108 protein-coding genes and 6 tRNA genes (1 of these 114 running past the window's edge) are annotated in these 115010 nt (G+C 51.8%); 72 read left to right on the top strand and 42 right to left on the bottom strand.

All coding sequences use genetic code 11. The features are described from left to right. The 8 genes from P2G53_RS12355 to P2G53_RS12320 form a co-directional block, all read left to right on the top strand. A protein-coding gene (locus tag P2G53_RS12355) for a DUF1329 domain-containing protein (RefSeq protein ID WP_275817682.1) crosses the window boundary here: on the top strand, positions 1-779 show its 3' portion. 502 nt of this gene lie to the left of the window's left edge; the window shows 779 of its 1281 coding nt (coding positions 503-1281); the start codon falls outside the window, past its left edge; its stop codon occupies positions 777-779. Between the two features lie 287 nt (positions 780-1066). Next, a complete protein-coding gene (locus P2G53_RS12350) occupies positions 1067-1942 on the top strand; it encodes a YCF48-related protein (protein WP_275817680.1) in 876 nt (291 codons plus the stop codon). Between the two features lie 107 nt (positions 1943-2049). Next, positions 2050-4275, top strand: a complete 2226-nt coding sequence (locus P2G53_RS12345) for an MMPL family transporter (protein ID WP_275817678.1) — start codon at positions 2050-2052, stop codon at positions 4273-4275. A 668-nt stretch (positions 4276-4943) separates the two neighbouring features. Next, positions 4944-6716, top strand: a complete 1773-nt coding sequence (locus tag P2G53_RS12340; protein ID WP_275817676.1) for a sigma 54-interacting transcriptional regulator — start codon at positions 4944-4946, stop codon at positions 6714-6716. A 190-nt stretch (positions 6717-6906) separates the two neighbouring features. After that, a complete protein-coding gene (gene moaB / locus P2G53_RS12335; protein ID WP_275817674.1) occupies positions 6907-7452 on the top strand; it encodes a molybdenum cofactor biosynthesis protein B in 546 nt (181 codons plus the stop codon). Next, a complete protein-coding gene (gene glp / locus P2G53_RS12330) occupies positions 7449-8678 on the top strand; it encodes a gephyrin-like molybdotransferase Glp (protein WP_275817672.1) in 1230 nt (409 codons plus the stop codon). Before moaB ends, glp begins: the two co-directional genes overlap by 4 nt. Positions 8679-8755: 77 nt before the next feature. Continuing rightward, a complete protein-coding gene (locus tag P2G53_RS12325) occupies positions 8756-9211 on the top strand; it encodes an NfeD family protein (protein ID WP_275817670.1) in 456 nt (151 codons plus the stop codon). Between the two features lie 24 nt (positions 9212-9235). Beyond that, positions 9236-10096: an SPFH domain-containing protein gene (locus P2G53_RS12320; protein WP_275817668.1), complete on the top strand. Its 861-nt coding sequence runs from the start codon at positions 9236-9238 to the stop codon at positions 10094-10096. A 13-nt stretch (positions 10097-10109) separates the two neighbouring features. Here P2G53_RS12320 and P2G53_RS12315 read toward each other — a convergent pair whose 3' ends face one another. From P2G53_RS12315 to P2G53_RS12260, 12 genes are all read right to left on the bottom strand, one after another. Continuing rightward, a complete protein-coding gene (locus tag P2G53_RS12315; protein WP_275817666.1) occupies positions 10110-11213 on the bottom strand; it encodes an alpha-hydroxy acid oxidase in 1104 nt (367 codons plus the stop codon). Positions 11214-11222: 9 nt separating this feature from the next. Beyond that, complete coding sequence (locus P2G53_RS12310) at positions 11223-11906, bottom strand: Fe2+-dependent dioxygenase (RefSeq protein ID WP_275817664.1); 684 nt, start codon at positions 11904-11906, stop codon at positions 11223-11225. 46 nt (positions 11907-11952) lie between these two features. Continuing rightward, the gene (locus P2G53_RS12305) at positions 11953-14190 is read right to left on the bottom strand and encodes a TonB-dependent siderophore receptor (RefSeq protein ID WP_275817662.1); all 2238 of its coding nucleotides are present in this window, start codon (positions 14188-14190) and stop codon (positions 11953-11955) included. Between the two features lie 57 nt (positions 14191-14247). Further along, positions 14248-15027 (bottom strand): energy transducer TonB, encoded by a 780-nt coding sequence (locus P2G53_RS12300; protein WP_275817660.1) that lies wholly within the window; start codon positions 15025-15027, stop codon positions 14248-14250. Continuing rightward, positions 15024-15452: a biopolymer transporter ExbD gene (locus P2G53_RS12295; RefSeq protein ID WP_275817658.1), complete on the bottom strand. Its 429-nt coding sequence runs from the start codon at positions 15450-15452 to the stop codon at positions 15024-15026. Before P2G53_RS12295 ends, P2G53_RS12300 begins: the two co-directional genes overlap by 4 nt. Then, a complete protein-coding gene (locus tag P2G53_RS12290) occupies positions 15449-15847 on the bottom strand; it encodes a biopolymer transporter ExbD (protein WP_275817656.1) in 399 nt (132 codons plus the stop codon). The genes P2G53_RS12295 and P2G53_RS12290 overlap by 4 nt, the downstream gene beginning before the upstream one ends. Continuing rightward, a complete protein-coding gene (locus P2G53_RS12285; protein ID WP_275817643.1) occupies positions 15837-16664 on the bottom strand; it encodes a MotA/TolQ/ExbB proton channel family protein in 828 nt (275 codons plus the stop codon). Before P2G53_RS12285 ends, P2G53_RS12290 begins: the two co-directional genes overlap by 11 nt. A gap of 160 nt (positions 16665-16824) precedes the next feature. Next, positions 16825-17448, bottom strand: coding sequence for a cation diffusion facilitator family transporter (locus tag P2G53_RS12280; RefSeq protein WP_275817641.1), 624 nt, complete (start codon positions 17446-17448; stop codon positions 16825-16827). Continuing rightward, positions 17445-17747 (bottom strand): metalloregulator ArsR/SmtB family transcription factor, encoded by a 303-nt coding sequence (locus tag P2G53_RS12275; protein WP_275817639.1) that lies wholly within the window; start codon positions 17745-17747, stop codon positions 17445-17447. Before P2G53_RS12275 ends, P2G53_RS12280 begins: the two co-directional genes overlap by 4 nt. 70 nt (positions 17748-17817) lie before the next feature. Then, on the bottom strand, positions 17818-18657 hold the full coding sequence (locus tag P2G53_RS12270; RefSeq protein ID WP_275817637.1) for an HDOD domain-containing protein: 840 nt from the start codon (positions 18655-18657) through the stop codon (positions 17818-17820). 14 nt (positions 18658-18671) lie between these two features. Beyond that, entirely contained in the window at positions 18672-21539 is a 2868-nt protein-coding gene (locus P2G53_RS12265) for a response regulator (protein ID WP_275817635.1), read from the bottom strand. Positions 21540-21544: 5 nt separating this feature from the next. Next, positions 21545-22372, bottom strand: coding sequence for a phosphate/phosphite/phosphonate ABC transporter substrate-binding protein (locus P2G53_RS12260; RefSeq protein ID WP_275817633.1), 828 nt, complete (start codon positions 22370-22372; stop codon positions 21545-21547). Positions 22373-22577: 205 nt separating this feature from the next. Here P2G53_RS12260 and P2G53_RS12255 point away from each other — a divergent pair, with 205 nt between their 5' ends. Beyond that, the gene (locus P2G53_RS12255) at positions 22578-23675 is read left to right on the top strand and encodes a two-component system response regulator (protein ID WP_275817631.1); all 1098 of its coding nucleotides are present in this window, start codon (positions 22578-22580) and stop codon (positions 23673-23675) included. 40 nt (positions 23676-23715) lie between these two features. Here the strand turns inward: P2G53_RS12255 and P2G53_RS12250 are convergent, their stop codons facing one another. The 6 genes from P2G53_RS12250 to P2G53_RS12225 form a co-directional block, all read right to left on the bottom strand. Next, entirely contained in the window at positions 23716-25089 is a 1374-nt protein-coding gene (locus P2G53_RS12250) for a hypothetical protein (protein WP_275817629.1), read from the bottom strand. 99 nt (positions 25090-25188) lie between these two features. Beyond that, the gene (locus P2G53_RS12245) at positions 25189-26586 is read right to left on the bottom strand and encodes a hypothetical protein (RefSeq protein ID WP_275817627.1); all 1398 of its coding nucleotides are present in this window, start codon (positions 26584-26586) and stop codon (positions 25189-25191) included. A 356-nt stretch (positions 26587-26942) separates the two neighbouring features. Continuing rightward, positions 26943-28427 carry a hypothetical protein gene (locus P2G53_RS12240; protein ID WP_275817625.1) on the bottom strand — a complete coding sequence of 495 codons (1485 nt, stop codon included), beginning with the start codon at positions 28425-28427 and terminating at the stop codon, positions 26943-26945. 459 nt (positions 28428-28886) lie between these two features. Next, positions 28887-30128, bottom strand: coding sequence for a cyclopropane-fatty-acyl-phospholipid synthase family protein (locus P2G53_RS12235; protein ID WP_275817623.1), 1242 nt, complete (start codon positions 30126-30128; stop codon positions 28887-28889). Further along, positions 30115-30921, bottom strand: a complete 807-nt coding sequence (locus tag P2G53_RS12230; protein WP_275817621.1) for a DUF1365 domain-containing protein — start codon at positions 30919-30921, stop codon at positions 30115-30117. Before P2G53_RS12230 ends, P2G53_RS12235 begins: the two co-directional genes overlap by 14 nt. Beyond that, positions 30914-32278, bottom strand: coding sequence for an FAD-dependent oxidoreductase (locus P2G53_RS12225; RefSeq protein ID WP_275817619.1), 1365 nt, complete (start codon positions 32276-32278; stop codon positions 30914-30916). Before P2G53_RS12225 ends, P2G53_RS12230 begins: the two co-directional genes overlap by 8 nt. A gap of 137 nt (positions 32279-32415) precedes the next feature. On the opposite strand from P2G53_RS12225, the gene P2G53_RS12220 reads away from it, so the two are divergent. The 5 genes from P2G53_RS12220 to P2G53_RS12200 are packed head-to-tail and all read left to right on the top strand — an operon-like array spanning position 32416 to position 36608. Beyond that, a complete protein-coding gene (locus P2G53_RS12220; protein WP_275817617.1) occupies positions 32416-33036 on the top strand; it encodes a sigma-70 family RNA polymerase sigma factor in 621 nt (206 codons plus the stop codon). Further along, positions 33033-33689, top strand: coding sequence for a ChrR family anti-sigma-E factor (locus P2G53_RS12215; protein WP_275817615.1), 657 nt, complete (start codon positions 33033-33035; stop codon positions 33687-33689). The genes P2G53_RS12220 and P2G53_RS12215 overlap by 4 nt, the downstream gene beginning before the upstream one ends. Positions 33690-33708: 19 nt before the next feature. Continuing rightward, positions 33709-34674 (top strand): DUF523 and DUF1722 domain-containing protein, encoded by a 966-nt coding sequence (locus P2G53_RS12210; protein WP_275817613.1) that lies wholly within the window; start codon positions 33709-33711, stop codon positions 34672-34674. Next, positions 34671-36083: an FAD-binding domain-containing protein gene (locus P2G53_RS12205; protein WP_275817611.1), complete on the top strand. Its 1413-nt coding sequence runs from the start codon at positions 34671-34673 to the stop codon at positions 36081-36083. Before P2G53_RS12210 ends, P2G53_RS12205 begins: the two co-directional genes overlap by 4 nt. Positions 36084-36137: 54 nt before the next feature. Further along, positions 36138-36608 (top strand): DUF3833 family protein, encoded by a 471-nt coding sequence (locus P2G53_RS12200; RefSeq protein ID WP_275817609.1) that lies wholly within the window; start codon positions 36138-36140, stop codon positions 36606-36608. On the opposite strand, the gene P2G53_RS12195 is transcribed toward P2G53_RS12200, so the two are convergent. From P2G53_RS12195 to P2G53_RS12180, 4 genes are all read right to left on the bottom strand, one after another. Further along, positions 36605-37576 (bottom strand): FAD-dependent oxidoreductase, encoded by a 972-nt coding sequence (locus P2G53_RS12195; RefSeq protein ID WP_275817607.1) that lies wholly within the window; start codon positions 37574-37576, stop codon positions 36605-36607. The genes P2G53_RS12200 and P2G53_RS12195 overlap by 4 nt on opposite strands. A 10-nt stretch (positions 37577-37586) precedes the next feature. Next, positions 37587-38156, bottom strand: a complete 570-nt coding sequence (locus P2G53_RS12190; protein ID WP_275817605.1) for a glutathione peroxidase — start codon at positions 38154-38156, stop codon at positions 37587-37589. A 57-nt stretch (positions 38157-38213) separates the two neighbouring features. Continuing rightward, a complete protein-coding gene (locus tag P2G53_RS12185; protein ID WP_275817604.1) occupies positions 38214-39749 on the bottom strand; it encodes a carbon-nitrogen hydrolase family protein in 1536 nt (511 codons plus the stop codon). Positions 39750-39926: 177 nt separating this feature from the next. Then, positions 39927-40685: a TlyA family RNA methyltransferase gene (locus P2G53_RS12180; protein ID WP_275817602.1), complete on the bottom strand. Its 759-nt coding sequence runs from the start codon at positions 40683-40685 to the stop codon at positions 39927-39929. Positions 40686-40827: 142 nt separating this feature from the next. Between P2G53_RS12180 and P2G53_RS12175 the strand changes: the two genes are divergently transcribed. Next, on the top strand, positions 40828-41214 hold the full coding sequence (locus P2G53_RS12175) for a RidA family protein (RefSeq protein WP_275817600.1): 387 nt from the start codon (positions 40828-40830) through the stop codon (positions 41212-41214). A gap of 111 nt (positions 41215-41325) precedes the next feature. Then, the gene (locus P2G53_RS12170; RefSeq protein WP_275817598.1) at positions 41326-42066 is read left to right on the top strand and encodes an NYN domain-containing protein; all 741 of its coding nucleotides are present in this window, start codon (positions 41326-41328) and stop codon (positions 42064-42066) included. A 167-nt stretch (positions 42067-42233) separates the two neighbouring features. Here P2G53_RS12170 and P2G53_RS12165 read toward each other — a convergent pair whose 3' ends face one another. Continuing rightward, the gene (locus P2G53_RS12165) at positions 42234-44003 is read right to left on the bottom strand and encodes a DEAD/DEAH box helicase (protein WP_275817596.1); all 1770 of its coding nucleotides are present in this window, start codon (positions 44001-44003) and stop codon (positions 42234-42236) included. Positions 44004-44120: 117 nt separating this feature from the next. Continuing rightward, positions 44121-44924 (bottom strand): response regulator, encoded by an 804-nt coding sequence (locus P2G53_RS12160; RefSeq protein ID WP_275817594.1) that lies wholly within the window; start codon positions 44922-44924, stop codon positions 44121-44123. Between the two features lie 106 nt (positions 44925-45030). On the opposite strand from P2G53_RS12160, the gene P2G53_RS12155 reads away from it, so the two are divergent. After that, entirely contained in the window at positions 45031-45894 is an 864-nt protein-coding gene (locus tag P2G53_RS12155) for a TraB/GumN family protein (protein ID WP_275817592.1), read from the top strand. A gap of 181 nt (positions 45895-46075) precedes the next feature. Here the strand turns inward: P2G53_RS12155 and P2G53_RS12150 are convergent, their stop codons facing one another. After that, positions 46076-47083 (bottom strand): M48 family metallopeptidase, encoded by a 1008-nt coding sequence (locus P2G53_RS12150; RefSeq protein ID WP_275817590.1) that lies wholly within the window; start codon positions 47081-47083, stop codon positions 46076-46078. A gap of 294 nt (positions 47084-47377) precedes the next feature. Between P2G53_RS12150 and soxX the strand changes: the two genes are divergently transcribed. The 8 genes from soxX to P2G53_RS12110 all read left to right on the top strand — a co-directional run bounded on the left by soxX (position 47378) and on the right by P2G53_RS12110 (position 53038). Then, positions 47378-47740, top strand: a complete 363-nt coding sequence (gene soxX, locus P2G53_RS12145) for a sulfur oxidation c-type cytochrome SoxX (protein WP_275817588.1) — start codon at positions 47378-47380, stop codon at positions 47738-47740. 38 nt (positions 47741-47778) lie between these two features. After that, entirely contained in the window at positions 47779-48237 is a 459-nt protein-coding gene (gene soxY, locus P2G53_RS12140; protein ID WP_275817585.1) for a thiosulfate oxidation carrier protein SoxY, read from the top strand. A gap of 23 nt (positions 48238-48260) precedes the next feature. Then, positions 48261-48578, top strand: a complete 318-nt coding sequence (soxZ, locus tag P2G53_RS12135) for a thiosulfate oxidation carrier complex protein SoxZ (RefSeq protein ID WP_275817583.1) — start codon at positions 48261-48263, stop codon at positions 48576-48578. A 5-nt stretch (positions 48579-48583) separates the two neighbouring features. After that, positions 48584-49459, top strand: a complete 876-nt coding sequence (gene soxA / locus P2G53_RS12130; protein WP_275817582.1) for a sulfur oxidation c-type cytochrome SoxA — start codon at positions 48584-48586, stop codon at positions 49457-49459. A gap of 10 nt (positions 49460-49469) precedes the next feature. Beyond that, positions 49470-49907, top strand: coding sequence for a hypothetical protein (locus P2G53_RS12125; protein WP_275817580.1), 438 nt, complete (start codon positions 49470-49472; stop codon positions 49905-49907). A 73-nt stretch (positions 49908-49980) separates the two neighbouring features. Continuing rightward, complete coding sequence (gene soxB / locus P2G53_RS12120) at positions 49981-51750, top strand: thiosulfohydrolase SoxB (RefSeq protein WP_275817578.1); 1770 nt, start codon at positions 49981-49983, stop codon at positions 51748-51750. 76 nt (positions 51751-51826) lie between these two features. Further along, positions 51827-52486: a hypothetical protein gene (locus tag P2G53_RS12115; protein ID WP_275817576.1), complete on the top strand. Its 660-nt coding sequence runs from the start codon at positions 51827-51829 to the stop codon at positions 52484-52486. A gap of 6 nt (positions 52487-52492) precedes the next feature. Further along, complete coding sequence (locus P2G53_RS12110; protein ID WP_275817574.1) at positions 52493-53038, top strand: elongation factor P hydroxylase; 546 nt, start codon at positions 52493-52495, stop codon at positions 53036-53038. A gap of 1 nt (position 53039) precedes the next feature. On the opposite strand, the gene P2G53_RS12105 is transcribed toward P2G53_RS12110, so the two are convergent. From P2G53_RS12105 to P2G53_RS12085, 5 genes are all read right to left on the bottom strand, one after another. After that, a complete protein-coding gene (locus tag P2G53_RS12105; protein WP_275817572.1) occupies positions 53040-53507 on the bottom strand; it encodes a copper chaperone PCu(A)C in 468 nt (155 codons plus the stop codon). Positions 53508-53516: 9 nt separating this feature from the next. Further along, a complete protein-coding gene (locus P2G53_RS12100; RefSeq protein ID WP_275817570.1) occupies positions 53517-54107 on the bottom strand; it encodes an SCO family protein in 591 nt (196 codons plus the stop codon). 2 nt (positions 54108-54109) lie between these two features. After that, positions 54110-54574: a hypothetical protein gene (locus P2G53_RS12095; RefSeq protein WP_275817568.1), complete on the bottom strand. Its 465-nt coding sequence runs from the start codon at positions 54572-54574 to the stop codon at positions 54110-54112. A 299-nt stretch (positions 54575-54873) separates the two neighbouring features. Then, positions 54874-56532, bottom strand: a complete 1659-nt coding sequence (locus tag P2G53_RS12090; protein WP_275817566.1) for a methyl-accepting chemotaxis protein — start codon at positions 56530-56532, stop codon at positions 54874-54876. Positions 56533-56662: 130 nt separating this feature from the next. Beyond that, positions 56663-56917, bottom strand: a complete 255-nt coding sequence (locus P2G53_RS12085) for a hypothetical protein (protein ID WP_275817564.1) — start codon at positions 56915-56917, stop codon at positions 56663-56665. Between the two features lie 71 nt (positions 56918-56988). On the opposite strand from P2G53_RS12085, the gene pdxB reads away from it, so the two are divergent. From pdxB to P2G53_RS12065, 4 genes are read left to right on the top strand one after another with little or no spacing between them, the layout of a single operon-like run. After that, the gene (gene pdxB / locus P2G53_RS12080; RefSeq protein ID WP_275817562.1) at positions 56989-58134 is read left to right on the top strand and encodes a 4-phosphoerythronate dehydrogenase PdxB; all 1146 of its coding nucleotides are present in this window, start codon (positions 56989-56991) and stop codon (positions 58132-58134) included. 38 nt (positions 58135-58172) lie between these two features. Next, complete coding sequence (locus tag P2G53_RS12075) at positions 58173-58886, top strand: PilZ domain-containing protein (protein WP_275817560.1); 714 nt, start codon at positions 58173-58175, stop codon at positions 58884-58886. A gap of 1 nt (position 58887) precedes the next feature. After that, positions 58888-60000, top strand: coding sequence for an ATP-NAD kinase family protein (locus P2G53_RS12070; protein ID WP_275817558.1), 1113 nt, complete (start codon positions 58888-58890; stop codon positions 59998-60000). Between the two features lie 46 nt (positions 60001-60046). After that, positions 60047-60298 (top strand): hypothetical protein, encoded by a 252-nt coding sequence (locus P2G53_RS12065; protein WP_275817556.1) that lies wholly within the window; start codon positions 60047-60049, stop codon positions 60296-60298. 39 nt (positions 60299-60337) lie between these two features. On the opposite strand, the gene htpX is transcribed toward P2G53_RS12065, so the two are convergent. Then, on the bottom strand, positions 60338-61228 hold the full coding sequence (htpX, locus tag P2G53_RS12060) for a protease HtpX (protein ID WP_275817554.1): 891 nt from the start codon (positions 61226-61228) through the stop codon (positions 60338-60340). Positions 61229-61399: 171 nt separating this feature from the next. Between htpX and P2G53_RS12055 the strand changes: the two genes are divergently transcribed. Then, on the top strand, positions 61400-62323 hold the full coding sequence (locus P2G53_RS12055; protein WP_275817552.1) for a class I SAM-dependent methyltransferase: 924 nt from the start codon (positions 61400-61402) through the stop codon (positions 62321-62323). Further along, complete coding sequence (locus P2G53_RS12050) at positions 62314-62796, top strand: hypothetical protein (protein WP_275817550.1); 483 nt, start codon at positions 62314-62316, stop codon at positions 62794-62796. The genes P2G53_RS12055 and P2G53_RS12050 overlap by 10 nt, the downstream gene beginning before the upstream one ends. 15 nt (positions 62797-62811) lie before the next feature. Here the strand turns inward: P2G53_RS12050 and P2G53_RS12045 are convergent, their stop codons facing one another. Further along, the gene (locus P2G53_RS12045; RefSeq protein ID WP_275817548.1) at positions 62812-63180 is read right to left on the bottom strand and encodes a hypothetical protein; all 369 of its coding nucleotides are present in this window, start codon (positions 63178-63180) and stop codon (positions 62812-62814) included. Positions 63181-63304: 124 nt separating this feature from the next. Further along, positions 63305-64519: a pyridoxal phosphate-dependent aminotransferase gene (locus tag P2G53_RS12040; RefSeq protein ID WP_275817546.1), complete on the bottom strand. Its 1215-nt coding sequence runs from the start codon at positions 64517-64519 to the stop codon at positions 63305-63307. A gap of 218 nt (positions 64520-64737) precedes the next feature. On the opposite strand from P2G53_RS12040, the gene P2G53_RS12035 reads away from it, so the two are divergent. After that, positions 64738-65403 carry a DNA-3-methyladenine glycosylase I gene (locus P2G53_RS12035; protein ID WP_275817544.1) on the top strand — a complete coding sequence of 222 codons (666 nt, stop codon included), beginning with the start codon at positions 64738-64740 and terminating at the stop codon, positions 65401-65403. Between the two features lie 2 nt (positions 65404-65405). Here P2G53_RS12035 and P2G53_RS12030 read toward each other — a convergent pair whose 3' ends face one another. Both P2G53_RS12030 and syd read right to left on the bottom strand, forming a co-directional pair. Beyond that, positions 65406-65975, bottom strand: a complete 570-nt coding sequence (locus P2G53_RS12030; RefSeq protein ID WP_275817542.1) for a YajG family lipoprotein — start codon at positions 65973-65975, stop codon at positions 65406-65408. A gap of 4 nt (positions 65976-65979) precedes the next feature. Then, complete coding sequence (gene syd, locus P2G53_RS12025; RefSeq protein WP_275817540.1) at positions 65980-66543, bottom strand: SecY-interacting protein; 564 nt, start codon at positions 66541-66543, stop codon at positions 65980-65982. Positions 66544-66844: 301 nt separating this feature from the next. Here syd and P2G53_RS12020 point away from each other — a divergent pair. The 18 genes from P2G53_RS12020 (at position 66845) to P2G53_RS11935 (ending at position 79119) form a co-directional block, all read left to right on the top strand. Continuing rightward, positions 66845-66921, top strand: a tRNA-Asp gene (locus tag P2G53_RS12020). Positions 66922-66950: 29 nt separating this feature from the next. After that, a tRNA-Val gene (locus tag P2G53_RS12015) sits at positions 66951-67026 on the top strand. Between the two features lie 202 nt (positions 67027-67228). Then, positions 67229-67305: transfer RNA gene (locus P2G53_RS12010), tRNA-Asp, on the top strand. Between the two features lie 18 nt (positions 67306-67323). After that, positions 67324-67399 (top strand) — tRNA-Val (locus P2G53_RS12005). Positions 67400-67448: 49 nt separating this feature from the next. After that, positions 67449-67525: transfer RNA gene (locus P2G53_RS12000), tRNA-Asp, on the top strand. A 78-nt stretch (positions 67526-67603) separates the two neighbouring features. After that, positions 67604-67679: transfer RNA gene (locus tag P2G53_RS11995), tRNA-Val, on the top strand. Between the two features lie 154 nt (positions 67680-67833). Next, complete coding sequence (locus tag P2G53_RS11990) at positions 67834-68754, top strand: sensor domain-containing diguanylate cyclase (protein ID WP_275817538.1); 921 nt, start codon at positions 67834-67836, stop codon at positions 68752-68754. Between the two features lie 142 nt (positions 68755-68896). Next, the gene (locus P2G53_RS11985) at positions 68897-69829 is read left to right on the top strand and encodes a pyridoxal-phosphate dependent enzyme (protein ID WP_275817536.1); all 933 of its coding nucleotides are present in this window, start codon (positions 68897-68899) and stop codon (positions 69827-69829) included. 106 nt (positions 69830-69935) lie between these two features. Beyond that, on the top strand, positions 69936-70817 hold the full coding sequence (locus P2G53_RS11980) for an NAD(+) kinase (RefSeq protein ID WP_275817533.1): 882 nt from the start codon (positions 69936-69938) through the stop codon (positions 70815-70817). Position 70818: 1 nt separating this feature from the next. After that, positions 70819-71811: a metallophosphoesterase gene (locus tag P2G53_RS11975; RefSeq protein WP_275817531.1), complete on the top strand. Its 993-nt coding sequence runs from the start codon at positions 70819-70821 to the stop codon at positions 71809-71811. 3 nt (positions 71812-71814) lie between these two features. After that, positions 71815-72675: a rhomboid family intramembrane serine protease gene (locus tag P2G53_RS11970; protein WP_275817529.1), complete on the top strand. Its 861-nt coding sequence runs from the start codon at positions 71815-71817 to the stop codon at positions 72673-72675. Next, complete coding sequence (locus tag P2G53_RS11965; protein ID WP_275817527.1) at positions 72672-73526, top strand: alpha/beta hydrolase; 855 nt, start codon at positions 72672-72674, stop codon at positions 73524-73526. Before P2G53_RS11970 ends, P2G53_RS11965 begins: the two co-directional genes overlap by 4 nt. Positions 73527-73575: 49 nt before the next feature. Continuing rightward, positions 73576-73842, top strand: a complete 267-nt coding sequence (locus tag P2G53_RS11960) for a DUF1315 family protein (RefSeq protein WP_275817525.1) — start codon at positions 73576-73578, stop codon at positions 73840-73842. A 22-nt stretch (positions 73843-73864) separates the two neighbouring features. Next, positions 73865-74692, top strand: a complete 828-nt coding sequence (locus tag P2G53_RS11955; RefSeq protein ID WP_275817523.1) for a DUF2797 domain-containing protein — start codon at positions 73865-73867, stop codon at positions 74690-74692. 16 nt (positions 74693-74708) lie between these two features. Continuing rightward, positions 74709-77339 carry an aminopeptidase N gene (gene pepN / locus P2G53_RS11950; RefSeq protein ID WP_275817521.1) on the top strand — a complete coding sequence of 877 codons (2631 nt, stop codon included), beginning with the start codon at positions 74709-74711 and terminating at the stop codon, positions 77337-77339. A gap of 111 nt (positions 77340-77450) precedes the next feature. After that, on the top strand, positions 77451-77846 hold the full coding sequence (locus P2G53_RS11945) for a hypothetical protein (protein ID WP_275817519.1): 396 nt from the start codon (positions 77451-77453) through the stop codon (positions 77844-77846). A 17-nt stretch (positions 77847-77863) separates the two neighbouring features. Further along, positions 77864-78460, top strand: coding sequence for an HAD-IA family hydrolase (locus P2G53_RS11940; RefSeq protein ID WP_275817517.1), 597 nt, complete (start codon positions 77864-77866; stop codon positions 78458-78460). 104 nt (positions 78461-78564) lie between these two features. Beyond that, on the top strand, positions 78565-79119 hold the full coding sequence (locus tag P2G53_RS11935) for a hemerythrin domain-containing protein (protein WP_275817515.1): 555 nt from the start codon (positions 78565-78567) through the stop codon (positions 79117-79119). Here the strand turns inward: P2G53_RS11935 and P2G53_RS11930 are convergent, their stop codons facing one another. Both P2G53_RS11930 and P2G53_RS11925 read right to left on the bottom strand, forming a co-directional pair. Then, positions 79120-80223 (bottom strand): GGDEF domain-containing protein, encoded by a 1104-nt coding sequence (locus tag P2G53_RS11930; protein WP_275817514.1) that lies wholly within the window; start codon positions 80221-80223, stop codon positions 79120-79122. It abuts the gene before it with no gap. A gap of 120 nt (positions 80224-80343) precedes the next feature. Beyond that, positions 80344-80958: a riboflavin synthase subunit alpha gene (locus tag P2G53_RS11925; RefSeq protein ID WP_275817513.1), complete on the bottom strand. Its 615-nt coding sequence runs from the start codon at positions 80956-80958 to the stop codon at positions 80344-80346. 147 nt (positions 80959-81105) lie between these two features. Here P2G53_RS11925 and P2G53_RS11920 point away from each other — a divergent pair, with 147 nt between their 5' ends. Next, complete coding sequence (locus tag P2G53_RS11920; protein WP_275817511.1) at positions 81106-81996, top strand: TIGR01777 family oxidoreductase; 891 nt, start codon at positions 81106-81108, stop codon at positions 81994-81996. Here the strand turns inward: P2G53_RS11920 and P2G53_RS11915 are convergent. Further along, positions 81993-83726 carry a BatD family protein gene (locus tag P2G53_RS11915; protein WP_275817509.1) on the bottom strand — a complete coding sequence of 578 codons (1734 nt, stop codon included), beginning with the start codon at positions 83724-83726 and terminating at the stop codon, positions 81993-81995. The two genes, P2G53_RS11920 and P2G53_RS11915, sit on opposite strands and share 4 nt — an antisense overlap. A gap of 161 nt (positions 83727-83887) precedes the next feature. Here P2G53_RS11915 and P2G53_RS11910 point away from each other — a divergent pair, with 161 nt between their 5' ends. The 3 genes from P2G53_RS11910 (at position 83888) to P2G53_RS11900 (ending at position 90075) form a co-directional block, all read left to right on the top strand. Further along, positions 83888-88708, top strand: a complete 4821-nt coding sequence (locus P2G53_RS11910) for an NAD-glutamate dehydrogenase (RefSeq protein WP_275817507.1) — start codon at positions 83888-83890, stop codon at positions 88706-88708. Positions 88709-88734: 26 nt separating this feature from the next. Next, complete coding sequence (locus P2G53_RS11905; RefSeq protein WP_275817505.1) at positions 88735-88953, top strand: DUF2835 domain-containing protein; 219 nt, start codon at positions 88735-88737, stop codon at positions 88951-88953. 90 nt (positions 88954-89043) lie between these two features. After that, positions 89044-90075: a quinone-dependent dihydroorotate dehydrogenase gene (locus P2G53_RS11900; RefSeq protein WP_275817503.1), complete on the top strand. Its 1032-nt coding sequence runs from the start codon at positions 89044-89046 to the stop codon at positions 90073-90075. A 57-nt stretch (positions 90076-90132) separates the two neighbouring features. On the opposite strand, the gene P2G53_RS11895 is transcribed toward P2G53_RS11900, so the two are convergent. Continuing rightward, the gene (locus tag P2G53_RS11895) at positions 90133-90339 is read right to left on the bottom strand and encodes a ribosome modulation factor (RefSeq protein WP_275817501.1); all 207 of its coding nucleotides are present in this window, start codon (positions 90337-90339) and stop codon (positions 90133-90135) included. A gap of 314 nt (positions 90340-90653) precedes the next feature. On the opposite strand from P2G53_RS11895, the gene rlmKL reads away from it, so the two are divergent. Beyond that, entirely contained in the window at positions 90654-92813 is a 2160-nt protein-coding gene (gene rlmKL, locus P2G53_RS11890) for a bifunctional 23S rRNA (guanine(2069)-N(7))-methyltransferase RlmK/23S rRNA (guanine(2445)-N(2))-methyltransferase RlmL (protein WP_275817499.1), read from the top strand. A gap of 229 nt (positions 92814-93042) precedes the next feature. Then, a complete protein-coding gene (locus P2G53_RS11885) occupies positions 93043-94251 on the top strand; it encodes an ammonium transporter (protein ID WP_275817497.1) in 1209 nt (402 codons plus the stop codon). A 128-nt stretch (positions 94252-94379) separates the two neighbouring features. Here the strand turns inward: P2G53_RS11885 and gltA are convergent, their stop codons facing one another. Continuing rightward, entirely contained in the window at positions 94380-95657 is a 1278-nt protein-coding gene (gene gltA, locus P2G53_RS11880; RefSeq protein ID WP_275817495.1) for a citrate synthase, read from the bottom strand. A 446-nt stretch (positions 95658-96103) separates the two neighbouring features. On the opposite strand from gltA, the gene sdhC reads away from it, so the two are divergent. The 12 genes from sdhC to P2G53_RS11820 all read left to right on the top strand — a co-directional run bounded on the left by sdhC (position 96104) and on the right by P2G53_RS11820 (position 109928). Next, on the top strand, positions 96104-96481 hold the full coding sequence (gene sdhC / locus P2G53_RS11875; RefSeq protein WP_275817493.1) for a succinate dehydrogenase, cytochrome b556 subunit: 378 nt from the start codon (positions 96104-96106) through the stop codon (positions 96479-96481). Then, positions 96475-96822 (top strand): succinate dehydrogenase, hydrophobic membrane anchor protein, encoded by a 348-nt coding sequence (gene sdhD / locus P2G53_RS11870; RefSeq protein WP_275817491.1) that lies wholly within the window; start codon positions 96475-96477, stop codon positions 96820-96822. Before sdhC ends, sdhD begins: the two co-directional genes overlap by 7 nt. Positions 96823-96825: 3 nt before the next feature. After that, entirely contained in the window at positions 96826-98598 is a 1773-nt protein-coding gene (sdhA, locus tag P2G53_RS11865; RefSeq protein ID WP_275817489.1) for a succinate dehydrogenase flavoprotein subunit, read from the top strand. Positions 98599-98610: 12 nt separating this feature from the next. Then, on the top strand, positions 98611-99315 hold the full coding sequence (locus P2G53_RS11860) for a succinate dehydrogenase iron-sulfur subunit (protein ID WP_275817487.1): 705 nt from the start codon (positions 98611-98613) through the stop codon (positions 99313-99315). 260 nt (positions 99316-99575) lie between these two features. After that, positions 99576-102407, top strand: a complete 2832-nt coding sequence (locus P2G53_RS11855; RefSeq protein ID WP_275817485.1) for a 2-oxoglutarate dehydrogenase E1 component — start codon at positions 99576-99578, stop codon at positions 102405-102407. Between the two features lie 62 nt (positions 102408-102469). Then, on the top strand, positions 102470-103699 hold the full coding sequence (gene odhB, locus P2G53_RS11850) for a 2-oxoglutarate dehydrogenase complex dihydrolipoyllysine-residue succinyltransferase (RefSeq protein ID WP_275817483.1): 1230 nt from the start codon (positions 102470-102472) through the stop codon (positions 103697-103699). A gap of 41 nt (positions 103700-103740) precedes the next feature. Beyond that, a complete protein-coding gene (gene lpdA / locus P2G53_RS11845) occupies positions 103741-105177 on the top strand; it encodes a dihydrolipoyl dehydrogenase (RefSeq protein ID WP_275817481.1) in 1437 nt (478 codons plus the stop codon). A 138-nt stretch (positions 105178-105315) separates the two neighbouring features. Beyond that, a complete protein-coding gene (gene sucC, locus P2G53_RS11840; RefSeq protein WP_275817479.1) occupies positions 105316-106482 on the top strand; it encodes an ADP-forming succinate--CoA ligase subunit beta in 1167 nt (388 codons plus the stop codon). A gap of 2 nt (positions 106483-106484) precedes the next feature. Then, entirely contained in the window at positions 106485-107357 is an 873-nt protein-coding gene (gene sucD, locus P2G53_RS11835) for a succinate--CoA ligase subunit alpha (protein ID WP_275817477.1), read from the top strand. Between the two features lie 190 nt (positions 107358-107547). Continuing rightward, positions 107548-107874 carry a hypothetical protein gene (locus P2G53_RS11830; RefSeq protein WP_275817475.1) on the top strand — a complete coding sequence of 109 codons (327 nt, stop codon included), beginning with the start codon at positions 107548-107550 and terminating at the stop codon, positions 107872-107874. 35 nt (positions 107875-107909) lie between these two features. Then, a complete protein-coding gene (locus P2G53_RS11825) occupies positions 107910-108131 on the top strand; it encodes a GDCCVxC domain-containing (seleno)protein (protein ID WP_275817473.1) in 222 nt (73 codons plus the stop codon). A gap of 207 nt (positions 108132-108338) precedes the next feature. Continuing rightward, complete coding sequence (locus tag P2G53_RS11820) at positions 108339-109928, top strand: winged helix-turn-helix domain-containing protein (RefSeq protein WP_275817471.1); 1590 nt, start codon at positions 108339-108341, stop codon at positions 109926-109928. 63 nt (positions 109929-109991) lie between these two features. Here P2G53_RS11820 and P2G53_RS11815 read toward each other — a convergent pair whose 3' ends face one another. Further along, a complete protein-coding gene (locus tag P2G53_RS11815; RefSeq protein ID WP_275817469.1) occupies positions 109992-110834 on the bottom strand; it encodes a class I SAM-dependent methyltransferase in 843 nt (280 codons plus the stop codon). A 232-nt stretch (positions 110835-111066) separates the two neighbouring features. On the opposite strand from P2G53_RS11815, the gene P2G53_RS11810 reads away from it, so the two are divergent. After that, positions 111067-111543 (top strand): DM13 domain-containing protein, encoded by a 477-nt coding sequence (locus P2G53_RS11810; RefSeq protein ID WP_275817467.1) that lies wholly within the window; start codon positions 111067-111069, stop codon positions 111541-111543. 79 nt (positions 111544-111622) lie between these two features. Here the strand turns inward: P2G53_RS11810 and P2G53_RS11805 are convergent, their stop codons facing one another. Then, positions 111623-112582 (bottom strand): integron integrase, encoded by a 960-nt coding sequence (locus P2G53_RS11805; RefSeq protein ID WP_275817465.1) that lies wholly within the window; start codon positions 112580-112582, stop codon positions 111623-111625. A 334-nt stretch (positions 112583-112916) separates the two neighbouring features. On the opposite strand from P2G53_RS11805, the gene P2G53_RS11800 reads away from it, so the two are divergent. The 3 genes from P2G53_RS11800 to P2G53_RS11790 all read left to right on the top strand — a co-directional run bounded on the left by P2G53_RS11800 (position 112917) and on the right by P2G53_RS11790 (position 114821). Then, complete coding sequence (locus P2G53_RS11800) at positions 112917-113426, top strand: hypothetical protein (RefSeq protein WP_275817463.1); 510 nt, start codon at positions 112917-112919, stop codon at positions 113424-113426. A gap of 271 nt (positions 113427-113697) precedes the next feature. After that, positions 113698-114222 carry an adenylate kinase gene (locus P2G53_RS11795; RefSeq protein WP_213480187.1) on the top strand — a complete coding sequence of 175 codons (525 nt, stop codon included), beginning with the start codon at positions 113698-113700 and terminating at the stop codon, positions 114220-114222. A gap of 119 nt (positions 114223-114341) precedes the next feature. After that, complete coding sequence (locus tag P2G53_RS11790; RefSeq protein WP_275817459.1) at positions 114342-114821, top strand: hypothetical protein; 480 nt, start codon at positions 114342-114344, stop codon at positions 114819-114821. Positions 114822-115010 lie beyond the last annotated feature (189 nt).

Below are 115010 nucleotides of genomic sequence, written 5' to 3'. Positions count from 1 at the left end.
CACGTCGTTACTACATGGAAGGTCGTCTGGACGGTGGTCCGACCACTGTTGGTGATGGTGATGTGATGCAGAAGACCATTCTGGTGGCGCAAAGCCCGCAGGATATCAAGGGTCTGGGTACCTTCTCTATTCGTTACAACGACCCAAGTGCAGCCAAGCCGGATGATACCTGGGCCTATCTGAAATCCGTACGTCGTGCCCGTCGTCTGACCGGTAGTGCGTGGATGGACCCGATCGGCGGTACGGTACAGCTGTATGATGACTGGGATATCTGGGATGCAGTACCTACCAAATACAAGTCCACCAAACTGCTGGATACCCGTTGGGTCTTCGCCGTGGCACACAGCCCAGAGCTGAGTGTTGATAAGTCCAAAGAAGGTACGCTTGAAGAGTTCCCAAGCGTAGCGCTGGGTGAAGCGCCTTACTACTACCCGGCTAAACACATTGAGTGGGAACCGCGTGAAGTGTTTGTTGTTGAAGGTACGCCACCGGATGGTCACCCATACAGCAAAAAAATCGTCTACATGGAAAAAGACTGGCCGCGTCCATACCTGGGTGAAGCCTATGACCAAAACGGTAAATTCTGGAAATTCTTTATCTTCCAGAACCGTCCGGACATTGGCGATGACGGCTACAAAGCTGTGATGCCTGTGGTAGGTCACGTAATTGACTATAAAGCCAATTACTCAACCACCTGGTCTTCAAACATGAAGTCTAACCCGGCAGGCGTGGAAGAAAATGATGTCAGCCTGAAAGAGTTGCTGAAAATTGCTCAGTAACTCAGCGCGTTAATTCATCAAACTTTCTCTTAACTTTTACTGCTAGGTGGTGTGCGAGCACCGCTTAGCAGCTTTTTCCAAGGATTGATGAGATGTCAGACAATTATTGTATAAATAGCGCGGCTGATCTTAATAAGCCGTCAATAAAAATAAAAAACACAGTAATCTCTGTTGTACCTTGGGCTATTGTGGGTGCGTTGTTATGGGCGGGGATTTTTGTAAAACCCACTGTGGCAATTGAAGAGGTGATTAAACCCGCAATTGAAACCAGGGACAAAATATATGGGGTGCACTTAGTCGATAACGATAATATCTGGCTATGTGGAAATTACGGCAAGATCCTCAAATCAAATGACGGTGGTCGAAGCTGGATTATTCAACAGTCCAACACCGAGCACCACCTGCAGGATATTGCAGCATGGGATGCGAATACCGCCATTGCTGTGGGTAACGAAGGTGTATTACTGACCACAACTGACGGCGGTGATACCTGGGCGGAAATGGATGTGCCCAAAACCGGTGTGGCAGACAAACTGCTGCGGGTACATACCTACTCGGGTGGTGAGGCCTGGGCTGTCGGTGAATACGGAAAAATCCTGCACTCTGACGATTACGGTAAAACCTGGACTCAGAAACGGGAGAATGAGGATGTCATCCTGAATGACATCATCAAACTGGACAACGATACGGTAATCGCAGTCGGAGAGTTTGGCCGGATTCTTATCAGTATGGATAACGGTCAGAACTGGGCAGAAGTTGAAACACAGACAGACAATGCAAGCAGCCTGATGGCGCTTGATTTCAAAGATGAACTGGAAGGTGTTGCTGTCGGTTTGGATGGACTCATTCTGCGCACATTTGATGGCGGTATGAGCTGGCAGCAATCCACTCAGCAAGATTATGAAATGCACGAACATCTGATGGACGTCGTCTGGGACAACTCCCGAAAAGGGTGGGTTGTAGTCGGCAATAAAGGTGTTTGGCTGACGGCAGACGAGTCGTTTTCATCCATTGAAGCGGGCTCGTTCGACAAGGTTGATCTTTCATGGCACACCGAAGTTGAAAGTACAGAACAGGGTTACTTTACAGTAGGCGCCAACGTAGGACTCTACGATCCAGAATCAAAAATATTTACAAAAACTGGCAATAAATTGGTGCGGTGACGAAGATGGAAAAGTTTGCGCTTGCGTGTATAAATAAAAGAAAAATCGTGCTGGCAATCGTGTTTTTAATAACACTGATTCTGTCATATCCAGCTTTTAAAATTGATGTGAAAACAGTCTTTGAAGACCTGCAACCCACATCACATGAATATATTAAAACCCACGAGCAATTTAAAAATACCTTTGGTGGCACCAATATCATCAGCTTTATGATTGTGGCTAAAGAGGGTGATATTTTTAATATGAATGTACTTGAAAAAGTACAGGGTATTACTCAGGGCCTGCTTAAAATTGATGCTATTAATGAATTTCAGATCTATTCCATTGCCGGTAAAAAACTGAAGGAAGTTAAAGCCTCAACTGAGGGTATCGAAAGTAAACCCTATATGTGGCCAAACCTGCCCAAAAATGAGCAGGAAATTGACGATCTGAAAAACGCCATTCTGAAAAACCCACTGGTTTATGGGCCCTATGTCTCTAAAGACCTGAAAGCAACACTGATAACAGTCGACTTTTTTGATGACCTGCTTAACTACAATCTGGCCTACGATCAGGCCTATGAGCTGGCTAAAAAATATGAAGACGGCAGCGTTGAAATCAGTGTTGTGGGTAACCCGATTCTGTATGGCTGGGTAAACCACTATCTGCCTGAAACCATGAATCTGGTCCTGATGGGACTGGCAATTTTTCTGGTGCTGCTGTTTGTGATCAACCGTACCTGGCGGGGCACATTGCTGCCGTTGATTTCTGGTGCTGTCAGCGCAATCTGGGCGCTGGGTGTATCAGACCTGCTGGGTATCCATTTTGATCCGCTGGTGGTGGTTATTGCGATGCTGATAACCGCTAGGGCCGTGTCGCACTCTGTGCAGATGGTGACGCGCTTCCATGAAGAGATTGATGCGCTGGGTGATAATGTCTGCTCCAGACGCGCCGCCTGTGTCACATTGCGAGATCTGTTGCGGCCTGGTTTGCTGGGAATTGCGACCGATGCCGGGTGTGTGGCTGTGGTCGCCATCAGTCCTATCCCACTGTTACAGAAGCTGGTGGTGCTGGCGGTGGTCTGGGTGTCTACGGTGGCGGTGAGTTCCGTTATTCTGACCCCGGTGCTGCTGTCCTGGGTTAAAAAACCCAATGCTTATGCCCATGGTCTGAATCTGGACCTTGCGCTGATTCGTCCGTTCCTTAACCTGTGTGTGAGGGTGGTGGAAACTCGTGCCCGCTATGCCGTGTTAGGTATTGCTACTGTCCTGTTTGTCGTGTGTGGTTATTATTCACTGGGCCTGAAAGTGGGCGATGCCAATCCCGGAAGCCCGATTCTCTGGCCAGACTCCGAATACAATGTGGACTCTGCGCGGATCAATGAAAAATTCCCGGGCGCTGATCGCATGTTCGTCGTCGTGGGCGGTGATCGCCAGAATCAGGCAAAAGAGGTTGAAGTACTCGACACGATGCTGCGGTTCCAGGCGTATATGGAAGCTCAGCACGAAATCGGCGGCACGCTTTCCATTGCCGATATTTTGCCAGAGGTGAATAAAACCCTGCGTGAGGGTAATACCCGTTATCAGGAGCTGGGTAGTAACAGCCTGGTGAATGGTGAGCTGATGTATATGTTTGAGAACGCGGCTGAGCCGGGGGATCTGGACCGGTTTGTGGATACCAACCGTGAGAATGCCTCTATCACCCTGTTCTTTACCGACCGGAAGGGTGAAACCATCCAGACAGCGATTGCGCGTATCAACCAGTTCATCGCCGAAAATCCGATTGTGCAGCAGGCCAAAATTCATCTGGCAGGTGGCGTCATCGGTGTGATTGCGGCGGTGAATGAGGTGATCCTGTCGGGACAGATTCAGTCGATCGCACTGGCGCTATTCATTCTGGTGATCATGTGCATTGTGGTTTACCGCTCCAGCATCGCGGGTATGTTCTTTATGGTGCCGGTGATTCTGTCTAACCTGGTGACCTTTGCCTTTATGTCCTGGCAGGGCATAGGCATGAACATCAATACTGTACCGGTTGCAGCGTTGGGTATCGGTTTGGGTGTGGATTATGCGCTGTATATATGTGACCGTATCAAGAGTGAGTATGAAAAGGGTAACTCCTATCTGGATGCGATCTCTGTATCACTGCATTGTGCAGGTCGCGGAGTCCTCGTCACAGCGCTGGTGTTGATTGCCAGTGTTTGTGTCTGGTTCTACTCCTCACTGCGCTTTCAGGCAGAGATGGGCTTGCTGATTGGTATCTGGCTCTCGGTGTCCGCTCTGAGTGCATTGTTCCTGATGCCTTCACTGGCCTATATCTTTAAACCCAAATTTATCTTCAGTGAACGTAACTGATTGAGTTAAAGCCACCCTGCGGGGTGGCTTTTTGTTTTGATGATCATGAGCGCTGTTCTGGTTTGATTGGCAATCGCTGTTTTAGCCGTGGGAAGATAATCGTAATAAAGTATTAATTTCGGCTAATTCCAAATAGTTGAGATATCATGAAGTTAATTATTAGTCTTTAGTATTATGTAATTGCACTAAGTGGCTAGTTCCTTTTTTTGGTTTATGACATAAGCTGTCTCTAATAGATACTTCTATGCGTCTTTTTGAGACAATATGTAGAAAACCTAACACAAGAAACATCTTAAAAGTTGTACTTAAGTAGTGCATTGGGTGAGCGGTTCAACTCGGGTAATTCAGGCTCTCGCAGGCCGGTTGTCTGAATGTTGTTCTGTCTGCACTACTGAAGAAGATGGTTTAGGTGTTCATTATTAAAATAATAAAAGGGGTAGCTAGTGGTGCGCTTCAAAGTTGCAGATATATGTACCAGTTCTGCTGCGTACTCCCAGAAGGAAATAGACAAAGCTTGGGAGAAATTTGTTTGCCTTGGCCCATCAGATGAACCTGTTTCCAAAGTCAGATCGAGCATTTTTAACTCCTGGCAACGCTGTCAGTCTACGGGTGTAGACCCCAGTATTCGGGCTGCGCCCAAGATTGCATCTGAAGGCAAGCTGCATCAGATGCGACTTAAAAATAAAGACCTGCTAGCCTGCGCTGAATCGACTATAGAGCAAGCACGTATGCTGCTCAGCGATCTTGAGACAGTGCTTTTTATTACTGACCGTAATGCGCTTAACCTTGAAATAGTGGGCGACCCACGCACTCTGGAAGATGCCTGGGGTGTCGGTTTAATGCCGGGGGGTGGTTGGCTGGAGATCATGTCTGGCTCCAATGCAGTGGGCACGGCTATCGCCAACAATATGCCTACGCAGGTCCATGGTGTTGAGCATTTCTGTGAAGGCTTTAAACCCTGGAGTTGTACTGCAACCTGTATCTACGACCCATATGATGGACAGCGCCTTGGTGCTATTGATCTTTCGGGCTTAACCAAAACCTTTGATCGTTTTCATATCCCGCTGGTGGTGTCCTGGGCAAATGTGATTCAGGCGCAGTTGGCGATGCTGAATTCGGAACGCTGGTCAATGGTTGAGCAGGCTGTGCAGGCCGATTCACGCAACAATTCCAGAAATGACTTCCTGCTGTTAGACAGTCAGGGACGGTTTATCCGCACCAACAACACAACCAGTAAGGCGATACAGCGTTACTTCCCTGATTTCAAACCGGGTTCTACTTTCCGTATCCCGATGGACCGTTTTGGCGGTGAGCAAACCGAACTGACTACGCTCTCGGCAGACTGGTTGCAAGAGGAGTGGGTACACCCGATTCGTAACGGTAAGGAGGGTGGTGAAATTGTTGGCTTCAAGATTAATTTCCCCAGCCATATCCGACGCTCTGCTTCAAAAACCACGGTCAGTCGTGACGTTTCATTTGGCTCTGGTGACAGCGATAACCCGAACTCTGCACTGAATCCTGAGTTGTCTAAAGAAGCCGCTAAAGCCAAAACCGCTGCGAAAACACCTCTGCCAATCTTGTTGCTCGGTGAAACCGGCTGCGGCAAAGAATATTTTGCCAAAGCGATTCATGCTGAAACACGCAATCCGGACGGCCCCTTTATTGACCTGAACTGCGGATCATTTTCGAGAGACCTGCTCAACAGTGAACTGTTTGGCCATGTTGAGGGGGCTTTCACCGGCGCGAAAAAAGGCGGCATGATCGGCAAGATTGAGGCGGCCAATGGTGGCACACTGTTCCTGGATGAAATCGGTGAGATGCCACTGGATATTCAGCCGCTGTTCCTGCGTGTGCTGCAGGAGAAACAGATCTACCGGGTGGGTGATGTAAAACCGCGTTCAGTGGACTTCAAGCTGGTTGCTGCGACCAATGTGGATCTGAAACAGGCCGTCGCTGAGGGACGTTTCCGCAAAGATCTGTATTACCGGATCTCCAGCGTCGTGGTCGAACTGAAACCTCTGTGTGAACGCAAGGCCGAGATTCCGCAACTGGTTGAATCGATCCTCAATCGTATCAGCGAAGAGCATCATTTAGAGCGTAAACAGGTGTCTGCTGATCTGTTGCTAAAACTTACCCATTTCAACTGGCCGGGTAATATCCGCGAACTGTCCAACGTACTCGAGTTTATGGCTTTCATGTCTGACTCCGAGGTGCTGGATGTTCAGCATTTGCCGGATGAGTATCAGAGCGAGCAGTTGGCACAACCCCTTAAACTGGCGGCTTCCGCGGGTCAGCCTCTCAGTCTGGAAGAGGCCGAAAAACTGGCGATTGAATCAGCCATTGAAAGTACCCGGAATAACCTCACCCAGGCGGCTAAACAGTTGGGTATCGCTAAAAGCACGCTGTACCAGAAAATCAAAAAATACGATATCGCCTGTTAAAGCAGGCGTATCGTTATTCTCTCATGAAGGGGCTTAATGCCCCTTTTACTTTGGTTATGACCTCAACAGTAAATTGTTTTCAAACCGCTCGAGTCCTTGTTTATTAAACCTCCGCCCCCACTTACACTTTATATTGTGAGGCTGCTTTTGTTTTGTGGCAGCCACTGATCTGAGTGTTTGGGAGTAACAGATGAGTCATAAGCAGGCACGGCCCTTTCAACCCCTTAATATTGCGGTTCTGACGGTGTCTGATACCCGTACCGCTGAAAATGACACATCGGGTGATGCGCTTCAGTCCCGGCTGGAAGAAGCAGGCCATAAACTGGCGGCGCGTACCATTCGCCAGGATGATATCTACCAGCTCAGGGCGATCGTCTCCCAGTGGATAGCCGAGCCGGATATTCAGGTCATTCTGGTGACCGGCGGCACAGGGTTCACTGCCCGTGATTCCACCCCTGAAGCACTCAAGCCTCTGTTTGATAAAACCGTTGAAGGTTTTGGTGAACTGTTTCGTCAGATCTCCTATGAAGAGATTGGTACATCCACCGTACAATCCAGAGCTTTGGCCGGTGTTGCCAATCGTACCCTGATTTTTGCGATGCCTGGCTCGACCAATGCCTGTCGCACCGCCTGGGACAAGATCATCTGTGAGCAACTCGATGCGCGTCATAAACCCTGTAATTTTGTGCAGATGGTGATGCCGGATGTGGCCGAGCAGTGTGGGAGTCGTGGATGATTGCGTCACCCTGTGATACGCAGGCCCTGATTCCTATTGCCGATGCTTTACAACAGTTGCTCTCAGACGCACCTCGCATTCGTGAGGTTGAGACCCTGCCTCTGTATAAGGCTTCTGGTCGTGTCTTAGCCAAAGAGATTATCTCCCCGGTTGCGGTGCCGCCCTCCGATAACAGCGCCATGGATGGATATGCATTCTGTGTGGCAGACCTGCCATCGGATGGCGTGCTGAAAATTTCACAGCGCATTCCCGCAGGCCACGCGCCTTTGCCGCTGGAGAAAGGCACAGCCGCCCGGATTTTCACCGGTTCTGTGATTCCTCCGGGAGCGGATTGTGTGGTGATGCAGGAGCAATGCGAGGTTCTGGACGGATCGGTTCGGGTACAGGCAGCCCCTGAAGTGGGCAATAATATTCGGCCTGCCGGACAGGACATTCAGCCCGGCCAGACGGTGGTATCCGCCGGTGTGCGCCTGGATGGACGTCATCTTGGAGTGATTGCCTCCGTCGGTGAAGCTGAAGTTGAGGTGTATCGTCGGTTGCGTGTCACGGTACTCACCACCGGTGATGAGCTGGTGATGCCGGGCACAGCCTGTCAGGAAGGACAGCTTTATAACTCCAATTACTTCACTCTGCAGGGTTTGCTTGAACCGTTGGGGGTAGACGTTCTGTTCCCGGGCATTGTGCCGGATACCCCGGAAGCGACTCGGGCAGCCCTTGCGCAGGCGGCAGCCGATTCTGATCTGATCATCACCAGCGGGGGAGTGTCCGTCGGGGAGGAAGATCACGTTAAGGCGGCAGTTGAGGCGTTGGGTGAAATCAATCTGTGGCGTCTGGCGATCAAGCCGGGCAAACCACTGGCCTACGGGCGTGTTGGCCAGACACCTATTCTGGGTTTGCCGGGTAATCCCGCAGCGGTTCTGGTCACATTTTTACTGATCGCCAGGCCGTATCTGCTGACCCAGCAGGGTGTGACTTCGGTGAACCCACTGTCGATACCGGTTAAAAGTGGTTTTGAGCGTCAGCGCAGTATTGTGCGTGATGAGTATATCCGGGCGCAGCTGCAGCAGCGAGATGGAGAATGGTATGCCGGTCCGATCCACAACCAGAGTTCCGGTGTGCTCAGCTCTGCCTTATTGGCTGACGGTTTATTGCGCTTGCCAGCCCATCAAAGCATAAGTGCTGGAATGACACTGGAATTTTTCCCCTTTGCCGCCTGGTTGGGGTAACCTGCTAACCGATCATTTGTCACATTGCTCGACTAACTTTTCTGCTCTGTCCCTGTCAGGGCTCACAAGGAGTGAATATGGATTTTCAAATTGCCTACTGGCACTGGGTTGTCTTTGGCATGTTGCTGATGCTGGCTGAAATTGCGGTGCCAAGTTTTACCATCTTCTGGTTCGGCCTGGCAGGCCTGCTGATGGGGTTGCTGTTGATTCTGATGCCGGACATTGGCATCAGTAGCCAGTTGGTGATCTGGGCGGTGTTATCGGTCCTGTTTGCATTGGCCTGGTTTACCCTGTTGCGCCCGCTTATGAAAGACCGGACCAAAGCTGGTAATGCCGGTGAAGCGGTGATCGGAGAAACCGGTCAGGTGATCCGTCAGCCCACGGAAGGTGCACGCGGGCAGGTGCGCTTCACGACGCCGGTTCTGGGTGATGATGAATGGGATTTTATCTGCGATCAGGATGTCGCAGTGGGTGATCGGGTGGCCATTAAGGCGTTGTCCGGCAATACCCTGATTGTTGAAAAACGCAGTTAATCACGCAAAAGGAGAGAGTTAACGATGTTGATCGAAGGACTGAGTATGGCGATTGTTTTTGTGGCAGTCGTATTGGTCACCCTGTATCTGGGGGTGCAGATTGTGCCGCAGGGCAGTAAACATGTCGTGCAGCGGTTGGGTAAATACCACCGCACGCTGGGGCCGGGCCTGAATATTATCTTTCCCTATGTGGATTCGGTGGCCTATAAGGTGACCACCAAGGATATTGTGCTGGATATCCCTTCGCAGGAGGTGATCACGCTGGATAACGCGGTGATCATTGCCAACGCCGTGGCGTACATGAACATCGTTTCCCCCGAGAAGGCCGTTTACGGTGTGGAAGATTACAATCTGGCCATTCAGAACCTGGTGCAGACCTCTCTGCGTTCAATCATCGGTGAGATGAATCTGGATGAGGCCCTGTCAAACCGCGATCAGATCAAAGCCAAACTGAAAGGTGCCATCTCAGACGATATTTCGGATTGGGGTATTACCCTGAAAACGGTTGAAATTCAGGATATCAATCCATCACAGACTATGCAGATGGCGATGGAAGAGCAGGCGGCCGCTGAGCGTCAGCGTCGTGCCACGGTGACCCGTGCGGACGGGGAAAAAGCCGCTGCCATTCTGGAAGCCGAAGGCCGACTGGAAGCGTCCCGTCGTGATGCCGAGGCCAAGGTGGTACTGGCAACGGCCAGTCAGGAAGCGATCGAGAAAGTCACCTCTGCGATTCAGGGCAATGAGCTGCCGGTGGTGTATCTGCTGGGTGAGAAGTACGTCGAGGCGATCAAGGATATGGCCGTGGGTGAAAACAGCAAAACGGTGCTGTTGCCGGGCGATATCCCTGCTGCCGTGCGCGGAATTCTGGGCGGTTTGGGGCGTTAAGCTGACATACCGCTTACTTCGGTTGCCACAGGCACTGCGCTGAAATATCTGCCAGCGTGGGTGTACCGGCCAGTGCCATGGTGACCTCAAACTCCTCCCTCAATACCCTTAGCATATGTGCAACACCCAATGCGCCGGCCACAGCCAGAGCATAGATCTGTGGGCGACCAATCATCACTGCATTCGCGCCCAGGGCAAGGGACTTAAAAATATCGGTACCCCGCTCAATACCGCCATCGAGTAGCAGCGGGTAGTCCGTCCCGACCGCCTGCCGGATCTCAGGCAAGACCTCAAACGCGGCGGGCACACAGTCCAGCGTGCGTCCTCCATGATTCGACACCACCACACCGGCAATGCCCATCTGCTTGGCCTGCAGGGCATCGTCAGGATGCATAATGCCTTTCAGAATGATCGGCAGCCGGGTTTCCTGTTGCAGCCAGTTAATATCACTCCAGCTAGGGGCTTCGCTCATCATACCCTGAAACACAATGCTCTGATCGGGTTCCAGTACCTTCCGTGGCAGGGGCGGGCGATCATCCAGATTTACCGCCCGGACATGCTCCGGCAACTGAAAACCGGCCCGTTGCGCCCGGTTGCGGATGCCATGCAGAGGGGCATCGACAGTGACCATCAGGTGGCTGTAACCCGCCTGTTCAGCGCGGCGCACCAGGTTCAGAGTAAAGTCCCGGTCCTGTTGAAAATAGAGCTGAAACCATTTGGGGCCTTCCAGCGTTTCGGCCAGTTGTTCCATGGACGTAGAGGACAGCGTACTGACCACCATACCGGTGTCCAGTGCATTGGCAGCTCGAGCCGTGGCCAGCTCTCCCTCGGGGTGTGCCAGTTGCTGAAAGGCGACCGGTGCCAGCAAAGCCGGGTAGCGCAGGGGTGAACCAAGCAGTGTGCTCTGGGTCTGGCCCTGGGACATATTGCGCAACACCTTGGGTTGCAGCAGCAATCGGTCAAAAGCGTCTCGGTTGCGTTTCAGACTGATCTCATCGGCACCGCCGCCGGCAATGTATTCATAGATCGGGGTGGGCAGGTGTTGCTTTGCATAGCGGGCATAGTCTGACAGGCTGACCAGATCGGCGGGTATGGATTCCAGTGGAGGGGTAAACATAAAGGTGTCTCAGGTATCAGCGAGCTGGCGCATCAGTTTGTGGTAGACCTGGGTCAGTTTCAGCACTGGTGACGCATTTGCGCCCAGATCAGTGGTTAGTTCACGGATGGTTTTATCCAGCTGGTAGAGTACTTCACGCTGTTCATGCTGGCGCACCATGCTCTGGATCCAGAAAAAGGCTGCGACTCGCTGTCCCTGCGTTACGGGTAAAACCCGGTGCAGGCTGGTGGAAGGGTAAAGCACCATATCTCCAGCATTCAGTTTAATCCGCTGGGTACCGTACTGGTCTTCAATCTCCAGTTCGCCGCCCTGATATTCTGACTGTTCGGCCAGAAACAGGGTGGCCGACAGATCGGTGCGCAGTCGGGTTGCACTACCCGGGATTAGCCGAATAGCATTATCCACGTGCAGGCCGTAGGTTTCACCACTGCGATAGCGGTTAAACATGGGTGGCAGTATTTTCAGTGGCAGTGCTGCAGCGACAAACTCCGGTTGGCGGGCGAGGGCCCCCAGAACAAAATCTGCCAGCTGCTGGTTGAGCGGGTCATCCAGACTGAGTTGCTGGTTCTGTTTGCTGTTAACAGCCAGATCGCCCGCACTGCTGCGCCCGTCCTGCCAGTCTGCCTGATCCATATGCTGGCGCATCTGGCTGACCTGCTCTGCAGTCAGCACCTGTGGAATGACAATAATCATACATACCTCAAAAACTGCGGAGGGCATCCCTCCGCAGTCATCATGCTTAGAAACGGTAGCTCAGGGTCAGGTTGGCACTGCGTGCATCACCCAGATAGACGATGCTGCCGCCACGGTAGATCGCGGTGTAGTACTCTTTATCCGCCACGTTCTGCATATTGGCGCGCAAAGACATATCCGGATTGATCTGCCACAGGGCGAACAGGTCGACCACTGAGTAGCCGGGTGTGCGGATATTGAGTCTTGCTCCAGTATCCGGCTGGCCACCAAACATCTCGCTGGCGTAGGTGAGGTTACCGCCAAAGGCGAAATCGGATGTCAGCTGGTATTTCAGCTGCAGGCTGGCACTCTTCTCAGCGAAGTTCGCTTTTGGCAAACCCACCAGACTCTCATCATAGGATTCCAGCGTTTCAGAGTTCATGACTGCAATGCCGAACTGACCGCTGAGTTTGTTGGTGATGTTACCGGACAGGCCCAGTTCGACACCCTCAACCCGGTTTTTACCGGTATTCAGTGAACCGCCTGTAGAATAAGAGTCGCCACCTTCTTCAATGACATCATCCTTGGTAGTACGGAAGATTGCAGCGGTCAGCAGCAACTGCTCGTCCATCAGGTTCCATTTGGTGCCCAGTTCCCAGTTGGTGGACTGTTCCGGATCTGCATGGGCATAGTTGCCATCGCTGTCGGAACAAAGACCGCCGTAACCACAGCTGGAACCGGCATCGGCTTCACCGCCGTTAATGTTGGAGGAGGTGCCCCAGCTGGCGTAGAGATTGCCGTTTTCCCAGGGCGAAAAGACTACGCCCAGATGACCATTCCAGAAACCATCGCTGAAGGCATAACGGGCTTCAGGAACAATGGTGCCCCGGCGCTCACGTTCTGCGGTCCAGAGTTTGTAATCAAAGTGGTCGTAGCGCACACCACCAAACAGTTCCCAGTCATCGTTCAGCGTGATGGTATCCATCAGATAGATTGACCAGGTTTTCAGGGTCAGATCGGACATCTTGTCGCTTTTGCTGGTGCTGCCTTCCCACAGGTTGTTGTCGGCATTGTAGGGGTCAATGGTGAAGGTGTTGGTCTGATCGATGGCGTAGTTACCGGCAATCACATCCTCTTTGGCGTATTCAACACCGGTGACGAGGGTATGGCGTTTGCCGCCCAGTTCGGTATCGATGATCAGGTTAGTCTGGTTGCCGACATAATCGTTATCCTGCCAGCCGGTGAACGAGCGGATATCCCCACGGCCTGCACTGTAGGCGGTGATGATGTAGTCATTGGTGGTGTTACCCAGGCGGGTTTTGTTTTCCAGACGGGCAGCATCTGTGAGCTGGTAATCCACCGCCAGCGTGAATATATCCGCGCCGGATTCCTGGAAGTCCAACCCGTCCTGACCGACATAGTCGTATCTATTGAAACTTTGGGTGTCCCGGTCAAAAGCAACACCCGGATCGGTTCGGTCATCGGAGCGGAAGAAGTAGTAGTCTGCCGCCAGTTTCAGGTCGTCGGTGGCCTGGAAGACTGCCGAGAGCAGGGCGCCTTTGCGTTCTTCCGCGGCCGGGTCTCGGTCAGGGATGTCGCTTTCGCTGTACAGACCGTTGAAGCGGATGGCCAGACTGTCATTCACCACGCGGTTGGCATCAAAGGTAAAGCGGTGGTAATCATCGGTACCCATGCCGCCTTCCAGTTTATTGAAGTCATCATCCAGACTGGCTTTTTTAGTCACGGTATTCACGGCGCCACCGGTTGTACCGCGACCGGCAAAGGTGGAGCTGGGACCCTTGCTGATCTCTACCTGCTCCAATGCAAAGGTATCACGGGTAATCAGACCCGGTTCGCGCAGGCCATCGGTGAAGACATCACTGCGGGCTTCATAACCACGAATGATATAGCGGTCACCGAAGGAGTTGCCGCCTTCACCGGTCCCCAGCGTAATACCGGGTTGTGCTGCCAGCAGGTCTTTCAGTTCGTTTTTACCGGACTCGTCGATCACATCCTTGGTCAGCACCGTCATGGTCTGAGGGGTGTCAGCGATATCCCGGGTATGTTTGCTGTCAGACAGTTTTTTCGCTTTGTAAGGGGCACCCGGTTCAGCATAGGGGTTACTGTCAGCGACAATCCCGCTGTCTTCAACCACCAGTGCATCCAGTTGAACTTCCTCGGCCAGCGCGGTCAGTGGCAGCGCTGCAGATACCGCCAGCGCCATGCCGCTGGCGAGTGATACGGAAGCGGGTACCCGTGGGTAAGTGCGGTAGGTCGCCGCATTGAGAAGCGTTTTTTTAGGCATAGTTGTCCCCTTAACAGACATAGAACTGTTATTTTTCAATGAGATGAGGTTTTGCGATTAGTGGTTTAGCCGGAATTCAATCGGAATTCTGATGGTTAACTCAGGGCCGCTGATTGATGCCGGAAAGGGTGGCAGCGGGCTGGCTGTTTTCAGCATTTTTTCTACGGCCTTATCCAGTGCGGCATAGCCTGAACCGTTAACAATCTGATAACCCAGTAAGTGGCCGTCCGAGGCGAGTGTGAAGCTGATATCAACCCGTCCTTCTTCGCCCCGGCGTCGTGCACTGACGGGATAGCGCTTATGTTTTGCCAGGTGCGCAGCTATCAGTGAGTAATAGGAGCTGACCGCTGCCGGGGTGCCGCCGTTGGTCAGACTGTGACTGCTGCCGGTGGATTGTTTCCGCGTCGTTTGTGACTGGGTGCTTTGCTCCGACACAGCTACGCTTGTGTTATCTGGTTGTGGCTTCGGAACCAACGGTTCAGGTTTTGCCGGTTCAGGTTGTTTGACCGGTTTCTGGGTGGACGGTGTTTTCACCTGAATGGCATCGGCTTCCGCTTTGGCCAGAGGTTTGATCTCAGCAACAGGTTCAGGAATCGGTTCTGGTCTGGCTTCTGTCACTTCAGGCTGAACAGGTTCAGTCGGTGCTGTCACAGGTTTAGCATCCTGATTGGCCTGCGCTACGCCCAGATCGCCCAACATGCCCAAGTCAATTTCAATGCCGGCTTCGCCTGCAGCGCGAGCACCTGACTCGGCCTGGCCAGTCAAGACCAATGCAGCTATCAGATGCAGTGACAGGGCAACACAAATTGCCAGCAGATGATGTTTCCAGCTGATCATTGTGCACTCCCTGTGACAAGGCGTGTCGCCAGCGTAATTTTCTGCAGGCCAGCGGCGTGTAGCTGGCGCAGGTGATCCTGTAACTGGCTCACGGGCAGCAGAGCATCGGCTTTGACCAACATCGGCTGACTGGCTGAAGTGCTGTCTGCAGCGATTTGACTGAGTTGCTGGATCATCTCGGCCTCAGTTACCGGTTGGCCGTTCAGGTAACGGTTGCCTGTTGCGTCAATCAGCAGTTCATGGCGTTGTTGGGCTGATGCCTGCTCCGCTTTTGAGTTGGGCAGTTCTACCCGGGCTGCATCGCTGGCTTCGATGTGTCCTGCCACCATAAAAAAGATCAGCATCAGAAACACAACATTGATCAGCGGAATCAGGTTGTCATCATTACCCAGTGAATCACGGACAGGGGAGGGTTGCTGAATCATGGCATCAACACTCCACTCAGAGAGACCTTGTCGGCACCTGCGTTGTGCAGCTGGTCAAGCAGTCGGATCAGGGCCTGAGTGGATACCTGTGGTTCAGCACTGAGCGCAAATGCTGCCCCTTCTGAACGCTGGATCAGGTGAGTCAGTTCCTGCATGTTTTCGCTATCAATCGACACGCCATCGACCAGTATCCTGCCCAGATTGTCCAGCAGCTGCACCCGAGTGATCAGTTGTGGATCGCTCTGGGATGCAGTGGCCATGGGCAGGTTGATCTGCCGATGCTGAATAAAACTGGAAGACAACATAAAAAACAGCAACAAAATAAAAACCACATCAATCAAGGGTGTCAGGCTGACCGCACGGCGGCGGGGGGCTGTAGACAGGTTAAGCAGCACGCTTGATCGCTCCGTTATGCTGGGTGTCCAGGGCTTTTTTACCGGTAAAAACGCGGGTAACAGCGTCATTCATGGTGGCAGCAACCCGTTCGTTTTTACGCTCCAGCCAGGCATGAGCAATCAGGACGGGAATGGCGACCGACAGACCCACAGCGGTGGTCAGCAGGGCCTGCCAGATGCCGCCGGAGAGAGTGGCGGGATCGACCTGACTGCCTGCTGCTTCCATCTGCTGAAAGGCCAGGATCATGCCAAGTACGGTGCCCAGCAAACCTAACAGTGGACTCAGGGTTGCGATGATTTCGAGCGGTCTCAGAAAGCCACGTAACTGATTAAGCTGTTTCTGGGCCAGACGGTTCAGCTCTTCCTGAAGCAGTTCCGGCGCAAGCTGAGTTTGCAACTCAATAGCAGCATGAACCAGCGCAGATACAGGACGATTCTGTTTTAGCCGTGCCAGCGCAGCGTCGGTATTGTTCTGCTGATAGAAGGAGAGGGCCTGATCAACATCCCCGGTCCTTTCAGGCTGAAGCAGCATCAACTGCCAGAGTTTTACCAGCAGCATGCTCAGAGCGATGACAGAGAAACCCATCAGAATCCAGACTACCGGGCCGCCTGTTTGTAAAAAATCCATAAACCGGTCGGTATAAGAGGGCAGTGAGGCTGCCAGTGGATCTGGGGTGTTTGCAGAGATTGCCAGATCTGAGACAGACGAGGTCGCTTCAGCAGGTGCTGCCGCTAATGGTGTGGGCTCTGGAAATACTTCAGGTGTGCTCTGAATAGCGTTGGGTAGAGGGCTGCCGGGTTCAGCTAGACTGGCCATGATTAGCTCCGTTGGAAATTAGAATGTAATCTTAAGTAGAATCATTCTCATTTGCAACAGCGTTTAATAGTTATTTTTATTAACTAATCATGGCATTGGTTTTATCAACTAAAAGAGTACTCAACAGTTTGAAAATGTCTTGAGTTATGCGTATCCAATATCAGGCCTGAGCGCGCAGTTCGGCCAGACTTTTGCGGATAATGGTATTGGCGCCCCACAGACCCAGCGCAGCAATCCCCAGACCCACACATACGTCAGGCCAGCCGCTTTGGCTGAACCACACACCGCCCCCGGCCGCGATAACGGCGATATTGGCAATGGCATCATTACGTGAACAGATCCATATCGACTGGCGGTTGGCATCGCCCGCACGGTGTCGGAACAGCAGCAGGGCCACCACGACGTTGGTTAATAATGCGAGAAAACCCACAATGCCCATAATATGGGCCTGGGGGAGTATGCCATTGATAATATGGCTGATAGAGGTATAGAGCACATACAGGCCCACAAGGCCCATGCATATGCCTTTGAACAGGGCTGCACTGGCCCGGCTGTTAAGGCTCAGGCCCAGTACTGCCAGCGTAATGGCGTAATTGACACTATCGGAAAAGAAATCCATGGCGTCGGCGGTCAGTGACAGGGATTGACCCACTGCACCTGCCACAATCTCAGTGATAAACATGCCAAAATTGGTCAGCAGCGCAAACCAGAGTATGCGTCTGTACTGTCGGTCAGTGGCAGCGTTTTGGGTGTCACCTGAACATCCGGTACAGTGAATACTCATTGGGAATCCTCCTGGATATGCTCAATCATGTCTTTCAGGGTGCAACTGATATGGTCATCGTGGGCGTGGTAGTAGATGTTACGCCCGGCCCGACGTGGTTTCAGTAGCCGGGCACTGCGCAGCAGTCGCAGATGGTGGCTGACCAGAGACTGAGAGGCACCTGTCAGCGCGACAATTTCACTCACGGTCTTTTCCTGTTCCAGGCAGCTGGTGAGAATTGCCAGCCGGGTTGGATCACCCAGCAGTTTGAAGGTATCTGCCAGCTGCAATAACTGATCGGGGGAGAGTTGTTTATACATAATACATAAATATATATTCATGTATTTAATGTATCAAGCAAGTCTCAGAAAAAGCGCAGGCTATTTCAGACTAGAATTGCTTAAGATCCTCAATCACAAGCGCGGTGATCTCATTAAGGCGCTCCTCGGTACAGCCAATGGCTGGCAAAATCCAAACCAGGTGCTTATCCCAATCGGAAAGCGGGTGGTTACGCTGCCCCATTTCAACGGCATTCTCAGCGCACTTGAGCGCCGCAATGAGTTTGACAATCGGAGCGGGTAGAGGAGATGACTGAACGTCATACTCGTGGTTCTGCAAGATAACCTGGCAGATTGGCTCCGGCAGGCCCCAGTTCTCGGCCAGCATGTAGCCGATAATGGAGTGGTGATAGCTGAAATACCGTTTTTCAACGTCGGTCATAGGGACATCAACGGTACGGTTGGCCTCGTTCAGCACGTCAATGTAACTTGGGTGATTTCTGGCCATGATGGCAATACCACAATCATGAAACAGCCCCGCTGAATAGAGATCTTCCTCAGGCACCTTAAGATCAAGTGTTTTGCCAAACAGATAACAACCCCGGGCCACTTTCTCAGCGGTTGCCCAGAAACGTTCCATGGAGATACAGCTTTCGCCTTCAAGGGATTTACGCAGGCTGTAGTAGTAACACAGACGTTCAACGCGGTTAGCTCCCAGCAGAATGACGGCCTGGCGAATATCCGACACCTTGCGCTGCATAAAAAAAATGGCGGAATTGATGTGTGTGATAACCGCTGAGGATAGACCTGGGTCCCGTGCTAAAAGGGTGGCAATCTCAACGATGTCAGCATTTTCATTGATCAGCTTCTGAATCTTCAGAAGGATCTCGGGTTTTGGCGGAATAAAACCGCTACCCAGTTTTTGCTGATCAATTTCGCCCGGATTAATCATGTAAACGGCGTATCCTATTCAGGCAGTGCTATTTTGGTTGCATCGGGATAGTGTTTCTCCCTAAACAGCGTCAGTTTGTTTAATGCAGTTTCAAACTCGAAATCTTCAATCGCCGCTACAACAGGTTGTAATGCCGGTTGCGCTTGCAGGGGAGTCGCCTGCATCAGTTGCTGGGCCAGATCAGCGGATTCAGCATCAAACGCTTTAAGGCAGCTTTCCAGTTTTTTGATCAGATTCAGGGTATCAGGGCTGGCGGAAACCTGCTCCGGCAGTGGACATGAAGCCGGGGTTTGTGCATCCAGGATGGCGGCCATGGCTGCATGCATTTCATTGAGGCTTTCATTGCTGATATCTTCGCCAGCTTTTAATGTCTGTTCTGCCGCTCTGGACAGATTACTAAGGAGATCTGCTCGTATGGTCGCAGCAGCTGCTTTGAGAGTATGTAAAATGCGCAGGGCAGATTCTGTGTCGCTGGCCGCGAGTGCTGCTTGCAACTGATCGATGCTCTCAGATTGGGTCTTACAGAAAATATCTCTGTATTTTGACATGTACCCGTTTTCATTTGAAAAAGGAGAGTCAGACAGTCGCTGTCTCTGAACTAAAGGCTGAGCCCAGCGAATCAGGGTTCGGTACAGCACCAGAGGTTTGATCGGCTTGGTGACATAGGCATTCATGCCTGAGCCCAGTGCCGCATCAATTTCATCTTTCATCGTGCCGGCAGACATACCAATAATGGGCAGGTTGCTCCATTTTGGTTGCTGACGAATTTCACGTGTTGCGGCTTTACCGTCCATCACCGGCATCTGGCAATCCATCAGAATGGCATCAAAACCAGATCCCTCTTCCAGCAACTCTAAGGCCTGGCGACCGTTTTCAGCGACTTCGACGGTGATGTGGTGTCGGGAAAGCAGTTCAATAGCCAGTTCCTGATTAAACGCATTATCCTCAACCAGCATCAGGTGCATGCCCTGCAGTTGCTGCAACTCTTCTGGGTTTAGGGTTTCAGGCTCTTTTACTAATTTCTTAATGTGTTGTTCCAGCTGGCACGCTGTGGCAATGCCAAGAAACAGCGCATCAATTGTGATGGGTTTACTCAACACGCCAGCAACCGGTGTGTTCTGATCTTCCAGCACATGCTGCAAGGCATCTGTGTCGTGGGCGGTCATCATCAACACCGGTGGGGCCGCAAAACTTTTGTTCATATCGAGCTTTTTCAGCAGCTCAGTACCGTCCATGCCGGGCATTTTCCAGTCCAGCATGATCAGGTCAGGCATCTCGCCCTGAGCCGCCAGTTTATGCAACAGCTTTTCGCCTTTCTTCGAGTCGGTTGCCAGTGACAGTCTGACGCCGATATGTTCCAGCAGGGTTTCAAGCACCACATGTGTTGTTGAACTGTCATCAACCACCAGAACATGCAGGCCTCTGAGAAAGCTGTAGTCCGGCAGTTGCTGTTCCTGAATAATGGCGTTTTGGCTGTATTCCAGTGGCAGTGAGAAGGTAAAGGTTGAGCCTTTTCCGGGCGTGCTGTCCAGGGAGATAGTGCCCTTCATTATCTCGACCAGACGTTTGCAGATCGCCAGTCCCAGTCCGGTGCCACCGTATTTGCGGGTGGTGGATACATCCGCCTGCATAAAAGGTTTGAAGAGTCGGCTTTGTTCCTCTTCCGAGATGCCGATACCGGTGTCGCTGACCTGACACTGCAATGTAAGACGGTCCGCGGAACGTTCAGTCACTCTGGCGGCAATCAGCACGTGACCCGCAGGGGTAAATTTAATGGCATTACTGCATAGATTGATAAGAATCTGCTGAATCCGAATCGGATCGCCAATCAGATTGGGTGGTATATCCGGTGGGATATCAAACAGCACTTCTAAATTCTTTTCTTCCGCTTTGAAACGAAGAATATCCGACAGGCCCTCAAACACGTCGTACAGACTGAAGTCAGTGGTTTCAATGTCGAGATGACCCGCTTCAATCTTGGAAATATCCAGGATGTCATTGATGATGTGCAGCAGTGAATCTGCTGCTGTATTGATTTTATTCAGGTAGTTGCGGGTGGGAACAGAAAGCTGATGCTCTAACGCCAGATGTGACATGCCGATAATCGCATTCAGCGGGGTGCGGATCTCATGACTCATGTTGGCCAGGAAACGTGTCTTGTACTGGTTGGCGCGCTCTGCTTCATCGCGGGCGGAGATTAAGGCCTGACGGTTGTCATTCAGGCGTTCAATCATCAGGTTAAATGCCTGAGCAGTGGTGGCCAGTTCATCTTTACCGCGCACCGGTAGCCGGGTGCCGAAATCGTTATCGGCGATGCGCTCTGCGCCTTCCCTCAGATGTTGCAACTGCCGGGTCAGCAGGGTACCCAGAATGATGGAAAACAGGGCAGTGAGAATAATCTCAACCGTCGCAATGGCGAAGGCCTGTTGTTTCGCCAGTGTCATGGTGCGGGCGATGCTGGAAATATCGAGTCCTAACTGGATCCGTCCGAACACGGTGCCGGCTTCAGTAATATTGGTGGAGGTGTCAAAGATTCCGTCCTTAACCTCCTGCAAAGAGGCGTCTTCGTGAAATGGGCGCTTCAGCAGTTCTTCGGGGCCGCTTTCGGCCAGCACAATGCCAGTATCGGTCAAGACCCGAACATACACGACGCCCGGGTTATGGATAAGATCGTCGATGTAAGACTCAAGCGTCGCCAGGTCATAAGACAGCACTGCATCCTTTGCTGTGGTGGCAAAGAGTGCAGTGGTGGTCTGAGCGCGTTCATTTAGCTGTTGCTCGTTAGATGAGCTGAGAAAATCCAGACTGCTGAAGATCAGCAGACTGAGCAATATCAGCTCTATCAGGCCGATACCTAATATGGTCTTGAGTCGAAATGACAACGCTCTTAGCCCTTAATCAGCTGTTCAAGCAGATCGATACCCAAGGCTCGAACATCATCCCAGTCACTGTCCTGCGCGGACTGGATGGCTTTAAAGTTGATCTCTTTGAGCAATGCTGCGCCTGTCTCGGTCTGATCAAGGTTGATCAGCGCCTGCTGGATTTTGGCAACAACCTCAGCCGACAGCTTGGGGTGTGCTGCAAATGCATGCGGGGTGAACTGATCGGTGGTCCAGAGGATTTTCAGTTCATCTTTGATTTCGGGCGCAATGTTGTTATAGGTGCGCTCAATACCGCCACCTGCAACAAACAAGCCTTTTGCGACGGCGCGATAGACTGAATCGTGGGAGGAGACATATTCAGGTGTGAAAGGGATATTTTGTGCGGTCAGATAAGCACGCGGCAGTACGCTTGCAGCAAAAGCTGCCGGGGCAGGGAAGGCCAGTGCTTTGTCATGCAGTTCGGTCATATCCTTAATCGGACTGTCTTTACGAACTACCACAATGCCCCGGATCAGCTTGTCCTTCTGGCGGGCGATTGCCTTATAGCCGGGCGAGCGGCTGAACACGGTGTAGTGATAAGGGTTCATGTAAGCAATGTCGTACTCCCCATCGGCACAACGCTGTTCAAATTCAGGGATATTAGGGGCGGTTTTGAATTGCAGTTTGTAGCCGGTCTGGCGGCTGACTTCATCTAAAATAGGCACCCATAATTTGGCCAGTTTGCTTGCGGACTGTTGTGGCACAATGCCAAAGGTGATGACCTCTTCTGCAACGCTGTGCAGGCTGAAAAGCATCAAGCATATGGCAGCTAAGCCGTGTTTTAATCTGGACATGTAAAACCCTTTTTCTTCTAGTTTGAACAATGGGTAGCTAAATCATTAAGCTATAGGCTTATCGCCAGTCTGAATCGCAATTGGATATAATCTTAATAGTTGCTTATATATCGACTGATCATTACTGTAAATTAACCTCCAGATTACTCGACTTAGGTCGATACCCCTGAAGGCACAATAGTAGTGCAGCCAGTAAGGCATGAGCATGAGCGAAATCAATAAAAGCACCATCCTGATTGTAGATGATGAAGCATTCAATATCGTTGTTTTATCGGATCTGCTGAAAAACGACTACAGAATCATCATCGCTAAAAACGGTGAGCAGGCACTCAGCCGCGCCAGTGGCGAGGTGAGGCCTGACCTGATTTTGCTGGATATCATGATGCCCGGTATGGATGGCTATGAAGTTTGTACTGCATTAAAAGCGAATCCTCAGACTAAACATATCCCTGTCATATTTGTGTCAGCGATGAGTGACGAGCTGGATGAGGAGCGGGGGCTTAAGGTCGGTGCTATCGATTACATCCGTAAACCGGTAACGCCCGCCATTGTGCGGTCTCGTGTCAGAAATCATCTGGCGTTGAAAGTGGCTCAGGATCAACTGGCACGGCAAAATGAAATTCTTGAGGAGCTGGTGGCGCAACGTACCCAGGAGTTGGCTACGACTCAGGATGTCACCATTCTTGCACTGGCGTCACTCGCTGAAACCCGTGACAACGAAACCGGGAACCATATTCGCAGAACTCAGTACTATGTTAAGGAACTGGCTGAAGAGTTGGTGGCGATGGGACATTACACCGAAGCGCTGAAACCCGAAGAGATTGAGTTAATCTACAAATCAGCGCCGTTACACGATATTGGTAAAGTGGGTATACCGGACAGTATTTTGCTGAAGCCCGGAAAGCTGGAACCTGAAGAGTTCCGCATTATGATGACCCATGCAGAACTCGGTGCCAAAGCACTCGATTATGCCAGCGATAGTCTCAGTAGCAGTGCAACTTCGTTTTTGCGTTACGCCAAGGATATTGCTGCCTGCCATCATGAGAAATGGAATGGGCAGGGGTATCCCAAAGGGCTGTCTGGAGATTCAATTCCACTGGCGGCAAGACTGATGGCACTGGCCGATGTGTATGATGCCCTGATCTCTAAACGGGTCTACAAGCCTGCCTTCAGTCATGAAAAATCAGTCAGTATTATTCTTGAAGGCAAGGGTAGCCACTTCGATCCGGTGGTTGTGGATGCGTTTCAGCGAATAGAAGAGCGATTTAAACAGATCGCAGAGCAATACAAAGATGAAGAATAAAAAAAGCGGCTATTAAGCCGCTTTTTTGTACCTGGGTATTTTACAGTAGACCGCTGATCAGACCGCCTTCGCCGCCGAGCAGACCCTCGTCATTGCCTAACAGGCCGCCGAGTAATCCTTCGTCACCGAGCAACCCTTCATCACCCCCCAGCAAACCGTCTACGGTGTCAGTCAGACCACCCAACAAACCTTCGTCTCCACCAAGGAGGCCGCCGTCTAAAACGTTGCCGTCGCCGCCGAGCAGTCCACCCACCAGGCCACCATCGGACAGTAATCCATCCGTACCGTCAGTCAGGCCACCAGGCAAACCATCGTCAGCACCCAGAACTCCGCTATCTCCACCGAGCAAGCCATCAACTGTATCAGTCAGACCACCCAGCAGGCCTTCATCGCCCCCTAAGAGCCCATCAGCGAGACCGGTCTCTGAGCCAAGCAGACCTTCAACCGTGCCAGTAAGGCCGCCCAGCAAACCGTCATCATTGCCCAGCAAACCGCCTGCAAGGCCGTCATCTCCACCGAGCAGGCCATCAACTGTGCCAAGCAAGCCGTCATTATCACCCAATAATCCGTCAGTGAGGCCAGTCTCCGCGCCAACCAGACCGGATACAGTGTCAGTTAGTCCACTCACCAGGCCAAGATCACTTTCATTCACGGTGCCGAGCGTTGACGAGACGGTATCCAGTAGTCCGGTACCGCCTAGAAGGCCAGTGTCACCCACCACCGGATCCAGCAGACCGTCAAGCAGATCAGTGGTGGTATCCACCAGACCGTCAACAGTAGTGGTGGTGCCAGCGACAACGCCATCAACGGTATCGGTCAGACCAAGGTCGGGTAGCAGGCCAGCTGTGACGCCACCCAGCAGTCCCTCTGAGCTGCCTAGCAGACCATCCACAACATCTGTGGTGCTGAAGACAACTGCATCCAGCGTGTCAGTTGTGACATCCACCAGATTATCAACACCTTCAGTAACCTCACCCGCAATTAAACTGTCTACGACATCCGTGGTGGCATCAACAATGTTGTCCAGCCCCAGTGTGGTGTTATTGAGCAGGTTCTCAACCGAGTCGGTTGTGCCGTCGCCCAATACACCATCCAGGGTGCCTGTCAGGGTATTGGTCAGGCCGTCTACTACATCGGTGGTAACGAAAACCAGATCATCTATACAGTCAGTCAGGGTACAGGCGGTGGTACCACCGGTGTCGTCGCCAGAATCCCCTCCGGTATCGCCGCCCGTGTCGCCGCCTGTATCACCGCCAGAATCCCCACCCGTATCAGAGCCGGTGTCACCACCCGTGTCTCCTACTGAACTGCCGCCGTCGTCCAGACTTTTAATGGTCTGGCTGCCCTGACAACCTGCCAGAGCAGAAAGTGCCATAACCAGCATGCTGTATTTAAGTATTTCCTTGAGTGTCATAACCGTAATCCAGAGCAATGGTTCATTGCTCGTCCCTGATATTGAATGGAAGTCGAAAAAGACAAAGGCGGCTTTGTGCCGCCTTTGCTTGATTCGACGTTACAGCAGTCCGCCCAGCAGTGGGTCAACAACCGTGTCGTCTACTGAGTCATTTACGGTATCAGTCAGACTATCAACGGCATCACCATCGGAAGTTGAAAGTAAGCCATCAACCACACCCAAAACACCATCAACGAGGCCGTCACCGGAGTCAGTGCCGCCAACCAGTGGTACTGAGCCGAGCAGTCCGCTACCGTCACCTGTCAGGCCTTCTGTGGTTTCCGTAACATCATCTACGGTGTCTGTAAGACCGGAAATCAGGCTGGTGTCTGTTTCAGTATTCACGGTATCCAGGGTGCCGGTCACTGTGTCCAGCAGGCCTGTGCCACCCAGCAGGCTGTCGTCACCCAGCAGAGGGTCAAGCAGCGAATCCAGTACATCAGTCGTGCCATCCACTATATCGTTAATGATATCGGTGGTGTCATCCACCAGGCTGTCAACCGTATCGGTCAGTCCGGTATCAGGCAGTAAACCACCGGTTACTCCACCCAGCAGACCATCAGTTGAACCGAGCAGCCCGTCCACCACATCTGTGGTGTTATCGACCAGTGTGTCTAAGGTGCCGGTTGTAACTTCAGTCAGATTGTCCACGCCACCGGTCAGGTCTCCCTCAATCAGGCTGTCGACCACATCGGTGGTGGCATCAACAACATCGTCAAGGCCCTCGGTGGTGTCATCCAACAACGTGCCAAGGGACTCGGTGGTGCCGTCTCCAAGAATGCCATCAACTGTTTCTGTTACGGTGCCAGTCAGGCTGTCACTCAAATCAGTAGTTGCAAAAACCAATTCATCTACACAGTCAGTGAGGGTACAGATAGTCGAACCGGTATCACCAGCACCAGTATCGCCACCAGTATCGCCACCAGTATCGCCACCAGTGTCACCGCCTGTGTCGCCACCGGTATCTCCACCCGTGTCGCCGCCGGTATCACCGCCAGTGTCACCACCGGTATCGCCGCCTGTGTCGCCGCCTGTGTCGCCACCGGTATCGCCGCCTGTGTCACCACCGGTATCGCCGCCTGTGTCACCACCGGTATCGCCGCCTGTGTCACCACCGGTATCGCCGCCTGTGTCGCCACCGGTATCACCGCCTGTATCACCACCGGTATCACCGCCGGTATCTCCACCCGTGTCGCCGCCGGTATCACCGCCAGTGTCACCACCAGTGTCACCACCGGTATCACCGCCAGTGTCACCACCGGTATCGCCGCCGGTATCACCACCGGTATCACCGCCTGTGTCGCCACCGGTATCACCGCCTGTGTCACCTGGAATCTCAACTCCTGGATCACCACTACCGCCGGCAATGTCCTTGAGAATATAGTTTCCGTTACAGCCCGCGATTGCCGAAATCGCAATTGCCAATGCACAGCGTTTAAATAATTCTTTTGTGGTCATAACCTCTATCCTGAGTCGAGAGACTTCCCTTTGGTTGTTCGGTGTTGTGAACACACCTTCTTTTTTCAGAGCACCGGCCTTTGAGGCTGTCAAAGCTCAGAAGAGAGAAGGCACCGGTTGGCTAACTATATATAATTTGCCTTTAAGTTGAGTCAAGTTTAAATAAAATTTTATTCAAAAGCTTGTTTAATTTTCATGAATAATGCAAGGGCTTATCAGTAATTCAGGTTATGAAAGTGTTCCAGAAGAGTGAATTTCAGTGGTCGACAGCCGTGAAGCAGTAGATAGGGGTACGTGAATAAACAAAAAAAGTGGCTAAAGCCACTTTTTTCAAAGTCCGGAATTAGGTCTGGTGGTTAAAGTAATCCACCCACAACCGAATCAAGAATCGGGTCATCTACAACGCTGTCCACGGTATCTGTCAGGCTATCAACCACGTCACCTTCGCCAGAGGAAAGCAGAGTGTCAGCGGTATCCAGAGTGGTATCAACAAGGCCGCCGTCAGTCAGAGTTTCGCCGCTATCTGCCAGTAAAGATCCGCTATCAACGCCAAGATCAGCATCGGCTTCCAGGGACAGGTCGACATCAAGAGAGGTGTCGCCTAACAGACTGTCAGCGGTGTCGCCCAGCAGATCGGTGGAATCCCCCAGTAAACCGTCAACGGTTTCAGTTGTTTCAGAGAGCAAAGAATCAGCCGTATCAATGGTTGTATCGACTACGTCACTAAGAGCGTCACTGGTTTCATCTACAAGTGAACCACTGTCCAGAGACAGGTCTGCACCTGCATCCAGTGTAAGGTCGTTATTTGTGTCTAGGGACAAATCTGTGGTGAGAGAAGTATCACCTAACAGACTGTCAGTAGTATCGCCCAGCAGATCAGTGGAATCCCCCAGCAAACCGTCAACAGTTTCAGTTGTTTCAGACAAGAGCGTGTCTGCTGTATCGAGGGTTGTATCCACGGTTCCACCCAAGGTATCACTGGTGTCACTTAACAGTGAACCGGTATCCAGTGATAGCTCGCCGTTGGCTTCAAGGCTTCCTTCCAGTGTGGAGTCACTCAGCAGCGAGTCTGTAGTGTCACCCAACAAACTATCAGCAGTATCACCCAAAAGTCCGGCAGTGCTGTCGACAGTGTCACCCAGCAGGCTATCAACTGCATCGGTAGTCTGGTCAACGATGCTGTCCAGAGCTTCGCCGGTATCTGCTACAACACCATCAACCGTGTCAGTCAGTGATGTGTCGCCCAGCAGTGATTCTGTCGTATCACCCAACAGCGTGTCGGTAGTATCGCCTAACAGTGAATCAACGACATCGGTGGTCTCGTCTGTCAGGGTAGTCAGGGCATCTGTAGTAATATCAACAACACCATCAACCGCATCTGTGGTATCTCCATTTGCCAGACTGTCGACCACATCGGTTGTGGCATCAACCAGATTATCCAGGCTGTCAGTTGTGGCGTCTGCTAATGAGTTAATGGCTTCAGGAGTGTCACCGAGAATTGGCAATGTTTCGTCAAGCGTCTGGGTTACAGCGTCGACGGTATCATCTAGCAGGTCAGTCGTGTCATCTACTGTGGTATCCAAAGAGTCGGTGACGGTTACTTCGTTACTACTCTCTGTTGAGGGGGTACTTTCGTCTGTGGGTGCTGCTTCGTTCAAATCAGATTCTGACTGGTCATCAACTTCTGAGCCATTACTGGACCCCGGTGTTGATGCGACAACTTCTTCGTCTGAACTGCTGCCTGAGCTGAGGGATTTAATGCTGTTGCTTCCCTGACAACCCGCCAGAATTGCAAAGGTTAGAATCAGCGCGCCTTGCTTGAACATGTCTGATTTATTCACGTCGTTTTTCCTCAATTTAGATTGGCCTATCCACGCCAATCGGGTCCATGTCTTTGTGTATCAGCCTGTTGAGGCTGGTCTCTAGTACCAGCAAGGCTGTAACGAGTGATGTAGTCTGCGTACCTCTTATTCCTGAGGTTTGCTGAGGCCGATTTTATATATTTTTGTTTATGAGGAAATCTTAATATTCAAAAAGATGTTTGAAACTAACGGAATTAGGAAAACTTCTTGGTTTTGTTGTTTTGAGGGATATTTGATTTAAATAAAATAAAACAATTTAAAAACAATTAGTTGTGATTGTGTTCGTTAGATTAAAAATAAATCTATTAACGACCAATAGATAAAATTTTAGCCTAGTTAATTTTAAAACAAGATAAAAATGTAAATACATTAACAAGAGGAAGGTCGGCGCCAGTCAGGCTGGCGCGCTGAGGATGAAATATTCTGCTTTGGTTGTGTTCAGGGCTCTTCGTGTACAGGCGCTAATTCAAGCTGGTAAAGCCCCACATCAAGGGCTCCGTGGTTAAACCCGCCCTCGCAGTAAGCTAGGTAATAACGCCACATACGATAAAACCGCTCATCAAATCCGAGAGTGGCTATCTCTTTCCAAGCATGTTCAAACTGCTCACGCCAGATTTTCAAAGTTTTTGCGTAGTCCTTACCAAACATCAATTGTTCTTTTAGCAAGAAACCATGTGCCTGAAATTTTTGTTTTAGGACGCTGACTGAGGGCAGCATGCCGCCGGGGAAGATGTAGCGCTGAATGAAATCAGCCTGTTTTTTGTAGACATGGTAGCGTTGGTCTTCGATGCTGATAATCTGCAATACAGCACGTCCGCCGGGTTTGAGTCTTTCACGCAGAATCTGGAAATAGTGATCCCAGTGTTCTTCGCCAACGGCCTCAAACATCTCGATTGAGACAATGTGATCATACTGGCCTGTCAGGTCACGATAATCGGTGTGTGTCAGCTCAATCTGTTCCGACAGTCCTTTTTTCGAGACCTGTTCGTTACCCCGGGCAAGTTGTTCGTTACTCAGGGAGACGCCATGGACCCGTAGCCCTTGATTGGCCGCCTGGGTCGCAAAGCTGCCCCAGCCACAACCAATTTCCAGAATCTGTTCACCACGATTGGCAGCAAGCATTTCGAGAATTTTGTTGTATTTGTTTGTCTGAGCGGCTTCCAGTGATTCATTGTGGTTTGAATACAGCGCAGATGAGTATGTCATGCTGGGATCAAGCCAGCGTTTGTAAAAGTCGTTGCCTAAATCATAATGCGCCGCAATGTTGCGGCGGCTGCCGTCACGACTGTTGTGATTTTTGCGGTGAATACGGTTGTATTTGTGACCGATGACAAAATCCGCCCAGGCCATTTTTTCCAGTGCCTGTTCCTGATGCAGTGCCCACTCAACCAGTTGCGTGAGATTGTCGCTTTCCCAATCACCGTCTAGGTATCTGTCTGACCAACCGTTGATGCCACCGAAGAGCAGCCCGGTGAGGGCTTTCCAGCTATTAAGCGTGACCTGCGCTGAAGGGGAACCTTGCCCAATCAGTGTTCTTGAGCCGCTGGGCAGTGTCAGGTCTAGCTGGCCTTGTTTATCTTTAAACAGATGATTGAGGTAGCGAATGAACAACTGTTCATTCCATGCCATTTTGGGCAACTTCAATGTTTGTTCAGGTGAATGATATTCAGAGGGTTTCATGCAAAGTCTCTCCTGAGGCAGTTTGCCAACTGATACTGCACCTGGCAGCGGCCGGGCGAGGCTGGATGCGCAGTTTTTTGCGCCACAACCTGAAGGCTTCCCAGTGGATGGCGCCGATTACTTTTAGGGTCATGAGTGGGTATGCGAAAAAATTACGAATCAGGTTTTTATCGGTCATCGTCTGAAAATCCCCCTGGAAAAGGGCATCCATAATGGGTTTTTTCTGCGCTGTATCAGTGTGACGGATGTGAACACGAACCTGATTTTCTGGGGCTGTGATGCGGAATCGATAACCGCTGTGCATTGGTGTAAATGGGCTGACATACATCTGTTTGTCTGTGGACTGCCTCACCAGTGATGTGGTTGGTTCGTTCACGGGAATCAGATAGAGGTGTCGTTGCCCAAAGGTGTTATGCACCTCGTGGATGATCACTGCTAACTCTTCCGCTTTGTTGTAGCAGAAGTATTCAGTCAATGGGTTGAACTGGTAGCCCAGGATTCTTGGATAGCAGAGCACTTTAACCTGATAACCTGCATCTGGCTGGTCGCAACGCTGCAGCAGTTCTGAAATGTCCTGCAATAGATTATCGGAACCAAGACCATGATCCCGATCGTAGAATGAAAACAGATTAAACCGGTTGCGTGAAAACCAGCGTAGCTTCTGGCAGGTCTGATCAAGCTGCTGTAATTCAACACAGATGGCAAACACCTTATAAATAAAACGGTGTTTGACCGGCTGATGTCTGTGATGCATCACCACACCCCGGTAAAGCGCGGCCGATGCTTTAGTCACGGCAAACCTCAGCGAAGTTTTTTATAGTTGACGTCACCGGCTCTGCGTAGATTCGATTGTTGGGATCTTCAAGTCGCCAGGGGCGGGGAATACCTCCCAGTTGCTCCGCTACGGCGAGACCTGACTGCAGGCCGTCCTCATGGAAACCATAGCCAAAATAGGCGCCACAGAACCAGCTGTTTTGTTGACCCTGCAATTGCCATAACGCTTTTTGAGCATGCAGAGCGTTACGCCCGAAGGTGGGATGATCATAGAAGAAGGTACGTAGCAGGCTGCCTTCAGCGGGTGCCTGCGGCGGATTAAGTGAAACAAACAACGGAGTATCACAGTTGAGCGGCTGCAGTTTGTTCATCCAGTAGGTGACAGAGACTTCCTGGTGTTGCTGCTCGCCCTCGGTCATATAGTTCCAGCTCGACCAGACCGCTTTGCGCTGGGGCATCAGGCTGGCATCTGTATGCAGATATGCCTGATTGCGCTGGTAGGGGAATGCGCCTAACAACGCTTTTTCATCTTCTGTGGGTTTTGCCAGTAATTTCAGGGCCTGATCAGGATGGCAGGCCAGTACGACATGATCGAATGTTTCCTGGCGGCCGTGCAGGTCTTGTAGTACCACTTTGCCATCTTCACGATGAATTTTATGAATAAGGCTGTTGAGTCTGACCTGACCACGTAGCTGTTTTTTGATGGCGTTGACATAATGATGACTGCCGCCTTTTACCGTGCGCCATTGCGGACGGTCGCTCAATTGAACCAGCCCGTGATTGATGCAAAAACGTAAAAAACTGCTGGCCGGATAGTCGAGCATAGCTTCAGTCGGTGTCGACCAGATAGCAGCCCCCATGGGCAGTAAATGGTCGTAGATGAATGCGGGGTGATAACGGTGCCGTTTAAGCAGCTCACCCAGAGTGATGTCATGGGTTTGAGCGTACTCGAACAAGCTATTGGCCTGACGGTAAAAGCGCAGCAGGTCTTTAATCATCATCCAGAATCTGGGGCTGATGATATTACGTTTCTGGGCCAGTAAACCCGCCATATCGGTCCCTGAATATTCCAGAGCGCCTTCATTCTTAGACACAGCGAACGTCATATCCGTATCGCAAGTCTGCACATTCAGGTGTTGAAACAGGCGAACCAGATTGGGGTAGTTGACCGGGTTATAGACAATAAATCCGGTATCAACATCGACATCCCTGCCTTCAAGCTGGCAAGTTACAGTATTGGCGTGACCGCCTAAACGGTCATCCTTCTCGAACAGCGTTACATCATGCCCCTGGTCAAGCAGCCAGGCGCAGGACAGACCGGAAATGCCGGAGCCTATAACAGCGATCTTTTGGGGACGAAGAGTTGAGATTGTCATTGCAGAAATGGTCCATGCTGCAGGTTTTCATTTCATACGGGTCGACCAAAAAAAAGGATCACTTAACAATCCTAAGTTCTTAATCCTGCCGGAATAGTTGCTATGATCCAATTAAATTCAATCTGCGTAGAGATGACATGGAAAACACACCGCCCGGAGATGACGTGGATAATCTGGCTTTTCTATCAAAACAACATGCAGAAGAGTTTGAACATATGAGTTGGACTCAGCTGTTGGCACAACTGGGTGTTTCAAAAGATCGTAAGGTCTACATCCAGCTTTTCAGACACTTTGCACCACGGGTCAAGGCGTATATCCGCAGGCTGGGTGTGCTTGAGTCTGTTGCAGATGAACTGACTCAGGAAACAATGCTGTCTGTGTGGCGCAAAGCGCACATGTTTAATCCTGAGAAGGCAGCGGCCAGTACCTGGATTTTCACTCTGGCGCGAAACCAGAGCATCGACTGGATGCGAAAACAAAAGTATCCGGAATACTCTTATGAAGAGGTCTTTCACGACGCCGAAGAGTCTGCCACCGAAGGCACTCCCGACATTGATCAGGGGCTGGTGACGGACCGGGTGATGACAGCCATCAATACACTACCCGAAAATCAGGCGCAGGTTTTGTACATGTCATTTTTTGAAGGGCGTTCGCACGCCGAAATTTCGAGCCGTCTCGATATACCCTTGGGCAGCGTTAAATCACGGATAAGACTGGCCTGCGAAAAACTCAAACAGCACTGGAGGGGTGAAGCATGAGCATTAATCACCATCTCGATGATGCCACAATCTTTAGTTATGTTGCCGGTGCCTTGCCGCAGGGCATGGCGCTTGTTGTCGCCTGTCACCTCTCTATGTGTGACACCTGTCGATCGCGCCTCAGAGCGCCCGAAGCAGTGGGTGGCGCGCTGCTAGAGTCCCTCAGCCCTGACCGGATTAATGATGACGCTCTGGAACAGGTGCTTGATCGGCTTGATGAACCTGACTCAACATCCGTTAGCTCTGCTGCTGAGGTTATGCCTGTGCAGTCGAGCGAGGTCCCTCAGCCGCTTGCCAGTCTGATTGGCAACTCTTTGGACGATCTTGAGTGGAAGCGGATGGTTCCCGGTATCTGCTATATTGATCTTCCCAGCGGACCTCAGGGCGTGACTAAACTGTTGCGGGTTGCGCCCGGTGGTGTGGTATTGCCCCATACTCACAGAGGGAATGAATTGACTCTGCTTCTGCGCGGCTCGCTGAGTGATGAAATTGGGCGTTTTCAGCGTGGCGATGTATCCGATCTGGATGATCAGGTAGAGCATCAGCCACTGGCAGACAGCCGTGAAGGTTGTATCTGTCTTGTGGCCACCGACGCGCCTATCCGTTTCACGACTTTGTTGGGACGGCTGGTTCAGCCTTTAACCGGTTTCTGATCTGAGGTTCTTAATCTGAATGAATGATGTGGTTGCAGATAAACGTATTCCGGTAGGTATCAGTGCCTGCTTGCTCGGTCAAAAAGTACGGTTTGACGGTGGGCATAAACGGTCGCGCTACTGTCTGGATATTCTGAGTGAGTGTTTTGAATTTCAGAGTTTTTGCCCCGAGATGGCAATCGGCCTTGGGACTCCCCGCCAGCCCATTCGTCTGGTTGACCTGCCTGAAGGGCGCAGGGCGGTGGGTACAAAAAACCGGGATTTGGATGTGACTGAAGCGCTTCAGGACTATGCAGAACAGGTGCACAAAGAAGCGACTAACCTGTGTGGCTATATACTGATGAAAGGTTCGCCCAGTTGCGGCATGGAACGGGTCAAAGTTTATCATCCAAACGGTAATCCGAATGTAGCGGGCGCGGGCCTGTTTGCAGAACGGTTAATGCAGTTGCATCCTGCCCTGCCGGTAGAGGAGGAAGGGCGCCTGAAAGATCATGTTTTAAGGGAAAATTTTATTACCCGGGTTTTTGTCTACCATGATTGGCTGACTCAGGTTGTGCCTCATCTAACATTGCATGAAATCATTCAGTTTCATAGCCGGCATAAATACCAATTGATGGCGCATCACTATCAGGGGTACAAGAATATTGGCCGGTTCCTTGCTCAAGAAGCCCCCAGACTCTCACTTGAAGAAACGGCGGATCGTTACATTCACGAACTGATGGGCTATCTGAAAAAGCCGGCAACCCGAAAAACCCATACCAATGTGTTGATGCACCTGCTGGGTTATCTTAAAAAACACCTCGACGGTGCCACTCGGCACGATCTGTTGTCGGCGATTGATGATTACCGCACCAACAAGGTTCATCTGATTGTGCCGCTGGCGTTGTTGAAACATTACCTCAAACGCTATGGCAGTGAATATGTGCAACAGCAGGTCTACCTTGACCCTTATCCGCATGAGTTGGGTCTGCGTAATTACATATGAATCTGGTGTGGTTTCGCAATGATCTGAGGGTCAGGGATAATCCTGCCCTCTATCAGGCATGTGTTGCCGGGGAGGGCGTGGTTGCCGTTGTGGCATATACACCCGGGCAGTGGTTTGAGCATGATGAATCACCGGCCAAAATGCAGTTTTGGTTTGCCTGCCTCAAAGATCTGCAAAGTGAACTGGCTGCGTTAAATATCCCTCTGCGGGTGATTGAAACACCTGACTTTCAGGCTTTGCCGGATAAACTCTCGGCGCTGGCAAATGAGGTGCAGGCATCCCGGCTCTATCTTAATCATGAGTACGCCCTCAATGAGCGGCAGCGGGATCTCGCTGTGCTGAACCGCTTCCGTGCCGAAGGCAGAAAGGTGATCGGGTTCCACGGTGATCTGGTGATTCCGCCGGGTGAGGTACTGACTGGTCAGGGGCAACCCTTCAAAGTCTTCACGCCTTTCAGCCGGGCCTGGCGTAAAGTTTGCCAGCAACAGCAACCGACGCCACTGGCGTTGCCAAAAAAACAGCCGCTGATAACTACAGGTGATCAACCGCTACCGGAGATGCCGGTGTGGGGGATAACTAATAATACGCTCTGGAATGCCTCTTTATGGCCTGCAGGTTCGGCTGCGGCGCATACGCGGTTACAGAATTTTGTTGCAGTTCATCTGGATGAATACCCGGTGCAACGTGATATTCCGTTCGAGCCGGGTACCTCACAGCTTTCTCCCTACCTTGCGGTGGGTGCATTGTCTGCCCGGCAGTGTATGGCAGGGGTGGCGTCTATCAGTGATGACCCCGAGTGGTTTAACGGGCAGTGGCTCACGGAATTGATCTGGCGAGAGTTTTATCGACACCTGCTGGTGCAGTTTCCCCAAATGAATTATCTGCAACCATTCCGGCCTGAGGTAGAGCAGCGTATCCAGTGGCAGGATAACCCACAGCTGTTTGATGCATGGTCCAGAGGGGAAACGGGATTCCCATTGGTGGATGCAGGGATGAAACAGCTGTTGTCCACCGGTTGGATGCATAATCGATTGCGTATGGTCTGTGCTTCGTTTCTGACAAAACTGCTGCGTCAGGATTGGCGTCTGGGCGCGAAGTTTTTTATGCAGCACCTGGTGGATGGAGACTTCGCCTCAAATCTGGGCGGGTGGCAGTGGTGCGCATCGGTTGGGGCAGATGCCGCACCGTATTTCCGGATCTTTAACCCGCAGCGTCAAGCCGAACGCTTTGATCCCCAGGGTGCGTTTGTTGCCCATTGGTTACCTGAGCTGCGCACTGTTCAGGCGAATAAACGGCATGATCCGGTGCTGGCAGAGAGAGCGGGGCGACCAGCCGCAATCATTGATTACCGCGCTGCACGCCAGCAAAGTCTGGATGATTATCAGCAATCCACACGGGTCAGTGCCTGATCTATCAATCAGCTCAGTACGTAAAAAGAACAGAATTTACTACTGAGTATACCCATGACACCGCCCGAACCTTCTGACTGGCCTGATTTTGATCTGTACGCTTTCTTTGAGGGGCCTTTGCGTGCCTGGGGTATTTTTGAGGACCGTTTTGGTGTGTTACGTCGCAGTTTTGTTGTTGATATCACCGGCGAGGTTACAGACGGTCAGCTCAGGTTAAATGAACGCTTTGAGTATGAAGATGGTGTCCTTGATCAGCGAATCTGGCAGATAACCAGGCTGTCGAATGGTTTGTATCAGGGACAGGCTGAAGATATTCCGGGTCTGGCTGTGGGTGAGATTTCGGGTCGAAGGTTGCGCTGGCAGTATCCACTGCGGCTCGTGACTGATCGTTACACCATTAATGTCAAGGTCGATGATTTTATCTATCGTATGACTGATGACGCGGCCTTCAGCCGCGGTTATATCAGCAAGTTTGGCATCCGACTTGGCTCTGTCACTCTGTTTTTTAAACGGCTTGAAACTTAGATCGGGTTTTGCAAAAGCTGGTCGGCAAGGGCGCTGGCGCTGTGCCATGCTGACTCAGTTCCGTTGTGACCAAACCAGTCGCCACAGGCGCCGACTCCACTTGTTGCATTGAAATAATATTCATCAGATCGTGGGTTGGTATGGGTGCAGTATAACCAGCGGTGCACCCGCAGAACACTAACCTCGGCATTGATCCGTTTGGTTTCTTGAAATGCTTGTGAGAGCTTTTGGCCAATGTTTTCCGGAGTATTATCGATGTTTTCTGCTGACCAGATCGGGTTGGCTTCCAGTCGCCAGACCGTGGTTTGTGTATCGGGAGAACAATCCGACTTGCTTGACTCGCAAATGACTCTGGATAAAACCGGATGCTCACCCTCAATCAGGTCAAGGTCGGGAGACGCTGCTGTTGGACAGGCAACAATGGCTACCCAGCAGGGGCGGGTCCCGACTTTGCTCAGTGCATAGTGGATCTCCGGTTCACTTTGCAACAGAGGCAGTGCTTGTGGTGCCGGAGCGGTGACAATCACCTTGTCGAAGCCACCCAGGCTATTACCCTCTTCATCCCATAGCGCCACGCCGTGTCCGCTGGAGGCGCGTAATTGGCCAACACGTACCTGGGTTCTGAACTCAGCGGCGGTCAGCAGATGCCGCGTCAGACTGCTCTGACGTGGCTGGGTCAGGTAGACGTGTTTTTGAATGGGAAAGCCGGAAAAATCTATAGCTCGCGGCTGCCAGGCTGAAACACCCGGTTGAGCCAGTAGCCACTCTCTGAAGCGGTCTGAAACAGGTTCAATCCAGGGTGCTCCCAGATCACAGCTGCTGTTAGGTAGGCGGCAGCTAGCCATCCGGCCGCCGCTGCCCCGGCTTTTTTCGAATACAGTCACTTTATGCCCGGCCTGGGTGAGTCGCTGACTGACCACTGCACCGGCCAGACCGGCACCGATAATGGCGATATATTCCTGAGACATATAAAAACGCTTATAAAAGAGCTTCGATGGCGCTACGAAAACGCTGTGTATCGGGGGAGGTGATGCTGCTGAAAACATCAACCACTTCGCCCTGACGATTGATCAGATACTTGTAGAAATTCCACTTAGGGTAAGTACCGCTGGTTTCACCCAGATATTGCCAGATTGGGTCAGCCCCCTGTTTTTTAACCTGACTTTTGGCAAACATCGGAAATTGCACACCGTAGGTCAGGCGGCAGAAATTCTGGATCTCCTGAGGTGTGCCCGGTTCCTGACCGGCAAACTGATTGGACGGAAAACCAAGCACCACCAAACCGCGGTCTTTAAACTCGGAGTAGAGGTTTTCTAAACCTTCATACTGGCCTGTAAAGGCACACTTGCTGGCCGTATTGACGATCAGCAGTACTTTACCCTGATAGGCTTCACAGAAATTGACAGGTGTGTTGTTGAGCAGATCAGGCACCGTAAACTGATAGATGTTTGCACACTGCATCGGTGACTGCTCTTCGGCTTGCGTAAGTGGACTCTGCAACAAGGCAACCATGGTGATTACCCCCATTAAACGCCAGACGTTTTTCATGGACTGACTATCCTCCGTTGGACAACAGTTGCTTTACGTTGCAGAGCCGGGTCTGGATCAGGTCGGCAAAAATTTCAGGTGTTTTACCTCATACAGATCCACACGACGGTCTTTCAGGTTATTCACTGAACCCTCACTGCGGATGATTTTCAGGCGGTCCAGATCCAGATCCGAGAACATCAGCATCTCCGTATTGGGGGTGGTCTCCGACATGACCGCATCATGGGGGAAGGCGAAATCCGATGGCGAAAATACGGCTGACTGGGAATATTGCACGTCCAGACTTTCCACCGCGGGCAGGTTACCGCAGCTACCGCAGATCACGACGTAACATTCATTTTCAATCGCCCGCGCCTGTGCACAATGGCGAACCCTGAGGTAACCATTTTTGGTGTCGGTCCAGTAGGGCACAAACAAAATGTCCATATCTTCCGCAGCCAGCAGTCGGCCCAGTTCCGGAAACTCAACGTCATAACAGATCAGAATTCCAATACGGCCCGCATCGGTATCGAATACGCGCAGTTCGTTGCCACCCTGAATAACCCAGTCGCGGCGTTCGTGCGGGGTTATATGGATTTTGCTCTGCATCTCCAGTGTACCGTCACGCCGGCAGAGGTAACTGACGTTGTAAAGCAGGTCGCCAACCAGCAGTGGCATCGAGCCGGTGATGATATTGATGTTGTAACTCACTGCCATCTGCAACATTTCATCGCGAAAACGTTCGGTATAGCCCGCCAGAAAGCGAATCGCTTCCATCTGCTGTGCCTGCTGGTGATAGAGGCCCATCAGTGGCGCGTTAAAAAATTCCGGGAAGAGGGCAAAATCACTTTTGTAGTTGGAGAGGGCGTCAACGAAGTACTCGACCTGCTGCAGTAGCTCCTCGACCGAAGATACCTGACGCATCTGCCATTGTACTGCGCCAATCCGGACCTGAGACTTACGCTGGTCCAGCATCTGCACGTCCGGGTTATAAAAAATGTTGTTCCATTCCAGCAAGGTGCCATAACCCTGAGACTTTTCATCTTCTGGCAGATACTTGGTCAACAGACGTTTGACCTGAAAATCATTGGAGAGCTGGAAAGTCAGAATCGGGTCATAGATCTCCCGTTTTTTAACGGCTTTCAGGTACTCATAGGGTTTCATCTGGTCGACATATTTGTAGTAGTTCGGGATGCGCCCACCGGCCAGAATCGCCCGCAGGTTCTTCTGCCGACACAGATCTTTGCGTGTTTCATACAGTCGACGTCCCAGACGGAAACCCCGAAAATCCGGATGGATCAGTACATCCAGTCCGTACATGGCGTCTCCATCCGGGTCATTCAGAATGGTTGTGCGTTTACCAATCAGGTCATCATAGGTGTGCGGGTTGGAAAAACGGTGATAATCCACCCGCGCCGCCAGTGCCACACCGATAATTTTTTCATGATCAACGAGACAGAGCTGGCCCTCAGGAAAGTCTTTGATGAGCTGTGAGATGGTATGTTTGGGCCACGCGCCGCCAATGTCATCATAGACAATGTCCATCAGCTCTTTGAGCTGCGGGTAGTCAGCTTCTTCTAAATTTCGGATTTTGAGGCGTAGTTCATCAGCCATGGCAAGGGCTCCTTGCTGCAGAGATGGGGTGATGTTGCTGCTCAGCCAGTGGAACCGCACCACCGGATAACGTTGCAGAACAGAGTATACTGAGCAGCCTGTTAACCCACAGGATAATCTGGGCCGGTCAAGCCGGTAATCGCTCTATCTTAGCAACGAAAAGTGTATGACCTAAAGTCAGGTTTTACGGGCAATCAGCAAAAATTCACGATTTCCATCGCCGCCGGTGATTGGGCTTTCGAAATAGTCTTCAACTTCTAGCCCAACGTCTGCGCAGGTATTGGTGATCGTGGACTGCACCTGCGGATAAAGGCTGGCATCTCTGACCAGACCTCCACGTCCGATACCCTCTTTACCTACTTCGAACTGGGGTTTAACCAGACTGATCAGCCGGGCACCGGGTGCAAGCAGGGGTGCCAGAGAAGGCAATATAAGGGTTTGTGAAATAAATGAGACATCCATCACTGCCAGATCAAACCCTTCTGGCTGGCGACAGTGTTGTTTCAGCTCGGGACTCAGGTTGCGGGCGTTCATGCCCTCATAACAGATCACCCGGGGGTCCTGCCGCAGGCTCATGGCTAACTGGTCATGTCCAACTTCAATACCCACTACACAGGCGACGCCCGCCTGTAACAGGCAATCAGTGAAGCCGCCGGTGGACTGACCGACATCCAGTGCGACCATAGCGGTTACGTCCAGTGCAGTTTTCTCCAGCGCCCCCAGCAGTTTCAGTGCTCCGCGGGAGACAAACCGGTCTTCCAACGACTGGGTTATCTGAAACTCACAGTCAGGTGCCAGCTTCTGCCCCGGCTTGGACAAAAGTTGCCACTGAGCGGCTTCCCTGACCTGAACCTGCTGGTTGCGAATCATACGCTGAGCCTGGGTTCTGGAGGCGGCTAAACCCCGTTCAACCAATAGCTGGTCTGCACGTAACATGTGTTAATAACCGGTGCTTAAAGCGGCTTATTATAGTGTGATAGGCGTGAGGGGAGTAGCCTGTTTGGTCACTAGAAAAGCATGGTAGTTAGAGCATCATGGTTTACAATGGCCGCAGCGATTTATCATCTAAGGATCCGATATGAACAAGAGTATCATCAACACAGATCGTGCCCCGGCTGCGATTGGTACCTATTCACAGGCCGTAAAAGCGGGCAGCACCGTTTATCTTTCCGGGCAGATCCCGCTCGTTCCTGAAACTATGGAACTGATTACAGAGTCTTTTGAAGCACAGGCAGAGCAGGTGTTTAAGAACCTGAGTGCGGTTGCGGAAGCGGCCGGTGGCTCGCTGGCAGATTGCGTAAAGCTGACCATCCTGCTGTCAGACATGGAGTTCTTTCCTCAGGTGAATGAAGTGATGGCGCGTTTCTTCAATCAACCTTATCCGGCCCGGGCCGCATTTGCGGTTAAGCAGATCCCTAAAGGGGCTGACATTGAGGTTGATGCTGTGATGGTGATCAACGAGTAACAAAAACGGGCTTGCGTCCAAGTTGGTTGCATCTGATATCTATTCTTACATTGGCTCGTAAGCCCCAAGCTATATGTCGTTGTTTTTGTAAGCGTTACAAGGAGAGTACATATGTCAGGCATTGAGCGGGCGCTTGCAGTGTTGATTGATGCTGATAACGCTAGTCCAAATATGATTAGCGGTTTGTTAAGTGAGGTGGCTGGATTAGGCACTACAAATGTAAAACGTATTTATGGTGACTGGACGACTCCGAATTTGTCGGGTTGGAAAAGTGTTCTTTTGGAACACTCGATTCAACCCATTCAACAGTTCAGCTATACAACTGGAAAGAATGCTACTGACAGTGCAATGATAATTGATGCCATGGACCTACTTTACTCTGGTTCATTTAATGGTTTTTGTATTGTATCGAGCGACAGTGATTTTACTCGACTTGCTGCTCGTATTCGGGAAGCAGGTAAGGTTGTTTATGGTTTTGGAGAAATGAAAACACCGAAGCCATTTGTTGCTGCATGTGACAGATTTATATATACCGAAGTATTCGCTACCGAACAGCAAGATGATTCCGCTAAAACACAGCCTATATCCAAGGTATCTTCTAAAGATCTACGAACAAAAACGAAATTATTGCAGACTATTCGTAAGGGGATAGCAACTGCATCAGATGATACTGGTTGGACTCAACTTGGTGCTGTTGGTAGCTATATCGCAAAATCCAGTCCAGAATTTGATCCACGGAATTATGGTTATCAAAAATTAAGTGAATTATTGGAAGCATTTGGTCTTTTCGAAATGCATCGCAAGGGAAAAATTGTTTATATCAGAGATGGCCGAAAGGCTGTTAAAGGTTAACGTCACAATTAATATGTCCAAAAAATATTTGGGCGCTAATTGATTGAGTCTTCCGGTATATGACTAAAAAGAGGAGCTGCATGCTCCTCTTTAGAATGTTAAAACACTTTCGATTATTGGTCTCATAAGGCTTACAACAGTGTAAACCTTTTGGACTAGCTAGTTGTTTAACTCTCTTTATCTTTACGCTTGCGTGGCGGTTTTTTACCTTTACTTGGTGGTGGACCACCCGGTTTGCCGGAATTAGCACGTTTACGTGGAGGTGCACTACCGGCATCTTCCTTCAGGCTGCGAATGTTCAGGCGCTGACCGCAGACGATGGCACGTTTCAGTTGCTGCAATACATCCTTAGGCATGCCACTGGGCAGGTCTACTGTGGTCACACTGTCAAAGATATCGATCTGACCGATGTATTGAGATTCAATCCCTGCTTCGTTGGCGATGGCGCCGACGATGTTTTTCGGCATAACCCCGTGATTGTGGCCAACGCTGAGCTGATACCGTTCCATCTCCACATCCGGGAACTCTTTCAGTGGACGGGGCTTGCCTGACATACCTTTGGGTCGACGGGCCGGTTTATTATCGTCAAAGCCTCGGTCTCTGAAGTCTTCGCGGACTTCTTCCAGTAACAGAGGGGTTTCACCCTGCAGCAGGTGGGCCAGTGCAGCCGCCAATTGCAGGGGGTCTGTATCATGTTCCTGCTGATAATTCGCTAACAGGTCGCTGTAAAATGCCAGATCGGTGTTGTCCAGCGTATCGCGAATACGGTCCATAAACCGGCTGACACGTTTTTCATTGATGTCTGCAGTCGAAGGCAGGTGCATCCGTTCAATCGGCTGACGGGTGGCGCGTTCAATCGCCTTCAGCATGCGCTGTTCGCGCGGAGAGACAAACAGAATGGCCTCGCCTTTGCGACCGGCACGTCCGGTACGGCCGATACGGTGAATATAGGATTCGGTATCGTAAGGGATGTCGTAGTTCAGTACATGACTGATACGTTCAACGTCCAGACCACGTGCCACAACGTCAGTGGCAATCAGCACATCAATGTGGCCGGATTTAAGCCGGTCGATGGTGCGCTCACGCAGGTTTTGAGAGATATCGCCGTTCAGTGCTTCACAGGCGTAACCACGGGCGCTCAGCTTTTCAGCCAGCTCAACCGTGGCAGATTTTGTCCGGACAAATATCAGCATTGCGTCAAACGCCTGCATCTCAAGGATGCGTGTCAGGGCGTCCAGCTTATGCAGGCCGCTGACCTGCCAGTATTTCTGTGTAATGGTGGTGGCAGTGGCTGTTTTGGACGCAATTCTGACTTCAGCAGGTGACTGCAGGTGAGCCTGTGCCACTTCTTTGATCTGAGCTGGCATGGTGGCAGAGAACAATGCGATCTGGCGATTCGCTGGCGTATGTTCCAGGACCCATTTCACATCATCAATAAAGCCCATGCGCAGCATTTCGTCGGCTTCGTCCAGCACCAGTGCACGCAGGTTGTCCAGCTTCAGGGAGCCGCGGCGCATATGGTCCATTACCCGGCCAGGTGTCCCTACGACAACCTGAGCACCTCGTTTCAGCTGGCGTAGCTGGGTGTCATAAGCCTGACCGCCATAGATCGGTAAAACATGGAAGTCTGGCAGGTTGCGGGCATAGGTCTGGCAGGCTTCTGCCACCTGAATGGCGAGCTCGCGGGTTGGTGCCAGAATCAGTAGCTGGGTATGGCGCTGACCGAGATCCAGTCTGGACAGCAAGGGTAGAGCGAAAGCCGCGGTTTTGCCGGTACCGGTCTGAGCGATACCCAGCAGGTCCCGTCCTTCAAGAAGGTGGGGGATACTGGCGGCCTGAATCGGCGAAGGAGTTTCATAGCCGATAGCGTCAAGCACCTCTAACACGGGAGCTGCAAGGCCAAGCTCTGCGAATGAGGGCTGATCTGAGGAATTCATGCGATGGTGTACCTGTTTGGAATGAACAGGTATAGCGCGGTCAGCGTTGACAGCGTCAGGAGTCCTGTTCGGGTAGGAAAGCGCAGATTATACAGATTACCCCGTATACAACAACTGTCAGCCAAGAATTCGGGTCAAAATTTGGCGAATTGTGTCGGGCTCAAAGGGTTTGTCGGCCAGCGCGTTTACACCGGCCCGGCTGATGTTTTGCAGGTGGGCCTGATTTGCCTCACTACTGACCATCAGAATGGGCAGATGTGCATGCTGGGCCGAGTTACGGATAAAGCCGGTAAGCTCCAGTCCGTTGACCTCCGGCATGTTGTAATCAGTGACGACCAGGTCAAACGTTTCAGCCTGTAACTGCCCAATCGCCTGGGCGCCATCTTCGGCTTCAGTGAAATACTGAATACCCAGACCGGTCAGTACCCGCCGAATCAGTTTACGCGCCATCGCGCTGTCATCCACTATCAGTACCCGAAGCTGATCGGGTTCATAATACTCCAGCGACAGTTCGGACTGGGTGAGCAGGTCAAGGGTGGCGCGAATCGCAGTGGTCAGGTCATCCGGTTTGAAGGGTTTGGGCAAAATGGCAATCACCCCGGCCTGCTTGAAATGCTCGAGCTGCTCCTGGCGGGTTTCACTGGAGATCAGCATAAACGGGATGTCAGCGGTAGCCTCTGAGGCCCTCAGCTGCTGGAGCAGATCTATGGCAGAACCATCTGCAAAATGCAGGGCGCTGACGATCAGATCAGGTGAATGTTTCTGGGCGCTCTCCAGAGTAGAAAGCACACTGTCGGCTTCGTTAATGCTCTCAATCTGTGCGGCAAACAACTCATTGCCGATGATTTTCCGCTGTACTGCAGAGGGCTCTGCCAGAAGGATATGCAGGTCAGCGGGAGACAGGTGTGGATTAGAAGCCATAAACAGATCTCAAACAGTTATCGTTTTTCTTATCGGCGAGCAGAGTGACATCTGAATGTTGCACTGTGCTAGGGTGTAAGCATCGCCTTTTCCGGGAGTTTTAACAATGCGCGGGTTGATCCGGTTACTGCCTTTGCTGTTCTGCATGTTGATCAATGTGGTCTATGCCGAGGGTCCTGTCTGGAAAATTTCCGATGGAGAACGGCTGCTCTATTTAGGTGGCTCCATTCATGTTCTTGCAGAAGATGACTGGCCCATACCGAAAGCCTTCGAAAAGGCCTACCAGGCGTCTGAGGCCGTAATTCTTGAAACCGATCTTGGCCAGCTGCAACAGCCGCAGACACAACTGAAGATGATGCAGCAACTGGTCTATCCCGCGGGTGAAACACTGCGTCAGCATCTTTCAGAATCGCTCTATGCTGAGTTGACGGCATTTGCATTGGAGCGTCAGCTCAACGCTGATACGTTCCTCAATCTGAAACCGGCTGGCGTGATGCTCACGCTGCTTACTGCTGAATTGCAGCGGTTGGGTATTCAAAGTGCCGGACCCGATATCTACTTTTACCAACGGGCACAATCGCAGGGTAAGGCGACGGCAGGGTTGGAGTCGGTGGCGGCCCACCTTGATTACATTGCGCAGCTCGGTATGGGTGATGAAGAAGCCTTTATTCGTCAGGCGCTATTCGATCTGCATGAAACCGAGGGGTTGATGCGTTCAATTGTACTGGCCTGGAGAACCGGTGATGTGGATCTGCTGGAACACGCCGTCATCCGCGATATGCAAGAGACCTATCCGGCGGTTTATCAATCCCTGCTGGTGGATCGGAACAGAGCCTGGCTGCCTCAACTGGAGGCGCTGCTGAAAACTGAGGCGGTGGAGATGGTGCTGGTGGGTGCAGCGCACCTTGTAGGACCAGATGGCTTGCTGAAGGCGTTGCAGGATAAGGGTTATCAGGTGGAGCAGCTTTAGCTGGAGCAGGGCAAAAAAAACCGCCGCAGAAAAGGCTGAAAGACAGCTACATGCGACGGTATTCGGGAACTGCAAATTTTGCCAGCCAGATACGTTCAAATTTGAATCGCTCTTTGCTGTAAGATGGCCAGAGTATATCGCGAACTGCTACCGCTGCGATAGCCTTGTCTGATCAGAGTATTTATCCACCTGTTTGAATTTTTTCAATCTGCTGTTTCATGCGCAGATAGCGTTCGGCTGTTCCGGGGTGTGATTCTACCCCCTGGCTGTGAATGCTCTGGGGATACTCCTTGCCAAGACGCCGCCAGAATTCAGCCATGCCCTCCAGTGGATAGCCGGACTCACTGAGCATATCGATGGCGAGACGGTCGGCCTGCAGTTCGTAGGTTTCCAACCCCAGATTGCCCGCCAGCCCCATGGCGATCCCCGGGCTGGGGATGCCGCTGCCAATCATGACAAGGTCCAGCAGTCCGCCCAGCGTGATGCGCTGCAACTCGGTACGTGCATGCTGCAACACGTTATGAGCCAGTTCATGGGCAACAATCAGCGCCAGTTCACTGTCGTTGGCAAAACGCAGCATGCCTGCATTCAGGGTGATGGTTTTGCCATCGGCAAAACCGTTGACCCTGTCACTGTTACTGAAACGTACCGGATAGTTGCAGGTCTGTCTGGGTGTCAGCTCAAACTGATGCTGCTGCCCGGTACGGTTGATGGTCAGACTTACTCTCTTGCCTGTCGCACTCGCCGTTTGCAATTGGGCCAGGGTATTGGAAAACGCGGTTGGAACCGGTTGCTGATTAATCGCTACCAGAGCATCACCTGGCAGCAGGTAATGCTCCGCCGGGGAGGCTGGCAGTACATGCAGTACTGTGGGTTGCTGCAGCGGTCCATATATTGCTGTTGCCGCTTTTTGCTGAAGTTCCGGATAGCTCTGGATTTGGTGCAGCATCAGGCCCAGGCTGTAGCGTTGTTTAGAAGCACAAAATCGAGCTGCGGATCCGACCAGCAGCGGGTGGGCGACAGATTGCAGTCGCATCCGCTGCTGATTTTTGTGGCGCAGAGCCGCTTCGGTCTGGCGTTCCTGTTCCCGTTTAATCGCGTCGGTCTCCATGGGAGGCAGTGGCGGGGCGGTGCTGCAGCCGCTGATAAACACACAGAGACTGAGTAGGAACAGTAGAGATGTTCGCATAGGTTTTCTGGCTCGGTAATCAACGTGATAAAAACCATTCTAAAGCCCTTGCCCTTCACTGCAACTTAACCTGCCCCCGACGCTGTAGTTACTCGTTTTGATGAAGATCAGGAGTTTTTGATGCCAGCAGACGGTGCTGTGAATTGAACCCAACGGCTTTTTACGCGTCCCAGAAAAAGAGCCTTGCCTGGTATATAACCTGCTGACAGGTTGCGGTTATGGTCAGCTACGTGGTTGAATTCAGGCACTAAAATAATAAATGTGTGGTGACAGTCTGGTGGAGTTGCATTGAACATGCTTAAGGTCAGGTGGATGACCTTTGTTGCAGTCTGTGCTGCTTTGCTCACGGCCAATACCGTTTTGGCGAGAGATGAGGCGGCTTTGATTGTTTTGGGGCAGGCAGTTTTTCTTGAGCAGTCAAAGGGGAATTGTATTGCCTGCCATGCCATCAGTGATCCGCAGGCGCAACTCGCCGGAAATCAGGGGCCACCTATATTCAATATGAAGTTGCGTTACCCGGATAAACGTCTGTTAAGGGCTCAGGTTTGGGATGCAACCCGCAATAATCCGCTGACACTGATGCCACCGTTTGGCAAGCACTGGATACTCTCTGAACATGAGATTGATGCGGTTGTTGAGTATATATACCAGTATTAAAGAAGAAGTCAGGTTGATGTCTGACAGAGGAGCAGTTGATGAGTATGACACGACGATCGGTGATTAAAGCCATAGCAACCAGCGGAGCATTGCTGGGGTTGGGGGTATTATCACCGCGTCTGGCATTTGCGGCCTGGAATGAAAAGGCTTTTAGGGCCAAAGATCAGGGCACCGCAATGCAGGAGCTGCTGGGTGGGGAACCTCAGCCCAGTGCTGAAATCCTGCTCAAAGCACCCGATATTGCAGAGAATGGTGCGGTGGTGCCGGTGACAGTGAGTTCCACCCTGTCGGGTGTTGAGTCGATTAGCCTGTTTGTTGAAGACAATCCAACCCCGTTGGCCGTTGAGTTTTTGCTGCCACCGGGTACCGATGCAGATATATCCACCCGAATTCGGATGGGTAAAACCTCAAAAATTACTGCGGTGATAAAAGCAGAAGGCAAGCTTTACAGCGCTGTAAAAGAGGTCAAAGTCACCATCGGTGGCTGTGGCGGGTAATCAGAATTCGAGAGGGTGGAACAATGGCAGAAGGCATCATCAAAGTTAAAGCGAAATCCATGGGTGAGAAAACCCAGGTCAAAATGATGGCCAAACATATTATGGAAACCGGACAGCGCAAGGATAAAACCACCGGTGAAACCATCCCGGCGCTTTATCTGCAGGAGTTGTCCGTTGTGCATGCGGGCAAGGTGGTATTCGCCGCAAATATGAGCACGCCTGTCTCTAAGAACCCCTATTTCTCCTTCACTTTCTTAGGTGGTGCTGAAGGTGAAGAGCTGCTGATTAGCTGGAAAGAAAATACCGGCAAGTCAGCCACTGAGGTGGCGAAAATCCGCTAGTCAACATGCTCAATTTCAGAAAGGTGAAACCGTTTCAGGGATGGATAACAGTCGCCTTATTGTTGTGTGCAACCACATCGGTGCTGGCCGATGCATCTGAACCCCTTATTGATCCTGAAGCAGATCGACAGGCACTGCGGGCCTATTACCTGAAACGTTTTCCCGGTGTTGATATTCAGGACTATATCAATGGCATCTACGCATTGGATGCAGCGTCCCGTGAACAGTGGCAGGCACTGGAAGAGTTTCCACCCTATGAGTTTGATCTCGAAGCGGGAGAGGCGTTGTTTAATACCCCCTTCGCCAATGGGCAGACCTATGCCGCCTGTTTTCCAAATGGCGGAGTGAGTATCAGACAACATTACCCCTACTGGAATGCGGCAGAGGGGCGGGTAAAAACGCTGGAACTCGAAATCAATGAGTGCCGTGAAAAGAACGGTGAACAGCCCTATCCGTGGAAAAAAGGGCCATTGGCCCAGATCTCTGCCTACATGGCCTGGACTTCACGGGGCCAAGTTTTCGACATCAAAGTACCGGCAGATGACGCAGGTGCTCTGGCTGCCTATGCAGCGGGAAAACGTTTCTTTTACGCCAAACGTGGTCAGTTGAATCTCTCCTGCGCCAACTGTCATCTGGAAGGCAGTAATATTTTTATACGTGCCGATCTGCCAGGCCCCGCACTGGGACAAACTACACATTTTCCCGTGTATCGCTCCAAGTGGGGTGAGTTGGGTACATTGCATCGACGGTACGAGGGATGCCATCGGGATACCCGTTCTGATCCGCTGCCGCCGCAGTCAGATGCTTTCAGGAATCTGGAATATTTTCAGACCTATATGTCTAACGGATTACCGGTCAACGGTCCTGGGGCACGCAAATGAGGTTTGGTGTATGAATGCAGCTTACACTCGTTATCTGCTCCTGAGTCTGTTGGTATTCGTTGCCAATGTTCAGGCGGCTGAGCCGCAAACCTATCAGCAGGCGTTTGAACTCAATCGGGCTATGTATGGCAAAGGGCATCTGTTTACATGGCAGGGTCAGGAATTCAGTACTGACCACCCGGAAGAACTGGACGCACAAACACCGGCTACCCGCGACAAGGCTGAGGCAATGCTGCATGCGGCCCAAGTGCTGAATCAGCGCGCTTCTGAACTTGAATATGCTTGGCGCATGACGGCGGGATTACTGGAACAGGCCGAACAGGCATTACGGGCCGGTGAATTCCGCCAGTGTATGAATCTGGCAGCACAGGCGCATTATCAGGCCCGCATGAGCATTCAGCAGGCGGAGTATAATCAGCAACACTGGCGGGATGCGGTACCCCAATGAAGCGAGACAACCCTGGGTTTAAATTACCTGCGTTTGCATCGTCAACGGGTTTGTTGATCAGGGAGCAGCAGAAATGTCGTTAAGCCGCAGGGAGTTCGCGCAACTGATCGGTGTTGCCGGTATTGCCGGGTTATTACCTCAGCGACTGCTGGGTTCTGAGCACAGACTTCATGAGCAATACCTGCTGCCCAACCGGGGTAATGTGCGTTTGCTGCATATGACGGACTGCCATGCGCAGCTTTTGCCTGTGTACTATCGTGAGCCAGATATGAATCTGGGTGTTGGTCCGGCTACAGGTAAGCCACCTCATCTGGTCGGCAATAAGTTGCTGGCGCACTTCGCCATACCGCCCGGCTCACTGGAAGCCCATGCCTTTACTCATCTGAACTTCGCTGAAGCTGCGGCACGTTTCGGCAAGGTGGGTGGCTTTGCGCATCTTAAAACTCTGGTTGATCAACTCAGGCAGAGCTTCGGTGCAGAGAAAACCCTGTTGCTTGATGGTGGGGACACCTGGCAGGGATCAGGCACGGCTTATAAAACCCGTGGTAAGGACATGGTGCGGGCCTCCAATGCACTGGGTGTTGATCTGATGACCGGCCATTGGGAATTCACCTACCATCAGCGTGAAGTGTTGCAGAATATTGCCGATTTCAATGGCGAATTTCTGGCTCAGAATGTTTTTGTGACGGAGGATGCGCTGTTCAACAGCGAGCTGGACTACCTGCATGATCCTGAGTCAGGCCGTATCTTTAAACCCTACACTGTTCGTTCACTGGGGTCCGTACGCGTGGCAGTTATTGGTCAGGCGTTCCCCCGTACCAGAATTACCAATCCGGCGCGTTTTATACCGGACTGGAGCTTTGATATTCACGCAGAGAAGTTACAGGTACTGATTAACTTTCTGCGTGAACATGAGAAAGTTGATGCGGTTGTGCTGCTGTCACATAACGGCATGGATGTAGACCTGAAACTGGCCGCTCAGGTGACCGGGATAGATATCATTCTGGGTGGCCATACCCATGATGCTCTGCCGGCCCCGAGTATCGTGAAAAACCGCAGCGGTCAGACACTGGTGTGTAACGCTGGATCAAACGGTAAATTTCTGGCGGTACTGGATCTGAATATCGCCAAAGGCCGACTCAAAGGGTTCCATTATCGCCTGCTACCGGTTTTTTCGGAGTTACTGCCAGCTAATCCGGATATGGATCGGTTGATTGAAGATATCCGGGCGCCTCATCTGCCGTGGTTGCAGGAGGAACTGGCGGTGGCTGATCGGGTGATGTTCCGTCGGGGTAATTTTAACGGCACCTTTGATCAGTTGATTTGTGATGCTCAACGGACGGTCAATGATGCCCAGATTGCGCTTTCGCCGGGCTTTCGCTGGGGCACCACTGCATTGAAAGATCAAATGCTGACCATGGAACACGTGCTTAACCAGACCTGTCTGACTTATCCGGAAACCTATGTGCGTGAAATGACGGGTGCCGAACTCAAAATGGTTCTTGAGGATGTGGCGGATAACCTGTTTAACCCTGACCCTTATCTGCAGTCCGGAGGGGACATGGTTCGGTTGGGCGGAGTTGATTATGTCTGCGACCCCACTGAAAAAATGGGTCGTCGTATATCTGATCTGACGCTGGACAACGGTGAAAAAATTGAGGCAGGCAAACGTTATAAGGTGGCTGGCTGGGCGACGGTGAGTGAGCAATCCGAAGGTCAGCCTATCTGGGATCTGGTTGCCACCTACCTGCGGGATCGCAAATCGGCGCATATCACCAAGCTGAATACACCTAAATTAAAAGGCGTCAGGAATAACCCGGGGCTGGAGGATTCCCCGGCATAGCGTTAGCAACTCAAGGTCGCTGTTCGACCTGGGATCTGGTTAAATACGCCCTTTACTACTTCGTTGGGAACCTGTCATGAAGTTGCGTTTACTGTTACTGATCAGCCTGATTCTGACCGGCTGTAATGCATCCTGTGTGCAGCCCTCGGCACCTGCGGCTGAAACGGTATCACCCGGGCCTGAACCTGCAACAGCCGCGACCAATACTGCCCCATCGAGTGAAGCACTGGACCAGTTATCAGGGCGTATCAGTAAGGCGCAGGAATACCTGTTGCAGCTTAAAACCCAGAATGGAGAACTACAGCAGCAGGTGCAGGCGTTGTTGTTGCAGGTGCAGACGGTGCGTGATCTGATCATCAATGCACCTGCTCAGGGTGAAGCGGTGCCAACTGAATCCGCTACAGCGCAGCTCAATGAGGTGATGGAACAACTAAGCCGTCTGGCGGCAGATCTGCAACCTGCAGCGTCGGGTACCTACCGCATCAGTTCGGCTTATTCTGCCCAGGGTGACTGGGTGGTGGTGCGTTATGATCAGATCAGTGGTGAAAGCTGGTTGGCGCAAGCCGGGCAGTGGATACCGCTTGAAGAGTCAAATGTGCTTGCTGCGGGGGATTATGAGATCAGTGTTTTGCGGGCTGATCAGGATAAAAAAGGGTATGTGGCGTTGCGTATGGACCGTCTGTCAGGTGACAGCTGGTGGTTGAACGGCAAGCGCTGGCAGCGTTTTGCAGAGTAGAGTGCCATGCCTTTCAGTTTAAGTGATTCGGCTGCGGAGCTGGCTGGTCTGATCGACCTCTTCAATGGCTTGTTCAAAGACTCCCTGAATACCGTTCTGGTGAAAGGCACGGATGAACCGGTCTATCTGCCTGCAGACGAACAGCATCCCCATCATCGAATCATCTTTGCGCACGGTTTTTATGCCAGCGCCCTGCATGAGATTGCGCATTGGTGTGTGGCGGGCGAGCAACGGCGTTTACTGCCGGATTATGGTTACTGGTATAAACCGGATGGCCGTACCGCTCAGGAGCAGGCTGAATTCGAACGGGTTGAAGTGACCCCTCAGGCCTATGAGTGGTTGTTGACGGTGGCTGCTGGTCGCAGCTTCAACTTCAGCGCGGATAATATTGGCGGCGGCTTTGGTCCCAGCGACAGCTTCAGACAGCATGTTCATAATCGGATCCATAGCCTGCTGGAAAAGGGCCTGCCTGACCGGCTGCAGGCACTGGTTACAGCTTTGTGCCAGCAGCAGGGACGGGCCTTTCCCAAGGCTGAAGAGTTTTGTTTATAGCTCAGTGATGCTGGTGGCCTGCGCCATGCCCACCGGGCATCTGAATCGGCAGTGTCACCGTCTGAGTTTCGCCATTGGAAAAGCTGAGGTTGAGTTCAATCTGCTCACCTGCCACCAGAGGCGAGTGTAAACCCAGCAGCATGATGTGCAACCCACCGGGCTCTAATGCGGTTGTGGTCTGTGGGGGCAGTGTGATGGACATCATCTGTCGCATGCGCATCACGCCGTTATCATGCTGGTGGCCATGCAGCTCGACCTTGTCAGCGACATCAGACGCGGCGGTTGTCAGATTTACTGCCTGGTCGCTGCTGTTTTTCAGGCGCATAAACGCCGCACTGTTGCTCTGTCCCGGTGGTGTGGCGCGGACAAAGGCATCCTCAATGATGATCGCTGAATCAGCCCATGCTGGCGTGAGTGTACCAAGCAGAAGAGATGTTGAAAGTACCAGCCTGTTGATTGCTAAACGCATAATCGCTTCCTATAAGAGAGATTCAATCCTGTCGGCCAGCTCATCCGGAGAGACGGTATGGGGCAGGGCAGCGATGAGAGTACCGTTGGTGTCAATCAGATAGAGTCTTGATGAGTGATCAACGGCATAGTCCATGGCGGAGTTTTCAAGTTTGCTGATCTGGTAGTAAGCACCGTATTGTCTGACGACCTGATCAATTTGCGCTTTGCTGCCGGTGGCGCCTCTGAAATTCGGGTGAAAAAACCGGGCATAACTGGCCAGCTTTTCAGGGCTATCCCGCTCGGGGTCGACACTGATGAAAAGACCGGTGACCTGCGGTTGCTCTGCGGCAGGTAGGCGGGCAATGGCTTGTGCGGCCACTGCCAGTGCTGTTGGGCAGACATCCGGGCAGGAAGCATAACCAATGTAGAACATCAGCACCTTGCCCTTGAAATCACTCAGGGAGAGAGGGCCTTCGCTGGAAACCAGGGTGAAATCTCCGCCCAGTTTGTCACCCATGGCCAGGCGTTGTTCGACAGGCTGGGGGCGGAAATAAAAAGCCACTGCGACACCCATCAACATCAGCGTGGTTAAGATCAGCAGGTTTCTTAATGTGTGCATATTCACCTCGCACTGAACGCAAAACTGGCCAGTGTTTCTTTTTGTCCTTGCCGGGCTTGCACTACTGCCTGCCAGCGCATTTCGCCAGAGGTACAGAGTGCCAGCGTAAGTGTGCCGCGCCAGTGTTGGCCGTCGTCTGAGGGCGTCAGTTCAACGCGGTGCAGACCCATGTACATCTCAACACCTTGCAGGTCGACAATCACCTGATCGGCCTGAATATCAGTCAGGGTAACTTCAAACGTCAGCGGCACCATAGAGGCGACAGGACGTGTCACAATCGCTAACTGAACGTTTCGGGTGCGGTTCTGTGCACTGCAGACGTTTTGACTGATATCGCACTCAGGATCAGAGTTCAGGGTTTTCGCTGGGTCTGACCTGAAGTGTTCGCCGAGCATCACCAGGATTAATACCCCCAGCGCAATGATCACCAGACTGAGCAACGTTTTTAGTTGGCGGGCTTTATCCATCTCTGCCTCTGAGTATGCGGATATTTTAAGAACCGGTGTCGGCGGTTAGAAGTGACATATTGTCGCACGTGGATAACGCAAAAAGGAATTTAAATGAATCGTATTGCGAATCATTATTATTCGTATATAATGGGATCAGTTGCCGGTTGGTTTGCTCACCACCGGCGGCGGTGCAGGGTGATTGGCAGTTTTGCCCGGGCACGTCACAAGCTCAAGTACCTCCGTTCTCCGCGCCTATGGCGCGGTTTTTTTTACCTCAAAAAAAAGCCACCCGAGGTGGCTTAATTGAAGATGAAAGATCAGGCGTCCAGACCTTTATTTGGCCAGTAACCAATGCGCAGGCCACCCCAGTGACGGTTGTTGACGAAAATAGGCACGGACAGGTCGTGCATGATTTCACCGGTATCCCGTTTGTAGGTCTGCAGCAGCATGGTGTCTGTGTGGCAACCACAGCGGGCACCGGTCCGGTCATTAAACAAACGCTTGCTACGGCTCTGAACCAGGTCAATCTGCGGATCACCGGTCGGCGGTTTGGCAAACTGATTGTTGTGTGTCGGTACATAGCCATTCGGGTCGGTGACAATGGCGTATACCATCGACTGATCAGCACTGAGTGCGGGTTCCTGCAGACTCGGCAGAAGCTTATCGGTCAGCGTATCGTAACGGGTATGGTATTTCTGTGGGTTGGTGCCATTGATCGGAATATAATTACGGTCAAACAGGTCAGACTCGCTGATCTGCCCCGTTTTGATCGCTTGTTCAAAGGCGGCACTGACTTTGTCCGCGGTTGAGCGGGCGAGGGCATAGAATTTTTTGTGATAGCTTTCACTGCTACCACTGGCCAGAATCGCGTTGGATTTCTCGGCCGCTTCCATCAGGGCTGCAGCCTGTTGCGCAAGGTGCTGCACTTCATGATCACTTTCTTCAAGCTCGTGACCGACGCGGGTCAGTGAGCTGGAGATCACTTCCAGGTTATAACGGTTGGCCTGGGCACCTTCAGCAATCGTTGAAATCTGTTCTTCCACGATTGCGGACTGATTGGCGATACCGCCCAACTGTCCGCTGATTGTTTCCATCGCTTCAGTGCCATTTTCAACATTGCGGGTCAGGGTGTGTATCCGGCTGACAACCTGTTCGGTTTCACTACGGATCTCATCGACAATGGTTTCGACTTCACCGGTGGCGCTGGCAGTTCGGGATGCGAGCTGACGTACTTCATCTGCTACAACGGCAAAACCGCGACCGTGATCGCCAGCACGGGCGGCCTCAATCGCTGCGTTAAGCGCCAGCAGGTTGGTTTGCTCAGCGATCTCTTCGATTACTTTGGTGACATCCTGAATTTTTTGAGACTTGGCGTTCAGCTGCTCAATCAAGGTGAGGGTTTCAGCAGCCTGGGAGTTCAGCTCACGAATGTCCTGCATCGCCTGAGTAAGGCCCGTCTGGCCCATACTGGCAGTATCTTTAGCCTGGATCGCATTTTCAGCAGCAATTTTGGCTTGTTCGGCTGATTGGGTCACGGTCACCATCATCTGCTCTGAATTCTGAGCAATCTGCGAGACTTCGTTGACCTGATTATCAAGTTTGCTTTTCAGTTTGTCCGCAGTGAAAGATACTTCGGCAGCGGCAATGGCGTTGGCATTGGAGCTGTTTGCCAGTTTGGCGCCGGTAATGTGATGGTCCTTGTGCTGAGTGATCAGGCCAGAGAGGACCTTATCCATCAGTTTAAGTGACCGGATGTTACCTGCGTTTAATTGAGTAAAATCATGTTGCATCACTGAAAACAGAGATGCTCTGAGGATTAACAGTGTGACCCCGCCTGCTAACAGGGTACTGATGAGCACAAGCGCGGTAAGCCGCAAATCGTCACTGAGGCTATAGCTCACACCGGTAGCAATGGCCGCTACCACAATCGACGGGAAGAAATTTTTCGAGTACAGGCCCGGAATACTCTCTTTCATAGTGTTCTCTACTTTTTTATCGTTATCTTTATACGTAGCTCTCTTTGTAGCCACTTAGGTATATATACCACCAACCCCGGAGGTGTAAATGAGGTGGTCGGCTAATTGTTTGAAAAGTTGAGGTAGATCCTCATTTATCGGGAAAATTGAAACCCAGTTGTGTTTCGTCTTTGGAACAGGGTTGGTAACCTTGGCGACGGCAGTAGCGGGCAGTGCGCTTCAGTGCCTGACGAGCGTCGTGGAAAGAGGGCATAACCTGATGCTTAACAGTGCTTTTTTCGGTGACGGTGTCACCCCAGCTGCGGGTTATAATCCAGTCACCCATCAGGTCCTGATAGACCCAGGTATGCAGGTAAGCAGTCTGTTTGCGCCAGCGGTAGATCATTGCGGATCAGAGATATAAACCTAGAGTGGGGGCGCATTGAGCCTCAAGATGAGTAATTTGTAAAGGCCACAATGAGCAAGAACACACCCATACGTATTCTGGCAGATGAAAACATGCCGCTGATCAAAGAGATGTGCGCAGCTTTGGGCGAAGTCTGTCTGCGTCCCGGTCGAAACCTTTCAGCGTCAGACCTGGAAGGTATTGATGCGTTGCTGGTGCGGTCCGTAACTTGCGTTGATGCTGATCTGCTGGCTGGATCTCAGGTCAGATTTGTCGGCACCGCCACCATTGGTACAGATCACCTGGATCTGGCCTACCTGAATCAGGCCGGTATTCAATATGCCAGTGCGCCTGGCTGTAACGCGGATGCAGTGGTCGACTATGTCCTCAGTGCTGTATTCACGCTGGCGGAACAGACCGGATCTGATCCGCTGACTAAAACCTGGGGTGTGGTGGGTGTAGGCAATGTTGGTGGGCGTCTGGCTGAGCGGTTGCGTCTTCTGGGCTGTCGGGTACTGCTGAACGATCCGCCACGGGCGCAAGCCGAACCGGGCTTTACGCAGCTTGATCAACTGCTGGCTGAAGCAGATATCCTCTGTTTGCATACACCACTGGCACGGACGGGTCCGCACCCAACTCATCACCTGCTGAATGCTGAGCGTCTTGAGCAGCTTAAGCCTGGTGCTGTCCTTCTAAATGCCGGCAGGGGTCCGGTGATTGATAATCAGGCGCTGCTGGAGCTGTTACAGCAGCGTGATGATCTGCAGGTAGTGTTGGATGTCTGGGAGCATGAACCTGCGGTCAGCAGAGAACTTGCTGAGCGTTGTGCACTGATCTCTCCGCACATTGCCGGCTACAGTCTGGACGGCAAGATCCGGGGCAGTTTTATGGTGTTTTCTGCACTGGCTCAATTCTTACGGCAGCCAGTACAAACAACACTGCAGGATTATCTGCCCGCGCAGAGTACGGCTGCCTTGGATGCAACGCAGATGTCACCGTCACAGCTTATGCGCTCTGTATATGACCCTAGGGTTGACGATCAGCTGCTGCGTGCATCGCTCGAAAATCCGGCTACCCAGACTCAGGAATTTGATCGTTTACGGCGTGAGTATCGTATCCGCCGCGAATTTGCTGCCACTCGGGTTGAAGCCGGTCCGCAGGCTGGGTTCTGCCGGGCGCTTGGCTTTGCACTCGCGAGCCAGCGCGATTTACCGTAAGCTCTCACCCTTTATTAAACACAGGATAGTTAAACCGGATGCCGCAGAGCTTAACCCAACAGGCTGTTCGAACACTGGCTGAACTGGATCCCAGTCCAGGTGCCAGAGTTCAGTTGGAAAGCCGGACGCCCAGCGGGCGTTATCAAACCGTGCTGATTGGCTTGCATGAAGGCTCTAGTCTGATTGTGGCCGCTCCACGTTCCGGTCTTGCTTTAAATGAAGGCGCGCGTCTCACCGCCAAGCTCATCACCGGTAACTTTATTGTGGCTTTCAGTACCCGGTTGCTGAAAATTGCCGCCCAGCCCTATGGTTACTGGCATCTTGAGTACCCGCAGCAGGTGGAAGTCAGACGTCTGCGACGCCATACCCGGGTTCCGGTTAATCTGGTGCTCTCGGTTGATCCCTATGAAGATCAGATGCAGATATCCGGTCATTGGCCGGTGACAGCCTATTGCACCGATCTGAGTATTCAGGGGGGCTGTATCCAGACACCCATGGCACTGGGCAAGGTGAATGATAAGGTGTTGCTGACCCTGCGCCTGCGTGTGGCAGACAATGATCAGGTGGTGCTGGTTTCGGCCCGCATCCGCAGTGTTCAGCCTCAGGCTGGCAGCCTTTCCAGCGTGGTTTCGCACGGTCTTGAATTTGAGGATCTGGATGAAGATGTCCGTCTGATCCTTACCGCGTTTGTGTACCAGCAGTTTTTAATTGAAACGGGACACATCGAGATCCTCAGTTCGGAGTCGAATTAAGATGTTTCGCCTGGGCCTGATTATTAACCCGCTGGCGGGATTAGGGGGCAGTGTTGCCCTTAAAGGCAGTGATGGTGCGGATACCGCCAGGCAGGCACTCGCGCTGGGCGCTGAACCTAAAGCGGGCATCAGAACGTTGCAGGCACTGGAGATGCTCAAGGGTCTGCCGTTGGAGATTGTCACCTATCCGGGTGAGATGGGCGCTGATGTTGCGCTTGAGGCGGGTTTTAAGCCGGTCGTACTGGGCAGTATCCGCCAGGGGAATACGTCTGCTGAAGACACTGTACATGCGGTACTTGATCTGCATAAATCAGGCGTGGATCTGATTCTGTTTGCCGGCGGTGATGGCACCGCACGGGATATCTGCGATGTATTGCCAGATGGGGTGCCGGTACTCGGTATTCCTGCCGGGGTGAAAATTCATTCCGGCGTCTATGCTCTGACGCCAAAAGCGGCAGGCGAGCTGGTGGCTATGCTGGTTCGGGGAGAGCTGGTGACGCTTGAAGCACAGGAGGTGCGGGACCTTGATGAAGCGGCTTTTCGGCAGGGCCAGGTCCGAGCGCGTTTTTATGGCGAGATGAGGGTACCGGCTGAGCATCGTTACCTGCAGCATGTGAAAAACAGCGGCCGTGAAGACGAAGTGCTGGTATTGGATGACATCGCTGCGGATATCATCGAACGAATGGACCCTGATACCTGCTACATCATGGGGTCTGGCTCAACCGTTGCGGCGGTGATGGAGCAGATAGGCTTACCTAATACCCTGCTGGGTGTGGATCTGATCAAAGATGGAGCGCTTCTGGCCGCAGACTGTACCGCAGACCAGCTGCTTGAACTGACGGAAAATCAGCCCTGTGCGCTGGTGATTACGCTTATCGGAGGTCAGGGACATATTATCGGACGGGGCAATCAGCAGCTCTCTCCTGAGCTGTTGCGCAGGCTGGGGCGTCAGAATATTCATGTGATCGCCAGTAAAACCAAGCTTTTAGCGCTGGAAGGGCGGCCTCTGATCGTTGATTCCGGTGATCCGGAGGTGAACCGAATGCTGGCGGGCGTGATACCGGTTATTACCGGATATCACGATGCTGTGCTCTATCGGGTAGCCGATTACTGAGCCTTGACTATGCTGAACAAAGTCACTTCATATCAGGAGGTGCTTTGTGCTGCGTTATCTACTGCTTTTTTTGTGTCGAGCCCTGCCACCAGTTCGGCAGTCATCCCGGACCAGCGGCAACTTTAAATCATCCACTGAGATTCATCGCCGCCTGCAACAGGCGCGCTGGGTACGTGTCTGTCATCTCTGGTTGTCTGCGCTGATTTCGGTTGCCTTGTTTCCTGCGCCAGCTTTTGGGATTGCTGTGGTGTTGTTTACGACTTTTCTGTCGTTCAGTGTGCTGGATGAGTCAGGCTGATCTATCTGCTCAATAAAAAAGGGCCCGAAGGCCCTTAGATCACACCTGCTGTCGCAGGGCGGCAATGCGTTTGTCCAGTGGCGGGTGGCTGGACATCAGTTCCATCAGACCGCCTTTAAGGTGGCTGCTGATACCAAATGCGGTTAGCTGTCCCGGCATTTCATCGGGTCTGCCATACTCAGCCTGCAGCCTCTGCAGCGCCGCAATCATGGCGTGGTTGCTGGACAGGCGAGCGCCTGCGGCATCGGCTCTGAATTCACGCTGACGTGAGAACCAGGCCACCACAAAGGAGGCCAGAATACCGAAGATAATCTCGAACACGAATACGGTGATGTAGTAACCGATGCCGGTTCCTGCCTGACTTTCATTGTTGTTGCGCATCAGGCCATCGACAAAATAGCCGACCACCCGGGCAAAAAACATAACGAAAGTGTTCACGACACCCTGAATCAGCGAGAGGGTGACCATGTCGCCATTGGCTACGTGACCAATCTCATGGGCCATGACCGCTTTAACTTCTTCTGGTCGGAAACGTTGCAGCAGACCGATGCTGACTGCAACCAGCGCATCATTCTTGTTCCAGCCCGTGGCAAAGGCGTTTGCCTGCTGAGCGGGGAAAATACCCACCTGTGGCATTTTGATGCCGGCTTTATCAGCCAGTTCGGCAACGGTATCCAGTAACCATTTTTCGTCAGCATTACGAGGCTGCTCGATAATTTGGGTACGGGTGGACATTTTTGCCATGGTTTTGGAAAGGAAGAGCGAAACAAAGGAACCCGCAAAACCAAACACCGCACAGAAAACCAGCAGACTGCCCAGATCCAGTCCGGATCCGGAAATGTAGTGGTTTACCCCGAGTAGATTCAGGGTGATGCTGGCTACAATCAGCACAGCAATGTTGGTAAGCAGAAAAAGACCGATTCGCATCATAGACGTAGTTGTCCCTGTAGTTGAAACTGACTCTTAGATAAGGCTACTGTGACTTAGTTTCAAGTCTGTAACAGTTATTATTCGACGATTTTCGTCTGGCCTGCTTGGGTTAAGCTTTCTATAATCGATCGTTTTAGACGAATAACGGCGGCGAACGACAGACCCATGGTAATGGCTGAAATCGAAAAGCATCTGCACGGTGCCCTGGGTGATGCGCGAAGACTGTTTCATGGTCGTTCGGGCCTGTTTCCCGGCTGGGAGAATTGGGTCGTAGACTGGTTTCCCCCTGTGGCGGTGATCCGTCTGTATCAGCCGGAAGAGACTGCCTCAGTCAAGGCGCTGGCTGACCAGCTATCGGCATTGCCTGGGGTAGAAGCCATAGTCCTGCAGGAGCGTTATATTGAGCGCGGAGCAAACCACCGTATCCTCAAGGGTAACGTGCCCGAGTCGATACAGGTCAGTGAGAATGGTCTGCGCTTCGAGGTAAGGCTGCTGGATAACCAGAACTCAGGTTTGTTTCTTGATATGCGAGAAGGTCGTACCTGGGTCCGTCAGCAGGCAGCCCACAAGCAGGTGTTGAATCTGTTTGCTTATACCTGTGGTTTTTCAGTGGCCGCCATGGCGGGTGGGGCTGATTCTGTGGTGAACCTGGATATGTCTTCGGGTGCACTGAGCACCGGGCGAACCAATCACCGGTTAAATGGTCACTCCCTGGATCATGTGCGGTTTATGTCACATGATCTGTTTCGTTCCTGGGGTAAGCTTAAAAAATTAGGCCCCTATGATCTGATCATCATTGATCCGCCGAGTTATCAAAAAGGGAGTTTTGTGGCCAGTAAAGACTATCAGCGGGTGATTTCACGGCTCGACAGTCTCACAACTGACGATGCACAGGTGTTGGTGTGTCATAACGCCCCCCAACAGGACACAGCATTTTTGACACAATTGATGGCTGAACATTGCCCGCGGTTTGTGTTTGAGAAACGACTGAATAATCCCGAAGACTTCCCGGAGCTTGATCCTGAAAAGGGGTTAAAGGCTTTGGTCTACACCAAGCGTGACCTGAGCAGGGGAGAGCAGAGTACGTGGAGTTGATCTGTATTGATCTTGAGGCCAGTGGTCTGAGCACGGACTCATATCCGATCGAGATTGCCTGGAAGAATGCTCTGACCGGGGAGTTTGACAGTTTTCTGATTAATCCCGATTCGGCGCCGGACTGGGACTTTTGGGATGAATTTGCTGAAGAGATGCACGGCCTTGAGCGAGAGACTCTCTGTCTTGAAGGCTATGATATTTTCACAGCCTGTGAGCGGTTACGGTTGCTCAAGGGCAAGTGCGTCATCAGCGATGCACCGCAGTTTGATCATTTCTGGCTCAGTCGGCTGTATATGGCTGCCGATGAAGAGATGCCTTTTCAGCTGGTAGGGCTGGAGGAGATACTCGATGAGAAACAGCTGATCGCATACAGTGTCATGTCTAAGGCTCAGTACCGCCGTCATCGCGCCCTGCAGGATGTGGATGACATTCTGGAAAATATCACCCTCCTGCTGGACAACGAATCAGTCTGAGTGCCTTTGTGCGGTTCAGGGATTCAGTACCAACCCTTCAATCTGGTTACGAATAGCATCGTACTGACCCATCTCTTCCGGCAGGAAATACAGTTTGTAGAAACAGCGGTCTGCCATACTGGTTTTCTGATTATTCACGGTTTCCTTGTAGGAGCTGTGCATGTAAGACATCTGTAGGTGAATTACACGGGTGTGAACCGGAATGGTGATTTCGTGGTGTTCCAGATCCAGACGTTTTTTCTCTTCCTTGATGGTGTAGAAGGAAACTTCAGCGACCTGATTCAGGTTGATCAGAAAGTTTGACGTGACAGGTACCAGGTGGCGTTTTTCCAGACCGTTCTGTTCCAGCAGGATACCGCAGTTTTTACGGATTTTAATAAACATATGTAGGCTCTACTCTTACTGAGTTGTTTGTAGTTATCCTACATAATAGCAGATAAATATGACAAATAAAAAACCAATTCCTATATTTATGTAAATAAATTACAGGAATTGGCTGGTGTGGTTTTTACTGTTCGTAGCTTTTCAGGAAGTGGCCGATGCGTTCAATGGCTTCGCGCAGTTCGTCTTCACGGGGCAGGAATACCAGGCGGAAATGCTGAGTATCCGGCATGTTGAAACCACTGCCCTGGACGATAAGTACCTTCTGCTGTTGCAGCAGATCCAGTGCCAGTTTTTCATCATTTTTGATCGGATACATTGCGGGATCGAGTTTTGGAAACAGGTACATCGCCCCATCCGGCTTGACGCAGCTCACCCCTGGAATTTCGTTCAGCAGTTCCCATGCAAGGTTGCGTTGTTCGTACAGACGGCCGCCAGGCACAATAAACTCGTTAATGCTCTGATAGCCACCCAACGCTGTCTGAATGGCATGCTGGGTGGGTACGTTTGAGCACAGGCGCATGCTGGAGAGCATATCCAGCCCCTCAATGTAGTCGCGGGCTTTATGTTTCGGGCCGCTGACAATCATCCAGCCGGAGCGGTAGCCCGCTGCACGGTAGGTTTTAGACAGACCATTAAAGGTGATGCATAGCACATCATCTGCCAGCGAGGCGAGGGAGGTATGCTGCGCCTCATCATAGAGGATCTTGTCGTAGATCTCGTCGGCAAACACAATCAGGCTGTGCTCGCGGGCCAGCTCCATGATCTGTTCGAGTAGCTCAACAGGGTAGACAGCTCCGGTCGGGTTATTGGGGTTAATCACCACAATACCGCGGGTCCGCTCGGTAATTTTGCTGCGGATATCGTTGATATCCGGAATCCAGCCCTGACTTTCGTCACAACGGTAGTGAACAGGGTTGCCGCCACTCAGGCTGACTGCGGCTGTCCATAGCGGATAATCAGGTGCCGGAATCAGCATCTCATCATGATCATTGAGCAGGCCCTGCATCGACATCACGATCAGCTCGGAAACGCCATTACCGATATAGATGTCCTCGATGCCAACGTTGCGAATGCCTTTTTTCTGGGACTCCTGCATCACCGCTTTACGCGCAGAGAACAGACCTTTGGAATCACAGTAACCCTGCGAGTTAGGCAGATTGTAGATTACGTCCTGAACCAGTTCTTCCGGGGCATCAAAGCCCCAGGGTGCCGGATTACCGATATTCAGCTTAAGAATACGGTGTCCCTCTTCCTCGAGGCGTTTAGCTTCCTGTAGCACTGGACCACGAATGTCATAGCAGACGTTGATCAGCTTGTTCGATTTCCGGATAACTGGCATGTTTACCTTCCATAACCCCGCGTTTATCAGTTGGCAGCCGGGGCGCTGTGGACGTTTGGGGCGAAATTGTCGCCAAAAAAATGAGCGTAGATCATACGCTTTTTGCGGCCTGAAACATAGGGAGTGCAGCGATTCGCCGGTGTCTGGCGCAAGTGCCTTTATTCGCAGTATAAAGGCCTGTATTGCACGTGGATGGTATGACAAGAGTGGGTGCGGGGATGAAAAAGTTTGAATGGATTTATCAGCATGTGAGTGACCGTTTGGGAGCTGCTGCCACAGAGGTGATGTTACCTCAGTCACTGTCAGATGCTGAGTTGGCTGAACAACCGGATGACCGTTTGCTGAGCGCAATGAGTCGGCGGGTGTTTCGGGCGGGCATTAAGCATTCAGTCGTGGATGCTAAGTGGCCAGCCTTCGAGCAGGCATTTTTTGGTTTTGTGCCGGAGAAGGTCAGCCTGATGAGTGATGATCAGCTTGAACAGCTGATGCAGAACGCTGAAATTATCCGACATTTTGGCAAAATCAAAGCGACGCGGGCGAATGCCATGATGGTGCATGAGCTGGCTGAACGGTATGGCAGTTTTGCAACCTGGCTGGCGCAATGGCCAGCATCCGACATCGTCGGTCTGTGGAAGTATCTGCAAAAAGAGGGCAGTCAGCTCGGTGGGAATTCAGGTGCTTATTTTCTGCGGATGGTGGGCAAGGATACTTTTATCCTGACCGATGATGTAGTGGCTGCCCTGAAGGCGCAGGGTATCGTTGAAAAGCGGCCGACCGCAAAGGCCGACCTGCAACGGGTGCAGGATGCTTTTAACGAGTGGCAGGCTCAGTCAGGACGGCCGTTGTGTCAGATCAGCCGCCTGCTGGCATGCACTGTGGGTTAACTTTATTGATATCCCTTAAGGAAGTTGAGCAGTTTCGGATCATTCAGGCAGCGCTGTAGCGTAGCCTCCAGGGCGCGGTTAACCAGATGGGTATTGTCACCTTCGTTAGGGGTGGCGATAAAGCGTTGCTCCTGCGTGGTGGAGTACTGTCCCAGGTAGTGTTCTGAACCGTTATCCAGACGTGCACGCATGCCGGCGGTGACAGACACAGTCTGTCCGGGACCTTCAGGGTTTACCTTATACGTTAGCTGTGTCAGCTCCAGGGTGAATTGCATTCGCCCCGTCTCAATCTTGATCCCTTTTGCGATCAGGGCTTCCTGCAGGCTTTTGTTCAGTGCCGGAGCGAGGTTGCCAGCATTGATGGCGGCCTGATCGCCACGGTGATTAAGACGGTTACCCAGCTTCTGGCTGGGGCGTAAATCAGCGGTAGCCGTGGCGGTTGTAATGCCGGGTGGCAGTGACTGGGTAATGTTAGCCTGCGGCTCCGGAATCACGGTTTGAGCAACAAAGCTGGCGCAGCCGCTAAGCAGGGCTGCTGCTGAAATGATTGGTAGTAGTTTTGAAAGACGCATCCTTTTAGTCCTGATCAGGTATAGCTGTGGGTGTTAAGTGCTCAAGAAATTCGGCCAGTGAATTGGCCAGTACCCGAATCACCGGTTTACCCGGCTTTTCAAGTACCACCTGACCTGACTGGTTATCGAGGCTGATAAAGTAGTCAGTATCGGGTTCAACGCAGGCAAAAAATATGGTTAAAGGCATTTTGCTGCGGCGTTTATTCAGTGCATGGCCAATCAGATTTTCCCTCAGTCGCTCCAGGTCTTCAGGGTTCCATGCCTGCAGCAGGCTAAGGGGTTCGCCTTCCCATATAGCAGGCAGTGGATCAGACCAGTAGCGGCTGTAATAACTGACAATGTCAGGGTGCAGCGGTTCCTCCAGTGCCATGCTTAGCCGGTCAAACATATCGGTCGATTCAGTTTGTCGTGTCGGACGCCAGGCGACAGAAACACCCGATTGCGCATGTTGCTGGTAGCAGGGCGATGGCCAGTCTGCATTAAAGAAGATCCGTGGTGCTTCGGGTTGCAGGGCGATCAGCTTTTCGATGAAACGGTCCAGCGCAGTGTTTACGGGTGTGATGTCCATGGTAGAGAAAATAGCGGTGAAGTGAGTTGCTGATCATACGTTGAAGGTGGTGATAAACACCAGTGGCTACGCACTGAACAGGCTTGTCTAAATCCAAGGTATATGCTTGATAACTTACTGATTTGTACAAGGATTGTGCAATCCGGAAAGGTTTTAATTTTTTTTGTTTACGGGGTTTGACAAGCGATCCAAAACACGTAAAATGCGCACTCCGTTTGGGACGCTTCTTAATCGTTTGTGCCCCTTGGTTCAGGCTCACAAGGCAAGAACCACGGTTGTTTCAGAGCATATCGGTCTCGTTGGAGCGGTAGTTCAGTTGGTTAGAATACCTGCCTGTCACGCAGGGGGTCGCGGGTTCGAGTCCCGTCCGTTCCGCCAACCGATAGCACTGAATCTGGATTGATTGTGGGCGTGTAGCTCAGTTGGGAGAGCGTCGCCCTTACAAGGCGAATGTCGGGAGTTCGAGCCTCTCCACGCCCACCACGATCAATCAGAGGTTCTGCCTCAATTCAGTGGAATGGTAATTCATTTTTTGGATTGCCTGACTGTCACCCAATTTGGATGGTGGTCACGGGTTCAAGTCCCGTAATGTTTTTAGCGGAGTGGTAATTCAGTTGATGGATTATCTGGCTGTCACCCAATTTGGATGGCGGTCGCGGGTTCGAGTCCCGTTATGTTTTTCAGTGGAGCGGTAGTTCAGTTGGTTAGAATACCTGCCTGTCACGCAGGGGGTCGCGGGTTCGAGTCCCGTCCGTTCCGCCACTGAAAAAATCTGTTTGTGGGCGTGTAGCTCAGTTGGGAGAGCGTCGCCCTTACAAGGCGAATGTCGGGAGTTCGAGCCTCTCCACGCCCACCACAAACAGCAAATGATTTACAAGATCTACAGACTTTGCCAGTCATACGCCGGAGCGGTAGTTCAGTTGGTTAGAATACCTGCCTGTCACGCAGGGGGTCGCGGGTTCGAGTCCCGTCCGTTCCGCCACATTGGTCAAAAGTCATACCGGGTAGCGATGCTTCACATTCTTATGTGTTGGTATTAGACTTACCCAACCTCTGGAGTGGGCGTGTAGCTCAGTTGGGAGAGCGTCGCCCTTACAAGGCGAATGTCGGGAGTTCGAGCCTCTCCACGCCCACCACTTCACTCTGAAAGTCCTCGATTTCTTTTCCCCTGCCAAGCTTTATCACCAGAACTATACTGAAGTCAGCTTAAATTGATACTCTAGTCCTGTTTTGAACAGTTGTTGAACTCTGGACAATAACGCCCGTTAAAGCCCACGGAATAAAAATAATATGCATAGGGTTAATGATCATAGACTGCTTACGCTCTGTCCCGATCCGGTAATTGGTGTCAACGGTAAAGGATTGATTGAGATATTTAATCCCGCCGCTGAGACTTTGCTGGGTTATACCGCTGAGTCAGTAGTACATAAAAAAAATATCACCGAGTTCTATCCCGATCTGGCCACGGCCAAATCCATCAAGCGGCTTATTTATTCAAGTCGGTATGGTCCGTCTGGTTCGCTGGAGGGATTTGAGACCAACCTCAAAAATGCATCTGGCTGTACTATACCTGTGCGCTTGTCCGCGGCGTTGGTGGATGCAGAGCAGGGCAGTAGTATTGGTTTTTTTCATGATCTGTCCGCGCGCCGGGATCTTGAGTTCAGACTGAAACAGCTTTCAATTACGGATGAGCTGACCGGTCTGTACAACCAGCGTCACTTCTACACCGTTCTTGGCGCTGAGATCAGCCGCGCCCAGCGTTACAACCATCGCCTCAGTCTGATCTGTTTTGACCTTGATCACTTTAAAACGCTGAATGACTCATTTGGTCATCTTGAGGGTGACCGGGTGCTTGCGTTGGTGGGAGAAGTATTGCAGTCGGCCATCAGGAAGGGGGATATGGCGTTTCGTTACGGTGGTGATGAGTTTATGCTGTTATTGCCGGAAACCGGGCTGGCAGATGCCCGCAAACTGGCTGAGCGATTCAGGCTTTCCTTCAACCGGCAGTGTCAGCATAGTATCGAACACAAGGAAACCAGCCTGGTGCAGGTGTCCATGAGTCTGGGTCTGACCGAAAGTGACGGCTATGAGGCAGTGGATAATCTGGTTCAGCGGGCCGATCAGGCGATGTATCAGGCCAAACGTTTAGGTGGCAATACCAGCTGTATGGTGAATTATCATCCGCTAAAACGGAATACGATGTCGAATTGAGTTAAAGCTCTTCGGCATCGTCAAAGGTTTCCTCATCATCTGATTCTTCCTGTCCGCGTGCCAGCAGTTCGTCTTGGTAGTCGTCCATTTTGATCTCCTTTTTGAATTTTTGACCAAAATAAACTCACTAGATTTCGATTTTATGACAGATACAGCAAAGGTTTGCGCTTGGCTGGATCAGGTGCCTGTTGCAACAGTTGACCCGCTTAATCTGCCGGAATTTATTCGTGCTGAGGTTGAGGTGGGTCTGGTCAGGCTGGATCAGATTGGCGAGGGTTTATCCGGTAATAAATGGTACAAACTTAAATACAATCTGCAGTTTGCTCTGCAGCACGGCTACCGGCGAATTTTAAGTTTTGGTGGTGCTTATTCGAATCATCTTCATGCGCTGGCATGGGCGGGTAACCGTATCGGCCTTGAGACCGTTGGTATCATCCGCGGTGAGCCTGAGTATGGACAAAATCCCACGTTAACCGATGCCAGGCGGTGGGGTATGCAATGCGTATTTGTTGACAGGCAGACCTATCGGTTACGACATGACCCTGAGTATCTCAAATCACTTCAGGCTCTCTATCCGGACTGCTGGATTGTACCGGAGGGTGGCAGTAACACATTGGCACTGCAGGGTTGCGCGGAAATTCTGAATCAAAACATGCTGCGCGACTGGCAGCCGGACGCTGTTGTGCTGGCCTGTGGCACGGGTGGAACGCTGGCTGGATTATCTGCGGCCTATCCGGACCAGCGTTTTCTCGGCATTCCGGTATTGCAGAACGCGGGTTTTCTGAACAATACGATACAGGCGTTGCTCGATTCCAGGGGACAGCGTACCGATGCTGAATGGGCCTTGGATCTGGGCGGCGCTTTTGGTGGTTATGGAAAAACCACAGAAGAGCTGCGTGCCTTTATGACAGAGTTCCAGTGTTTAACCGGAATTACACTGGATGGCATCTATACCAGCAAGATGCTGTTAAGACTGATTCAGTTAGTTGAACTGGGGCGTTTTCAGCCCGGTTCTAAAATCCTTGCCCTGCATACGGGTGGATTACAGGGCAACAGGGGGTTAAAGCCCCGGTAAGTTCGTATACAATCCTGTTATGTGTTGATTTTGAAGGGCTCGTTGCAACTTCTGCTGAGTGGGCGGTGAGCATGGGTACATTGTCAGCGTCTTATCCGGAGTAGAGATGGACTGTTTTCGTAATATCGGTCTGATTGGCCGTCATGGCAGCAAGGCTGTGATTGATACCCTCAAACACATTATCCGGTTTTTGGGAGACCGTGGCCTGAACTGCATTCTGGATGACAGCATTGCTGAGTTCATTCCCGGCCATGGTCAGCAGGTCTGCACCAAAAAAATGATGGGTGAGATCTGTGATCTGGTGATTGTAGTGGGCGGTGACGGCAGCTTGCTCGGCGCGGCACGTTCGCTGTCTCAGTACCATGTACCTGTATTAGGGGTAAACCGCGGCAATCTGGGCTTTCTGACCGATATCTCACCGAATGAGATTGAAGAGAAAGTCGCGGAAGTGCTGGAAGGAAAATACACCGTTGACAGCCGCTTCCTGCTGGATGTGATTGTGAAGCGTGACGGGGTTCCGATTGGTGAGGCTTCTGCCCTGAATGACTGCGTACTGCACCCGGGTAAAGCAGCCCGAATGATTGAGTTTGAGCTCTATATTGAGGGGCAGTTTGTTTATACCCAGCGCTCAGATGGCTTGATTATATCGACTCCTACCGGCTCAACGGCTTACTCTTTATCCGGTGGTGGTCCGATCATGCATCCTAAACTGGATGCGATGGTGCTGGTGCCGATGTTTCCACACACCCTTTCCAGTCGACCGATTGTTGTGAACGGCAACAGCGAGCTGAAACTGGTGATCAGCAGTGAAAACGGTGCTTACCCGACCATCTCCTGCGACGGCCAGCACCATATCAGTTGCGCCCCGGGCGACACCATCACTGTGCATAAAAAACCCCATAAGCTGAAGTTGCTGCACCCACTTAATTACGATTTTTACAGTACCTGCCGGGAAAAACTCGGTTGGGGTACCAAGTTGGGAGAGTAGGGTGAGTTCAGTCCGACAAGGTTATGATCTGATCGGTGATATTCACGGCTGTGCCCTGAGTCTCGAATTACTGTTGTCCAAGCTGGGCTACAGCAAACGCAATGGTATCTACAGTCATCCCCAGCGTAAGGTGATTTTTCTGGGGGATATTATTGATCGGGGTCCGCGTATCCGTGAGGCACTGCACATTGTGCGGGATATGGTTGAAGCCGGACATGCCCATATAGTGATGGGCAACCACGAGTACAACTTCCTCTGTTACTGCACCCCGGGCAGGGATGGCAGTCACGAACCCTACCTGCGAGAGCACACCCCACGCCACTTCAGAATACTGGCTGAAACCCTGGAGCAGTTTGCCAACTACCCGCAGGAACAGCATGAGTTTATGGAGTGGATCATGAAGATGCCGCTCTTCATCGAGTTTGAGCACTTCAGGGTGGTTCATGCCTGCTGGCATCAGAGTCTGATTGATCGATTTAATCAGCTTTATCCTGAGCACTGCATTGATGCTGAGTTTTTGCATCGCTCCTCACATAGAGGCACCTTTGAGTGGGCACTGATGGACCGGTTACTGCGTGGCACGCATCTGGTATTGCCGAACGATGAAGTCATTGTCAGTCGTGATGGCTTTGAGCGGCGCTTTTTCCGTACCAAGTTCTGGATGGAAGCACCTGAAACCTATGGTGACGTTGTTTTTCAGCCGGACCCCTTGCCGGAACACGTGGCACGGATGCCGCTGACAGCTACCGACCGTAATGATCTGTTGTATTACGGCGCCGATGAAAAACCACTGTTTATCGGGCACTACTGGCGTGAAGGTGAACCCGAGCCTATTACCCCCAACATTGCCTGCCTGGATTACAGTGCGGTGAAGTTTGGCAAACTGGTGGCGTACCGACTGGATGATGAGACGCAGCTGCGCAAAGATAAATTCCTCTGGGTGGATGTCCAGAAAGAGATTGCGGATAAACTGGGTTTAGGACCGCAAGGGTAATGAATGATTAAAATCCTCGAGCTGCCGTTACAGGACGACCTGACCGAGTTCACCCGGTTCCTCTGGCAGCAGGAGGTGCCCCATCGGGTAATTGAAGAGGGCGATACGCAACAGCTCTGGCTGGCCAATCCAGCCGATGCTGAACAGGTCTTAGGCCTGTTCAAACTCTGGCGACAGGGACAAAGTCTTGACCAGTTTAAACTGGTCAGACAGCGGCAACAGCGCCCAAGCCTGGGACGAATGCTTACCTATTGTTGGGTCTGTGCACTGCTGATGGGTGCCAGTTTGCTGATTACGCTTGGCATTAACTTCGGGCAGAACAAGGCACTGCTGTTCGAGTTAACTCTGTCACCGGTGACGCAGCAGGGCGGTTATCTGCTGACCAACGGTTTGAGCGAAACCTTCAGCAGTTTTCAGCTCTGGCGTCTGTTTACCCCGGTTTTCCTGCACTTTTCACCTCCCCATCTGCTGTTCAATTTGCTTTGGATCTGGGTTGTTGGCAGTCGGATTGAGTTTACTCAGGGACATCAACCACTGCTGGCGCTGGCGTTGTTTTCAGGCGTGGCATCGAATCTTGCCCAGTACTGGCATACCGGCCCAATGTTTGGAGGCATGTCAGGGGTTGTGTTTGCGCTGTTTGCTTATGCCTGGTTATGGGACCGGCTGAATCCCTCCAGACCTTTGGGTATTCCGCCCGCCATGATGGGTTTTATGGTGCTCTGGCTGGCACTCGGATATACCGGAATGTTAGCAGCACTTGGATTTGGCAATATCGCTAATACGGCGCACCTGGCCGGACTTGTCGCCGGACTGGTTTTTGTTCCATTTGGCCGTTGGCTGGCCCGCAAGGATGAATCTAAATGACCCCAGGAATCCTGCCGCCTCAGGTGCACCATCTTTATCAACAGCAGATGAATAAACTGCCTGCCACGGTGCAGGGTCGTTATCAGGATACCGAGCTGGGCAAAGTCTGGCTGTTGGAAGCGGGTGATGCAACTGCGCCTGTCCTGGTTGCGCTGCATGGTCTGCAAACGCCAGCGCCCTATCTGATGGAGATGCTGCTGCCACTGACCACACATTTTCGGGTGATCTGTCCGGATATTGCCGGTCAGGCCGGACTGAGTGGGCTTGTTTCACCCTTGCCGGTCAATAACGGTTATGGATTCTGGCTGGGTAAACTGCTGGATGCACTGCAGATCGATGCATGCGCCATGCTGGGCATGTCATTCGGCGGTGCAGTTGTGCTGGATTTTGCAGCCCTGATGCCGCAACGCATTAAATCAGCTGCGTTGTGGGTGCCGGCGGGCTTTTTCCGGCCGTTATGGCGACCGCTGAAAAATCTGTTGTTGCCCACTCTGAGCTTTAAACTGCACAGTGATAAACCCCACTTCGACCAGATGATGCACCCGCTCTTAGGTGACAACTGGCCTGAGTTAAGACAGTTTTATTATGCCGTCTATGAGGCCGGACTGCCGTTGATGCTGATGCCGCCTGGCCCTTTTAAACAGCAGGATCTGGCGAGCCTTACCGCACCGGTGCAGCTGGTTGTGGCAGAGCAGGATATCTATTTCGCACCTGACAAGCTGATCCGTCTGGCGCAGGAGGTATTACCCGAGGTGACAGATCTGATACGACTGGATGATCTACATGTGCCCACTCCTGAAAACAGGTTAGCGATGGCGCAGCGTCTGGGTGCTTTTCTGCATCAGCATTGAGAACGGGTATGGTAAACTGAGTGAAGACCTCAGTGTGGGAAATAACACCATGAATTATGAAGAACTGATCCAGAACATGACCCCTGAGATGCACCAGTCGCTGCAGCGGGCGGTCGAGTTGGGTAAATGGCCCGATGGACGCAAACTCACTCAGGAACAGCGTGAAATCTGCCTGCGTGCAGTGATTGCCTATGATTACCAGAAAAAACCGGCCAAAGACCGGGTCGGCTTTATTGATCGTACCCGACCGGATGGTACTCAACATGGGTCTGATCCACTGGCACCTGACGTCATTAAAATCCTAAAAGATAACTAATCACAAAAGTCACCCTTATTTCATGCAAGCACTGGCAACCGGCGCACTTCAAAAAATGCGCACCACACTGGATGACGCTGTACAGTATTCTCTGCCCGTAGGTGATCAGTTGATACAACTGAATCAGTATCTGGGTCAGCCGATCAGGCTACAGTATTCTGGCGCGATTCATTGCACGGCCTGTGGTCGCAAAACCAAAAAAAGTTTTAATCAGGGTTACTGTTATCCCTGTTTCACCCGCCTGCCTCAGTGTGACCAGTGCATTGTCAAACCAGAGTTGTGTCATTTCCATGCCGGCACCTGTCGGGATGCCGCCTGGGGTGAGCAGCACTGTTTTCAGGATCATATCGTTTATCTTGCCAATTCATCCGGTCTCAAGGTGGGCATTACCCGGGGTACACAGGTGCCTACCCGCTGGATCGATCAGGGTGCCGTGCAGGCACTACCCATTTTTCGGGTCGCAAACCGTCTGGTCTCGGGACAGGTTGAACGTCTGCTGGGTGAGCATGTCAGTGATAAAACCAACTGGCGCACCATGCTGAAAAATGATGTCACTGAACTGGATCTGCCGACATTGCGTGATCAACTGCTTGAAACCTGTGCCGAGGGGCTTGAAACACTGACTGCCAGTCATGGTCTGCAGGCCATTCAGCCTCTGCCGGGTGCTGAAGTGTTATCGATTCACTATCCGGCACTGCAGTATCCCACCAAGGTGGTGAGTTTTAATCTGGACAAAAACCCGGATGTCGAAGGCGTTTTACTCGGCATCAAAGGGCAGTATCTGATTCTGGATACCGGTGTGATCAATATTCGTAAATTTACTGCTTATCAGGTCAGTTTTTCCGCCTGAGGCGTGAGGAAAGTCCATGTCGCAATCTGCCAACGTGATCTATCTCAAGGACTACAAAGTACCAGCCTACCTGTTGGAGCAAACAACCCTCAAATTTGAGCTCTATCCTACAGAAACACTGGTATCCAGCAGCCTGTCATTTGTGCGTAATCCGGAGTGTACCGAACATAATCCCGCGCTGACTCTGCTCGGACATGAAGATCTGGAGCTGGTCGCTCTGTCATTAAATGGCAAGGCATTGGCGGAATCAGCCTGGCAGCGCGAAGGGGAAACCATGATCGTGGCGGGTGTGCCTGAGTCGTTTACCCTCGATGTGGTGACCCGCATTCTGCCGCAGGAAAACACCGCTCTTGAGGGTCTGTACCTGTCTGATGGCATGTACTGCACCCAGTGTGAGGCCGAAGGTTTCAGACGCATTACCTTTTATCCGGACCGGCCGGATGTGATGAGTGTTTTTACCACCACGGTTGAAGCGGATCAGGCTCAGTTTCCGGTGTTGTTGAGTAACGGTAATCCGGTTGCCAGTGGACAGACCGAAAATGGCCGCCACTGGGTAACCTGGGAAGATCCCTTTCCAAAACCGGCCTATCTGTTCGCGCTGGTAGCCGGTGATCTGACTCATATTGAGGACCATTTCACCACCGCTTCAGGCCGCGATGTATTGCTGCGAATCTATGCCGAAGCCAAGGATCTGGACAAACTCGAATACGCCATGGAATCACTCAAGCGCGCCATGCGCTGGGATGAAGAGGTCTATGGTCGCGAATACGATCTGGATATTTACATGATCGTCGCGGTGGACTTTTTCAACATGGGCGCAATGGAGAATAAAGGACTGAATGTCTTTAACACCTCCTGTGTGCTGGCGCATCCGTCTACAACGACAGACGCGGCGTTTCAGCGGGTTGAAGGGGTTGTTGCCCATGAATATTTCCACAACTGGTCCGGCAACCGTGTGACCTGTCGTGACTGGTTCCAGCTGAGCCTTAAAGAGGGTTTTACGGTTTTCCGTGATGCAGAATTCTCTGCCGACACCAACTCCCGTACCGTAAAGCGGGTTGAGGATGTGGCTCTACTCAGGACCGCTCAGTTTGCTGAAGATGCGGGCCCGATGTCGCATCCGATTCGTCCGGAATCCTTCATTGAAATCTCTAACTTTTACACCCTGACGGTGTATGAAAAAGGCGCTGAAGTGGTGCGCATGATTCGTACCCTGCTGGGTGAAGCCATGTTCCGTAAAGGCTCAGACCTCTATTTTGAGCGGCATGATGGTCAGGCTGTGACCACAGATGACTTTGTCAAAGCGATGGAAGATGCTTCCGGGCGGGACTTGAGTCAGTTTAAGCGCTGGTATAGTCAGGCCGGTACGCCTGAGCTTACATTCAGTGACCATTTTGATGCGGCTTCCGGCCGTTACACCCTGAGTGTCGCTCAGCGTTGCCCTGCAACACCGGGACAGCCAGAAAAACTGCCATACCACATGCCACTGGCGGTGGGACTGATCGGTGCGGATGGTCAGGAAGTGACCCTGGACAATGGTGCTACCACCCAGATTCTCGAGTTAACAGACTCAGAGCAGAGTTTCGTGTTTGAGGGACTGGCAGAAAAGCCGGTACCTTCACTGCTGCGAGGATTTTCCGCGCCGGTTAAATTCAGCTACCCCTACACGCAGGCGCAGCTGATGTTCCTGATGGCCCATGATACCGATGGTTTTGCCCGTTGGGACGCTTCTCAGCAGTTGGTGGTGGGCATTATGCATCAGCTGATGGCTGCTCGGGAGCAGGGCGATGCACTGCAACTGCCAGAGGATCTGGTCACAGCGTTCCGTGCTGTGCTGACCGATACGCAACTCGACCCTGCCATGGTGGCAAAGGTGCTTACTCTGCCATCAGAGGCCTATCTGGCAGAGCTGGCCAGCTGTATCGATGTCGATGCAATTCATGAGGTGCGCTGTTTCCTGCGCTCAGCGCTGGCTGAAGCACTTGAACCTGAGTGGCTGGCTACCTACAACGCGCATCAAACCGTTGGCAGCTATTCGCCGGATGCGGAGAGTATTGCCCATCGCAGCCTGAAAAATCTGGCGCTGTCCTATCTGATGGCGCTGGAAACCGACGCATCCCTGACACTGGCAATGCAGCAGTATGAATCCAGTGACAATATGACCGATATGCAGGCGGCGTTTTCACTGGTCGTGCACTCCGGTTTCAGTGAGGCAGCAGCTCAGTTACTGGGTGACTTCTATCAACGCTGGCAGAACGAGAGTCTGGTGGTCAATCAATGGTTTGCCATTCAGGCGACAGATCCTAAGCCTGGCGCACTGGCCCGGGTTAAAGCCCTGTTGCAGCATCCTGCATTTGATCGGCGTAATCCCAACAAGCTGCGTGCCCTGATTGGTAATTTCTGTGCGCAGAATAAAGTGAATTTCCACGCTGCCGACGGCAGTGGCTACAATTTTCTCGCTGAGCAGATCTTGTTGCTGAATCAGCAGAACCCTCAGGTCGCTTCGCGTTTACTGACGCCGCTGACCGGTTGGAAAAAGTATCCGGAAAACCGTCAGATCCTTATGAAACAGGCGTTGGAGCAGATTATGGCCTGCAAAGATCTGTCCAAGGATGTGTATGAAGTGGTGAGTAAAAGCCTTGCCTGAGTGCTGTCATTAAGGACAGTGCCCATCAAGCTTGGTTATACTCGGAACTGGTTTTAACTGGCATCCCGCTGAGGGGTGCAGACTCTAGCAGACAAAAAATAAGGAGCCTGTATGGCATCGCTACTGGCAGCAGAGGATAAGTTTGATATCCAGCAGAACTACCGCCGTTACCTGCGGGTCAAGGAAGCCCAGGAAGGTGCCCGCGAAGTGTATAACAGTGCCAAAGCCAGCCGTACCTGGGTGGTGGGTCTGATTCTGCTGCTGTTTGCACTGGCTTCTGACTTCTTTCTTGGGGCCGCAGCGGGTTTGTTTGGCGTCTATTTCTATGGTGTTGTGACTGGCTGGCTAAAACTCAACTCTATTGAAGAGAGTCTTGAAGAGCTGGATCACTGGTTTTCCTCAAAAAATCTGCGGTTTGAGGGTCGGGTGCTGTATCGCAAACAGGATCAATTGCTGGAAAACCCGGTGGACCCCTTCAGTGAAGACAGTTACAGCGAGGCAGAATAACAACCCTGAGTGCTGGTATGACTGCACTGCGCGAAAAAACCGGTTGGATTTTTGATCTGGATGGCACCCTGACCCGGGCTATCCATGATTTTGATCATATCCGCTCTGAACTGGGGATCTCTGCAGGGCAGGATATTCTGCATGCCCTGAGTGTTATGCCGCTGGAGCGGCAGAAAACTGCACTGGCGCGTCTGGATGAACTTGAACATCACTATGCCGCGCAAACACAACCCGCTCCCGGCGTGACGGAGTGTCTGGAACTGTTACATCAGCGTGGATGCCAACTGGGTATTCTGACCCGCAACCGACGGGATCTCGCTATTCTCTCGCTGGAAGCAATAGGTCTCGATCGGTTTTTCAGTGAAGAGGTGATTCTGGGGCGGGATGAAGCGACCCCTAAACCTTCGCCTGAGGGCATTCATCAGTTGCTGGATAAATGGCATACCCCTCCCCAACATGCGGTGATGGTGGGGGATTTCCACTATGATCTGCTCTGTGGCCGCGCTGCCGGTGTTTTTACGGTGCATGTTTGTACCGAACAACGTGCCTGGCCAGAGGCAACGGACCTTAAAGTAGCCAGCCTGGCGGAGCTGACCCAGTTACTTCTGCGCTGATTCGGGCCTGAAAAAGCGCCAATCCCGCCTCCTTTGATCCTTATCAATTCGTTTAATGTCCCATCGCCGTATAGTGCTCTTAATAAATTAGTGGAGCATAAGCGATGACTATTCTTCAGGAACTGCATCAGGACCACATTAATCTCAGTCGGCTGCTGAATCTGCTTGAGCATGAGGTAGCTAATCTGCAACAGGGTGAAGCGGCGGATCTGAACCTGCTGGCGGATGTGATTCGCTATATCTCGGAATATGCCGATGGTTATCACCATCCACGTGAAGATGAGTTATACGCCTTCTTTGCCGGCCGTAATGCCAAACTGGATCAGGAGTTGGGGTGTTGCGTTGATGAACACCATGGCCTTACTCAACACACCCGCATCTTACGTCAGACACTGGATGATGTGCTGAATGATGCAGTGGTACCCATGACTCAGTTGGTTGAGCAGTTGGTATTGTTTCTGGAAGAGCAGAAAGCCCACCTTGACCATGAAGAAGGGCAACTGTTTCCGATGATCAGACTCATTGCCGAAGCTGAAGACTGGGCGCTGTTGGCAGAGGAGCTGCCAAACCGGCAGGACCCGCTGTTTGGCGCGCAACTGGCGGCTGAATACAGTGCGCTGTATCAGGCTTTGCTGGAAGACCTGCAGAAAGCCAGCTGATCAATCCAGTCTACTGGCCAGGCAATACCGGTTGCGACCACTGCGTTTGGCCTGATAAAGGGCGCGATCTGCTGCGTTAATCAGGCGATGAGCCAGTGAATTGATTGCCTTGCTGCTGGGTTGTGGTGCTTCGGATGCGACACCGATCGAAGTTGTAATCCGCAGCTCAGTCGTATCATCAGCGGTAAAGCTCAGCTCGGCGACCACCTGACATAAGGTTTGTGCCATTTTTTCAGCACAGCATTCATCGCAGCCCGGCAGTAATACCGCAAACTCTTCACCGCCGTAACGGGCGATGATGTCGGTACTGCGCAGATGTTCCTTCAGTGCCAGCCCGACTTTCCGAAGTACACTGTCCCCGGTCTGGTGCCCGTGTGTGTCATTGATCTGTTTAAAGTGATCCAGATCGATAAACAGGCAGCCTAAAGGCTGTTTAGTGCGGCTACAGCGCGAGACCTCTTTCACCAGCTCCTGTTCGAATGCCCGTCGATTCAAAACCTTAGTCAGCATGTCGATATTGCTGAGTCGTTGCAGGTTTTCCTGACTGATGCAGTTCTCAAAACAGATCGAAATCACCGAGGCAAGGTGACGCAGGTATTGAGCCAGCAGATGTGGATCAAGGCTTGAAAATGACCCGTCTCTGCAGCCCAGATGCAAGCTGCCAATCAGGCAGTCGTGCCGGATCAGCGGCAGCAGGGCAACATGGCGCAGCTCACTGGAAGGGGTTGGGAAAAACAGCTCAAGATTTTGCTCATCCGCATGCTGTAACCGAATTTTGTTCTCCGGGTGGATTTCTCGCAGTGGTTGCTGGGTGCTGACAAATTCAAGTTGTCCATTATCCAGCACTGATGCACTGTTGAGCAGCTGGCGCACGGTGTATTCCGGATCAAACAGCACCAGATGGATCTGACCCAGATTAAAACTTGCACTGAATCTAACCAACAGCAGATCCAGCAGATCGGCCAGCGATCCGCACGCAAGCAGGCTGAGTTCAATATCAAACAGTTTGCTCAGCACCACATGACTGAGTTCTGCGCGTTCTTGTAAGTTGGCAAGGGCCTGTTTGAGGTCCTGATTTTCCTTTTCCAGGGCAGGGGCTGCCATTGGGTATCCCTTGATAGTGTGTCTCTATTCAGCAACACAATATACCCAGTAATTGATCGTTTTTCACTCGATTTTTTTAATTAAAAATTTAATTAAATTAATGGTTTAGTGATGTTATTTCTAGTTGCTTGAACGGTGTTCGAGATAGCGCTCAACACTGTCTACAACCGCCTGGGTATGGCTGTCGATTTCCAGATTGATGAGGTCACCTTCGGTAATAAAACCAAATCGGGTAATACTTAGCGTCTCGGGAATCAAACCCACGCAAAAACCCTCATCCGTGCAGTTTTTGACGGTGAGACTGCAGCCATCCAGGGCAATAAAACCTTTATCAAAAATATAACGACGCCATTTTTCAGCTGTCTTTAACCACAGGGTGCAGTTATTGGGAGAACGTTCGATGCGGGTAACCTCCGCCAGGTCATGGACATGCCCGGATAAAAGGTGGCCGCCAATTTCGTCACCGATACGTGCAGCACGTTCAAAGTTGACTCTGTCGCCGACTTGGAGCTGACCAAGGTTGGTTGTGCTGAGGGTCTGCGCTATGAGATCAAAACATACCTGGTTGTCTTCGAAGTGGGTGATGGTCAGGCAGGTACCATTAACCGCGATGCTGGCTCCCAGTTGCAGCTGATCACAGTTGGCAGGCGGCAGCGCCAGTGTTAACTGCATAAAGTTTTCCCGATGTTCTGCGCTGATGACCTCGGCCAGACCCTGAACAATTCCGGTAAACATGGGAGACTCCCTGAAAAATGACTAATCTGAAAACAGTCCCGTTACGAACAAGACAGGTACTCTGATCTGTTCGTGCTGTGGTATCTGGGATAACGCAGAGAGACTAACAGGTTTTGGGGCAGGATTTCAGTTCTGGGGCTTTATAACATGCATATTTTAGTCACCGGTGGCACCGGGTTTATTGGACGGCATTTCATTCAACTGCGACTGGCGGAAGGAGACCGGGTGACCTGTCTTACCCGTAATCCGGCGCGCGCCAAGCAGTTGTTTCAAAACAGAGTTGTCGCGATTCGAACGCTGGACGATGTGAGTGAACCGGTTGAGGCAGTGATTAATCTTGCCGGAGCACCGATCGCAGACCGCCGCTGGAGTGCTGCGCGCAAACAGTTACTCAGAGAGAGTCGTATCGGCCTGACCGCTGAACTGGTGCACTGGATCAGTCAGCAGGCAAGCCCTCCCTCCGTGTTGATCAGTGGTTCGGCTATCGGATTTTACGGCAGCCAACTACTGGATACTCCACTTGCTGAAACCGGTGATTTTCAGCCCGGTTTTACCCATCAACTCTGTGCTGACTGGGAGGAAGCAGCACTGCAGGCTGAGACCTGTGGTGTGCGGGTTTGCCTGATTCGAACAGGGGTGGTGATGGGTAATGGCGGCGCGCTAAGCAAAATGTTGCCGGCCTTTCGTTTTGGTCTGGGCGGGCCCATTGGCAGCGGTCAGCAGTGGATGTCCTGGATTGCACTGGAAGATCACCTGCGGGCCATCAATCATCTGCTTACCCATCCGGATGCTTCGGGTGCCTATAACCTGACCGCACCACATGCAGTGCGAAATTCGGAATTTGCACAGATACTCGGGTCAGTATTACATCGTCCGGCGCTGCTGCGGATGCCTCCCTTTGTTATTAAGCTGATGCTGGGAGAGGGGGCAGAACTACTGCTGGAAGGCCAGCGGGTTTATCCGCAAAGGCTGCTGGATGCGGGTTTTCAATTTCACCATCCAACATTGGAAACAGCCCTTAAGCAGGTGCTGGATTAACCCTTGGTAATCTGTTGGCGGAAGCGGTTCAGGCCTTCTTTGAGCCGTTGACCGTTCCAGCGCCGTGTCTGTCCACTGTAAAGCAGTTGCTCAAGCTCCATAATCATCAGATTCAGCGCCTGATTTCTGGCACGCAGACCAATCTCTTCAAGTGATTGGGGTGGTTCGGTTTGCCAGAACAGTTGCGACCAGTTGAGCAGACTGTAACGGGCCGATTGCGCATCATTTAGCTCGCAGGCGATTAACAGGGCCTCAAAGGCATTTTCCTCGGGGGTTTGCGGCTGACGGTGAGACAGCGATGGGACGTTGTCTGGGAACAGATCAGGACGTTCCGAAACAGTGGTTGGCTGAGGCTGAGGGAATTCATAGGTTTCAAGCGTCTCAGTCCGATCGAATGTTTTTACATCGGCAGAAGCATCAGGGAGCGGCGGACGAGGTGTTCTGAGGCGGATAAACAGGACCAGTGCACTGCTGATACTCAAAAGCAGTAGCCCGCCAAACAGCCAGTATCTGTATGAGGAGGGGGAGGTTTCCTCCACTAAGGGTTTGGCTCTGGTGCTTTCCGTCGCAGGGGGCTCCGAGGCCGCTCTGACCTGCTGAGCCTGAGTCACGCCAGCGATCTGCAGTGTATAAGACGGAAGCAGTGCATTTTGTGTTTGATCCAGCGTGATGTTCCACCAGGGCAGGTCAATGGCTGCCAGGGTTAAAACACCCTGTGCTGCAGGATAAATGCGAATAACCTCTTTACGTTCCCCTATCAGCTGATTGTCCTGAAACCTATCGTTTAGCTGCAAATCCACCAATTCAACCCGGCCGTTTTCAGGTTGCAGCAGTGGCATCAATTTTGGCAATGCTGTGGCTGGCACACCGGTAACATTGAGGGTCAGGGTACGCAGAATGACACTGTTTACCTCAAGCTGGGCAGGTCGGTCCCAGCTATCGGTCAGGCTTAGCTTTTGCGCGGGCAACCAAATATTGCGCTGGCTGGTAAAGGCCGGTGGCCGGATCAGCACCACCAGGTCATTCGTCTTATATTCCAGGGGTTGCCCCTCTGGATCTGAACCTTTTACGGTTAAGCCCGGCAGGGTCAGTTCACCCGCTTTTGACGCAAACATCAGAAATTGCCGGGTCAGGCGCTGATAGGATTCAACACCATTTTCCATCTCTGTGATGGCAGGCTCAGTAGCCTGACGCAGTGTCGCCCCGATTAAAGCAGGCGTGAGTACTTCCTCGACGATGAAATCACCGGTTGGCATTAACAACTCAAGGGTAACAAGGATTTGTTCACCGACATAAGCCTCAGGTTTGTCTGCGCTGAGCGAAATGCGCATTGAGGGTTCTGGCGTGCTCTGGCTTTTAACATGGGTGGCTTCTGCAATCTGGATCTGCAGGGCCGCAGTGGTATTGCCTCCCACCTGAATCGGAGGAATAACCAACGCACCACTGCGCAAAGGTTTTAGTCGGATAACCCAGCGTAACCAGGTTTTTTTCTCACCGGTTCGGTAGCGGGAAACGGTGACGGTTTGCGTATCCAACCATTCAAAATCAGGTGACAGTCGACGGAAGTCAGGTTCATTGGCCGTCAGCAGGTCTGTTTCAAGGAAGAGTTCAAGAGGTTTACCGGCTTCAAGCTGATCGGTTGTCAGTTCAACGGTCAGTGCCGCCAGAGCTTGGCAAGAAAACAGCAGCGCCAGGATCAGGCTGAACAGATTGGAAAGGTAGTTAAGCAATGTGAGAGGCACCTGTTCTAAACATGGCTGACCGGTTTCGACCCATTATGGGCATGCCACAGTGGTGGTGCAATGCGTTCTGGCCCGATTTATAAGAAGCCTGCTGAAAACTATCTATACTACTGATTAATTTAGAATAAAAACAAAAAATGGGTGGAGACATGGCATATTCGCAGCAACGCGATAAACAAGGCTTACTCGATGATCTGACGGCGGAGATAAAACGCCGGTTACCTGAAGAGCGGCAACAGCAACTGATTGATTTTGCAGGAATCTATTATGCTACTGCCGCCGTGGCAGATCTGCTGGAGTGGAATCTGGATGACCTCTATGGTTCTACACTCCTGTGTTGGGAGTTCCTGCAGCAGCGTAAACCGGCACAGGCCAAAGTCCGGGTATTTAATCCCGATTACGAACAGCATGGCTGGCAGTCGACCCATACCATCATCGAAGTGTTATTGGATGAGATCCCCTTTGTGGTTGATTCACTGCGGATGGAGCTCAATCAGCGCAACCTGACAATCCATGCCATCCATAATTCAGTTCTGACCCTGCAGCGTGATGAAGCGGGGCAGTTGAAGAAACTGCTCAATCAGGACAGTCGTGCGAAAAGTCTTTCCCGTGAACTGCTGGTGTCGATCGAGATAGACCGGCACACCGATGATGCTCAGTTACACGACCTGAAACTCAGCCTGCTTAATGTACTGGAAGATGTCAGCCTGGTAGTGACTGACTTTAATGCGATGGCTGAGAAATGTGATGGGCTGGCCGATGAATTTACCCGCAAGCTGGAGGGGTTTGACCGGGCAGACCTACGTGAGGTGCATGATTTTATTCAATGGCTGAAGAATCACTTTACCTTTCTTGGCTATGATGAGTTCTCGCTGCAGGAGGAGGGGAACAAGCAGACACTGTTACCGGTGACCGGCAGCCAGTTGGGTTTGCTGAAGTTTTGTGATGAAGACTGTCGCTCAAATCTGCTGAATGCCAATCAGCGTGATGCCAAGGGGTTTGTACTGATCCCCGACATACTCTCCTTTACCAAAGCTAACCGTAAATCCCATGTGCACCGCCCGGCCTACCCGGACTATATCAGCATCAAAAAGATCGATGATCAGGGCTCAGTGGTCGGTGAATGTCGGTTTCTGGGCCTGTATACATCCAATGTATATATTCAGAGTTCAAGACAGATTCCGGTGGTCAGGCGCAAGGTCGATGCGGTTATGGAACGCTCAGGACTGCATCGCAATGGGCATGACTGGAAGGAGCTGTTGCAGATCCTTGAGATCCACCCCCGGGATGATCTGTTTCAGGTCAGCGTTGAGCAACTCTATGAAACCGTCAGCGGTATTCTGCAGATTCATGAACGCCGTCAGATTCGTTCATTTATTCGTAAGGATGCCTTCGGCCAGTTTTATTCCTGTCTCGTCTATTCGCCACGAGAGGTCTACAGCACTGAGTTCAGACATCGGATTGAGGAGATTCTCTGCCGGGAGCTGAATGCAGAGCAGGTCGAGTTCAATACCTATTTCTCTGAGTCGGTACTGGCGCGAACTCAGCTTATCCTCAGGGGTAAATCACTGGCGCTCAGCTGTGATACCAAAGCACTGGAGCAGATGATCCGACGTGCTGCCCGGTCCTGGCAGGATGATCTGCGCGATGCTCTGGTGGAAACTCTGGGTGAGGAAGCCGGTACTTCTGCTCTAAACCGTCTGGGTAAGGGCTTCCCTGCCAATTATCAGAGTGATTTTACTCCGCGCACGGCGGTGGTTGATATTCAGCATATGCAGCTGCTTACGCCGGAGCAGCCGTTGCAGTTGAGTTTTTACCGGGCGCTTGAGCGCAGGGACGAGTACCTCAATCTGAAATTGTTCAGTCTGGAAAACTCGTTGCCGCTGTCGGACCTGATCCCGGTGCTTGAGAACCTTGGCCTGCGTGTTCTGGAAGAACATCCCTACCTGCTTGAAACCGGCGCGGTAAAAGTCTGGATTCATGATTTTACCCTGAGCTTTAACGGTGCCCGGCAATTGGCCTTCAGTGAGCTTAAAGAGGTCTTCGAAGAGGCGTTTCTGCATATCTGGCAGGGTCATGCCAGCAGTGATGATTTTAACCGCCTGGTGTTACGTGCCCAGATACCCTGGCGTTGCGTGGCAATGCTGAGAGCCTATGCGGCCTACATGAAACAGATCCGCTTTCCAATCAGTGCCGAAGCCATCAGTAACACGCTGAACAGCTATGTGGGTCTCGCTTCGCTTCTGGTGCAGTTGTTCCATGCCCGATTTGAGCCGGGCAACATCGCGGATGGGGAGGAGATAGAACAACAGATTCTGGTGCAGTTAGAGGACGTGGCCAGTCTGAATGATGATCGCGTGATCCGTCATTATCTGGCCCTGATCAAAGCCACCCTGCGAACCAATTTTTACCAGCAGGGTAAGGAGGGTTTGCACGGTTATTTCTCTTTTAAATTTGCGCCCGAACATATACCGGGTATTCCACTGCCTAAACCGCGCTATGAAATATTTGTTTATGCGCCCTGGGTTGAGGGGGTGCATCTCAGAGGTGGCAAGGTTGCCCGTGGCGGCTTGCGCTGGTCTGACCGGTTTGAAGATTTTCGGACCGAAGTGCTGGGGCTGGTAAAAGCACAGCAGGTCAAAAATGCGGTGATAGTCCCGGTAGGGGCAAAAGGCGGCTTTGTTGCCAAACTGCTGAAAGAGAATATGAGCCGGGATGAGTGGCTGGCAGAAGGTATCCGTTGTTATCAGACCTTTATCTGCGGCCTGTTGGATATCACGGATAACATGAATGATAACGTGGTCCTGCCGCCACCCGATGTGGTGCGCCATGACGATGATGATGCCTATCTGGTGGTGGCGGCAGACAAAGGCACCGCGACCTTCTCCGATATCGCCAATGAGATCGCTCAGCAATATGGTTTCTGGCTGGGTGATGCCTTTGCTTCCGGTGGCAGTCAGGGCTATGACCATAAAAAAATGGGCATCACCGCCAAAGGGGCCTGGGTGTCTGTGCAGCGTCATTTCCGTGAAATGGGGCTGAATACTGAGCAGGATGATTTCACCGTGCTGGGTATTGGCGATATGTCGGGCGACGTATTCGGCAACGGCTTGTTGCTATCCAAACATATCAAGCTGGTGGCGGCGTTTAATCATCAGCATATCTTTATCGATCCTTCCCCCGATCCGGTTAAAAGCTGGAAAGAGCGCAAGCGTCTATTTGATCTGCCACGCTCAAGCTGGCAGGACTATGATGCCTCTCTGATCAGTGACGGAGGCGGGATTTTCTCGCGCAGCAGTAAAGCGATCATGCTGACCCCACAGATCAAAGCCCTGACCGGGCTTAACTGTGATCGCATGACCCCGACAGAGCTGATTCGCAGTCTGTTGATGATGCCGGTTGATCTGCTCTGGAACGGAGGGATCGGTACCTATGTTAAAGCCACTGACGAGACCGATATGCAGATTGGCGACAAGGCCAATGACGCATTACGTGTCAATGGCGCCGATCTGCGCTGTAAGGTGGTCGGTGAGGGCGGCAACCTGGGCATGAGCCAGAAAGCCCGCATTGAATTTGCGATGAAAGGCGGACGTCTGAACACCGACTTTATCGATAATGCCGGTGGGGTGGATTGCTCTGACCATGAGGTCAATATCAAAATCCTGCTCAGTCAGATTGTGGCCAACGGCGATATGACTGAAAAGCAGCGTAACCTGCTGCTGGAAAAAATGACCGATGATGTGGCCGCGCTGGTGCTGGAGAATAACTACCGGCAGGTGCAGTCAATCAGTCTGTCTGAATCACGCTCGCTGGAGAATATGGCGGAATATCATCGGTATATTTCGAGTATGGAATCCGCGGGCAAACTGAACCGCTCGCTGGAGTTTCTGCCGGATGATGATGCGCTTAATGAACGCAAAAACTCCGGTCGGGGTCTGACCCGGCCGGAACTGTCTGTGCTGATCTCTTATAGCAAGGCTGAACTGAAAGAGACGCTGGCCCAATCTGGTATTGCTAAGGATCCCTACCTGAGTCAGGAGCTTTACACCGCGTTTCCCCCGCAACTGGTGGAGAGTTACCCGGATGCGCTGCGTCAGCATCGGCTGCACAGCGAAATCATCGCAACCCAGTTGGCCAATCATATGATCAATATGATGGGGATAAACTTTGCTGACCGGCTCAGAGTCTCTACCGGGGCAGATGATGCCACCATCGCACGGGCCTTTGTGCTGGCGCGGGATGCGTTTCATATTGAACAGTTATGGGAGCAGATCGAAGCACTGGACCACCGGGTCGATGCCAATGTGCAGTCCGGTATGATGCTTGAGCTGCAACACCTGATGCGTCGGACCACCCGCTGGTTTGTCAGAAACCGGCGTGAAGACATTGACTGCGGAGTGGAGGTGGAAAACTGCCGCAGTAAACTCACCAAGCTGATCAAACACCTGGACAAGGCCCTTTGCGGAGCACCGTTAAAACACTGGGAGCAGAACCGGCAGCGGTATGCCAAGGCGGGCGTGCCGGATAAATTGGCCCGGACTGTGGCGGCTTCACGCATTCTGTTTTCCGCCCTGGGCATTATTGATGTGGCGCGCAGCACCGATGTTCCAATTGAAAGTGTGGCGCAGGTGCATTTTGATCTGGGTGAACGGTTGGACCTGCACTGGCTGGGACAGCAACTGCATCGGTTGCCGGTCAGCAGCTACTGGCAGGCGATGGCCCGTGAAGCGTTCAGGGATGATCTCGACTGGCAGCATAGCTCGCTGGTGGCCAATGCCATTCATTACCGGGTGCGCGGCACTTCAAGTCAGCAGGTGGTCGACAAGTGGTACAGCGAAAATGAGTGGCTGGTGGCGCGCTGGATCAAAATTCTGGCTGAACTCAAGAATGCCGATCAGCAGGATTATGCGATGTACAGTGTCGCGCTGAGAGAGCTGTTCGAGCTTGCGAAAACCAGTCAGAGCAGCTGATAATATGGGGCTTGATGGAGTGACCGATGCCCCATATCGACGTAGATCTGCATATATCGGCAGAGAGTTACCTGCAACTTTACCAGGGTGTTGCCAAAGAGGTTCTGGCGCAGGCCACTGACGGGCGTAATGTGCGTTTCCCGGCGCAGATTCTGCGGCCCTATCTGTTGCATGACGGTATTCATGGCCGCTTTCGTATCCTGTTTGATGAACAGGGGCGGTATCAGAAAATCGAAAAACGCTGATATTCTCAGCTGCAACCGCCTGCGTCCGCCCTATGATTCTGGGGGGGGCTCGCCTATAATCGCAGCAAATTTGCCGATTGGATCACCTGCATGTTTTATTCTCTTGCCCGTTCGCTGATGTTCCAGATGGACCCTGAGCTGTCCCATGACGTTGCCCTGAGCTCAATGAATGTGGCGGCCATGCTGGGCTTGCATCGCCTGCTGGGTTCACAGCAATTGGCTGACCCGGTTGAAGTGATGGGGCTGACGTTTCCAAACCGCGTCGGTCTGGCAGCAGGTCTGGATAAAAACGGCATTGCTGTGGACGGTCTGGCGGCCATGGGGTTTGGTTTTGTGGAAGTGGGTACCGTTACACCCCGACCTCAGGCAGGTAATCCAAAGCCACGTATTTTCCGGTTGCCGGAGCAGCAGGCGATCATTAACCGCATGGGATTCAATAACCAGGGGGTTGATGTACTGCTGAAAAATCTCGACAAGCAGCAGTATAAAGGCATCCTTGGTATCAATATTGGTAAGAACAAAGATACCCCGAACGAAAAAGCCAACGAGGATTACCTCTACTGTCTGCGTAAAGTGTATCCGCGAGCTTCCTATATTACGGTGAATATCTCCTCGCCGAATACGCCGGGCCTGCGCACTCTGCAATATGGTGACTCCCTCAACAGCTTGCTGGACGCGCTGAAGACAGAGCAGGCCAAACTGGCGATGATTCACGAGCGGTATGTGCCGATTGCAGTGAAAATCGCGCCAGATATGAGCGAAGAGGAACTGCAACTGGTGGCGGCAGCCCTGCGTGCCTATGCCATTGATGGTGTAATTGCGACCAATACCACCCTGTCACGTGAAGGTGTGGAGCGGGCAGAACATGGCAACGAAGAGGGTGGTTTGTCCGGAGCACCCCTGCGCAACCGTTCTACCCGGGTGATTCGCTCGCTGGCTGAAGCGCTTGAAGGCGACCTGCCCATTATCGGTGTCGGCGGCATTACCGAAGGCTTCGATGCGGCTGAAAAGATTGAAGCCGGCGCGAGTCTGGTACAGATCTACAGTGGATTTATCTACCGTGGCCCTAAACTGGTGGTCGAATCGGTGCGGGCTATTCAACAGTTAAGATTGAGCGTGTAACAGATAAGGAAAAGGCTCCCTGAGGAGCCTTTTCCATTACACAATCGAGAGAATTGACTAATGTAATGCGGGGTCAGCCTGAATGGCTGAAACGCCGTCCATACCGCTCCAGTGCGCTTCACGCCCCTGGCGCCAACCACTCATCCAGTGGCTTCTGAGATCAGCGGTGTTAACGGGACAAAGATCCCGTGATTTGCCACTCAGGCCGGCCTGGAAGCCACGGTTAAACAGGGTGGTAGTACGGCTGCGTTTTTGTCTCTTCATAAGGTCTAGCCTCTCTGTTCTTTAGTTTTGGAGAGCAGTGGTTCATTGAGACAGAAGAACCACTGGTAACCTGCCCGAACGGTTGAAAAAATCGAAGGGCAGACCTCTATTGATAACGAAAAAACGCTGTCAAAGCGATTGATAATGGCTATCTGACATCTGTTTGTAATAAATCTTCACATGCATCATTTTAAAAATGGAATGCATTCATTGGCTTAGCTTCTTTACTCCGTCTTGTTGCAAAGAGTGAAGATTTTTCATTTGTAATACACGCTTTATGGTCTAGCTGAATTAGACCTGAACAGGAACTGATTATGACCGGTACCCTCTTTGTTACCTGCCCAAAAGGTTTGGAACTTCTCCTGCAGGAAGAGCTTGAAAATCTGGGGCTGACTGAGCTTCGCCAAACCGTGGCCGGCGTTGAAGGGCAGGGTGGTCTTGAGGCGGCGTACCAGATCTGTCTTTGGTCCCGACTGGCAAACCGGGTCCTGATGCCGTTACATGAGTGCCCGGCTCAGACCGCTGATGAACTTTATGATGGTGTGCAGGCGATCAGCTGGCTGGATCATATTAATAGTAGCGGCAGTCTGCTGATCGATTTCAACGGTCGGTCAGAGGGGATCTCTAACACACATTTTGGTGCGCTGAAGGTCAAGGATGCGATCGTTGACCAGATCCGCATGCAAACCGGTTCGCGCCCTGAAATTGCCAAGGTCAATCCTGATGTCAGGGTGAATGTTTATCTGCACCGTGGTAAAGCCCGCATCAGCCTTGATCTCTCGGGCGAGAGCCTGCACCGTCGGGCATACCGGCTCCAGTCTGGTGAAGCGCCGCTGAAGGAAAACCTCGCGGCGGCGGTGTTGCTGCGTGCGGGCTGGCCGGAAAGAATGTCTCAGGATATGCCACTGATCGATCCTATGTGTGGCTCTGGTACGTTGTTAATCGAAGCGGCGATGATGGCTGCAGATATTGCACCGGGCTTATCCCGTAAACGTTTTGGTTTTCAGGGCTGGAAAGGCCATAAATCGAGTGTCTGGACGGGGCTGGTTGCCGAGGCGGAAACCCGAAAAGCCGAGGGTCTGGCAAGGCTGAAACCACTGTTTTATGGCTTCGATCAGGACGCCAAGGTACTCAATGCAGCGCGTCAGAATGCTGCTCGGGCAGGGGTTGAGCAGGCGATCAGTTTTGAAACCTGCCGTCTGGAAGATCTGAATAAGGCGCGTATACCTGAAGTTGTGGGCCTGCTGGTCACCAATCCGCCTTATGGGGAGCGGCTGGGCGAAACGCAGCAGTTGATGTTCCTGTACCGCTATTTGGGCGACTTTATGAAACAGCAGCTGCCGGGCTGGCAGGCCGCGGTACTCAGCAGTAATCCGGATCTATGCAAAGTGATGGGGCTGCGGGCAGATAAAACGTACAAACTGTTTAACGGTGCGCTTGAAAGCCGACTGGTTACCTATCCGATTGCTGACAAGGCGGATACGCGTGAAGCCACAGAACAGCCAGAGGAAACAACACCTCTGAATCAAAGTTCTCAGATGTTTGCCAACCGTCTGCAGAAAAACCGCAAGCAGCTCGCACGCTGGGTAAAGAAGGAAAATATAGAAGCCTACCGTCTCTATGATGCGGATATGCCTGAATACAATGTGGCGGTGGATATATACGGTGATCAGGTGCATGTACAGGAGTATGCACCGCCCAAGAAAATTGATCCGGTAAAGGCGTTTTCCCGGTTACAGGATGTGATGCACGCATTGCCGGTGGCATTGCAGGTCTCGCCAGAACAGATTGTGCTGAAACAGCGTAAACGCCAGCAGGGCAGCAGTCAGTATGAGAAGCAGGGTGAGTCCCATCGCTTTTTTGAAGTGGTTGAGCACGGCTGCCGCTTGCTGGTCAATCTGCACGATTATCTGGATACCGGCCTGTTTCTGGACCACAGAGCAATGCGGCGGCGGGTTCAGACTGAGTCAGCGGGTAAGGATGTGCTGAACCTGTTCTGCTATACCGGTTCTGTGTCTGTACATGCCGCCGTGGGCGGTGCGCGTTCGACCACCAGTGTTGATATGTCGGCCACGTACCTGAACTGGGCTAAACGCAATCTGGAGCTGAATGGTTTCGGGGGCGCAAAACACCAGCTGGTTCAGTCGGACTGTGTAAAGTGGCTGCATATGCAGCGACAACCTGCGTATGACCTGATCTTTCTCGACCCGCCGACATTCTCCAACTCCAAGCGGATGCAGGGAGTGTTTGATGTACAACGGGATCATGTAGAGCTGATTCAGCAGGCGATGCGTATTCTGCGTCCCGGTGGTGTGCTCTATTTTTCGAATAACTTTCGTCAATTCAAGCTGGATCACGACGCTTTATCGGACTTTACTGTTACCGATATTACCGGTCAGAGCCTTGATCCTGACTTTAAAGGGCAGACCAAAGTGCATGTCTGTTTTCGGATTATGCAAAAAGATGAAGCATAACTATAAATAAGGCATGTTTTTTGCTTTATTTTGGTGCGAAAAATCTGCTGGGCGCTGTAAATTCCGGGAAATTTTCCATTAATTCTTTGAATATTAATGGAAATCTTTTGTCGTATTTTTGCGCGGCAGCAGTCATAACAAAATGCTTCAATTCAAAATCGCACTAGATTAGTGCCTCAAAGGTGAGGAAAGTGCGTTTTTGGTGCCAATTCAGTCAAAGGAGACGAATGTGGAAGAGATCAACAGTGCTGTTGAAACCCTGGTGCAAAGTTCCAACACCCTCTTTATCTTGATGGGTGCCATCATGGTGTTTGCCATGCATGCAGGCTTTGCGTTTCTTGAGGTGGGAACTGTCCGTCAGAAAAACCAGGTGAATGCGCTGGTAAAAATTCTGACCGATTTTGGTTTCTCCGCTGTAGCCTACTTCTTTGTGGGTTACTGGGTGGCTTACGGCGTCACATTCTTCTCCCCCGCGGCCGAGCTGACAGCTGGCAACGGCTATGAGCTGGTCAAGTTCTTCTTCCTGATGACGTTCGCGGCTGCGATTCCGGCTATTGTGTCCGGCGGTATCGCTGAGCGTGGTCGTTTCTGGCCTTTTCTGATTGCTTCTACCCTGACTGTAGCGCTGGTCTATCCGTTCTTTGAAGGCATTATCTGGAATGGTAATTTTGGTTTCCAGGCCTGGCTTGAGTCCACTTTTGGCGCCAGTTTCCATGACTTTGCCGGTTCTGTGGTGGTACACGGCATGGGCGGTTGGCTGGCGCTGGTTGCAGTGATTATGCTGGGTATTCGTAATGGTCGTTATAAAAGCGGCAAGCTGGTGGCATTCCCGCCGTCAAACATTCCGTTCCTGGCTCTGGGTGCCTGGATTCTCTGCATTGGCTGGTTTGGTTTTAACGTGATGTCTGCGCAGACAATGGACGGTATCTCTGGTCTGGTGGCTGTGAATACTCTGATGGCGATGGTGGGCGGCATTATCACCGCGTTGCTGCTGGGTAAAAACGACCCCGGTTTTATCCATAACGGCCCGCTGGCCGGTCTGGTGGCGGTCTGTGCAGGTTCTGATGTGATGCATCCGATGGGTTCTCTGGTTGTGGGTGCGATTGCGGGTGCCATTTTTGTGTTGCTGTTTACCTATCAGCAGAATCGTCTCAAAGTTGACGATGTGCTGGGTGTCTGGCCGCTGCACGGTGTGTGTGGTGTCTGGGGTGGTATTGCTGCCGGTATCTTTGGTTCTGAGGTGCTGGGAGGCCTGGGAGGAGTCAGCTTTATGTCTCAGCTGATCGGCTCCGTTGCAGGCGTTGTGGTGGCTCTGGTGGGTGGTGCGCTGGTCTATGGCATTGTGAAAGCGGTGGTTGGCCTGCGTCTGTCGGATGAAGAGGAATATGACGGCGCTGACCTGAGTATCCACAAGATAGAATCCGTGAATGCTGACTGATCAGCATCTGATAAAAAGCCGGGCTTAGCCCGGCTTTTTTGTGCTTTGATATTGGCAAGGTCGATTTGCGGGATAGATGACAGGCATAAAAAAACCGCCCCAAGGGCGGTTTTTGTTGTTCAGTCGGATCAGGCAGGGTAGTCGCGCTGGGTGTGGCCCAGGTACAGCTGACGTGGACGACCGATTTTGTTCGGGCTGCTGTGGAACTCGTTCCAGTGAGAGATCCAGCCGATAGTACGGGACAGCGCGAAGATTACGGTAAACATGTTGGTAGGAATACCGATGGCCTTCAGGATGATACCGGAATAGAAGTCTACGTTTGGATACAGTTTACGCTCAACGAAGTATTCGTCTTCCAGTGCGATCTGCTCCAGGCGCTTGGCGATCTTCAGCAGTGGATCATCATCAATGCCCAGTTCGTGCAGTACTTCGTCACAGGTCTGTTTCATAACCTTGGCGCGAGGGTCAAAGTTACGGTAGACGCGGTGACCAAAGCCCATCAGACGGAAAGAGTCGTTAGGATCTTTTGCTTTGGCAACGAACTCTTCAATGCGAGACTCATCGCCGATCTCTTCCAGCATGGTCAGAACTGCTTCGTTAGCGCCGCCGTGAGCAGGACCCCACAGGGCTGCGATACCGGAAGCGATACAGGCGAACGGGTTGGCACCGGAAGAGCCAGCCAGACGCACAGTAGAGGTGGAAGCGTTCTGTTCGTGGTCAGCGTGCAGGACAAAAATACGGTCCATTGCGCGTTCCAGGATTGGGTTCACGTGATACTCTTCGCACGGCGTACCAAACATCATGTACAGGAAGTTACCGGCATAACTCAGATCGTTACGCGGGTACATGAATGGCTGTCCGCTGGAGTATTTGAAACACATCGCAGCCAAGGTTGGCATTTTGGCTACCAGGCGGTAGGCGCAAACGTTGCGGTGGTGTTCGTTGTCGATATCCAAAGAGTCGTGGTAGAAAGCGGACAGGGCGCCTACTACACCACACAGGATAGCCATTGGGTGTGCATCACGACGGAAGCCATTAAAGAAGTGGCTCAGTTGCTCATGCACCATGGTGTGGTTGCTGATGGTGTTTACAAAAGCCTTTTTCTGCTCTGCATCAGGCAGTTCGCCGTTCAGCAGCAGGTAACAGACTTCCATATAGTCGGACTTTTCAGCCAGCTGGTCGATCGGGTAACCGCGATGAAGCAAAATGCCTTTGGCACCGTCGATATAAGTAATGCTGGAGTCGCAAGCCGCGGTGGAAACAAAACCCGGATCGTATGTAAACAGACCCTTACCGGTCAGGGGGCGAACATCGATCACATCAGGACCGGCTGTGCCAGAATATACGGGAAGTTCAATTACTCCCTCAAGGCCGTCGACCGTCAGTCGTGCTATCTTCTCAGCCATTAATCGGCTCCTATCATTTGTTTTAATGCGTTTATGACTTCTTTGAGTCATATCTAAGAGTCTTGGCCCGGTAATTGGACCCACCCAATATAGGGTGTGAAAATCGTTTGTCAATCAGACGTATGTCCGTTCCATATTACTGCATCGCAACAATATGTAACAAGTTGCTAAACCAGCGGAATACACATTTAGTTCTAATTCATTAGAGATGTGAGTTTAGCACTGAGGTTGTGTGACTAACGCACTAGACAATAGACGTAGGCTGCCCGGGGTCGCGTTGTATTGTGACAGTTAAATGCTTATACTCTCACGCCGAAGTTCAGTCTGGGCATGGGTTTAGTTGAATTTGTGCCACAAATTGGACTTTGAGAGCGAGGTACTTATCTTCTCGAACACTTCCGAGCAACCGAGCCCTGCAAAGGGGCCGCAAAGTGTGAACAAGAGCCGTGAACAAGAAAAGACCTGTAAATTTAGATCTTCGAACTATCAAACAGCCGCTACCGGCGATCACTTCCATTCTGCACCGCGCAACAGGCGTGGCCCTGTTTTTTGGAGCTGTTTTTGCCCTGTATGCACTGGGTTTGTCACTGGAATCTGAAGAAGGTTTCAATGCTGCCGTTGATATGTTTGAAAATGGCTTCTTTGCGAAGCTGATTGCGTGGGGAATGGTATCGGCACTGCTGTATCACTTCTTCGCGGGTATCAAACACCTGGTGATGGACTTTGGCCACTGTGAAGAGCTGGAAAGCGGCCGCGCTGCTGCCAAAGTAACCTTGGGCCTGGCTGCAGTAGCAGTCCTGATTTCGGGAGTATGGATATGGTAACCAGTATCACAAGTTTCGGCCGAAGCGGACTGTATGACTGGATGATCCAGCGTGTAACTGCTGTTGTACTGGCGGTATACACCGTTTTCATGATCGGTTATCTGGGCTTTGGCGCTGAGCTGACCTATGAAGCATGGACGGGCCTGTTTGAAGGCACTGCCATGCGTATTTTCACCCTGCTGGCACTGCTGTCATTTGCAGCACACGTCTGGATCGGCATGTGGTCTGTGTCTACTGACTACATCAAACCTACCGTTTTGCGGTTTGTTTTCCAGTCTGCTACTGGCCTGCTGACGTTTATCTACGTCATCTGGGGCATTATGATTCTGTGGGGTGTATAAGAGATGTCTAAACTGCGTACGCTTTCTTTCGACGCGATTGTTGTCGGTGGTGGCGGTGCTGGTATGCGCGCCGCGCTGCAGCTGGCACAGAGCGGTCTGAACACTGCTTGTGTCACCAAAGTATTTCCAACCCGTTCGCACACGGTATCTGCCCAGGGCGGTATTACCTGTGCGATCGCTAGTGCTGATCCAAACGATGACTGGCGCTGGCACATGTACGATACCGTTAAAGGTTCCGATTACATCGGTGACCAGGACGCTATCGAGTACATGTGTTCTGTAGGTCCTCAGGCGGTATTTGAGCTGGACCACATGGGTCTGCCGTTCTCCCGTACTGAACAGGGCCGTATCTACCAGCGTCCGTTCGGTGGTCAGTCCAAAAATTTCGGTGAAGGCGGTCAGGCTGCCCGTACCTGTGCTGCGGCTGACCGTACCGGTCACGCACTGCTGCACACGCTGTATCAGGCCAATATGAAAGCCGGTACTACCTTCCTGAACGAATGGTATGCCGTTGACTTGGTTAAAAATGATGACGGTGACGTTGTAGGCTGTATCGCAATCTGTATCGAAACAGGCGAAACCGTTTACATCAAAGCCAAAGCAACTGTTCTGGCAACCGGTGGTGCAGGCCGTATTTACGCCTCTACGACTAACGCGCTGATCAATACCGGTGACGGTATGGGTATGGCAATGCGTGCCGGCGTTCCTGCTCAGGATATGGAAATGTGGCAGTTCCACCCAACCGGTATCGCCGGCGCGGGTGTACTGGTCACAGAAGGCTGCCGTGGTGAAGGTGGTTACCTGGTCAACAAAGACGGCGAGCGCTTCATGGAGCGTTATGCTCCTAACGCTAAAGACCTTGCAGGTCGTGACGTTGTAGCCCGTTCCATGATTCTTGAAATCCTGGAAGGCCGTGGCTGTGGCGAAGAGGGCGATCACGTATTCCTGAAGCTGGACCATCTGGGTGAAGAAGTACTGCACTCACGTCTGCCAGGCATCTGTGAACTGTCTAAAACCTTCGCGGCAACTGACCCTGTTAAGGCGCCGATTCCGGTTGTGCCAACCTGTCATTATCAGATGGGTGGTGTTGCCACTAACATCGGTGGTCAGGCAATCGGTCAGGACGCTGACGGTAACGATTACATCATCAACGGTCTGTTTGCCTGTGGTGAAGTTGCTTGTGTATCCGTACACGGTGCTAACCGTCTGGGTGGTAACTCTCTGCTTGACCTGGTGGTATTTGGTCGTGCAGCAGGTATCCAGATTGAGCAGCAGATGCGTGAAGGTTATGCCGTTAAAGACGCGACCGATGCAAACATCGATGCTGCAATGGCACGTCTGAACCGTCTGAACAACTCTACCGGTGGCGAAAGCGTTGCTGAAGTCCGTAAAGAACTTCAGAACTGCATGCAGCTGTACTTCGGTGTATTCCGTGACGGCGAAAGCATGCAGAAAGGTCTTGAGCTGCTGAAAGGCATTCGTGAAAAAATCAGCAACCTGCATCTGGAAGACAAGAGCCTGGCATTTAATACGGCCCGTATTGAAGCACTGGAACTTGAAAACCTGATGGAGGTCGCTGAAGCAACTGCTATTGCGGCTGAAGTACGTAAAGAATCCCGTGGTGCTCACGCCCGTAACGACTTCACTGAACGTGATGACGAAAACTGGCTGTGCCACTCTCTGTACTTCCCAACCGAGAAACGTATCGGTAAACGTGCGGTGAACTTTGCTCCTAAGACCATGGAGCCGTTCCCACCGAAAATCCGTACTTACTAAGGAGTTGCAATCATGTTGGTGAGTGTTTATCGCTACAACCCAGAGACTGACGATGCTCCTTACATGCAGGATATCCATATCGATATTCCTGGTGGCAAGGACATCATGGTGCTGGATCTGCTCCAGCTGCTGAAGGACAAAGATCCTTCCCTGACGTACCGTCGTTCATGCCGTGAAGGCGTATGCGGTTCTGACGGTATGAACATGAACGGTACCAACGGTCTGGCGTGTATCACCCCGCTGTCTGCGGTGGTTGAAAACGACAAGATCGTGTTGCGTCCACTGCCTGGTCTGCCGGTTATCCGTGACCTGGTTGTCGACATGACCCAGTTCTACACGCAGTATGAGAAGATCAAGCCTTACCTGATCAACAACACGCCAGCGCCAGCCATCGAGCGTCTGCAGTCTCCGGAAGACCGCGCAGAACTGGATGGTCTGTACGAGTGTATTCTCTGTGCGTGCTGTTCAACTGCATGTCCGTCTTTCTGGTGGAACCCGGACAAGTTCATCGGCCCATCCGGTTTGCTGCAGGCATACCGCTTCCTGGCCGACAGCCGCGACACGGCAACCCGTGAGCGTCTGGCTGATCTGGACGATCCATTCAGCGTCTTCCGTTGCCACGGCATCATGAACTGCGTCAACGTTTGCCCTAAAGGTCTTAACCCGACCAAGGCAATCGGCAAAATTCGCAACATGCTGCTGTCCCAGGCGACCTGATGACAGACGAAGCGGTGCCCTCGGGCGCCGCTTTTTTTTGGCCATACCCATGCGGGCGGGAACAATCTACAACGACGTAGATTTTTTTCCCAATATTCACACAAAGAATTATTTAACCCGCACAACCAAACGTTTTAAGATAGCAGCCCCAAACTGTACTTAGTGTCAGTTTGGTTAATACCAAAGGTTAACTCCAAGAGGGGGGCGATAGGGTGAACCCCTTAGTCGCCACAAACTCCCAGAGCCAGGGTGATCAAAGAATGCAAGAAGGCATCATGGATCTCATGTGGAAGAACGCACACCTTTACGGTGGCAACCTTTCATATGTAGAAGCACTGTACGAAACCTACCTCATGGACCCTAACGCTGTTCCACAAGAGTGGCGTGAAGAGTTCGATCAGCTCCCCAAAGTGGGTGACAACCTGACACAGGATGTTCCGCACTCCACCATTCGGGAGCATTTCCTTTACCTATCTAAAAACCAGAAACGCGCCCTGCCGGTTGCCGTGAGCTCTGTCAGCTCCGAGCACGAGAAGAAGCAGGTTCGTGTACTGCGGATGATTAACGCATACCGTGTGCGTGGTCACCAGGTAGCTACCATCGACCCATTGGGTCTGATGCAACGTGAAGATGTGCCAGACCTTGATCTGCGCTTCCACGAGCTGTCTGAAGCCGATTACGACACCGTATTCCAGCTGGGTTCTCTGTTCTTTGGTCCAGAAGAAGCGCCGCTGAAGCAGATCGTTGACGATCTGAAGAAAACCTACTGCACCACTGTGGGTGCAGAGTACATGCACATTGTGGATACGCAGGAAAAACGCTGGATTCAGTCCCGACTGGAACCTGTTCGTGCGCATCCTGATACCCCGGTTGAGAAAAAGCTCAACATCCTTGAGCGCCTGACCGCAGCAGAAGGTCTGGAAAAATACCTGGGTTCACGTTATGCCGGCGCCAAGCGTTTCGGCCTTGAAGGCGGTGAATCAATGATCGTCTGTCTGCACACTCTGGTGCAGCGTGCCGGTCGTCATGGTGCCAAAGAGCTGGTTATCGGCATGGCGCACCGTGGTCGTCTGAATACTCTGGTAAATATCTTCGGTAAAAACCCAGCGGACCTGTTCAGCGAGTTTGAAGGTAAAAAACTGGTTGAGACCTCCGGTGACGTGAAATATCACCAGGGCTTCTCGTCCAACGTTGAAACGGCCGGGGGTGAAGTGCACATTGCAATGGCCTTCAACCCGTCTCACCTTGAGATCGTTGCGCCGGTGGTTGAGGGTTCTGTACGTGCCCGTCAGGACCGTCGTGGTGACTGCGTGGGTGATACCGTTGTGCCAATCAACATTCACGGTGATGCAGCGTTTGCTGGTCAGGGTGTGGTCATGGAAACCTTCCAGATGTCCCAGACCCGCGCTTACAAAACCGGCGGTACTATTCATCTTGTGATCAACAACCAGGTCGGTTTCACGACTTCCAAACAGGAAGATGCCCGCTCCAGCGAGTATGCGACCGATGTGGCCAAGATGGTTCAGGCGCCGATCTTCCATGTGAACGGTGATGATCCGGAAGCGGTACGTTTTGTCAGCCAGGTGGCGCTGGACTACCGTAATGAATTCAAAAAAGACGTGGTGATCGATCTGGTCTGCTACCGTCGTCGTGGCCATAACGAAGCGGATGAACCGTCCGGTACTCAGCCACTGATGTACGCGCAGATCAAAAAGCAGAAATCCACCCGCGAACTGTACGCTCAGCGTCTGATCGACGAGGGTGTGATTACCGCTGAACAGAGTGTGGCGATGGAGAAAGACTACCGTCAGGCACTGGAAAACGGTCAGCATGTTGCCAAGTCTCTGATTCATGAGCCTAACTCTGAATTGTTTGTAGACTGGAAACCGTATCTGGGTCACGAATGGTCGTTTGACTGTGACTCCGGTGTCGATATCAAACTGCTGCAGGAACTGGGTGCCAAACTGGCTGAAGTACCTGAAGGCTTTATTGTTCAGCGTCAGGTTCAGAAAATTCTGGACGACCGCAAGCGCATGGCTGCTGGCGGTATGGAGCTGAACTGGGGCATGGCTGAATCTCTGGCTTACGCCTCCATTCTGGCACAGGGCCACCCAATCCGTCTGACCGGTCAGGATGTAGGTCGTGGTACCTTCTCTCACCGTCATGCAGTCCTGCATAACCAGAAAGATGCCTCTGTTTACGTCGCACTGCAGAACCTGTCGGCTGACCAGCCACCGATGACCATTCATGACTCTTACCTGTCTGAAGAAGCGGTGTTGGCGTTTGAATACGGTTATTCCACCACCACGCCAAACGCGCTGGTGATCTGGGAAGCTCAGTTTGGTGACTTTGCTAACGGTGCTCAGGTGGTGATCGACCAGTTCATCACCAGTGGTGAGCACAAGTGGCAGCGTCTGTGTGGTCTGACTATGCTGTTGCCACACGGTTTTGAAGGTCAGGGTCCGGAGCACTCTTCTGCGCGTCTGGAACGCTACCTGCAGCTGTGTGCTGAGCACAACATTCAGGTTTGTACGCCGACTACGCCGGCCCAGATTTTCCATCTGTTGCGTCGTCAGGTGATCCGTCCGCTGCGTAAGCCGCTGATTGTTATGTCACCGAAGAGTCTGCTGCGTCACAAACAGGCGGTCTCTACGCTGGACGAACTGGCCCAGGGTGGCTTCCAGCCGGTGATTGGTGAAGTAGATAACCTGGATCCGAAGAAAGTAAAACGTGTAGTGCTGTGTGGCGGTAAGGTCTACTACGATCTGTACAACCGTCGTGCAGAGCTGGAAAAAGAAGATGTTGCCATTGTTCGTATTGAGCAGCTGTATCCGTTCCCTGAAGCGATTCTTGGCGAGAAGATCAAACAGTACACCAATCTGGAGTCTGTGGTCTGGTGTCAGGAAGAGCCAATGAACCAGGGTGCCTGGTACTGCTCGCAGCACCATATGCGTAATACGCTGCGCGAGCTTGGCCTTAATCTGAATCTGGAAGGCGTAGGCCGTCCGGCTTCTGCCGCCCCTGCGGTCGGATATATCTCCGTCCACGTGGAGCAGCAGGAAGCACTTGTAAATGAAGCACTCAACGGTTGATCAGGCGATTAACCGCACATTTTAATAATCGCCTGACGGTGAAAATACGATAAGGAAAAAACATGTCCATCGAAATCAAAGCGCCGACTTTTCCCGAATCCGTAGCAGACGGTACGATCGCAACATGGCACAAACAGCCGGGTGAAGCTTGTTCAGCCGATGAACTGATTGTTGATATCGAAACCGATAAAGTGGTTTTGGAAGTGGTTGCACCGGAAGACGGTGTTCTTTCAGAAGTGCTGAAGGGTGAGGGCGATACAGTCCTCAGCGATGAAGTTATTGCGGTATTCACAGCGGGTGCTGCAGGTTCTGCCGCTGCTCCAGCTGCCGCTGCACCGGCTGCTGAAGCAGACGCTGGCGATGCAGATAAGGTTGGCCCTGCTGCACGCAAGCTGATCGAAGAAAACAATCTGGATGCGTCCAAGATTCCTGGTACCGGCAAAAACGGTGGCATCACTAAGGAAGACGTACAGAACTTCCTGAAAGCGGGTGCGGCTGCGCCTGCACCTGTTGCTGCTCCAGCACCAGCACCTGCGGCTGCACCAGCCGCTGCTGCTCCAGCGGTTGCGCTGAATGTACCTGCCGGTGAGCGTGTAGAAAAACGCGTTCCAATGACCCGTCTGCGTGCCACCATTGCACGTCGTCTGGTTGAAGCGCAGCAGAATGCAGCGATGTTGACGACCTATAACGAAGTCAACATGAAGCCTGTTATGGAGATGCGCAAACAGTACAAAGACCTGTTTGAAAAAGTTCACGGCGGTACCCGTCTGGGCTTCATGTCCTTCTTCGTAAAAGCGGCGACTGAAGCACTGAAACGTTTCCCTGCTGTAAACGCGTCTATCGACGGTAACGACATGGTGTATCACGGTTATCAGGATATCGGTGTAGCCGTGTCTACTGAGCGCGGCCTGATGGTACCTGTACTGCGTGACACTGACAGCATGAGCCTGGCTGATGTTGAAGCGACCATCGCTGACTTCGGTAAGCGTGGCCGTGACGGCAAGCTGGGTATGGAAGATATGCAGGGCGGTACCTTTACCATCACCAACGGTGGTGTGTTCGGTTCCCTGATGTCTACGCCAATCCTGAACCCGCCACAGACGGCTATTTTGGGTATGCACAAAATCCAGGATCGCCCAATGGCTGTAAATGGCCAGGTTGAGATTCTGCCAATGATGTATCTGGCACTGTCTTACGATCACCGCATGATTGACGGTAAAGATGCGGTGCAGTTCCTGGTGGCAATTAAGGATCTTCTGGAAGATCCGGCACGGATGTTGCTGGAAGTTTAATTCCAGTTACAACAAGTACAGAGTGGAAGATAGGATAAAAAATGTCTGATAAATTCGACGTAATTGTGATCGGTGCCGGACCTGGTGGATATGTTGCAGCTATTCGTGCAGCTCAGCTGGGCCTGAAAGCGGCGTGTGTAGAGAAGTGGATCGATGATAAAGGTGCCGCTGTATTGGGCGGTACCTGCCTGAACGTGGGCTGTATCCCGTCTAAAGCGCTGCTGGAATCTACCCACCAGTTCGAGAAAACTCAGCACGCTGATGCCCACGGTATCATGACCGCTGAAGTCACCATGGACGTTAAGAAAATGGTGGCACGCAAGAACACTATCGTTAAGAACCTGACCGGTGGTATCGCCGGTCTGTTCAAAGCGAATGGCGTCACTCTGTTGCAGGGTGCGGGCAAACTGCTCGCTGGCAAGCAGGTTGAAGTCACTGCGGCTGACGGTTCTTCAACTGTTTATGCTGCAGATAACGTGATTCTTGCGTCCGGTTCTGTGCCAGTGGAAATTCCACCGGCGCCGCTGACCGAAGGTCTGATTCTGGACAACGCAGGTGCACTGGATATCGATGAAACCCCGAAACGTCTGGGCGTAATCGGTGCCGGTGTTATCGGTCTGGAGATGGGTTCTGTCTGGGCGCGTCTGGGCTCAGAAGTCATCGTGCTTGAAGCCATGGATACTTTCCTGGCTGCGGCTGATGTTGAAGTGGCTAAAGAAGCGGCCAAGCTGTTCAAAAAACAGAATCTGGATATCCGCCTGAATGCACGTTGCACCGGCACAGAAATCATTGACGGTAAAGAAGTGAAGGTGAAATTCACCGACGCTGAAGGCGACAAAGAGATCGTAGTCGACAAACTGATCGTTGCGGTTGGCCGTAAGCCTCAGACCCAGGGTCTGCTGGCCAGCGATTCCGGTGTAAATATGGATGAGCGTGGTTTCATCTATGTTGATGACCAGTGCCGTACCGGTGTGCCAGGCGTCTACGCGATTGGTGACTCCGTACGTGGCCCGATGCTGGCGCACAAAGCGTCTGAAGAAGGTATCATGGTCGCCGATCTGATCGCAGGTCACCACGTTCAGGTGAACTACGACACCGTTCCAAACATTATCTACACACACCCTGAACTCGCGTGGGTAGGTAAGACCGAGCAGCAGCTCAAAGCAGAAGGTGCCAAAATCAAAACCGGTAAATTCCCGTTTGCAGCGTCTGGCCGTGCCATGGCTGCCAACGATACTGACGGTTTTGTTAAGGTCATCGCCTGTGAAGAGACTGACCGTATCCTCGGTATCCATATGGTCGGCGGTATCGCGTCCGAGCTGATCGCTCAGGCTGTTATCGCTATGGAGTTCTGCTCAAGTGCAGAAGACCTGCAGCTGACTATGTTCGCTCACCCAACCGTAAGTGAAGCGGTACACGAAGCTGCCCTGGCCGTTGATGGCCACGCCATTCACATGGCAAACCGCAAAAAGCGCTGAGCACGCGGTGAATAAATAATAAGTCGGGATCAACGGCGGTCCCGGCCTTCTCAGCGGATCGTTGTTGAAACCCAACAGGGTATCGGGGCTGATCGTTCCGGTACTGAAAATTATCAAGACAACACAACGGATTAGAGCATGAACCTTCATGAGTACCAGGGTAAACAACTGTTTGCCGAATATGGTCTGCCTGTATCCAAAGGATACGCAGTAGATACCCCAGAAGCAGCTGCTGAAGCTGCAACTAAAATTGGCGGTAACAAGTGGGTTGTTAAGACTCAGGTGCACGCCGGTGGCCGTGGTAAAGCGGGCGGTGTAAAGCTGGTTGACTCTCCAGCTGAAGCACAGGAATTTGCTGCCAAGTGGCTGGGCAAAAACCTTGTAACTTATCAGACTGACGCTAACGGTCAGCCTGTTTCCAAAATTCTGGTTGAAGATTGCACCGATATCGCCAACGAGCTGTATCTGGGTGCGGTTGTAGACCGTTCTTCTCGCCGTATCGTTTTCATGGCCTCTACTGAAGGTGGTGTTGAGATCGAGAAAGTTGCTGAAGAAACTCCAGAAAAAATTCTGAAAGCGACCATCGATCCTCTGACCGGCGCACAGCCATATCAGGGCCGCGAACTGGCATTCAAACTGGGCCTGAAGGGCGACCAGATCAAGCAGTTCGTCAACATCTTCCTGGGTCTGGCTAAAATGTTCCAGGAAAAAGACCTGGCGCTGCTGGAAATCAACCCGCTGGTTATCACCACTGAAGGCAACCTGCACTGCCTGGACGCTAAAGTAGCGATCGACGGCAACGCGGTTTACCGTCACAAAGACCTGCAGGCAATGGAAGATCCATCTCAGGAAGACGCTCGTGAAGCGCGCGCGGCTGAGTGGGATCTGAACTACGTAGCACTGGACGGCAGCATCGGCTGCATGGTGAACGGTGCGGGTCTGGCCATGGGTACCATGGACATCGTTTCTCTGCACGGTGGTTTCCCTGCAAACTTCCTGGACGTAGGCGGCGGCGCGACTAAAGAGCGTGTAACCGAAGCGTTCAAAATCATCCTGGAAGACAGCAAAGTTAAGGCCGTACTGGTTAACATCTTTGGTGGTATCGTACGCTGCGACCTGATTGCCGAAGGTATCATCGGCGCTGTTAAAGAAGTGGGTGTAAACGTACCTGTAGTTGTACGTCTGGAAGGTAACAATGCTGAGCTGGGTTCTCAGCTGCTGTCTGAGTCTGGTCTGGACATCATTGCAGCAACGAGTTTGACTGACGCTGCTGTTCAGGCAGTGAAAGCAGCGGAGGGTAAATAATCATGTCCGTACTGATTAACAAAGACACCAAAGTAATCTGTCAGGGTTTCACTGGTGGTCAGGGTACCTTCCACTCTGAACAGGCAATTGCCTACGGTACTAAAATGGTCGGCGGTGTTACCCCGGGCAAAGGCGGTACTGAGCACCTGGGTCTGCCAGTATTCAACACTGTTGCAGAAGCGGTAGAAGCAACTGGCGCTGAAGCGTCTGTTATCTACGTACCAGCACCATTCTGTAAAGATTCCATTCTGGAAGCGGCTAACAGCGGTATCAAACTGATCGTTTGTATCACTGAGCACATCCCTGTAATGGACATGCTGGAATGTAAAGTGAAGTGTGACGAGCTGGGCGTACGCCTGATCGGTCCTAACTGCCCAGGCGTTATCACTCCGGGCGAGTGCAAGATCGGTATCATGCCAGGTCACATCCACCTGCCAGGTAAAGTGGGCATCGTATCCCGCTCCGGTACTCTGACTTATGAAGCAGTTAAGCAGACTACTGACGCTGGCTTCGGTCAGTCTACCTGTGTTGGTATCGGTGGTGACCCGATCCCAGGTTCTAACTTCATCGATATTCTGGAAATGTTCCAGAACGACCCACAGACCGAAGCGATTGTAATGATCGGTGAGATCGGTGGTTCTGCAGAAGAAGAAGCTGCTGCTTACATCAAAGCAAACGTGACTAAGCCTGTTGTGTCTTACATCGCTGGTGTTACCGCACCTGCTGGTAAGCGTATGGGCCACGCCGGTGCGATCATCTCCGGTGGTAAAGGTACTGCAGACGAGAAATTTGCCGCTCTGGAAGACGCCGGTGTTAAAACCGTACGTTCTCTGGCGCAGATTGGCGATGCACTGCGTGAAGTAACCGGCTGGTAAGCCAGCGCGTTATTTCGCTTTAAAAAAACCCGGGTGGAAACACTCGGGTTTTTTGTTTCTGCCTTGTTTAAATCCTCAACCTTTTTTCAGCGTCTACGTAATGCTGGAATAAACCTACGTCATAGGCCAGTATCAACTAATAAACCACCGTGCCGGATAGGTTGAGCGATCACACTAGAGGAGAAGGCTTATGGATATAGCAGTACATTTCTTTGCCGGGGTGTTCCTGTGTAACTGCATACCGCATCTGGTATCCGGTTTGCTGGGACAGCCGTTTCCTACCGTATTTTCCTGCCCGCCGGGCATCGGTAACTCCTCACCCGCCGTGAATATTATCTGGGGCAGCATCAATGTAGTGCTGGGCGGCGGATTACTGCTGTATCTGCCCTTTGAGTTTGGGGTAAACACTGCGACTGCCACCTTAGCTGTTGGAGCGTTTATCACTGGGCTGATTCTGTCGGTTCATTTCGATAAAGTGCGCCGGGGTGGCTACAAGGGACAAAACGAACGCTGTTAAAGGTATCTGCATCCAAGGTGAGAGGCTGCACCCTAATGCCTGAACTGATTTTGCACAGTACGTTGACCTGTCCTCATTGCGGGCATCAGGAAAAAGAGCTGATGCCGACGACGTTTTGCCAGTTCTTCTATGAATGCAAAGCCTGTCATCAGCTCATTAGGCCGCTGCAGGGTGATTGCTGTGTTTTCTGTTCCTATGGTGATGTGAAGTGCCCACCCATTCAGTTGGGGCAGGGGTGCTGTGACAAGGACGATTAACCTGTGTGCAATGCGTCATTGTGTATATGGCAGTGGTTTTCCGGTGTCTGCCCTGAGAGGGTTTGATGGACAGTCCTTGTACTGCAATTCATTGAAAAAACTGCGTAATATTCAGAATTGGTATGACACTGGTCGTTCAGGACAGGGTCTGCATGGGTGATACAGAGTGTAGCGCAGTTGCAGCATTTTACGTGTCAGGAAGGCTGAATGAAGTTCCTCTTTGAAGACTATCTGCTTGATACCACGGCCGCTGAGCTGACCTGTGCAGGGGAGCGGGTGACGCTTGAGCCTAAGGTGTATGACCTGCTGGTGCTGCTGCTTGAAGAACGTGAACGCATTGTCTCTAAAGATGAGATTGTAGAGCGGCTCTGGCAGGGGCGTTTCACCTCGGATACCGCCATTACTACCTGCGTCAAAATGCTGCGCAAGGCATTGGGCGATGATGGGCATCAGCAACGCTTTATCCGCACCCAGCGGGGGCGGGGTTTACGGTTTATTGCTGAGGTTTCACAGGCCGAGACGCAACCTGCACTCACACAACCTGTTGTCGAGAGTGGCCGGATTATCCTGGATTCACAACAGCCTGCCGCGTTGCTTGATCCCGTGGCACGTCAGGGCAAACCGTCAATTATCGTTTTGCCCTTTAAAACCGCCTCAGATAATGAAAACCAGATTATCTCCGAGGCGATTGCCCATGACCTGATTCAGGGATTGTCGCGGCTACGCTGGATACGGGTGATTGCCCGTGGCACCGCGTTTCAGTTCACGATGGATAATCCCAATCTGGCCGAGATCGGCAACAAACTCCATGTCCGTTATGCGTTGTGTGGATCAACGGATGTACTCGGCGGTAAACGCATTATTCTGGTGGAGTTGTCCGATTGTGAATCCGGCGATGTGATCTGGGCGGAACGGTTTGAGACCCCGCTGGCAGACGTGCATGAAACCCGTGAAGCGATTCTGACCCGGGTGATTTCATCGCTGGAGATGTATATCCCGCTGCATGAAGCCAGCCTGGCCTCGATTACCGTGTCCGACAATCTGGATGCCTGGGCCAATTACCATCTGGGCCTGCGGCATATGTTCCGTTTCAACAAGGATGATAACGGGCGCGCTGCGCACTATTTCAATCAGGCGATTCAGCAGGACCCGCATTTTGCCAGAGCCTATGCCGGGCTGTCGTTCACACGCTTTCAGGATGCATTTTTACGTTACGACGCTGATATTGCGACCGCCACACTCGACGCCCGTCGTCTGGCCGAAAAGGGGGTTGAGCTGGATTCGCTGGACCCCTTTACCAACTACAACATGGGGCGGGTGCACTGGCTTGAGGCTGATCCGGCCGGTGGCTTTAGCTGGCTGACCCGCTCGGTTGAGCTGAGTCCCAATTATGCACAGGGTTACTACTCCTGCGCATTTGCTGAGTTGATGCAGGGCCATGCCAGCCCGGCAATCGACTATTCCCATCAGGCATCACACCTCAGTCCACTCGACCCACTACTGTACGCAGTGTACGCATCACGCGCATTGGCTTACCTGCAGAACAATGATCTTGCCAATGCGGTGATCTGGTCTGAAAAGGCGGCCCGGACACCGGGGGCGCATTACCTTATTCAAATGATTGCGGCGTCGATCCATGCCCTTACGGAGCAGCCTGATCAGGCGAAACACTGGCGGCAACAGGCGCTGATTCGCACCAATACCGTCGACCTTAATCACTTCTTTGTTGCGTTCCCTTTTGTAGATCAGGGATTTCGTGCGCTGTTGCTGACAGGCCTGAAGAAAGCGGGTTTTTAAACCCCATAAAACAACTCACCCGGCCGAGTGCTGATACATTCGGCCGGGTGTCGTGTCTCTGACTCAGATTGCAGTTTTGGTAATGACAATCTGAAGATAGGTAGAAGGCAGTTTCATGGTGCCATCGGTGGCGACATTATGGCTATTGATCAGCTCAAGGATGTCCGCTGCCAGCAATGCCTGTTCCGCTTCAGGCAGTGCGCCAAAGGCTTTATGTGTTGGGCCGTAGTAAGTGCGGAACACATCCAGCCAATGCTCTGGCGACAGGTAGCGGAAACAGAATTCACGTTGCTCAATCTCAATCGCGTCTGCCCCATGGCCAAAATGGGTATGGATAAAGGCTTCAGTACCCCAGAGTGCGGGTGAACTCAGTCCGGCAGGCGGGGTGACATATTTACCAATCAGTTTAAACAACTGACCAATAAAACCGTCTGGCGTCCAGTTGGCCAGACCGATCTTGCCGCCAGCCCGACAGACACGCAGCATCTCGCTGGCAGACTGGGCCTGGTTGGGGGTGAACATCACGCCAAAGGTCGACATTACGTTATCAAACTGGCCATCCATAAAGGGCAGGTTTTCAGCGTCGGCCACCTGATACTGGATCGGGAATCCATCGGCCTGCGCGCGTTCTGCACTCTGATCCAGCAACTCACGTACATAGTCAGTTGAGGTCACATTGCAGTGGCGGCGTGCAGCGGCCAGTGTGGCATTACCGTTGCCGGCGGCAACATCCAGCACGGTTGCGCCACTGCGCAGGTCCATGGCTTCACACAACAACTCGCCACTGAGCTGCAGGGTTGAGCCAACCTTGGCGTAATTGCCGGATGCCCAGGTCAGTTGTTGTTTTTTCTTGATGGCGTCGAAATCAGGGGTGGTGTCTGGCAAAACAGCGGCTAAAGATGTCATGGTCAATCCTCCTTTTAATCCCAGCTTTTGGTACGGTGCGTTAGCTTACGTTGACAAGATTAGGGGATTCGAAAAGGGCATGCTTGAGGGGTAAATGGGGATTATGTGGGGAATGTATGGACCTGTATGGGGAACAGGGTTATATCAGTAGACGGGACTCTCTGAATGAAAGCCGCTAGTCTTAGAACCAGTGTTGGTCAGAATTGAAACTGCGCAGCTATAAGGACATCTTATGAAAAAAATCACGCTTGCCCTGTTGGGTGTTTCGCATCTGGTGGTCGGTTTTATCGGTTTTGCTGCCGGGATTTACCTGTTGCCGATTCTGATTGCCCCCACAGGCCCAAGCCAGGCAGAAATTGCCAGTGTCTCGGCAGAGGCGCAGTACAAGGGGGTATTCAGCCGTGAGCGCAAAGACAGCGATGCTCTGCACTGGGGCGAAGGCACCGTATCACTCTCAAATCAGCAGGTAGTGCTCGATGGCAGACTGGCACCGGGGCCGGATTACCGACTTTATCTATCACCGACGTTTGTCGAAACCGAAGTGGATTTTAACCGCCTGAAAGGCTCCATGGTGCAGGTCGGGCATGTGCGTACCTTTGAGAACTTCAGCGTAATGGTACCACCCGAAGTGCAGGTGTCAGACTTTACCACCGTGATTGTCTGGTGCGAGCGGTTTGGACAGTTTATTACCTCTGCTAAATACCGCTGAGAGGATGATTATCCGCGTTTGAACCAAACCATGAGCACACGACTTATGTGTAGTGATCAAATCAGGTCATTAATCTCTGTTACAAGTTATCTAATGGGCTTCTGGTTCCGGCAAAGTGTTGTCCGATTACATGGGTGTAAATCTGCGTGGTACGTACATCGCTGTGCCCAAGCAGCTCCTGTACCGTTCTTATATCTCGCCCAGCTTCAAGCAACTGGGTCGCGAATGAATGGCGAAATGTGTGACAACTGACGCGCTTATGGTGAAGGTTTGTTTTTGCCAAAGCCACTTTCAACGCTTTTCTGGGCACGGAATCATGTAAATGGTGCCGACATAACTCGCCTGAAATCGGGTGCTTACAGAGGCCGCTTGAAGGGAACAGAAACATCCATGCGGGCTGTCGGAAAGCATTGGGATATTTTTTACCGAGAGCATTTGGGAGTGAGGGGCCGTAACCCTGTTGGTTGTCCTCCGCCTGAATCACCAGGGCTTGTTGTATCTGATTTTTTAAAGGTTCATGTAAGCGTTGGCCTAATACAGTTTTTCTATCTTTGTTACCTTTGCCATTCCTTACTGTAATAGAACCATCCGTTAAACCTATATCCTGAATACGAAGCCGTAGACATTCGGTAATTCGCAGACCGCTGCCATATAACAGTGAAAATATCAGCTGGTTACGTTCATCAAGTTGAGCCAGTATCAACCCAACTTCGGCAGGTGTAAGGACAACAGGCAAGCGTCGATATTGTCGGGCATGTTGAAAATCCAGGTCACCGAGTTCAATGTGCAGCACCTTTTGATAAAGGAAAGCCAAAGCATTCAGTGCCGTTTTTTGCGTGTTAACTGCAACGTTTTGCTCATTTGCCAGCCACGTGAGAAAGGCACGGACTTCCACTGAACCCATTTGTGCCGGATGGGTTAGACGATGGAAATAGATATATCGTTTGATCCATTGCAGATACGTTTTTTCGGTACGCATACTATATCCGCGTAACCGAAGTTCCTGCCGTATATGATTCAGAAAAGGACTTTTTCCCATGTCCGCACCTCCTGTGCATAAAACGTTTCTTATATATGTATAAATATACAGTATATTTTGAAAAGTCCAGTTCACAGGCGCAAATTGCTGCAGACATGTGCTTATTTTCCACTGGAAACAGCGCTTGAAATGGTTCAGTATCAAGACATTAGGGATTTTGGGTTGTGAGATACTGCGCACAGCCCTGCACACAAACGCGCATGCTCGTTTTCAACGGAGGAGAATGACTGTGATATCTGATTTATCCAATCAATACAGTGATTTATATCTCAACTCAGATTGTCTCTCTGAGCAAAAACGCGCATGCGCAGTATTAAAATGTTAGCTTGAAACTATGACTGACGAAAGAATAGAACCCTCACCCGCATTTTTTGAAGCCTTCGGTCGCGCAATGTTCCGTGCGCAGGCGCTGGAAGACATCTTAATCACATGTTTCGCCGCGCTACACGTACCAGAAAAGGAGTCTCAGGAAACGATCAAGAAACTCATGGATGCAAAGTATAAACAGACTCTAGGTCGTATCATTAATGACTTTGGCAGAAAGGCGAATATCCCGGAATCTCTGCGAGAGATAATGCTAACTGCCTTGGATGCAAGAAACTGGTTGGCACATAGATTCTTTCGCGAATTCGGACTGGCTGGACTAAGTGAAGATTTGGAGTCAATCGCAGTACATAAACTAAAAGAGTGCGACGAGCTGTTTGATGCACTAGCGGCAGAATGTTTTTACCTAGCAATGGATATTCACATCCAAAACGGTGAAACGGAGCAAGAAATACGAAAAGGAATGTTAAAAGCCCAGGCCTTTGGCGTGGAGCAGTTATTGAATAAGTACAAAAGCTAACAAGTGGCTCCATTTGACGCCGCGAAGCGGCGCAAATGAGCCAAGCGTTATATGCTTGAACAATGATGCTCGTATCAAACGTACAGTTGACATTGTATTTCCCCTTAATCAAAATTATGGGATGCATACAAATCCTACGAAACAGACAGCTCGAATTATCATCATTCCATAGGAATGGTGGGATTGTTGATGCGTCACTAATTTATCAAACCCACCCAAGAGGCGGGTTTTCTATTTCTGCCTCTGGGTAATAGTCCTTGGAGGAACTAGAATGAAAAAAGTAGCAGTCTTCGGTAAGCCAGCTAATGGGAAATCCACTTTAAGCAAAAGACTTGCATCAGCTACTGGAATAAAATTGTATGCTTTGGATTCAATTTTATATGAACAGAATGGCCAAGAGATAGATAGGGAAAGCTATGAAGAGGCTCACGAGAATATTCTCTCCTCCGAAGAGTGGATTATTGAAGGCTTTGGGCCAATAAATTCATTGAATTCTTTCCATAGGCGCTTAGAAGAAGCCGACACTCTTATCTACATAGAGTTGCCCTACTTGGTCACCTATTGGTTAGTGACCAAGCGGCTCATTAAAGGGTTAGTTAAAAAACCAGAAGGCTGGCCTGATGGGAGTTCTGTATTAAAGGGGACACTTAATAGCTACAAGGTATTAAAGCTTTGCCCTAAATTTTGGAACAAGGAGTTCTTGCAAAAGCTAGAAAAGCTATCTGCAAACAAGACACTGTATGTCATTCGGTCGATTTCTGAGTTAAATAGCTTTGTTGAGAAGAATGTACAATAAATCGCATATAACAAGGCTATAAACCCGACCCAAAACGCGTCGCGTCATTTGTGTTACGCTTCGCTTATAACACAAATGCCACGCCACATTTTGGGCGGGTTATAGCAACGTTACATGCTATGAAAGTATCCGAGCTTCAAGATGTATTTTTAGGTGAGTTAAAAGAGCTACTTCCAGAGTGGAAGTTTGTGAAGAGAGAGCGTCACTTTAAACTTAAGCGTGATGAAGTTGTGTGGTTTTTCCATATTTCATGCATCAATCACGAATCAGATTTCGATGCTGTTGGTAACGTGGCGGTTGAATATCTTTCTGGCAAAGAGCGGGTGTGTATTATAGGTGCCGAACTTGGCAATATTGAGGGCTCTGGCCAAACAAGATTTTCAGTTTCCTCATCAGATGAGGCAATTAGCTCGGCGAAAGGCCTATATGACTTTTTCGTTGAAGTTGGCCAACCTTTTTTACATAAATTCAGTAACGCCAATGAAGTTATTTCAACTCTTAAATGCGGCGGTAAAGAAGCAATGCTCATCAGCCCATTTACAGATCAGCATGAAGTACAAATTAATCGTCTGTGTCAAGAATATGGCATCGGCATGTAACAAGGCGCTGCTGTCGGACAAGTTTTCCGCTGCGCTCCAAACTTGCCGCAGAGCGCGGCGTTATGGGCCCGAGTTACCCACGAAGAGTAGACACCTTCTATAGTTAGGTTTACGCCTGACGGGGAGGTGTAAGATGTCCAGGAAAAAGTATCAACACTATACCGAGGAATTCCGACGCGAAGCGGTCAA

Origin of the sequence: Neptuniibacter sp. CAU 1671, from assembly GCF_029222905.1 — a bacterium.
GTDB lineage: Bacteria > Pseudomonadota > Gammaproteobacteria > Pseudomonadales > Balneatricaceae > Neptuniibacter.
Note: the sequence above shows the minus strand (reverse complement) of the source record. Positions and strands in the feature narration are given on the sequence as shown.

What these genes read in the sequence shown, in the direction of transcription:
- P2G53_RS12340 (WP_275817676.1), top strand. Translation starts at nt 4,944, where the DNA reads ATGCGACTTAAAAATAAAGACCTGCTAGCCTGCGCTGAATCGACTATA.
- moaB (WP_275817674.1), top strand. Translation starts at nt 6,907, where the DNA reads ATGAGTCATAAGCAGGCACGGCCCTTTCAACCCCTTAATATTGCGGTT.
- glp (WP_275817672.1), top strand. Translation starts at nt 7,449, where the DNA reads ATGATTGCGTCACCCTGTGATACGCAGGCCCTGATTCCTATTGCCGAT.
- P2G53_RS12325 (WP_275817670.1), top strand. Translation starts at nt 8,756, where the DNA reads ATGGATTTTCAAATTGCCTACTGGCACTGGGTTGTCTTTGGCATGTTG.
- P2G53_RS12320 (WP_275817668.1), top strand. Translation starts at nt 9,236, where the DNA reads ATGTTGATCGAAGGACTGAGTATGGCGATTGTTTTTGTGGCAGTCGTA.
- P2G53_RS12315 (WP_275817666.1), bottom strand. Translation starts at nt 11,213, where the DNA reads ATGTTTACCCCTCCACTGGAATCCATACCCGCCGATCTGGTCAGCCTG.
- P2G53_RS12310 (WP_275817664.1), bottom strand. Translation starts at nt 11,906, where the DNA reads ATGATTATTGTCATTCCACAGGTGCTGACTGCAGAGCAGGTCAGCCAG.
- P2G53_RS12305 (WP_275817662.1), bottom strand. Translation starts at nt 14,190, where the DNA reads ATGCCTAAAAAAACGCTTCTCAATGCGGCGACCTACCGCACTTACCCA.
- P2G53_RS12300 (WP_275817660.1), bottom strand. Translation starts at nt 15,027, where the DNA reads ATGATCAGCTGGAAACATCATCTGCTGGCAATTTGTGTTGCCCTGTCA.
- P2G53_RS12295 (WP_275817658.1), bottom strand. Translation starts at nt 15,452, where the DNA reads ATGATTCAGCAACCCTCCCCTGTCCGTGATTCACTGGGTAATGATGAC.
- P2G53_RS12285 (WP_275817643.1), bottom strand. Translation starts at nt 16,664, where the DNA reads ATGGCCAGTCTAGCTGAACCCGGCAGCCCTCTACCCAACGCTATTCAG.
- P2G53_RS12280 (WP_275817641.1), bottom strand. Translation starts at nt 17,448, where the DNA reads ATGAGTATTCACTGTACCGGATGTTCAGGTGACACCCAAAACGCTGCC.
- P2G53_RS12275 (WP_275817639.1), bottom strand. Translation starts at nt 17,747, where the DNA reads ATGTATAAACAACTCTCCCCCGATCAGTTATTGCAGCTGGCAGATACC.
- P2G53_RS12270 (WP_275817637.1), bottom strand. Translation starts at nt 18,657, where the DNA reads ATGATTAATCCGGGCGAAATTGATCAGCAAAAACTGGGTAGCGGTTTT.
- P2G53_RS12260 (WP_275817633.1), bottom strand. Translation starts at nt 22,372, where the DNA reads ATGTCCAGATTAAAACACGGCTTAGCTGCCATATGCTTGATGCTTTTC.
- P2G53_RS12255 (WP_275817631.1), top strand. Translation starts at nt 22,578, where the DNA reads ATGAGCGAAATCAATAAAAGCACCATCCTGATTGTAGATGATGAAGCA.
- P2G53_RS12250 (WP_275817629.1), bottom strand. Translation starts at nt 25,089, where the DNA reads ATGACACTCAAGGAAATACTTAAATACAGCATGCTGGTTATGGCACTT.
- P2G53_RS12245 (WP_275817627.1), bottom strand. Translation starts at nt 26,586, where the DNA reads ATGACCACAAAAGAATTATTTAAACGCTGTGCATTGGCAATTGCGATT.
- P2G53_RS12235 (WP_275817623.1), bottom strand. Translation starts at nt 30,128, where the DNA reads ATGAAACCCTCTGAATATCATTCACCTGAACAAACATTGAAGTTGCCC.
- P2G53_RS12225 (WP_275817619.1), bottom strand. Translation starts at nt 32,278, where the DNA reads ATGACAATCTCAACTCTTCGTCCCCAAAAGATCGCTGTTATAGGCTCC.
- P2G53_RS12220 (WP_275817617.1), top strand. Translation starts at nt 32,416, where the DNA reads ATGGAAAACACACCGCCCGGAGATGACGTGGATAATCTGGCTTTTCTA.
- P2G53_RS12215 (WP_275817615.1), top strand. Translation starts at nt 33,033, where the DNA reads ATGAGCATTAATCACCATCTCGATGATGCCACAATCTTTAGTTATGTT.
- P2G53_RS12210 (WP_275817613.1), top strand. Translation starts at nt 33,709, where the DNA reads ATGAATGATGTGGTTGCAGATAAACGTATTCCGGTAGGTATCAGTGCC.
- P2G53_RS12205 (WP_275817611.1), top strand. Translation starts at nt 34,671, where the DNA reads ATGAATCTGGTGTGGTTTCGCAATGATCTGAGGGTCAGGGATAATCCT.
- P2G53_RS12200 (WP_275817609.1), top strand. Translation starts at nt 36,138, where the DNA reads ATGACACCGCCCGAACCTTCTGACTGGCCTGATTTTGATCTGTACGCT.
- P2G53_RS12195 (WP_275817607.1), bottom strand. Translation starts at nt 37,576, where the DNA reads ATGTCTCAGGAATATATCGCCATTATCGGTGCCGGTCTGGCCGGTGCA.
- P2G53_RS12190 (WP_275817605.1), bottom strand. Translation starts at nt 38,156, where the DNA reads ATGAAAAACGTCTGGCGTTTAATGGGGGTAATCACCATGGTTGCCTTG.
- P2G53_RS12185 (WP_275817604.1), bottom strand. Translation starts at nt 39,749, where the DNA reads ATGGCTGATGAACTACGCCTCAAAATCCGAAATTTAGAAGAAGCTGAC.
- P2G53_RS12180 (WP_275817602.1), bottom strand. Translation starts at nt 40,685, where the DNA reads ATGTTACGTGCAGACCAGCTATTGGTTGAACGGGGTTTAGCCGCCTCC.
- P2G53_RS12175 (WP_275817600.1), top strand. Translation starts at nt 40,828, where the DNA reads ATGAACAAGAGTATCATCAACACAGATCGTGCCCCGGCTGCGATTGGT.
- P2G53_RS12170 (WP_275817598.1), top strand. Translation starts at nt 41,326, where the DNA reads ATGTCAGGCATTGAGCGGGCGCTTGCAGTGTTGATTGATGCTGATAAC.
- P2G53_RS12165 (WP_275817596.1), bottom strand. Translation starts at nt 44,003, where the DNA reads ATGAATTCCTCAGATCAGCCCTCATTCGCAGAGCTTGGCCTTGCAGCT.
- P2G53_RS12160 (WP_275817594.1), bottom strand. Translation starts at nt 44,924, where the DNA reads ATGGCTTCTAATCCACACCTGTCTCCCGCTGACCTGCATATCCTTCTG.
- P2G53_RS12155 (WP_275817592.1), top strand. Translation starts at nt 45,031, where the DNA reads ATGCGCGGGTTGATCCGGTTACTGCCTTTGCTGTTCTGCATGTTGATC.
- P2G53_RS12150 (WP_275817590.1), bottom strand. Translation starts at nt 47,083, where the DNA reads ATGCGAACATCTCTACTGTTCCTACTCAGTCTCTGTGTGTTTATCAGC.
- soxX (WP_275817588.1), top strand. Translation starts at nt 47,378, where the DNA reads ATGCTTAAGGTCAGGTGGATGACCTTTGTTGCAGTCTGTGCTGCTTTG.
- soxY (WP_275817585.1), top strand. Translation starts at nt 47,779, where the DNA reads ATGAGTATGACACGACGATCGGTGATTAAAGCCATAGCAACCAGCGGA.
- soxZ (WP_275817583.1), top strand. Translation starts at nt 48,261, where the DNA reads ATGGCAGAAGGCATCATCAAAGTTAAAGCGAAATCCATGGGTGAGAAA.
- soxA (WP_275817582.1), top strand. Translation starts at nt 48,584, where the DNA reads ATGCTCAATTTCAGAAAGGTGAAACCGTTTCAGGGATGGATAACAGTC.
- P2G53_RS12125 (WP_275817580.1), top strand. Translation starts at nt 49,470, where the DNA reads ATGAATGCAGCTTACACTCGTTATCTGCTCCTGAGTCTGTTGGTATTC.
- soxB (WP_275817578.1), top strand. Translation starts at nt 49,981, where the DNA reads ATGTCGTTAAGCCGCAGGGAGTTCGCGCAACTGATCGGTGTTGCCGGT.
- P2G53_RS12115 (WP_275817576.1), top strand. Translation starts at nt 51,827, where the DNA reads ATGAAGTTGCGTTTACTGTTACTGATCAGCCTGATTCTGACCGGCTGT.
- P2G53_RS12110 (WP_275817574.1), top strand. Translation starts at nt 52,493, where the DNA reads ATGCCTTTCAGTTTAAGTGATTCGGCTGCGGAGCTGGCTGGTCTGATC.
- P2G53_RS12105 (WP_275817572.1), bottom strand. Translation starts at nt 53,507, where the DNA reads ATGCGTTTAGCAATCAACAGGCTGGTACTTTCAACATCTCTTCTGCTT.
- P2G53_RS12100 (WP_275817570.1), bottom strand. Translation starts at nt 54,107, where the DNA reads ATGCACACATTAAGAAACCTGCTGATCTTAACCACGCTGATGTTGATG.
- P2G53_RS12095 (WP_275817568.1), bottom strand. Translation starts at nt 54,574, where the DNA reads ATGGATAAAGCCCGCCAACTAAAAACGTTGCTCAGTCTGGTGATCATT.
- P2G53_RS12090 (WP_275817566.1), bottom strand. Translation starts at nt 56,532, where the DNA reads ATGAAAGAGAGTATTCCGGGCCTGTACTCGAAAAATTTCTTCCCGTCG.
- P2G53_RS12085 (WP_275817564.1), bottom strand. Translation starts at nt 56,917, where the DNA reads ATGATCTACCGCTGGCGCAAACAGACTGCTTACCTGCATACCTGGGTC.
- pdxB (WP_275817562.1), top strand. Translation starts at nt 56,989, where the DNA reads ATGAGCAAGAACACACCCATACGTATTCTGGCAGATGAAAACATGCCG.
- P2G53_RS12075 (WP_275817560.1), top strand. Translation starts at nt 58,173, where the DNA reads ATGCCGCAGAGCTTAACCCAACAGGCTGTTCGAACACTGGCTGAACTG.
- P2G53_RS12070 (WP_275817558.1), top strand. Translation starts at nt 58,888, where the DNA reads ATGTTTCGCCTGGGCCTGATTATTAACCCGCTGGCGGGATTAGGGGGC.
- htpX (WP_275817554.1), bottom strand. Translation starts at nt 61,228, where the DNA reads ATGATGCGAATCGGTCTTTTTCTGCTTACCAACATTGCTGTGCTGATT.
- P2G53_RS12055 (WP_275817552.1), top strand. Translation starts at nt 61,400, where the DNA reads ATGGCTGAAATCGAAAAGCATCTGCACGGTGCCCTGGGTGATGCGCGA.
- P2G53_RS12045 (WP_275817548.1), bottom strand. Translation starts at nt 63,180, where the DNA reads ATGTTTATTAAAATCCGTAAAAACTGCGGTATCCTGCTGGAACAGAAC.
- P2G53_RS12040 (WP_275817546.1), bottom strand. Translation starts at nt 64,519, where the DNA reads ATGCCAGTTATCCGGAAATCGAACAAGCTGATCAACGTCTGCTATGAC.
- P2G53_RS12035 (WP_275817544.1), top strand. Translation starts at nt 64,738, where the DNA reads ATGAAAAAGTTTGAATGGATTTATCAGCATGTGAGTGACCGTTTGGGA.
- P2G53_RS12030 (WP_275817542.1), bottom strand. Translation starts at nt 65,975, where the DNA reads ATGCGTCTTTCAAAACTACTACCAATCATTTCAGCAGCAGCCCTGCTT.
- syd (WP_275817540.1), bottom strand. Translation starts at nt 66,543, where the DNA reads ATGGACATCACACCCGTAAACACTGCGCTGGACCGTTTCATCGAAAAG.
- P2G53_RS11990 (WP_275817538.1), top strand. Translation starts at nt 67,834, where the DNA reads ATGCATAGGGTTAATGATCATAGACTGCTTACGCTCTGTCCCGATCCG.
- P2G53_RS11985 (WP_275817536.1), top strand. Translation starts at nt 68,897, where the DNA reads ATGACAGATACAGCAAAGGTTTGCGCTTGGCTGGATCAGGTGCCTGTT.
- P2G53_RS11980 (WP_275817533.1), top strand. Translation starts at nt 69,936, where the DNA reads ATGGACTGTTTTCGTAATATCGGTCTGATTGGCCGTCATGGCAGCAAG.
- P2G53_RS11970 (WP_275817529.1), top strand. Translation starts at nt 71,815, where the DNA reads ATGATTAAAATCCTCGAGCTGCCGTTACAGGACGACCTGACCGAGTTC.
- P2G53_RS11965 (WP_275817527.1), top strand. Translation starts at nt 72,672, where the DNA reads ATGACCCCAGGAATCCTGCCGCCTCAGGTGCACCATCTTTATCAACAG.
- P2G53_RS11960 (WP_275817525.1), top strand. Translation starts at nt 73,576, where the DNA reads ATGAATTATGAAGAACTGATCCAGAACATGACCCCTGAGATGCACCAG.
- P2G53_RS11955 (WP_275817523.1), top strand. Translation starts at nt 73,865, where the DNA reads ATGCAAGCACTGGCAACCGGCGCACTTCAAAAAATGCGCACCACACTG.
- pepN (WP_275817521.1), top strand. Translation starts at nt 74,709, where the DNA reads ATGTCGCAATCTGCCAACGTGATCTATCTCAAGGACTACAAAGTACCA.
- P2G53_RS11945 (WP_275817519.1), top strand. Translation starts at nt 77,451, where the DNA reads ATGGCATCGCTACTGGCAGCAGAGGATAAGTTTGATATCCAGCAGAAC.
- P2G53_RS11940 (WP_275817517.1), top strand. Translation starts at nt 77,864, where the DNA reads ATGACTGCACTGCGCGAAAAAACCGGTTGGATTTTTGATCTGGATGGC.
- P2G53_RS11935 (WP_275817515.1), top strand. Translation starts at nt 78,565, where the DNA reads ATGACTATTCTTCAGGAACTGCATCAGGACCACATTAATCTCAGTCGG.
- P2G53_RS11930 (WP_275817514.1), bottom strand. Translation starts at nt 80,223, where the DNA reads ATGGCAGCCCCTGCCCTGGAAAAGGAAAATCAGGACCTCAAACAGGCC.
- P2G53_RS11925 (WP_275817513.1), bottom strand. Translation starts at nt 80,958, where the DNA reads ATGTTTACCGGAATTGTTCAGGGTCTGGCCGAGGTCATCAGCGCAGAA.
- P2G53_RS11920 (WP_275817511.1), top strand. Translation starts at nt 81,106, where the DNA reads ATGCATATTTTAGTCACCGGTGGCACCGGGTTTATTGGACGGCATTTC.
- P2G53_RS11910 (WP_275817507.1), top strand. Translation starts at nt 83,888, where the DNA reads ATGGCATATTCGCAGCAACGCGATAAACAAGGCTTACTCGATGATCTG.
- P2G53_RS11905 (WP_275817505.1), top strand. Translation starts at nt 88,735, where the DNA reads ATGCCCCATATCGACGTAGATCTGCATATATCGGCAGAGAGTTACCTG.
- P2G53_RS11900 (WP_275817503.1), top strand. Translation starts at nt 89,044, where the DNA reads ATGTTTTATTCTCTTGCCCGTTCGCTGATGTTCCAGATGGACCCTGAG.
- P2G53_RS11895 (WP_275817501.1), bottom strand. Translation starts at nt 90,339, where the DNA reads ATGAAGAGACAAAAACGCAGCCGTACTACCACCCTGTTTAACCGTGGC.
- rlmKL (WP_275817499.1), top strand. Translation starts at nt 90,654, where the DNA reads ATGACCGGTACCCTCTTTGTTACCTGCCCAAAAGGTTTGGAACTTCTC.
- gltA (WP_275817495.1), bottom strand. Translation starts at nt 95,657, where the DNA reads ATGGCTGAGAAGATAGCACGACTGACGGTCGACGGCCTTGAGGGAGTA.
- sdhD (WP_275817491.1), top strand. Translation starts at nt 96,475, where the DNA reads ATGGTAACCAGTATCACAAGTTTCGGCCGAAGCGGACTGTATGACTGG.
- sdhA (WP_275817489.1), top strand. Translation starts at nt 96,826, where the DNA reads ATGTCTAAACTGCGTACGCTTTCTTTCGACGCGATTGTTGTCGGTGGT.
- P2G53_RS11860 (WP_275817487.1), top strand. Translation starts at nt 98,611, where the DNA reads ATGTTGGTGAGTGTTTATCGCTACAACCCAGAGACTGACGATGCTCCT.
- P2G53_RS11855 (WP_275817485.1), top strand. Translation starts at nt 99,576, where the DNA reads ATGCAAGAAGGCATCATGGATCTCATGTGGAAGAACGCACACCTTTAC.
- odhB (WP_275817483.1), top strand. Translation starts at nt 102,470, where the DNA reads ATGTCCATCGAAATCAAAGCGCCGACTTTTCCCGAATCCGTAGCAGAC.
- lpdA (WP_275817481.1), top strand. Translation starts at nt 103,741, where the DNA reads ATGTCTGATAAATTCGACGTAATTGTGATCGGTGCCGGACCTGGTGGA.
- sucC (WP_275817479.1), top strand. Translation starts at nt 105,316, where the DNA reads ATGAACCTTCATGAGTACCAGGGTAAACAACTGTTTGCCGAATATGGT.
- sucD (WP_275817477.1), top strand. Translation starts at nt 106,485, where the DNA reads ATGTCCGTACTGATTAACAAAGACACCAAAGTAATCTGTCAGGGTTTC.
- P2G53_RS11830 (WP_275817475.1), top strand. Translation starts at nt 107,548, where the DNA reads ATGGATATAGCAGTACATTTCTTTGCCGGGGTGTTCCTGTGTAACTGC.
- P2G53_RS11825 (WP_275817473.1), top strand. Translation starts at nt 107,910, where the DNA reads ATGCCTGAACTGATTTTGCACAGTACGTTGACCTGTCCTCATTGCGGG.
- P2G53_RS11820 (WP_275817471.1), top strand. Translation starts at nt 108,339, where the DNA reads ATGAAGTTCCTCTTTGAAGACTATCTGCTTGATACCACGGCCGCTGAG.
- P2G53_RS11815 (WP_275817469.1), bottom strand. Translation starts at nt 110,834, where the DNA reads ATGACATCTTTAGCCGCTGTTTTGCCAGACACCACCCCTGATTTCGAC.
- P2G53_RS11810 (WP_275817467.1), top strand. Translation starts at nt 111,067, where the DNA reads ATGAAAAAAATCACGCTTGCCCTGTTGGGTGTTTCGCATCTGGTGGTC.
- P2G53_RS11805 (WP_275817465.1), bottom strand. Translation starts at nt 112,582, where the DNA reads ATGGGAAAAAGTCCTTTTCTGAATCATATACGGCAGGAACTTCGGTTA.
- P2G53_RS11800 (WP_275817463.1), top strand. Translation starts at nt 112,917, where the DNA reads ATGACTGACGAAAGAATAGAACCCTCACCCGCATTTTTTGAAGCCTTC.
- P2G53_RS11795 (WP_213480187.1), top strand. Translation starts at nt 113,698, where the DNA reads ATGAAAAAAGTAGCAGTCTTCGGTAAGCCAGCTAATGGGAAATCCACT.
- P2G53_RS11790 (WP_275817459.1), top strand. Translation starts at nt 114,342, where the DNA reads ATGAAAGTATCCGAGCTTCAAGATGTATTTTTAGGTGAGTTAAAAGAG.